The 114,209-nt window shown below is 71.7% G+C and carries 101 protein-coding genes, 1 tRNA gene and 1 pseudogene (2 of these 103 only partly in view); 63 read left to right on the top strand and 40 right to left on the bottom strand.

Going from position 1 to position 114,209, the window contains the following annotated elements; genetic code table 11:
- The 11 genes from mraY to ACZ7P3_RS17915 form a co-directional block, all read left to right on the top strand.
- Positions 1 to 712: the 3' portion of a phospho-N-acetylmuramoyl-pentapeptide-transferase gene (gene mraY / locus ACZ7P3_RS17965; protein WP_153534922.1), read on the top strand. It extends 362 nt beyond the left edge of the window; 712 of the gene's 1,074 nt are visible here — the last part of the coding sequence; its start codon lies off the left edge, out of view; it ends in the stop codon at positions 710 to 712.
- Positions 709 to 2,136, top strand: a complete 1,428-nt coding sequence (gene murD, locus ACZ7P3_RS17960; protein WP_472082989.1) for a UDP-N-acetylmuramoyl-L-alanine--D-glutamate ligase — start codon at positions 709 to 711, stop codon at positions 2,134 to 2,136. Before mraY ends, murD begins: the two co-directional genes overlap by 4 nt.
- Before the next feature lie 68 nt (positions 2,137 to 2,204).
- The gene (gene ftsW / locus ACZ7P3_RS17955; RefSeq protein ID WP_472082651.1) at positions 2,205 to 3,566 is read left to right on the top strand and encodes a putative lipid II flippase FtsW; all 1,362 of its coding nucleotides are present in this window, start codon (positions 2,205 to 2,207) and stop codon (positions 3,564 to 3,566) included.
- Between the two features lie 6 nt (positions 3,567 to 3,572).
- Positions 3,573 to 4,661 carry an undecaprenyldiphospho-muramoylpentapeptide beta-N-acetylglucosaminyltransferase gene (murG, locus tag ACZ7P3_RS17950; protein ID WP_472082649.1) on the top strand — a complete coding sequence of 363 codons (1,089 nt, stop codon included), beginning with the start codon at positions 3,573 to 3,575 and terminating at the stop codon, positions 4,659 to 4,661.
- 26 nt (positions 4,662 to 4,687) lie between these two features.
- On the top strand, positions 4,688 to 5,482 hold the full coding sequence (locus ACZ7P3_RS17945; protein ID WP_472082647.1) for a cell division protein FtsQ/DivIB: 795 nt from the start codon (positions 4,688 to 4,690) through the stop codon (positions 5,480 to 5,482).
- Between the two features lie 278 nt (positions 5,483 to 5,760).
- The gene (gene ftsZ / locus ACZ7P3_RS17940; RefSeq protein WP_472082645.1) at positions 5,761 to 6,975 is read left to right on the top strand and encodes a cell division protein FtsZ; all 1,215 of its coding nucleotides are present in this window, start codon (positions 5,761 to 5,763) and stop codon (positions 6,973 to 6,975) included.
- The gene (gene pgeF, locus ACZ7P3_RS17935) at positions 6,972 to 7,700 is read left to right on the top strand and encodes a peptidoglycan editing factor PgeF (RefSeq protein ID WP_472082643.1); all 729 of its coding nucleotides are present in this window, start codon (positions 6,972 to 6,974) and stop codon (positions 7,698 to 7,700) included. The genes ftsZ and pgeF overlap by 4 nt, the downstream gene beginning before the upstream one ends.
- Positions 7,701 to 7,706: 6 nt before the next feature.
- Positions 7,707 to 8,426 carry a YggS family pyridoxal phosphate-dependent enzyme gene (locus ACZ7P3_RS17930; RefSeq protein ID WP_472082641.1) on the top strand — a complete coding sequence of 240 codons (720 nt, stop codon included), beginning with the start codon at positions 7,707 to 7,709 and terminating at the stop codon, positions 8,424 to 8,426.
- Positions 8,427 to 8,554: 128 nt separating this feature from the next.
- Positions 8,555 to 9,196 carry a cell division protein SepF gene (locus ACZ7P3_RS17925; RefSeq protein WP_472082639.1) on the top strand — a complete coding sequence of 214 codons (642 nt, stop codon included), beginning with the start codon at positions 8,555 to 8,557 and terminating at the stop codon, positions 9,194 to 9,196.
- 50 nt (positions 9,197 to 9,246) lie between these two features.
- Positions 9,247 to 9,534 carry a YggT family protein gene (locus ACZ7P3_RS17920; protein ID WP_393881282.1) on the top strand — a complete coding sequence of 96 codons (288 nt, stop codon included), beginning with the start codon at positions 9,247 to 9,249 and terminating at the stop codon, positions 9,532 to 9,534.
- 55 nt (positions 9,535 to 9,589) lie between these two features.
- Positions 9,590 to 10,738: a DivIVA domain-containing protein gene (locus ACZ7P3_RS17915; protein ID WP_472082637.1), complete on the top strand. Its 1,149-nt coding sequence runs from the start codon at positions 9,590 to 9,592 to the stop codon at positions 10,736 to 10,738.
- A gap of 415 nt (positions 10,739 to 11,153) precedes the next feature.
- On the opposite strand, the gene ileS is transcribed toward ACZ7P3_RS17915, so the two are convergent.
- On the bottom strand, positions 11,154 to 14,306 hold the full coding sequence (gene ileS / locus ACZ7P3_RS17910; protein ID WP_472082635.1) for an isoleucine--tRNA ligase: 3,153 nt from the start codon (positions 14,304 to 14,306) through the stop codon (positions 11,154 to 11,156).
- 606 nt (positions 14,307 to 14,912) lie between these two features.
- Between ileS and ACZ7P3_RS17905 the strand changes: the two genes are divergently transcribed.
- The 6 genes from ACZ7P3_RS17905 (at position 14,913) to ACZ7P3_RS17880 (ending at position 20,934) form a co-directional block, all read left to right on the top strand.
- On the top strand, positions 14,913 to 16,088 hold the full coding sequence (locus ACZ7P3_RS17905; protein WP_472082633.1) for a TraR/DksA C4-type zinc finger protein: 1,176 nt from the start codon (positions 14,913 to 14,915) through the stop codon (positions 16,086 to 16,088).
- Between the two features lie 67 nt (positions 16,089 to 16,155).
- Entirely contained in the window at positions 16,156 to 16,773 is a 618-nt protein-coding gene (gene lspA, locus ACZ7P3_RS17900; RefSeq protein WP_472082631.1) for a signal peptidase II, read from the top strand.
- 173 nt (positions 16,774 to 16,946) lie between these two features.
- On the top strand, positions 16,947 to 17,891 hold the full coding sequence (locus ACZ7P3_RS17895) for an RluA family pseudouridine synthase (protein ID WP_472082629.1): 945 nt from the start codon (positions 16,947 to 16,949) through the stop codon (positions 17,889 to 17,891).
- Positions 17,888 to 18,355, top strand: coding sequence for a GNAT family N-acetyltransferase (locus tag ACZ7P3_RS17890; protein WP_472082627.1), 468 nt, complete (start codon positions 17,888 to 17,890; stop codon positions 18,353 to 18,355). The genes ACZ7P3_RS17895 and ACZ7P3_RS17890 overlap by 4 nt, the downstream gene beginning before the upstream one ends.
- A 105-nt stretch (positions 18,356 to 18,460) precedes the next feature.
- A complete protein-coding gene (locus tag ACZ7P3_RS17885) occupies positions 18,461 to 20,047 on the top strand; it encodes a Na+/H+ antiporter (RefSeq protein ID WP_472082625.1) in 1,587 nt (528 codons plus the stop codon).
- A 146-nt stretch (positions 20,048 to 20,193) separates the two neighbouring features.
- Entirely contained in the window at positions 20,194 to 20,934 is a 741-nt protein-coding gene (locus ACZ7P3_RS17880) for an SDR family NAD(P)-dependent oxidoreductase (RefSeq protein WP_472082623.1), read from the top strand.
- Here ACZ7P3_RS17880 and ACZ7P3_RS17875 read toward each other — a convergent pair.
- Entirely contained in the window at positions 20,866 to 21,969 is a 1,104-nt protein-coding gene (locus tag ACZ7P3_RS17875; RefSeq protein WP_472082621.1) for a mechanosensitive ion channel family protein, read from the bottom strand. The genes ACZ7P3_RS17880 and ACZ7P3_RS17875 overlap by 69 nt on opposite strands.
- 107 nt (positions 21,970 to 22,076) lie before the next feature.
- On the opposite strand from ACZ7P3_RS17875, the gene ACZ7P3_RS17870 reads away from it, so the two are divergent.
- Positions 22,077 to 22,658, top strand: coding sequence for a dienelactone hydrolase family protein (locus ACZ7P3_RS17870; RefSeq protein WP_472082619.1), 582 nt, complete (start codon positions 22,077 to 22,079; stop codon positions 22,656 to 22,658).
- 3 nt (positions 22,659 to 22,661) lie between these two features.
- On the opposite strand, the gene ACZ7P3_RS17865 is transcribed toward ACZ7P3_RS17870, so the two are convergent.
- From ACZ7P3_RS17865 to ACZ7P3_RS17850, 4 genes are all read right to left on the bottom strand, one after another.
- Complete coding sequence (locus ACZ7P3_RS17865) at positions 22,662 to 24,332, bottom strand: alkaline phosphatase D family protein (RefSeq protein ID WP_472082617.1); 1,671 nt, start codon at positions 24,330 to 24,332, stop codon at positions 22,662 to 22,664.
- A gap of 105 nt (positions 24,333 to 24,437) precedes the next feature.
- Positions 24,438 to 25,256, bottom strand: coding sequence for a thioredoxin domain-containing protein (locus tag ACZ7P3_RS17860; RefSeq protein WP_472082615.1), 819 nt, complete (start codon positions 25,254 to 25,256; stop codon positions 24,438 to 24,440).
- Positions 25,257 to 25,322: 66 nt separating this feature from the next.
- Positions 25,323 to 26,006: a hypothetical protein gene (locus ACZ7P3_RS17855; protein WP_472082613.1), complete on the bottom strand. Its 684-nt coding sequence runs from the start codon at positions 26,004 to 26,006 to the stop codon at positions 25,323 to 25,325.
- A 68-nt stretch (positions 26,007 to 26,074) separates the two neighbouring features.
- Positions 26,075 to 27,400, bottom strand: a complete 1,326-nt coding sequence (locus ACZ7P3_RS17850) for a DUF2252 domain-containing protein (RefSeq protein WP_472082611.1) — start codon at positions 27,398 to 27,400, stop codon at positions 26,075 to 26,077.
- Positions 27,401 to 27,669: 269 nt separating this feature from the next.
- On the opposite strand from ACZ7P3_RS17850, the gene dnaE reads away from it, so the two are divergent.
- Positions 27,670 to 31,209 carry a DNA polymerase III subunit alpha gene (gene dnaE / locus ACZ7P3_RS17845; RefSeq protein WP_472082609.1) on the top strand — a complete coding sequence of 1,180 codons (3,540 nt, stop codon included), beginning with the start codon at positions 27,670 to 27,672 and terminating at the stop codon, positions 31,207 to 31,209.
- 161 nt (positions 31,210 to 31,370) lie between these two features.
- On the opposite strand, the gene ACZ7P3_RS17840 is transcribed toward dnaE, so the two are convergent.
- Positions 31,371 to 31,547, bottom strand: coding sequence for a hypothetical protein (locus ACZ7P3_RS17840; protein WP_472082607.1), 177 nt, complete (start codon positions 31,545 to 31,547; stop codon positions 31,371 to 31,373).
- A 225-nt stretch (positions 31,548 to 31,772) separates the two neighbouring features.
- Here ACZ7P3_RS17840 and ACZ7P3_RS17835 point away from each other — a divergent pair, with 225 nt between their 5' ends.
- The 4 genes from ACZ7P3_RS17835 to ACZ7P3_RS17820 all read left to right on the top strand — a co-directional run bounded on the left by ACZ7P3_RS17835 (position 31,773) and on the right by ACZ7P3_RS17820 (position 35,661).
- Entirely contained in the window at positions 31,773 to 32,990 is a 1,218-nt protein-coding gene (locus tag ACZ7P3_RS17835; RefSeq protein WP_472082605.1) for an NYN domain-containing protein, read from the top strand.
- A gap of 101 nt (positions 32,991 to 33,091) precedes the next feature.
- On the top strand, positions 33,092 to 34,105 hold the full coding sequence (locus tag ACZ7P3_RS17830) for an ABC transporter ATP-binding protein (RefSeq protein WP_472082603.1): 1,014 nt from the start codon (positions 33,092 to 33,094) through the stop codon (positions 34,103 to 34,105).
- A 76-nt stretch (positions 34,106 to 34,181) separates the two neighbouring features.
- Positions 34,182 to 35,003 (top strand): ABC transporter permease, encoded by an 822-nt coding sequence (locus tag ACZ7P3_RS17825; protein ID WP_472082601.1) that lies wholly within the window; start codon positions 34,182 to 34,184, stop codon positions 35,001 to 35,003.
- Positions 35,004 to 35,037: 34 nt separating this feature from the next.
- Entirely contained in the window at positions 35,038 to 35,661 is a 624-nt protein-coding gene (locus tag ACZ7P3_RS17820) for an AAA family ATPase (protein ID WP_472082599.1), read from the top strand.
- Positions 35,662 to 36,202: 541 nt separating this feature from the next.
- Here ACZ7P3_RS17820 and ybaK read toward each other — a convergent pair.
- The 4 genes from ybaK to ACZ7P3_RS17800 all read right to left on the bottom strand — a co-directional run bounded on the left by ybaK (position 36,203) and on the right by ACZ7P3_RS17800 (position 40,238).
- A complete protein-coding gene (gene ybaK / locus ACZ7P3_RS17815; RefSeq protein WP_472082597.1) occupies positions 36,203 to 36,703 on the bottom strand; it encodes a Cys-tRNA(Pro) deacylase in 501 nt (166 codons plus the stop codon).
- Between the two features lie 23 nt (positions 36,704 to 36,726).
- Positions 36,727 to 37,467, bottom strand: coding sequence for an LON peptidase substrate-binding domain-containing protein (locus ACZ7P3_RS17810; RefSeq protein ID WP_472082595.1), 741 nt, complete (start codon positions 37,465 to 37,467; stop codon positions 36,727 to 36,729).
- 11 nt (positions 37,468 to 37,478) lie between these two features.
- Entirely contained in the window at positions 37,479 to 38,531 is a 1,053-nt protein-coding gene (locus ACZ7P3_RS17805) for a hypothetical protein (protein ID WP_472082594.1), read from the bottom strand.
- Positions 38,532 to 38,660: 129 nt separating this feature from the next.
- Entirely contained in the window at positions 38,661 to 40,238 is a 1,578-nt protein-coding gene (locus ACZ7P3_RS17800) for an oxidoreductase (RefSeq protein ID WP_472082592.1), read from the bottom strand.
- A 307-nt stretch (positions 40,239 to 40,545) separates the two neighbouring features.
- Between ACZ7P3_RS17800 and hisD the strand changes: the two genes are divergently transcribed.
- The 10 genes from hisD to ACZ7P3_RS17750 all read left to right on the top strand — a co-directional run bounded on the left by hisD (position 40,546) and on the right by ACZ7P3_RS17750 (position 48,337).
- Complete coding sequence (hisD, locus tag ACZ7P3_RS17795; protein WP_472082590.1) at positions 40,546 to 41,871, top strand: histidinol dehydrogenase; 1,326 nt, start codon at positions 40,546 to 40,548, stop codon at positions 41,869 to 41,871.
- Entirely contained in the window at positions 41,868 to 42,977 is a 1,110-nt protein-coding gene (locus ACZ7P3_RS17790; protein ID WP_472082588.1) for a histidinol-phosphate transaminase, read from the top strand. Before hisD ends, ACZ7P3_RS17790 begins: the two co-directional genes overlap by 4 nt.
- The gene (gene hisB / locus ACZ7P3_RS17785; RefSeq protein ID WP_468603202.1) at positions 42,974 to 43,576 is read left to right on the top strand and encodes an imidazoleglycerol-phosphate dehydratase HisB; all 603 of its coding nucleotides are present in this window, start codon (positions 42,974 to 42,976) and stop codon (positions 43,574 to 43,576) included. Before ACZ7P3_RS17790 ends, hisB begins: the two co-directional genes overlap by 4 nt.
- A gap of 3 nt (positions 43,577 to 43,579) precedes the next feature.
- Positions 43,580 to 43,744, top strand: a complete 165-nt coding sequence (locus tag ACZ7P3_RS17780) for a hypothetical protein (RefSeq protein ID WP_472082586.1) — start codon at positions 43,580 to 43,582, stop codon at positions 43,742 to 43,744.
- Complete coding sequence (hisH, locus tag ACZ7P3_RS17775) at positions 43,741 to 44,379, top strand: imidazole glycerol phosphate synthase subunit HisH (RefSeq protein ID WP_472082584.1); 639 nt, start codon at positions 43,741 to 43,743, stop codon at positions 44,377 to 44,379. Before ACZ7P3_RS17780 ends, hisH begins: the two co-directional genes overlap by 4 nt.
- A gap of 3 nt (positions 44,380 to 44,382) precedes the next feature.
- Positions 44,383 to 45,105, top strand: coding sequence for a bifunctional 1-(5-phosphoribosyl)-5-((5-phosphoribosylamino)methylideneamino)imidazole-4-carboxamide isomerase/phosphoribosylanthranilate isomerase PriA (gene priA / locus ACZ7P3_RS17770; RefSeq protein ID WP_472082583.1), 723 nt, complete (start codon positions 44,383 to 44,385; stop codon positions 45,103 to 45,105).
- A gap of 16 nt (positions 45,106 to 45,121) precedes the next feature.
- Complete coding sequence (locus tag ACZ7P3_RS17765; protein WP_472082581.1) at positions 45,122 to 45,526, top strand: RidA family protein; 405 nt, start codon at positions 45,122 to 45,124, stop codon at positions 45,524 to 45,526.
- On the top strand, positions 45,523 to 46,278 hold the full coding sequence (gene hisF, locus ACZ7P3_RS17760) for an imidazole glycerol phosphate synthase subunit HisF (protein WP_472082580.1): 756 nt from the start codon (positions 45,523 to 45,525) through the stop codon (positions 46,276 to 46,278). Before ACZ7P3_RS17765 ends, hisF begins: the two co-directional genes overlap by 4 nt.
- 203 nt (positions 46,279 to 46,481) lie before the next feature.
- Positions 46,482 to 47,069 carry a helix-turn-helix domain-containing protein gene (locus ACZ7P3_RS17755; RefSeq protein ID WP_472082578.1) on the top strand — a complete coding sequence of 196 codons (588 nt, stop codon included), beginning with the start codon at positions 46,482 to 46,484 and terminating at the stop codon, positions 47,067 to 47,069.
- A gap of 14 nt (positions 47,070 to 47,083) precedes the next feature.
- Complete coding sequence (locus ACZ7P3_RS17750; RefSeq protein ID WP_472082576.1) at positions 47,084 to 48,337, top strand: MFS transporter; 1,254 nt, start codon at positions 47,084 to 47,086, stop codon at positions 48,335 to 48,337.
- 181 nt (positions 48,338 to 48,518) lie between these two features.
- Here the strand turns inward: ACZ7P3_RS17750 and ACZ7P3_RS17745 are convergent, their stop codons facing one another.
- Positions 48,519 to 48,926, bottom strand: coding sequence for a VOC family protein (locus tag ACZ7P3_RS17745; RefSeq protein WP_472082574.1), 408 nt, complete (start codon positions 48,924 to 48,926; stop codon positions 48,519 to 48,521).
- Between the two features lie 10 nt (positions 48,927 to 48,936).
- Positions 48,937 to 49,572: a TIGR03085 family metal-binding protein gene (locus ACZ7P3_RS17740; RefSeq protein ID WP_472082572.1), complete on the bottom strand. Its 636-nt coding sequence runs from the start codon at positions 49,570 to 49,572 to the stop codon at positions 48,937 to 48,939.
- Between the two features lie 82 nt (positions 49,573 to 49,654).
- Here ACZ7P3_RS17740 and hisI point away from each other — a divergent pair, with 82 nt between their 5' ends.
- From hisI to lgt, 11 genes are all read left to right on the top strand, one after another.
- Positions 49,655 to 50,059, top strand: a complete 405-nt coding sequence (gene hisI / locus ACZ7P3_RS17735) for a phosphoribosyl-AMP cyclohydrolase (protein ID WP_472082570.1) — start codon at positions 49,655 to 49,657, stop codon at positions 50,057 to 50,059.
- Between the two features lie 11 nt (positions 50,060 to 50,070).
- A complete protein-coding gene (locus tag ACZ7P3_RS17730; protein ID WP_472082568.1) occupies positions 50,071 to 51,552 on the top strand; it encodes an anthranilate synthase component I in 1,482 nt (493 codons plus the stop codon).
- 50 nt (positions 51,553 to 51,602) lie between these two features.
- Positions 51,603 to 52,241, top strand: a complete 639-nt coding sequence (locus ACZ7P3_RS17725; protein ID WP_472082566.1) for a TIGR02234 family membrane protein — start codon at positions 51,603 to 51,605, stop codon at positions 52,239 to 52,241.
- Positions 52,242 to 52,599: 358 nt separating this feature from the next.
- Positions 52,600 to 52,860, top strand: coding sequence for an HGxxPAAW family protein (locus ACZ7P3_RS17720; protein WP_472082564.1), 261 nt, complete (start codon positions 52,600 to 52,602; stop codon positions 52,858 to 52,860).
- Between the two features lie 124 nt (positions 52,861 to 52,984).
- Entirely contained in the window at positions 52,985 to 53,422 is a 438-nt protein-coding gene (locus ACZ7P3_RS17715; RefSeq protein WP_472082987.1) for a DUF2752 domain-containing protein, read from the top strand.
- Between the two features lie 140 nt (positions 53,423 to 53,562).
- Positions 53,563 to 54,372 (top strand): indole-3-glycerol phosphate synthase TrpC, encoded by an 810-nt coding sequence (gene trpC / locus ACZ7P3_RS17710; RefSeq protein ID WP_472082562.1) that lies wholly within the window; start codon positions 53,563 to 53,565, stop codon positions 54,370 to 54,372.
- A 21-nt stretch (positions 54,373 to 54,393) separates the two neighbouring features.
- Positions 54,394 to 54,588 (top strand): tryptophan biosynthesis modulator TrpM, encoded by a 195-nt coding sequence (gene trpM / locus ACZ7P3_RS17705; protein WP_472082560.1) that lies wholly within the window; start codon positions 54,394 to 54,396, stop codon positions 54,586 to 54,588.
- Between the two features lie 730 nt (positions 54,589 to 55,318).
- Positions 55,319 to 56,602: a tryptophan synthase subunit beta gene (gene trpB, locus ACZ7P3_RS17700; RefSeq protein ID WP_472082558.1), complete on the top strand. Its 1,284-nt coding sequence runs from the start codon at positions 55,319 to 55,321 to the stop codon at positions 56,600 to 56,602.
- Complete coding sequence (gene trpA / locus ACZ7P3_RS17695; protein WP_472082556.1) at positions 56,599 to 57,417, top strand: tryptophan synthase subunit alpha; 819 nt, start codon at positions 56,599 to 56,601, stop codon at positions 57,415 to 57,417. The genes trpB and trpA overlap by 4 nt, the downstream gene beginning before the upstream one ends.
- Before the next feature lie 159 nt (positions 57,418 to 57,576).
- Positions 57,577 to 58,350, top strand: coding sequence for a DsbA family protein (locus tag ACZ7P3_RS17690; RefSeq protein WP_472082554.1), 774 nt, complete (start codon positions 57,577 to 57,579; stop codon positions 58,348 to 58,350).
- Positions 58,351 to 58,432: 82 nt separating this feature from the next.
- Entirely contained in the window at positions 58,433 to 59,476 is a 1,044-nt protein-coding gene (gene lgt / locus ACZ7P3_RS17685) for a prolipoprotein diacylglyceryl transferase (RefSeq protein ID WP_472082552.1), read from the top strand.
- Between the two features lie 373 nt (positions 59,477 to 59,849).
- On the opposite strand, the gene ACZ7P3_RS17680 is transcribed toward lgt, so the two are convergent.
- The 7 genes from ACZ7P3_RS17680 to ACZ7P3_RS17650 all read right to left on the bottom strand — a co-directional run bounded on the left by ACZ7P3_RS17680 (position 59,850) and on the right by ACZ7P3_RS17650 (position 68,063).
- A complete protein-coding gene (locus ACZ7P3_RS17680; RefSeq protein WP_472082550.1) occupies positions 59,850 to 60,716 on the bottom strand; it encodes an HpcH/HpaI aldolase/citrate lyase family protein in 867 nt (288 codons plus the stop codon).
- Entirely contained in the window at positions 60,713 to 61,840 is a 1,128-nt protein-coding gene (locus tag ACZ7P3_RS17675; protein ID WP_472082985.1) for a CaiB/BaiF CoA transferase family protein, read from the bottom strand. The genes ACZ7P3_RS17680 and ACZ7P3_RS17675 overlap by 4 nt, the downstream gene beginning before the upstream one ends.
- Positions 61,841 to 62,031: 191 nt before the next feature.
- Positions 62,032 to 62,925, bottom strand: a complete 894-nt coding sequence (rbsK, locus tag ACZ7P3_RS17670) for a ribokinase (protein WP_472082548.1) — start codon at positions 62,923 to 62,925, stop codon at positions 62,032 to 62,034.
- Positions 62,922 to 64,289, bottom strand: coding sequence for an ADP-ribosylglycohydrolase family protein (locus tag ACZ7P3_RS17665; RefSeq protein ID WP_472082546.1), 1,368 nt, complete (start codon positions 64,287 to 64,289; stop codon positions 62,922 to 62,924). The genes rbsK and ACZ7P3_RS17665 overlap by 4 nt, the downstream gene beginning before the upstream one ends.
- Positions 64,277 to 65,470 (bottom strand): ADP-ribosylglycohydrolase family protein, encoded by a 1,194-nt coding sequence (locus ACZ7P3_RS17660; protein WP_472082544.1) that lies wholly within the window; start codon positions 65,468 to 65,470, stop codon positions 64,277 to 64,279. Before ACZ7P3_RS17660 ends, ACZ7P3_RS17665 begins: the two co-directional genes overlap by 13 nt.
- Before the next feature lie 8 nt (positions 65,471 to 65,478).
- The gene (locus ACZ7P3_RS17655; RefSeq protein WP_472082542.1) at positions 65,479 to 66,594 is read right to left on the bottom strand and encodes an ADP-ribosylglycohydrolase family protein; all 1,116 of its coding nucleotides are present in this window, start codon (positions 66,592 to 66,594) and stop codon (positions 65,479 to 65,481) included.
- Entirely contained in the window at positions 66,591 to 68,063 is a 1,473-nt protein-coding gene (locus tag ACZ7P3_RS17650; RefSeq protein ID WP_472082540.1) for an ADP-ribosylglycohydrolase family protein, read from the bottom strand. Before ACZ7P3_RS17650 ends, ACZ7P3_RS17655 begins: the two co-directional genes overlap by 4 nt.
- A 266-nt stretch (positions 68,064 to 68,329) precedes the next feature.
- On the opposite strand from ACZ7P3_RS17650, the gene ACZ7P3_RS17645 reads away from it, so the two are divergent.
- The 3 genes from ACZ7P3_RS17645 to ACZ7P3_RS17635 all read left to right on the top strand — a co-directional run bounded on the left by ACZ7P3_RS17645 (position 68,330) and on the right by ACZ7P3_RS17635 (position 75,510).
- The gene (locus tag ACZ7P3_RS17645) at positions 68,330 to 69,061 is read left to right on the top strand and encodes a VIT1/CCC1 transporter family protein (protein ID WP_472082538.1); all 732 of its coding nucleotides are present in this window, start codon (positions 68,330 to 68,332) and stop codon (positions 69,059 to 69,061) included.
- Between the two features lie 484 nt (positions 69,062 to 69,545).
- Positions 69,546 to 74,054 (top strand): glutamate synthase large subunit, encoded by a 4,509-nt coding sequence (gene gltB / locus ACZ7P3_RS17640; protein ID WP_472082535.1) that lies wholly within the window; start codon positions 69,546 to 69,548, stop codon positions 74,052 to 74,054.
- Positions 74,047 to 75,510, top strand: a complete 1,464-nt coding sequence (locus tag ACZ7P3_RS17635) for a glutamate synthase subunit beta (protein ID WP_472082533.1) — start codon at positions 74,047 to 74,049, stop codon at positions 75,508 to 75,510. Before gltB ends, ACZ7P3_RS17635 begins: the two co-directional genes overlap by 8 nt.
- 141 nt (positions 75,511 to 75,651) lie before the next feature.
- Here the strand turns inward: ACZ7P3_RS17635 and ACZ7P3_RS17630 are convergent, their stop codons facing one another.
- On the bottom strand, positions 75,652 to 76,518 hold the full coding sequence (locus ACZ7P3_RS17630) for a rhomboid family intramembrane serine protease (protein ID WP_472082531.1): 867 nt from the start codon (positions 76,516 to 76,518) through the stop codon (positions 75,652 to 75,654).
- Positions 76,519 to 76,688: 170 nt separating this feature from the next.
- Here ACZ7P3_RS17630 and ACZ7P3_RS17625 point away from each other — a divergent pair, with 170 nt between their 5' ends.
- Positions 76,689 to 77,411, top strand: coding sequence for a vWA domain-containing protein (locus tag ACZ7P3_RS17625; protein WP_472082529.1), 723 nt, complete (start codon positions 76,689 to 76,691; stop codon positions 77,409 to 77,411).
- 112 nt (positions 77,412 to 77,523) lie between these two features.
- Positions 77,524 to 78,342: an orotidine-5'-phosphate decarboxylase gene (pyrF, locus tag ACZ7P3_RS17620; RefSeq protein WP_472082527.1), complete on the top strand. Its 819-nt coding sequence runs from the start codon at positions 77,524 to 77,526 to the stop codon at positions 78,340 to 78,342.
- Here the strand turns inward: pyrF and ACZ7P3_RS17615 are convergent.
- From ACZ7P3_RS17615 to ACZ7P3_RS17605, 3 genes and pseudogenes are all read right to left on the bottom strand, one after another.
- Positions 78,308 to 78,546 (bottom strand): annotated as a pseudogene (locus ACZ7P3_RS17615) (IS630 family transposase); the annotation flags it as partial. The gene pyrF and the pseudogene ACZ7P3_RS17615 sit on opposite strands and share 35 nt — an antisense overlap.
- Positions 78,547 to 78,573: 27 nt before the next feature.
- On the bottom strand, positions 78,574 to 79,581 hold the full coding sequence (locus ACZ7P3_RS17610; RefSeq protein WP_472082525.1) for an acyl-CoA dehydrogenase family protein: 1,008 nt from the start codon (positions 79,579 to 79,581) through the stop codon (positions 78,574 to 78,576).
- Entirely contained in the window at positions 79,581 to 80,720 is a 1,140-nt protein-coding gene (locus ACZ7P3_RS17605; RefSeq protein ID WP_472082983.1) for an acyl-CoA dehydrogenase family protein, read from the bottom strand. The genes ACZ7P3_RS17610 and ACZ7P3_RS17605 overlap by 1 nt, the downstream gene beginning before the upstream one ends.
- Before the next feature lie 53 nt (positions 80,721 to 80,773).
- Between ACZ7P3_RS17605 and ACZ7P3_RS17600 the strand changes: the two genes are divergently transcribed.
- From ACZ7P3_RS17600 to ACZ7P3_RS17590, 3 genes are read left to right on the top strand one after another with little or no spacing between them, the layout of a single operon-like run.
- Positions 80,774 to 81,559, top strand: a complete 786-nt coding sequence (locus tag ACZ7P3_RS17600; RefSeq protein ID WP_472082523.1) for an SDR family oxidoreductase — start codon at positions 80,774 to 80,776, stop codon at positions 81,557 to 81,559.
- A gap of 24 nt (positions 81,560 to 81,583) precedes the next feature.
- Entirely contained in the window at positions 81,584 to 82,219 is a 636-nt protein-coding gene (locus ACZ7P3_RS17595) for a TetR/AcrR family transcriptional regulator (protein ID WP_472082521.1), read from the top strand.
- A gap of 38 nt (positions 82,220 to 82,257) precedes the next feature.
- On the top strand, positions 82,258 to 83,415 hold the full coding sequence (locus ACZ7P3_RS17590; RefSeq protein ID WP_472082519.1) for an acetyl-CoA C-acetyltransferase: 1,158 nt from the start codon (positions 82,258 to 82,260) through the stop codon (positions 83,413 to 83,415).
- Here the strand turns inward: ACZ7P3_RS17590 and ACZ7P3_RS17585 are convergent.
- The 4 genes from ACZ7P3_RS17585 to ACZ7P3_RS17570 are packed head-to-tail and all read right to left on the bottom strand — an operon-like array spanning position 83,399 to position 86,798.
- Complete coding sequence (locus ACZ7P3_RS17585) at positions 83,399 to 84,457, bottom strand: NAD(P)H-dependent flavin oxidoreductase (RefSeq protein WP_472082517.1); 1,059 nt, start codon at positions 84,455 to 84,457, stop codon at positions 83,399 to 83,401. The genes ACZ7P3_RS17590 and ACZ7P3_RS17585 overlap by 17 nt on opposite strands.
- Positions 84,457 to 85,206 carry a CoA-transferase subunit beta gene (locus tag ACZ7P3_RS17580; RefSeq protein ID WP_472082515.1) on the bottom strand — a complete coding sequence of 250 codons (750 nt, stop codon included), beginning with the start codon at positions 85,204 to 85,206 and terminating at the stop codon, positions 84,457 to 84,459. The genes ACZ7P3_RS17585 and ACZ7P3_RS17580 overlap by 1 nt, the downstream gene beginning before the upstream one ends.
- Complete coding sequence (locus ACZ7P3_RS17575; RefSeq protein ID WP_472082513.1) at positions 85,203 to 86,054, bottom strand: CoA transferase subunit A; 852 nt, start codon at positions 86,052 to 86,054, stop codon at positions 85,203 to 85,205. Before ACZ7P3_RS17575 ends, ACZ7P3_RS17580 begins: the two co-directional genes overlap by 4 nt.
- Positions 86,055 to 86,798 carry an enoyl-CoA hydratase family protein gene (locus ACZ7P3_RS17570; RefSeq protein ID WP_472082511.1) on the bottom strand — a complete coding sequence of 248 codons (744 nt, stop codon included), beginning with the start codon at positions 86,796 to 86,798 and terminating at the stop codon, positions 86,055 to 86,057.
- A 100-nt stretch (positions 86,799 to 86,898) separates the two neighbouring features.
- Here ACZ7P3_RS17570 and ACZ7P3_RS17565 point away from each other — a divergent pair, with 100 nt between their 5' ends.
- Positions 86,899 to 87,738, top strand: coding sequence for an SDR family oxidoreductase (locus ACZ7P3_RS17565; RefSeq protein ID WP_472082509.1), 840 nt, complete (start codon positions 86,899 to 86,901; stop codon positions 87,736 to 87,738).
- Entirely contained in the window at positions 87,735 to 88,640 is a 906-nt protein-coding gene (locus ACZ7P3_RS17560; RefSeq protein ID WP_472082507.1) for an SDR family oxidoreductase, read from the top strand. The genes ACZ7P3_RS17565 and ACZ7P3_RS17560 overlap by 4 nt, the downstream gene beginning before the upstream one ends.
- 171 nt (positions 88,641 to 88,811) lie before the next feature.
- Here ACZ7P3_RS17560 and ACZ7P3_RS17555 read toward each other — a convergent pair whose 3' ends face one another.
- Both ACZ7P3_RS17555 and ACZ7P3_RS17550 read right to left on the bottom strand, forming a co-directional pair.
- A complete protein-coding gene (locus ACZ7P3_RS17555) occupies positions 88,812 to 89,699 on the bottom strand; it encodes a hypothetical protein (RefSeq protein WP_472082505.1) in 888 nt (295 codons plus the stop codon).
- A 239-nt stretch (positions 89,700 to 89,938) separates the two neighbouring features.
- Positions 89,939 to 91,699 (bottom strand): glycoside hydrolase family 35 protein, encoded by a 1,761-nt coding sequence (locus ACZ7P3_RS17550; RefSeq protein WP_472082503.1) that lies wholly within the window; start codon positions 91,697 to 91,699, stop codon positions 89,939 to 89,941.
- Positions 91,700 to 91,791: 92 nt separating this feature from the next.
- Between ACZ7P3_RS17550 and ACZ7P3_RS17545 the strand changes: the two genes are divergently transcribed.
- The 4 genes from ACZ7P3_RS17545 to ACZ7P3_RS17530 all read left to right on the top strand — a co-directional run bounded on the left by ACZ7P3_RS17545 (position 91,792) and on the right by ACZ7P3_RS17530 (position 96,735).
- A complete protein-coding gene (locus tag ACZ7P3_RS17545; protein WP_472082501.1) occupies positions 91,792 to 92,670 on the top strand; it encodes a helix-turn-helix domain-containing protein in 879 nt (292 codons plus the stop codon).
- A gap of 56 nt (positions 92,671 to 92,726) precedes the next feature.
- Positions 92,727 to 93,077, top strand: a complete 351-nt coding sequence (locus ACZ7P3_RS17540) for a chorismate mutase (RefSeq protein ID WP_472082499.1) — start codon at positions 92,727 to 92,729, stop codon at positions 93,075 to 93,077.
- A 232-nt stretch (positions 93,078 to 93,309) separates the two neighbouring features.
- Positions 93,310 to 95,790: an aminopeptidase N gene (gene pepN, locus ACZ7P3_RS17535; RefSeq protein ID WP_472082497.1), complete on the top strand. Its 2,481-nt coding sequence runs from the start codon at positions 93,310 to 93,312 to the stop codon at positions 95,788 to 95,790.
- A 111-nt stretch (positions 95,791 to 95,901) separates the two neighbouring features.
- Positions 95,902 to 96,735: an NmrA family NAD(P)-binding protein gene (locus ACZ7P3_RS17530; protein ID WP_472082495.1), complete on the top strand. Its 834-nt coding sequence runs from the start codon at positions 95,902 to 95,904 to the stop codon at positions 96,733 to 96,735.
- 208 nt (positions 96,736 to 96,943) lie between these two features.
- On the opposite strand, the gene ACZ7P3_RS17525 is transcribed toward ACZ7P3_RS17530, so the two are convergent.
- Complete coding sequence (locus tag ACZ7P3_RS17525) at positions 96,944 to 97,489, bottom strand: GNAT family N-acetyltransferase (protein ID WP_472082493.1); 546 nt, start codon at positions 97,487 to 97,489, stop codon at positions 96,944 to 96,946.
- 262 nt (positions 97,490 to 97,751) lie between these two features.
- On the opposite strand from ACZ7P3_RS17525, the gene ACZ7P3_RS17520 reads away from it, so the two are divergent.
- Positions 97,752 to 99,155: a pyridoxal phosphate-dependent decarboxylase family protein gene (locus tag ACZ7P3_RS17520; protein ID WP_472082491.1), complete on the top strand. Its 1,404-nt coding sequence runs from the start codon at positions 97,752 to 97,754 to the stop codon at positions 99,153 to 99,155.
- On the top strand, positions 99,152 to 100,564 hold the full coding sequence (locus ACZ7P3_RS17515) for a lysine N(6)-hydroxylase/L-ornithine N(5)-oxygenase family protein (RefSeq protein WP_472082489.1): 1,413 nt from the start codon (positions 99,152 to 99,154) through the stop codon (positions 100,562 to 100,564). Before ACZ7P3_RS17520 ends, ACZ7P3_RS17515 begins: the two co-directional genes overlap by 4 nt.
- A gap of 34 nt (positions 100,565 to 100,598) precedes the next feature.
- Here ACZ7P3_RS17515 and ACZ7P3_RS17510 read toward each other — a convergent pair whose 3' ends face one another.
- Entirely contained in the window at positions 100,599 to 102,404 is a 1,806-nt protein-coding gene (locus ACZ7P3_RS17510) for a bifunctional metallophosphatase/5'-nucleotidase (protein ID WP_472082487.1), read from the bottom strand.
- A gap of 262 nt (positions 102,405 to 102,666) precedes the next feature.
- Here ACZ7P3_RS17510 and ACZ7P3_RS17505 point away from each other — a divergent pair, with 262 nt between their 5' ends.
- Together ACZ7P3_RS17505 and pyk are read left to right on the top strand one after the other, a co-directional pair.
- Positions 102,667 to 103,362 (top strand): SIMPL domain-containing protein, encoded by a 696-nt coding sequence (locus ACZ7P3_RS17505; RefSeq protein WP_472082485.1) that lies wholly within the window; start codon positions 102,667 to 102,669, stop codon positions 103,360 to 103,362.
- 154 nt (positions 103,363 to 103,516) lie between these two features.
- Entirely contained in the window at positions 103,517 to 104,953 is a 1,437-nt protein-coding gene (pyk, locus tag ACZ7P3_RS17500; protein ID WP_472082483.1) for a pyruvate kinase, read from the top strand.
- 78 nt (positions 104,954 to 105,031) lie between these two features.
- Here pyk and ACZ7P3_RS17495 read toward each other — a convergent pair.
- Positions 105,032 to 105,106 (bottom strand) — tRNA-Leu (locus tag ACZ7P3_RS17495).
- 100 nt (positions 105,107 to 105,206) lie between these two features.
- Between ACZ7P3_RS17495 and ACZ7P3_RS17490 the strand changes: the two genes are divergently transcribed.
- A complete protein-coding gene (locus ACZ7P3_RS17490) occupies positions 105,207 to 105,863 on the top strand; it encodes an ANTAR domain-containing response regulator (protein ID WP_472082481.1) in 657 nt (218 codons plus the stop codon).
- 287 nt (positions 105,864 to 106,150) lie between these two features.
- Here the strand turns inward: ACZ7P3_RS17490 and ACZ7P3_RS17485 are convergent, their stop codons facing one another.
- The 7 genes from ACZ7P3_RS17485 to ACZ7P3_RS17455 form a co-directional block, all read right to left on the bottom strand.
- Positions 106,151 to 106,867: an ABC transporter ATP-binding protein gene (locus tag ACZ7P3_RS17485; protein ID WP_472082479.1), complete on the bottom strand. Its 717-nt coding sequence runs from the start codon at positions 106,865 to 106,867 to the stop codon at positions 106,151 to 106,153.
- Entirely contained in the window at positions 106,864 to 107,877 is a 1,014-nt protein-coding gene (locus ACZ7P3_RS17480; RefSeq protein ID WP_472082477.1) for an ABC transporter ATP-binding protein, read from the bottom strand. The genes ACZ7P3_RS17485 and ACZ7P3_RS17480 overlap by 4 nt, the downstream gene beginning before the upstream one ends.
- A gap of 5 nt (positions 107,878 to 107,882) precedes the next feature.
- Positions 107,883 to 109,664 (bottom strand): branched-chain amino acid ABC transporter permease, encoded by a 1,782-nt coding sequence (locus ACZ7P3_RS17475; RefSeq protein ID WP_472082981.1) that lies wholly within the window; start codon positions 109,662 to 109,664, stop codon positions 107,883 to 107,885.
- Between the two features lie 5 nt (positions 109,665 to 109,669).
- Positions 109,670 to 110,608 (bottom strand): branched-chain amino acid ABC transporter permease, encoded by a 939-nt coding sequence (locus ACZ7P3_RS17470; protein ID WP_362680158.1) that lies wholly within the window; start codon positions 110,606 to 110,608, stop codon positions 109,670 to 109,672.
- Positions 110,609 to 110,718: 110 nt separating this feature from the next.
- Positions 110,719 to 111,942 (bottom strand): branched-chain amino acid ABC transporter substrate-binding protein, encoded by a 1,224-nt coding sequence (locus ACZ7P3_RS17465; RefSeq protein WP_472082474.1) that lies wholly within the window; start codon positions 111,940 to 111,942, stop codon positions 110,719 to 110,721.
- A gap of 980 nt (positions 111,943 to 112,922) precedes the next feature.
- Positions 112,923 to 113,414: a PaaI family thioesterase gene (locus ACZ7P3_RS17460; protein WP_472082472.1), complete on the bottom strand. Its 492-nt coding sequence runs from the start codon at positions 113,412 to 113,414 to the stop codon at positions 112,923 to 112,925.
- A gap of 47 nt (positions 113,415 to 113,461) precedes the next feature.
- Positions 113,462 to 114,209: the end of an FdhF/YdeP family oxidoreductase gene (locus tag ACZ7P3_RS17455; protein WP_472082470.1), read on the bottom strand. 1,565 nt of this gene lie beyond the right edge of the window; 748 of the gene's 2,313 nt are visible here — the last part of the coding sequence; its start codon lies beyond the right edge, outside the window; it ends in the stop codon at positions 113,462 to 113,464.

Raw genomic sequence — 114,209 nt, 5'->3', positions numbered from 1 at the left:
CATCGTCGGCATCGCCTTCGCGGTGCTGTCGCTGATGTTCTCCGACTCGCGCGGCAACACCCCGGCCTCCACCAAGCTGTCGTTCATCACGGACTTCGGCTGGTCGATCGGCCCGGTGCTGTTCGTGATCTGGGCGCTGTTCATGATCCTCGCGATGTCGAACGGCGTGAACCTCACCGACGGTCTGGACGGCCTGGCCACCGGTGCCTCCGTGCTCGTCTTCGGCGCCTACACGTTCATCGGCGTCTGGCAGTTCCAGGAGTCCTGCGCCAACGCGCAGACGCTGACCAACCCGGCCGCCTGCTACGAGGTGCGCGACCCGCTCGACCTCGCCGTGGTCGCCTCCGCGCTGATGGGCGCCTGCCTGGGCTTCCTGTGGTGGAACACCTCGCCGGCCAAGATCTTCATGGGCGACACCGGCTCGCTCGCGCTCGGCGGTGTCCTCACGGGCCTGGCCATCCTCTCCCGCACGGAGCTGCTGGTCGCCATCATGGGCGGCCTGTTCGTCCTCATCACCATGTCGGTCGTCATCCAGGTCGGCTCCTTCCGGCTCACCGGAAAGCGCGTCTTCCGCATGGCGCCACTGCAGCACCACTTCGAACTCAAGGGCTGGTCCGAGGTCCTGGTGGTGGTCCGGTTCTGGATCATTCAGGGCATCTGTGTCATCGTCGGTCTGGGCCTCTTCTACGCAGGGTGGGCAGCAGAAAAGTGACCTCCTCGGTGCCGTCAGGGTCTTCTGAGTTCCAGGGCAAGCACGTCACCGTCGCGGGACTCGGCGTCTCGGGCGTCCCGGCGGCGAAGGTGCTGCACGCGCGCGGGGCGATCGTCACGGTCGTCAACGACGGCGACGACGCACGCGCGCGTGAGCAGGCCGCCGCACTGGAGGCGCTCGGCATCACCGTGCGCCTCGGCGACGGGGCTTCCCTGCCGGAAGGCACCGAGCTGATCGTCACCGCGCCGGGCTGGAAGCCCGACAAGCCGCTGTTCCTGGCGGCGGCGGAGGCGGGCGTGCCCGTCTGGGGCGATGTGGAGCTGGCCTGGCGGCTGCGCGGCCCCGACGCGGCCCCCTGGCTGGCCGTGACGGGCACCAACGGCAAGACCACCACCGTCCAGATGCTGACGTCGATCCTGAAGGCCGCGGGGCTGCGCACGGCCGCCGTCGGCAACATCGGCGTCTCCCTGCTGGACGCGGTCCTCGGCGAGGAGCGCTACGACGTGCTCGCCGTGGAGCTGTCCAGCTACCAGCTCCACTGGGCGCCCTCGCTGCGCGCCGACTCCGCCGTCGTCCTCAACCTCGCGCCCGACCACCTCGACTGGCACGGCTCCATGGAGGCCTACGCGGCCGACAAGGGCCGTGTCTACGAGGGCAATCGGGTCGCCTGTGTCTACAACACGGCCGACAAGCTCACCGAGGACCTGGTGCGCGAGGCCGACGTCGAGGAGGGCTGCCGGGCGATCGGTTTCACCCTCGGTACCCCGGGTCCCTCCCAACTCGGCGTCGTGGACGGCATCCTGGTCGACCGCGCCTTCGTCGAGGGCCGGCACAAGAACGCGCAGGAGCTGGCCGAGGTCGCCGACGTCAACCCGCCGGCCCCGCACAACATCGCCAACGCCCTGGCCGCCGCGGCCCTCGCACGGGCCTTCGGAGTGCCCGCCACGGCCGTGCGCGACGGGCTGCGGGCCTTTCGTCCCGACGCCCACCGCATCGCACACGTCGCCGACGTCGACGGGGTGGCGTACGTGGACGACTCCAAGGCGACCAACACGCACGCGGCGGAAGCCTCGTTGGCGTCATATGAGCAGATCGTATGGATTGCGGGCGGTCTGGCGAAGGGCGCCGCCTTCGACGAGCTGGTCGCCAAGTCGGCACGGCGGCTGCGCGGTGCCGTCCTGATCGGCGCCGATCGCGCTCTGATCCGCGAGGCCCTTGCGCGACACGCCCCGGAAGTACCCGTCGTCGACCTCGAACGGACCGACACTGGGGCGATGCTCCAGGCGGTGACGGAGGCGAAGCGGCTCGCTCAGCCCGGCGACACGGTGCTGCTGGCCCCGGCCTGCGCCTCCATGGACATGTTCACCAACTACAACCAGCGCGGTGACGCGTTCGCGGCGGCGGTCCGCGAACTCGACGCCTGACCCCGGCCGCCTGCCGGGCGGATCTTGGGAGGGACGCGTGCGACGGTTGACGTTCAGTGGAGGCGTTGATGCCCGGTAGCCGCACCGGCCGGCCGCCCGTGCAACGGGCGGCCCGGCGCCCCGCTCTCTCCCGGCCGTCGCGCGAGAGCTCCCTGCTGCGGTTCTACCTGCGCGCGCGCAAGGCCTGGGACCGCCCGCTCACCGCCTACTACCTGATCGTCGGCGGCAGCGTGCTGATCACCGTGCTGGGCCTGGTGATGGTCTACTCGGCCTCCCAGATCACCGCGCTGCAGCTGTCGCTGCCCGGGTCGTACTTCTTCCGCAAGCAGTTCCTGGCGGCGGTCATCGGCGGCGCACTGCTGTTCGTCGCCTCCCGCATGCCGGTCAAGCTGCACCGGGCGCTCGCCTACCCGATCCTCGCCGGTGCCGTCTTCCTGATGGCCCTGGTGCAGGTGCCGGGGATAGGGATGGCGGTCAACGGCAACCAGAACTGGATCTCCCTGGGCGGCTCCTTCCAGATCCAGCCCAGCGAGTTCGGCAAGCTCGCCCTGGTGCTGTGGGGCGCCGACCTGATCGCCCGCAAGCAGGAGAAGAAGCTGCTGACCCAGTGGAAGCACATGCTGGTGCCGCTGGTCCCGGTCGCCTTCCTGCTGCTCGGGCTGATCATGCTGGGCGGCGACATGGGCACCGCGATCATCCTCACCGCGATCCTCTTCGGCCTGCTGTGGCTCGCGGGCGCGCCCACCCGGCTGTTCGCCGGGGTGCTGTCGATCGCCGGCGCGATCGGGGTGCTCCTCATCAAGACCAGCCCCAACCGGATGGCCCGGCTCGCCTGCATCGGCGCCACCGAGCCCAAATCCGGGGTCGCCGACTGCTGGCAGGCCGTGCACGGCATCTATGCCCTGGCCTCCGGCGGGCTCTTCGGCTCCGGCCTTGGCGCGAGTGTGGAAAAATGGGGACAACTCCCCGAAGCCCACACCGACTTCATCTTCGCCGTCACCGGTGAGGAACTGGGCCTGGCGGGGACGCTGTCGGTACTCGCCCTGTTCGCGGCTCTAGGCTATGCGGGTATCCGCGTGGCCGGACGCACGGAGGACCCCTTCGTGAGGTATGCCGCGGGAGGCGTGACCACCTGGATCACCGCTCAGGCAGTGATCAACATCGGTGCGGTGCTCGGACTGCTGCCGATCGCCGGCGTCCCCCTCCCGCTGTTCTCCTACGGAGGGTCCGCCCTGCTGCCGACCATGTTCGCCATCGGACTGCTGATCGCCTTCGCGCGCGACGAGCCCGGTGCGCGGGCGGCGCTTGCGATGCGGCAACCTCGCTTTGGTAGAAAGCGGGCGGGAGGCCCCGGTGCTGAGCGGGGGCCTCGGAGATGGAACACGATGCGACGGCGTGCCTCGGCGGCGCGCTCGTCCGGAGAGCGGTGAATTTCGGTGCATGTCGTACTCGCTGGTGGGGGGACCGCCGGCCACATCGAGCCCGCGCTCGCCCTCGCGGACGCCCTGCGCAGGCAGGACCCGACCGTGGGGATCACGGCCCTGGGCACGGAGCGGGGCCTTGAGACCCGGCTCGTTCCGGAGCGCGGCTACGAGCTGGCGCTGATCCCCGCGGTGCCGCTGCCCCGCAAGCCCACGCCCGAGCTGATCACCGTCCCGGGCCGGCTGCGCGGCACGATCAAGGCGGCGGAGCAGATCCTGGAGCGCACCAAGGCCGACGCGGTGGTCGGCTTCGGCGGCTATGTCGCGCTGCCCGGCTATCTGGCCGCCAAGCGCCTCGGTGTGCCCATCGTGATCCACGAGGCCAACGCGCGGCCCGGCCTGGCCAACAAGATCGGCTCGCGGTACGCGGCCCGGGTCGCCGTCTCCACCCCGGACAGCAAGCTGCGTGACGCCCGCTACATCGGCATCCCGCTGCGCCGCGCCATCGCCACCCTGGACCGCGCCGCCGCCCGCCCCGAGGCCCGCGCCCGCTTCGGCCTCGACCCGAACCTGCCCACGCTGCTCGTCTCCGGCGGCTCCCAGGGTGCCCGCCGCCTCAACGAGGTGGTCCAGCAGGTCGCCCCGTGGCTCCAGCAGGCCGGAATCCAGATCCTGCACGCGGTCGGCCCGAAGAACGAACTGCCGCAAGTGCATCAGATGCCGGGAATGCCCCCCTACATCCCGGTAGGTTATCTGGACCGGATGGACCTCGCGTACGCCGCGGCCGACATGATGCTCTGCCGCGCGGGCGCGATGACCGTCGCCGAACTCTCCGCCGTCGGACTCCCGGCCGCCTACGTTCCGCTGCCCATCGGCAACGGCGAACAGCGGCTGAACGCCCAGCCGGTGGTCAAGGCCGGTGGCGGGCTCCTGGTCGACGACGCGGAACTCACGCCCGAGTGGGTGCAGCAGAACGTCTTGCCCGTGCTCGCCGATCCGCACCGGCTGTACGAGATGTCCCGCGCGGCCGGTGAGTTCGGCCGCCGGGACGCCGACGACCTGCTCGTCGGCATGGTGTACGAGGCCATCGCCTCGCGCCGTTAGGACCGTATGACGAAAGGGCAGTGAGCGTGGCCGGACCGACGACCGCCGAGCGCGGTGACCGTCAGCACGAGTCGTCCGGCCCGCCGCCCGCACGGAGGTTGAGGAAAGCCCGCCTTCGTATGATCGTCATTCTGGTGATCACCCTCGCGCTCCTCGGCGGCGGCTCCGTCTGGGTGCTGTACGGCTCCCAGTGGCTGCGCGTGCAGCATGTCTCGGTCTCCGGGACGCTCGTGCTGACCCCCGCCGAGGTCCGCGAGGTTGCCTCCGTACCGCTCGGAGAGCCGCTGATTTCCGTCGATACGGGCGCCATCGAAGCCCGACTTCGCCGGAAATTGCCCCGAATCGACACTGTTGACGTCGTCCGTGCCTGGCCCCACGGAATCGGCCTGAAAGTGACCGAACGCACTCCGGTGCTGCTGGCCCGAAAAGCCGGGAACTTTGTCGAAGTCGATGACAAAGGTGTCCGTTTCGCTACGGTTTCGCAGGCACCGAAAGGAGTTCCGTTGCTGGAATTGACCGCGTCCCGGAAGGGCTCCGGCGCCGCGAGCTTCCGGCGTTTCGGCACCGACCGGCTGGTGCGCGAGGCGGTCCGGGTCGCCGGTGAACTGCCGGCCGCGGTCGCCCAGGAGACGCGGAGCCTCCAAGTCCGTTCCTACGACGACATCTCGCTGGAGTTGGGCGGCGGCCGGACGGTGGCATGGGGTAGCGGGGAGAGCGGCCGCGCCAAGGCACGGGCTCTCACAGCTCTCATGAAAGCAGCTCCCGGCGCCCGGCACTTCGACGTCAGCGTCCCCACCGCCCCTGCGTCAGCGGGGAGTTGACGCACATCAGCGCAGGCCAGCACCCTGGTTGGGCACTGCTACGGCTGATCACATAGGGTGAAAAGAAAAACGGGAGGTTCGGCGTGTTCGTTGAACGGGCGCCACTTGTCGACTTAGTGTCCTGTTCAGAAGACTCCAGGGAACAGACACACTGGTAACCCTAAACTTCAGGGTTAGGGTTCGGGTCGGCGTTCGGACCGTCCCATTCGGCATCCGTCGTCCCGGCGCGGGGAACCGCTCGGCGGCGACAACGTAATTCGAGGCGAGAGGCCTTCGACGTGGCAGCACCGCAGAACTACCTCGCAGTCATCAAGGTCATCGGTGTCGGCGGCGGTGGTGTCAATGCCATCAACCGGATGATCGAGGTCGGTCTCAAGGGCGTCGAGTTCATTGCCATCAACACGGACGCACAGGCGCTGTTGATGAGCGACGCCGACGTCAAGCTCGACGTCGGCCGCGAACTCACCCGTGGACTCGGGGCCGGCGCCAACCCGGCCGTCGGCCGCAAGGCCGCCGAGGACCACCGCGAGGAGATCGAGGAGGTCCTCAAGGGGGCCGACATGGTCTTCGTGACGGCCGGTGAAGGCGGCGGCACCGGCACCGGCGGCGCGCCCGTCGTGGCCAACATCGCACGCTCGCTCGGTGCCCTCACCATCGGCGTGGTCACGCGCCCGTTCACCTTCGAGGGACGGCGCCGTGCGAACCAGGCCGAGGACGGCATCGCCGAGCTGCGCGAAGAGGTCGACACCCTCATCGTCATCCCGAACGACCGGCTGCTGTCCATCTCGGACCGCCAGGTCTCGGTCCTGGACGCCTTCAAGTCGGCCGACCAGGTCCTGCTCTCCGGCGTTCAGGGCATCACCGACCTCATCACCACCCCCGGCCTGATCAACCTCGACTTCGCCGACGTCAAGTCGGTCATGTCCGAGGCCGGGTCGGCCCTGATGGGCATCGGCTCGGCCCGCGGCGACGACCGCGCCGTGGCCGCGGCCGAGATGGCCATCTCCTCGCCGCTGCTGGAGGCGTCCATCGACGGCGCCCGGGGTGTGCTGCTGTCCATCTCCGGCGGCTCGGACCTCGGTCTCTTCGAGATCAACGAGGCCGCCCAGCTGGTCAGCGAGGCCGCCCACCCCGAGGCCAACATCATCTTCGGCGCGGTCATCGACGACGCCCTCGGCGACGAGGTCCGGGTCACCGTGATCGCGGCCGGCTTCGACGGCGGCCAGCCGCCGGCCCGCCGGGACAACGTCCTCGGCTCGACCTCGAGTTCGCCCTCGTCGACCCCGGCACGCCGCGAGGAGCCCGCTCCGGCCCGGCAGCCGGAGAGCCGCCCGTCCTTCGGGTCGCTCGGCAGCGTGACCCCGAAGGAGGAGCCGGAGGCGGCGCCCGAGCCGGCGGCCGACATCCCGGTCGCCCCGCCGGTCCCGCCGGCGCCGCGGACCTACTCGGACAGCGCGGCCGAGGAGCTGGACGTGCCGGACTTCCTGAAGTGATAGGACAGCGCGAGAGCGTGAGCGGCGCGCACTTCGCCTTCACCGACCGGTGGGGCGGGGTGAGCGCCGCTCCGTATGAGGAGCTCAACCTCGGCGGAGCGGTCGGGGACGATCCCGCCGCGGTGCGCTCCAACCGGGATCTGGCCGCCGGGTCTCTCGGCCTGGACCCGGCCCGGGTGGTCTGGATGAACCAGGTCCACGGCAACGACGTGGCCGAGGTCGAGGGGCCGTGGACGACGCGGCTCACTCCGGAGGTGGACGGCCTGGTGACCGCGGCCCGCGGCCTCGCCCTTGCCGTCCTGACCGCCGACTGTGTGCCGGTCCTGCTGGCCGACCCGGTCGCCGGGGTGGTCGCCGCGGCCCACGCCGGGCGGCCCGGCATGGTCAAGGGGATCGTGCCCGCCGCGATCGACGCGATGCAGTCGCTGGGTGCCGAACCCGCACGGATCGTGGCCCGCACCGGACCCTCCGTGTGCGGCCGTTGCTACGAGGTGCCGGAGCAGCTGCGCGCCGAGGTGGCCGCCGTCGAGCCGGCGGCGCACGCCGAAACGAGCTGGGGCACACCCGCGGTGGACGTGAGCGCCGGAGTGCACGCGCAGCTCGACCGGCTCGGGGTGTGTGACCGGGCGCACTCGCCGGTGTGCACGCTGGAGTCCGGAGACCACTTCTCGTACCGCCGCGACCGCACCACGGGGCGTCTCGCAGGCTATGTCTGGCTGGACTGATGGGGCATGACGGACCGTAAGACCGAACTCGCCGCAAATCTGGCGAAAGTGGAGCAGCGCATCGCCGCCGCTTGTGCGGCCGCCGGGCGCGGGCGGGAGGAGGTGACCCTGATCGTGGTCACCAAGACCTACCCGGCGAGCGATGTGCGGATTCTGTCGGAGCTCGGTGTGCGCCATGTCGCCGAGAACCGCGACCAGGACGCCGCCCCGAAGGCGGCCGCCTGCGCGGATCTGCCCCTCTCATGGCATTTTGTCGGTCAATTGCAGACCAACAAAGTGCGTTCCGTGGTCGGTTACGCGAATGTCGTGCAGTCCGTGGACCGCGATCGACTCGTCACGGCGCTGTCGAAGGAGGCCGTGCGGGCGGAGCGCGAGCTGGGCTGTCTGCTCCAGGTCGCGCTCGACGCCGGCGCGAGCGGGCGGGGCGAGCGCGGTGGCGTCGCGCCCGCGGGAATCGAAGAGTTGGCCGACCTCGTGGCCCGGGCCCCGGGACTGCGGCTCGACGGGCTGATGACCGTCGCCCCGCTCACCGGAGAGTACGCGGGACGCGAACAGGCGGCATTCGGGCGGCTCATGGATTTGTCGACCGACCTGCGCCGGGCTCATCCGGCTGCAACCATGGTGTCGGCAGGGATGAGTGCGGACCTCGAACAGGCCGTGGCTGCCGGAGCGACACATGTGCGCGTCGGTACCGCGGTACTCGGAGTCCGCCCCAGGCTCGGGTAACGTCGCCAAGAAGTCGGACCACAGCAGAAAATATGGTCAGTGCCCGTGAAGGCGGGCGCAACGACCTCGTGGATCGCGGGCACTTGGCATTAGTCAGTCGATCCACCACAGAGCGGAGGACTCAGAGCATGGCCGGCGCGATGCGCAAGATGGCGGTCTACCTCGGCCTCGTGGAGGACGATGGGTACGACGGCCGCGGATTCGACCCCGATGACGATTTCGAGCCCGAGCTGGACCCGGAGCCCGAGCGGGACCACCGACGGAATGAATCGTCACACCAGTCGCACAGTGCACACCAGTCCCAAAGGGACGAAGAGGTGCGAATCGTGCAACCGCCCGCGCCGCGCGAATCGGTGGCCCGTTCGACTTCGCTCGCCGCGGAATCCGGACGTCCGGCGCGGATCGCGCCCGTGGCATCCATCACACAAGAACGCCAGTCCCTGGAGAAGAACGCGCCGGTGATCATGCCCAAGGTTGTGTCCGAACGAGAGCCGTACCGGATCACCACGCTTCACCCGCGGACCTACAACGAAGCCCGTACCATCGGGGAACACTTCCGTGAGGGCACCCCGGTGATCATGAATCTGACTGAGATGGATGACACAGACGCGAAGCGACTTGTCGACTTTGCGGCCGGTTTGGTGTTTGGTCTTCACGGCAGCATCGAGCGGGTGACGCAGAAGGTGTTTCTGTTGTCTCCTGCTAACGTCGATGTCACGGCGGAGGACAAGGCCCGCATCGCAGAGGGCGGGTTCTTCAACCAGAGCTGAGACGTACCACCGGTAGGAAGCATGGAACAGGGGAGAGGGAAGTCCAGGCCATGAGCGTGTTCGCGCAGGTGATCTACATCGCGCTGATGGTGTTCCTCGTCGTGCTCATCTTCCGGTTGGTCATGGACTATGTCTTCCAGTTCGCCCGCTCGTGGCAACCCGGCAAGGCGATGGTGGTCGTCCTGGAGGCCACCTACACTGTCACCGATCCACCGCTGAAGCTTCTGCGGCGGTTCATTCCGCCGCTGCGTCTCGGGGGCGTGGCGCTCGACCTGTCCTTCTTCGTACTGATGATCATCGTCTACATCCTCATCTCCGTCGCGCGGAGCTTCGTGTGATGAGAGTGGACGATACGGTCTTGCCGACTGCCGATGACTACGTTGAGGTGAAGAGATGCCGTTGACCCCCGAGGACGTGCGGAACAAGCAGTTCACGACCGTCCGCCTCCGAGAAGGCTATGACGAGGACGAGGTCGATGCCTTCCTCGACGAGGTCGAAGCCGAACTGACCCGTCTGCTCCGTGAGAACGAGGACCTGCGCGCCAAGCTGGCCGCGGCCACGCGCGCTGCTGCCCAGAACCAGCAGAACATGCGCAAGCCTCCGGAACAGGACCAGCAGCAGGGCATTCCCCAGCAGGGGATGCGAGGTCCCGGCGCGCCGGTGCCCGCCGGCATATCGGGCCCGCCGCAGCAGCAGATGGGTGGCCCCATGGGTGGTCCGCCCCAGCTGCCCAGCGGCGCTCCGCAGCTGCCCGCCGGCCCCGGCGGTCAGGGCGGCCCGCAGGGTCCCGGTCCGATGGGCCAGGGTCCGATGGGCCAGGGTCCGATGGGTCAGGGTCCGATGGGTCAGGGCCCCATGGGCGGTCAGCCGCCCATGCAGCAGCAGATGAGCGGTCCCATGGGTGGCCCGATGGGCGGCCCGGGCATGCCCGGTCAGGGCCCTGGTGGCGACAGCGCCGCCCGAGTCCTCTCGCTGGCCCAGCAGACCGCCGACCAGGCGATCGCCGAGGCCCGCTCCGAGGCCAACAAGATCGTCGGCGAGGCCCGCAGCCGCGCCGAGGGTCTGGAGCGCGACGCTCGTGCCAAGGCCGACGCCCTGGAGCGGGACGCGCAGGAGAAGCACCGCGTGGCCATGGGCTCCCTGGAGTCCGCGCGCGCCACGCTGGAGCGCAAGGTCGAGGACCTGCGCGGCTTCGAGCGCGAGTACCGCACGCGCCTGAAGTCGTACCTGGAGTCCCAGCTGCGCCAGCTGGAGACGCAGGCCGACGACTCCCTGGCGCCGCCGCGCACCCCGGCCACCGCCTCGCTCCCGCCGTCCCCGGCGCCGTCCATGGCTCCGGCCGGTGCGAGCAGCCCGTCCTACGGCGGCAACCAGACGATGGGTGGGTCTCCCGCGCCGTCCGCTCCGTCCTACGGCGGTCAGCAGCAGATGACCCCGGCGATGACCCAGCCCATGGCTCCGGTCCGTCCGCAGGGTCCGTCCCCGATGGGCCAGGCTCCCTCGCCGATGCGTGGGTTCCTGATCGACGAGGACGACAACTGACGGGCCGCGGACACTAGTACGACAACGGCGTCGGCAGCGTTCAGGGCGGGACCCCGGACTTCGGTCCGGGGTCCCGCCCTTTTTACGCGTGTTGACGAGGATGTCGACCCAGGTGCCATGGCGTGACCGCCCTGACGGAACGGACGGTCCCCCGGGGCGGCCGGACACCCGAGCCGATCCGGCGGTGGGAGGCCTGGGCGGGCATCCGCCGACTGCGAGATCGACATGCCGTACCAGGATCCCGGCGACGCGGACGACCCCGCCGAGGCGGCCGAACGGTGCGCCGACCGCCGGACCGCCCCCCGTCGGCATCGCCGGGGCCGGACCCTTCGAACTGACTTGTCGGAAGGCCGCCGGAAACGGGGAAGGGCCCGGCTCCCCTGGGGGAACCGGGCCCTTCCCGGGCTGGTGCCGCTTACGCCTTGCGCAGCCGGAACGTGAGGGACAGGCCCTCGTCCGTGAACGGCTCGCCGTAGGTGTCGTCCGCCTCGCCCTGGCCGAAGTCCGTCGACAGGACTTCCTCGGCGATCAGTCCGGCGTGCTCGGCCAGGGCCGCGACGACGGCCGCGTCCGTGGAGGTCCAGCGCAGCGCGATCCGGTCGGCGACGTCCAGGCCGCTGTTCTTGCGGGCCTCCTGGATCAGCCGGATCGCGTCACGGGCCAGGCCCGCCTGCCGCAGCTCCTCCGTGATCTCCAGGTCCAGCGCGACCGTGGCACCGGAGTCCGAGGCGACCGACCAGCCCTCGCGCGGGGTCTCGGTGATGATCACCTCGTCCGGGGCGAGGGCGACCGTCTCGCCGTCGACCTCCACGGACGCCGTGCCCTCACGCAGGGCGAGGGACAGCGCGGCCGCGTCGGCGTTCGCGATGGCCTTGGCCACGTCCTGCACCCGCTTGCCGAACCGCTTGCCCAGGGCGCGGAAGTTGGCCTTCGCCGTCGTGTCCACCAGGGAGCCGCCGACCTCGGACAGGGACGCCAGGCCGGAGACGTTCAGCTCCTCCGTGATCTGGATGTGCAGCTCGGGGTCGAGCGCCTCGAAGCCGGCGGCGGCGACGAGGGCCCGGGACAGCGGCTGGCGCGTCTTGACGCCCGACTCCGCGCGCGTGGCGCGGCCCAGCTCCACCAGCCGGCGGACCAGGACCATCTGCCTGGACAGCTCCGGGTCGATCGCCGACAGGTCGGCCTCGGGCCAGGAGGCCAGGTGGACCGAGTCCGGGACGCCGGGGGACACCGGCACGACCAGGTCCTGCCACACCCGCTCGGTGATGAACGGGGTGATCGGGGCCATCAGCTTGGTGACCGTCTCCAGCACCTCGTGCAGCGTGCGCAGCGCGGCCTTGTCGCCCTGCCAGAAGCGGCGGCGCGAGCGGCGGACGTACCAGTTGGACAGGTCGTCGACGAACGCGGACAGCAGCTTGCCGGCGCGCTGGGTGTCGTACGCCTCCAGCGCCTGCGTCACCTGGTCGGTGAGCGCGTGCAGCTCGGAAAGGAGCCAGCGGTCGAGAACGGGCCTCTCGGCCGGGGCCGGGTCCGCCGCGCTCGGCGCCCAGTCCGACGTGCGGGCGTACAGCGCCTGGAAGGCGACCGTGTTCCAGTACGTCAGCAGCGTCTTGCGCACGACCTCCTGGATGGTGCCGTGGCCCACCCGGCGCGCCGCCCACGGCGAACCGCCGGCCGCCATGAACCAGCGCACCGCGTCCGCGCCGTGCTGGTCCATGAGCGGGATCGGGTCCAGGGTGTTGCCCAGGTGCTTGGACATCTTGCGGCCGTCCTCGGCGAGGATGTGGCCGAGGCAGACGACGTTCTCGTACGACGACTTGTCGAAGACGAGGGTGCCGACCGCCATGAGGGTGTAGAACCACCCTCGCGTCTGGTCGATGGCCTCGGAGATGAACTGCGCCGGGTAGCGGCTCTCGAACAGCTCCTTGTTCTTGTGCGGGTAGCCCCACTGCGCGAACGGCATCGAGCCCGAGTCGTACCAGGCGTCGATGACCTCCGGCACGCGCGTGGCCGTCTTGGCGCAGCCGTCGTGACGGCAGGCGAAGGTGACCTCGTCGATGTACGGGCGGTGCGGGTCGAGGCCCGACTGGTCGGTGCCGGTCAGCTCGGTCAGCTCCGCGCGGGAGCCGACGCAGGTGAGGTGGTCGTCCTCGCAGCGCCAGATCGGCAGCGGGGTGCCCCAGTAGCGGTTGCGGGACAGCGCCCAGTCGATGTTGTTGTTCAGCCAGTCGCCGAAGCGGCCGTGCTTGACCGTGTCCGGGAACCAGTTGGTCTTCTCGTTCTCCTGGATCAGGCGGTCCTTGATCGCCGTGGTGCGGATGTACCAGGAGGGCTGTGCGTAGTAGAGCAGCGCGGTGTGGCAGCGCCAGCAGTGCGGGTAGCTGTGCTCGTACGGGATGTGCTTGAAGAGGAGGCCGCGCTGCTGGAGGTCCTCGGTGAGCTTTTCGTCCGCCTTCTTGAAGAAGACGCCGCCGACCAGCGGGACGTCCTCCTCGAAGGTGCCGTCCGGGCGGACCGGGTTGACCACGGGCAGGCCGTACGCGCGGCAGACCCGGAGGTCGTCCTCACCGAAGGCCGGGGACTGGTGGACCAGACCCGTACCGTCCTCGGTGGTGACGTACTCCGCGTTCACCACGTAGTGGGCGGGCTCCGGGAACTCCACGAGCTCGAACGGACGTTGATACGTCCAGCGCTCCATCTCGGCGCCCGTGAAGCTCTGGCCGGTGGGCTCCCAGCCCTCGCCGAGCGCCTTGGCGACCAGCGGCTCGGCGACGACGAGCTTCTCGGGGTTCTCCGCGCCCTTCGTCAGGACGACGTAGGTGACCTCCGGGTGCGCGGCGACCGCCGTGTTGGACACCAGGGTCCAGGGGGTCGTCGTCCACACCAGGAGCGCGGCCTGCCCGGCCAGCGGACCGGAGGTGAGCGGGAAACGGACGTACACGGACGGGTCCACGACCGTCTCGTAGCCCTGGGCCAGCTCATGGTCGGACAGGCCGGTGCCGCAGCGGGGGCACCAGGGGGCGACGCGGTGGTCCTGGACCAGCAGGTCCTTGGTGAAGATCTCCTTCAGCGACCACCAGACCGACTCCACGTACTCGGGGTCCATGGTCCGGTAGGCGTCGTCCAGGTCGACCCAGTAGCCCATGCGGGTCGTCAGCGCGGCGAAGGCATCGGTGTGCCGGGTCACCGACTCGCGGCACTTGGCGTTGAACTCGGCGATGCCGTACGCCTCGATGTCCTGCTTGCCGGAGAAGCCCAGCTCCTTCTCGACGGCCAGTTCCACCGGCAGGCCGTGACAGTCCCAGCCGGCCTTGCGGGCCACGTGGTGGCCGCGCATGGTGCGGAAGCGGGGGAAGACGTCCTTGAAGACGCGCGCCTCGATGTGGTGGGCGCCGGGCATGCCGTTGGCGGTGGGCGGGCCCTCGTAGAACACCCACTCCGGGCGGCCCTCGGACTGCTCCAGGGTCTTGGCGAAGATCTTCTGGTCGCGCCAGAAGTCGAGCACGGCGTGCTCAAGCGCGGGCAGGTCGACCTGGGCGGGCACCTGGCGGTACGTCGGCGCTGTCATCTGCGAGCATCCTCCAACGGACTTGCTGCCTTCCGTCGGAGGGACGAGAGCCTTCGTTCCTGTCTACGCCGTGTGCGGCGCGCTCCCGCGGTACCACCCTCCTTGGCCCTCCGCCGCGCCGTACACGCCGGTGAGCCCCCTCATTGGGGTCGCGAAGCCGGCTCTACCGGCCGTGGCAGGTCCTCCACGGCTTTCTTCCGGCGGCTCCGGGGTGATCTTCACGTCGCGCTCGCCCCCGGGCTCACACCGTCCCCGGGTCGCTCTGGGCTGCGTACGCCGCTACTCGTCCCCATCCACGCCTTTCGCTCCGCCCAGTGTACGGCTCCTCGCGGACAGCGGCCGACCGCTTTTCTCCGGCGTGCGGGCGGTCCGTGCGCGACGGCGCCGGGTGACCCGAATGGCGAGGGGGCGGGCGCTCGCGTCCCGGGACGTCCGGCCCGGCGGATTACCCGGCGGGGAGCTGGGCACAACGCATGCAGGTCCGCTGCGCGGGGGGCGCGGGGACCGCGAATCGGGCGGCGTGCCCCGTTGCCGCGGGACTCAAGTCGATTTATCGTCCCAGCACGATTCGCGTGCAAGATCACAATATGTGAAGGGGTCGCGGCCATGGTGGCGAAGAAGACCGCCGTACAGCAGCCGGCGACCGGCCGCACCAGGGGCGCGACCGTCTCCGGCGGTACGGCTGCCTCAGGTGGCGAGGCCAGAAGAGCCGGCGGCAGGAAGAACGCACACGATGCCGTGAAGAAGGTGACGGCCGTGAAGAAGGCCGCGGCCAGGCAGACCGCCACTGAGAAGGAGCCGGCCGAGAAAACAGCGGCCGAGAAGACACCGGCCGAGAAAGCACCGGCCAGGAAGGCAGCATCGAAAAGGGCGGCAGTCGGGAAGACAGCCGTGAAAGCAGCAGCCGAGAAGGCGGCACCCGAGAAATCGGTGGCCGAGAAGGTGACCGCAGGGAAGAGCGCCCCCTCGAAGACGGCGTCCGTGAAGACGGCAGGCAAGAAGGCTGCCGTGAAGGCGACGGCCGCCGAGAAACCGGCCAGGAAGGCGAGCACCAAGGAGACGACTGCCAAGAAGGCCACCGCCGAAAAGGCGGGTGCGAAGAAGGCGGTCGCGGGGGAGGGTGCAGCGAAGGAGGCGGTGGCGAAGAAGGCGGCCGCCGGGCAGACGGCCGCGAAGGCGGCGGGCGGGAGGAAAGCCGGCACGCGCAGGACGGCCGCCGGGGACGTCTCCACGGGGGCGGCCGAGAAGAGCACGGCCAAGAAAGCGGGCGCGGCACGGGCCGCGAAGCAGACGGGAGCCACGACAGTGGTTGCGAAGAAAACTCCTGGCACGGCCACGGCGGAGCAGACCGCCGTTCCCAAGGCGCGCGGCGCCGCGGTGGAGCCCGGCGAGCTGGCGGTGCGCCCCGGTGAGGACCCCTGGACCCCGGAAGAGGTCGCGGAGGCCCGCGCGGAGCTGACGGCCGAGGCGCTGCGCCTGAGGACCGAGATCAGTTCCTCCGAGAAGTCCCTCGTGGGCCTGATGCGGGACTCCGGGGACGGCGCCGGTGACGACGAGGCCGACACCGGAACCAAGAACATCACGCGCGAGCACGAGATGGCGCTGGCGGCCAACGCGCGCGAGATGCTGATCCAGACCGAGCGCGCGCTGGAGCGGCTCGACGCGGGCACCTACGGCCTGTGCGAGAACTGCGGCAACCCCATCGGCAAGGCCCGCATGCAGGCGTTCCCGAGGGCCACCCTCTGTGTGGAGTGCAAGCAGAAGCAGGAGCGCCGCTCCTGAGCTCCGGGGTCCGCACAGGCGTGCCGTAGTCTCGTCCTCAGTCAGGCATCTAGGTTGAGGGACTCACGTGGCAGAGGCGGAGCGCATCATCGGTACGCCGGACACCCCGGACGACAGCGGCGAGCAGACGGCGGCGCCCGCCGGGTCCGGTGCGTCCGGCTCCCGCGCGCAAGAGGCGCCGGCGCAGCGGCTGACCGGGCGCGGGCGCCGGATCGCCGTGCTGTTCGCGGTGGCCGCGTTCGCCTACGCCCTCGACCTGGTCAGCAAGATGCTCGTGGTCGCGAAGCTGGAGCACCACGCGCCGATCCAGCTGGTCGGGGACCTGCTGGAGCTGAACGCCATCCGCAACCCGGGCGCGGCCTTCGGCTTCGGCGCGGCCTTCACCATCATCTTCACACTGATCGCGGCCGCCGTGATCGTGGTGATCATCCGTCTGGCCCGCAAGCTCTACAGCTTTCCCTGGGCGATCGCGCTCGGCCTGCTGCTCGGCGGCGCGCTGGGCAACCTCACCGACCGGATCTTCCGGGCCCCCGGGATCTTCGAGGGCGAGGTCGTGGACTTCATCGCGCCCAAGGGCTTCGCGGTGTTCAACCTGGCCGACTCGGCGATCGTGTGCGGCGGCATCCTGATCGTGCTGCTCTCCTTCCGCGGCCTGGACCCGGACGGCACCGTCCACAAGGACTGACGGCACGTCCGCAAGGACTGAGGCCACCGTCCCCGTCCCCACAGGGACTGAGGCCGCCGGGCTCTCGTACGGGACTGCCGGATCCGTCCGGGACAGCTCCCGTACGGGACTGTTGGACCCGTCCGGGACAGCTCTCGTACGAGGCTGTCGGACCCGTCCGGCATACTCGACGGGTGAGCACGATTCCCGAGATCCGTACCCTGCCCGTGCCCGACGGCCTGGAGGGCGAGCGCGTCGACGCCGCCATCTCCCGCATGTTCGGCTTCTCCCGTACCAAGGCGGCCGAGCTGGCCGGGGCAGGCAAGGTGCAGGTCGACGGCACGGTGGTCGGCAAGTCCGAGCGGGTGCACGGCGGGGCCTGGCTCGAGGTCGAGATGCCGCAGGCGCCCGCGCCCGTACAGGTGGTCGCCGAGCCGGTCGAGGGCATGGAGATCGTGCACGACGACGATGACGTGGTCGTCATCGTCAAGCCGGTCGGCGTGGCCGCGCACCCCTCGCCGGGCTGGTCGGGGCCGACCGTGATCGGCGGTCTCGCCGCCGCCGGGTACCGGATCTCCACCTCCGGCGCCGCCGAGCGCCAGGGCATCGTGCACCGCCTCGACGTCGGCACCTCGGGCCTGATGGTGGTCGCCAAGTCCGAGTACGCGTACACGTCGCTCAAGCGCCAGTTCAAGGAGCGCACGGTCGACAAGCGCTACCACACCCTCGTCCAGGGCCACCCGGACCCGACGAGCGGCACGATCGACGCCCCGATCGGCCGGCACCCGCAGCACGACTACAAGTGGGCGGTCACGGCCGAGGGCAAGCCCTCGGTGACCCACTACGACCTCATCGAGGCCTTCCGCGCCGCGTCCCTGCTGGACGTGAAGCTGGAGACCGGGCGCACCCACCAGATCCGCGTCCACATGTCCGCCCACCGCCACCCCTGTGTCGGCGATCTGACCTACGGCGCCGACCCGACCCTCGCCAAGCGGCTGCGCCTGACCCGGCAGTGGCTGCACGCCGTACGGCTCGGCTTCGAGCACCCCGGGGACGGGCAGTGGGTGGAGTTCGAGTGCGGTTACCCGGAGGACCTGCAGCAGGCTCTGGAGCAGGTGCGCGAGGAGACGTACGCGTGAGCACGCCGTACGCCGTCCGGACCGCCGAGGACCCCGCCGACCGTGAGGCCTGCTTCGCGGTGCGCAAGGAGGTCTTCGTCGTCGAACAGGGTGTCCCGCAGGACATCGAGTACGACGCCTACGACGCCGTCGCCGTGCATGTGCTGGCGGTCCGCGAGGACGGTGTGCCGCTCGGCACCGGACGGCTGCTGCACGGCGAGGCGGCCGTGGCGAAGACCGGCGCGGACGCCGGTGTGGGCTCCCTGGGCCGGCTCGCCGTGACCCGCGCGGCGCGAGGACTGGGCGTCGGCGTGGCCCTGGTGCGGGCCATCGAGGACGCGGCACGCGCCCGTGGCCTGACGGCGGTGGACCTGCACGCGCAGACCCAGGCCCTGGGCTTCTACGAACGGCTCGGGTACGAGACGTACGGCCCGGAGTTCCCGGACGCCGGGATCCCGCACCGGGCGATGCGGCGCGCCCTGTAGGCACTGCGGCGCGCCCTGCCGCCGAGGGCGCCGCAGCGGCTGGCGGCGGGGGCCGTGGCAGGCTGGGGGTCTGCCGTGTGATCGTCGACTCCCGGAGCGCCGGCCTTGGATCAGTTGGCTCTGTTGTTCGTGGTGCTGCTCGGGGCCCTGGTGAGTGTGCCGGTGGGGGACCGGTTGGGACTGCCGGCGCCGGTGCTGATGACCGTGCTCGGCGGGTTCCTGGCAGTGGCCGACTTCGTGCCCGACGTGGACATCCCGCCCGAGCTGATCCTCCCCGGACTGCTGCCACCGCTGCTCTACGCCGCCGTACGGCGGACCTCGTGGCGGCAGTTCGCCGCGAACAGACGGCCGATCTTCCTGCTGGCCGTCGCCCTGGTCTTCGTGACGACGCTGTGCGTGGCGGCCGTAGCCCACGCGATCGTGCCCGGACTGCCGGTCGCCGCCGCCGTGGCGCTGGGTGCGCTGATCGCCCCGCCCGACCCGGTCGCCGCCACCGCCGTCGCCGGGCAGCTCGGACTGCCCCGACGGCTGGTGTCGATCCTGGAGGGCGAGGGGCTCTTCAACGACGTCACGGCCATCGTGCTGTACCACGTGGCGATCGCCGCCGCGGTGAGCGGGGAGTTCTCCGCGTGGCGCGCCGGGCTGGACCTGGTCCTGTCCGCCGTGGTCGCGCTCGTCGTCGGGCTGGTGCTGGGCTGGGGCGCGAACAAGCTGATGGACCTGCTCGGCGACGCGACCCTGCAGATCGGGCTGACCCTGCTGGTGCCCTACGCCTCCTACGTGCTCGCGGAGGAACTGCACGGGTCCGGGGTGCTCGCCGTGCTCACCACGGCCCTCTTCCTCGCCGAGTACGCCACCGACGCCGACGACGTGATGACCAGGCTGGCCGGGTACGCCTTCTGGGACATCGTCGACACCCTCGTCACCGGTGTCGCCTTCGGGCTGATCGGCCTCGAACTGCACAACGCGATCAGGACGGCGTCCGGGCGCTGGGGCGAGCTGCTCGGGTGGGCGGCCATGACCGTCGGGGTCGTCGTCCTCGTCCGGCTGTTGTGGCTGATGCCCGCGACCTGGCTGACCAAGCGGCTGCACGCCCGGCGGGACTATGACGAGGAGATCCCGATGAGCTGGCGGGAGACCGTCGTGATGTGGTGGTCCGGGATGCGCGGGGTGGCCTCGGTGGCGCTGGCGCTCGCGATTCCGCTGAGGACCGACGACGGGTCTCCCTTTCCCGACCGCGACGAGATCGTGTTCATCGCCTTCGGGGTGATCGTCGCCACGCTGGTGCTGCAGGGCCTGACGCTGCCCTGGCTGGTGAAGCGGCTCGGGGTGCGCGCCGACTCGGAGCGGGAGAAGGAGTTCGAGAAGGAGCTGGCGCGACGGGCGGCGAAGGCGGCGAAGCGGAGGCTGCGGGAGATCGAGCAGGTGGAGGAGCTGCCGGAAGAGCTGCAGGAGCAGATGCTGCGGCGGGCCTTCGACATCGGGATCCGGATCAGCCCGGACATGGGTGAGGAGGAGCGGCGGGAGGCGCACCACCAAAGAGCGCGGAGGCTGAAGCGGGTGCGGCGGATCCAGAGCGAGATGCTCAGCGCGGCGCGGCACGAGGTGCTGTCCGCACGGAGCGAATCGGGGGCGGATCCCGAGGTCGTGGACCGGGTGCTCAGGCATCTCGATGTGCGCAGCCTGCGCTGACCGACCGCGGCGCTGCGATGCGATGCGGTGCTGTGTGGTGCTGTGCTGTGCTGTGCGCCGGCCGTATCCGGACACCTGTCGTACGAATGGGTCGGGGCTGTGGATATCCGGAGGCCTGTGCCGGCGGCGGTCCGTACGCTCGGATCATGACTCGCAACATTGTGATCAGTGGTGGAGGTACGGGCATCGGGCTCGTGACGGCGCAGGCCTTCGCGGCGGACGGGGACCGGGTGCTGCTGCTCGGGCGCCGCGCGGAGGTGCTGGAGAAGTCCGGGGTGCCCGGGGCGCTCACCTGTGCGGCGGATCTGACCGAGCCCGGTGACGTGCGCCGCGTCGCCCGGTTCGTCGCCGAGGAGCTCGGCACCGTGGACGTGCTCGTGCACAGCGCGGGCGGTGCCGGGCACCTGGAGCCCCCGGCCGGCAGCGAGGACCCACTCGACCGGGTGTACCACCACTGGACGGTCAACTTCCGGCTGAACGTCCTGACCGCCGCTCTCCTCACCGAGGCCCTGAAGGGCCGGCTCGCCGAGCCCGGCGGCCGGGTGCTCTTCCTCAGTTCCATCGCCGCCTACCGGGGTTCGGGCAGCAGCGCGTACGCGGCGGCCAAGGCGGGGCTGCACCCGTACGCCCATGACCTGGCCCGCGAGCTCGGCCCGCGCGGCATCACCGTGAACGTGGTGGCACCCGGATACATCGAGGACACCGAATTCTTCGGCGACGCGATGGACGCGGCACGCCAGGAGCGGCTCATCGCGGAAACCTCGACCGGGCGGGCCGGGACGCCGGGGGACGTGGCCGCCACCCTGCACTGGCTGGCCTCACCCGGCGCCGGACACGTCACCTCGCAGATCATCCAGGTCAACGGCGGTGCCGAGCGTGGGCACTGACGGCGGCGGGACCGCGTCCGCGGTGTTGACGCGGGGCAGGGCGTGGGGGTGTTCCGCGGTCAGCCAGGTGATCATCTGCTCGCGGACGGTGACCCGGACCGTCCAGATGCCGTCCGCGTCCTTCGCCGTCGCCAGGGCGCGCACCTGGATGGTGTTCGGGGTCGTGTCCGTCACGTGCAGACCGTAGCTGCGGCCGTCCCAGTCCGGGCACTGGCGCAGGATGTCGCGGAGCTTGTCGCGCATCGCCTCGATCGGAGCGCTGTGGTCCAGATGCCAGAAGACCGTGCCCGTCATCTGCGGGGTGCCCCGCGACCAGTTCTCGAAGGGTTTGGAGGTGAAGTACGACACAGGCATCGTGATCCGGCGCTCGTCCCAGGTCCGAACCGTCAGGAAGGTCAGCGTGATCTCTTCGACCGTGCCCCACTCGCCGTCCACCACCACGGTGTCGCCGATGCGCACCATGTCGCCGAAGGCGATCTGCAGCCCGGCGAACATGTTCGACAGGGTCGACTGGGCGGCGACGCCCGCCACGATACCGACGATACCCGCGGAGGCCAGCAGCGAGGCACCGGCCGCGCGCATCGCCGGGAACGTCAGCAGCATCGACGCGCTCGCCATCACGATGACGATCGCGGAGACCACCCGCATGATCAGTTCCACCTGGGTGCGGACCCGGCGCACCCGGGCGGCGTCCCGGTTGGCGCGTGCGTAGCGGCTGTAGGAGGTCTCGACGATCGCCGAGGCGATCCGGATCACCAGCCAGGCGGCGGACCCGATCAGTACGAGCGTCAGGGCCCGGCCCACGCCGACCTGGTGCCGCTCCAGCAGCTTCGCCTGGTCGTAGGAGCCCCGGAGCATGGCGGCGCACAGGACGAGCTGATACGGGACGCGGCCGCGCCGCAGCAGGTCCCACAGCGGGGTCTCGGGGTTTCGTTCGTCGGCCTTGCGCAGCAACCGGTCGGTGGCCCAGCCGATGGCCAGGGTGAGCAGCACCGAGCCGCCGATCACGAGCAGGGGGCGGAGTACGTTCTCCATGTCTCCGCGCCTAACCGGTCCGGCAGGGTCATGAACCTGTGTGTTCCCGGCGCACCGGGGTACGGGCGCGGTGAGTCGGCAGCGCACCCGGCTGGCACCATGGCTTCATGAACATCATGCTTTTTCACTCGGCCTACGGGCTCAGGTCGGCGGTGCGCGAGGCCGCAGACCGGCTGCGTGCGGCGGGCCACGAGGTGTGGACGCCGGATCTCTTCGAGGGGCGCACCTTCGACACGGTCGAGGAGGGCATGGAGTTCAAGGACGGGATCGGCAAGGAGGAGCTGCTGAAGCGGGCGGTGCTGGCGGCGGCGCCCTACTCGGAGCGGGGGCTCGTCTACGCGGGATTCTCGCTCGGTGCCTCCATCGCGCAGACGCTGGCCCTCGGTGACGAGAAGGCACGCGGCCTGCTCCTCCTGCACGGAACCTCGGACATCGCGCCGAACACGCGGGCCGACGACCTGCCGGTGCAGCTGCACGTGGCCGAGCCGGACCCGTTCGAGACGGACGACTGGCTGAACGCCTGGTATCTCCAGATGGGCCGGGCGGGCGCCGATGTGGAGGTCTACCGGTACGCGGGCGCCGGTCACCTCTACACCGACCCCGAACTGCCGGACTACGACCGGGAGGCCGCCGAGGCCACCTGGCGGGTGGCCCTCGGCTTCCTCGACGGCCTCGGCGGGCTGGGGTAGCGGTTACACCGGGTCGTAGGTGCGCTCGATCTTCTGCGTGCCGCTGCGGGTGCGGTACGAACGCTCCCAGCTGGAGGTCGCGTTGGCGTTCGTGCGGTCGGACAGCACGTAGTAGTCCATCTGCGCGCGGTCGGCGGTGATGTCCAGGACGCCGTAGCCGTGGCGGTCGGTGTCCACCCAGTGGACGTGCCGGTTGGCCGCCCTGATGACCGGCGAGGCGATCGCGGAGACGGTGCCCTCGGGGACCTTCACGATGTCGTCGAGGTTGTCGGAGGTCACCGAGGTCACCACGAACTCGGTGGCCGCCGAGGCCGACAGCGGGTAGGTGCCCGCGTCCACCGGGACGTCGTTGGCCCATGCCATGTGGATGTCACCGGTCAGGAAGACGGTGTTGCCGATGGCGTTGGAGCGCAGGTGGTCCAGCAGCTCTCGGCGGTCGTCTGTGTAGCCGTCCCACTGGTCGGTGTTGACGCCTATGCCGTCCTGGGGCAGGCCCATCAGCTTGGCGAGCGGCTTGAACAGGTCGGCGGTGAGGGAGCCGATGACGAACGGCGAGATCATCACCGAGTTGCCGACCAGCCGCCACTTGGTGTCGGAGGCCTTCAGCCCGGCCTTCAGCCAGTCGAGCTGGGCCCGGCCGGTGATCGTACGGTTCGGGTCGTCCACCGAGCCGCTGGCCGTGGAGGCCTGCTGGGAGCGGAAGGAACGCAGGTCCAGCAGGGACAGGTCGGCGAGCTTGCCGAAGCGCAGCCGCCGGTAGGTGGTGCCGGCGATCGCGGGACGGACCGGCATCCACTCGAAGTAGGCCTGCTTGGCGGCGGCCTGCCGGGCCGTCCAGGTGCCTTCGGCGCCCTCGGTGTGGTTGACCGCACCGCCCGACCAGGCGTTGTCGGCGAACTCGTGGTCGTCCCAGATAGCGATGACCGGCGCCTTCACGTGCAGCGCCTGCAGGTCCGGGTCGGTCTTGTACTTCGCGTGCCGGATCCGGTAGTCGGTGAGCGTGATGATCTCGTTCGCCGGCTCGTGCGGACGCACGACCGTCCCCCGGGCCGCGTACTCGCCGGACTTGTACTCGTAGATGTAGTCGCCGAGGTGCAGCCAGGCGTCCAGGTCGCTGCGGGCCGCGAGGTGGCGGTAGGCGGAGAAGTAGCCGCCCTCCCAGTTGGCGCAGGAGACCACGCCGAAGCGCAGGCCGGACACGGCGGCGTCCGCCGCCGGCGCGGTGCGGGTGCGCGCCACCGGGGAGTCGGTGCCGCCGGACGAGAAGCGGAACCAGTAGTCGGTGGCCGGGGCCAGACCGCGGATGTCGGCCTTCACGGTGTGGTCGGAGGCGGCCGTGGCGGTCGTGGAGCCCTTGCTGACGACGTTCGTCAGCGCCTTGTCCGTGGCGACGACCCAGCTCACCTGGGTGTCGGGTCCGAGACCGGAACCCGGTGTCGCCTCCGCGGTGGGGGTCACCCGGGTCCACAGCAGGATGCCGTCGGGCAGCGGGTCGCCGGAGGCGACACCGTGCAGGAAGGCGGGAGCCTGGCCGGCAGCGCGCGCGGGAAGGGCGGCGGCGAGCGGGCCGGCCAGAACAGCAGTCGCCGCCGCGGCCTTGACGACCGTGCGGCGGCGGGGCGAGAGGGACTTGGTGCCCTCGGAGGCCGAAAATGATCTGTATCGACTGGTCACGGCCGATCAGGTTACTGAGCGGTTCTACCGATTGGTATGCGTAAGAGCGGGCGAACTTCGAAAGTTCGCCCGCTCTTCACGCGGTGCTCAGTATCTGACGGAAAATCAGCCCTTCAGGGCCGCGTCCACCACCCTGTTGAAGTCGGCGACCGACATGGGCGGGTTCCCCTTGCTGTCGGCGACGAGCTTCTTGCCGTCCATGACGAAGCTCGGGGTGCCCGTCACGCCGTCCTTGTTGTCGTCGAAGGTCTTCGACATGGCCATCGCCCAGGCGTCGTAGGTGCCCTTCTTGACCGCGTCCTGGAACTTCGTGTTGCTCTTCAGCGCGGGGACCGTGTCGGCGACCTTGATGAGGTAGGAGTCGTCCTTGAACGTGTCGGTCGTCTCGTCCGGGTGGAACTTCGCCGAGTAGAGCGCGCTCTTGTACTCCAGGAACGCCTCGGGGCTGACGTTGAGCGCGGCGCCCAGCGCGCTCAGCGCGTTCTTGGAGCCCACGCCGTTGTCGTGGTTGTCGATGAACGTGGCACCGACGAACTGGATCTTGAACTTGCCGTCGTCGATGTCCTTCTTCACGGTCGTGCCGACGCTCTGCTCGAACTCGGAGCAGACCGGGCAGCGCGGGTCCTCGTAGACCTTGAGGGTCTTCTTGGCCGTGTCCTTGCCGATGACGACGGTGGTGCCCTTGGCGCCCGTGGTGTTGGCCGGGGCGACGACCTTGGCGTCCTTCAGGCCTTCCCAGTAGCTGGGCTTGTTCATCTGGACGACGGCGTAGCCGATGCCGCCGGCGGCGGCCAGTACGGCCACGACCGAGGCGGCCACGACGATCTGCCGCCTGGCCTTGTCGCGCTTGGCCTGGCGCTCGCGCTCCGCGCGCAGCCGCTCCCGGGCCGCCGTCTTCGACGCCTGGCTGTTTCGCTTGCTCATGTCGGTGATCTCCATGTGGGACGCGCACACGTCGTACGCGGGATACGTGTGGGGGACTGGTCGTGCTCAGGCGAACGCCGTTGAGCACGGCGGTCCCCGCCGTCCCAGGGAGTGCACGAGAAGCAGATCGCGGGCCGCGGCAGGCCGAGGGGCCGGACGCGGCAGACGATGCGCCGGGGACAGCCGTACGGTGCCGGCGGCCACCGCCAGCAGGAGCGGCCGGAAGCCCGTGGCGGCGACCGCACGCAGCAGCTGGGCCAGCGCCCGCTCACCCCGGCGCAGCCAGGCGGCGGCCAGCAGCCCCACACCGATGTGCACGGCGAGCAGCAGCCAGGCCGCGGCCGGGCTGGCGTGCGCGAGCAGCGCCTCGGGACGGCCGCGGGCACCGGTCACCTGGGCCAGCGGGGTGCCCACGGCACCGCCCTGGCACAGCACGTCGAGTCCGACCGCGCGCAGGGGGCCTGCGACCGGGCCGCCCGCCCTGCCGTAGCAGGCGTGCTGGCCGGTGGTGAACACGGTGTCCGCGGCCAGCTCCAGCGGGATCAGCAGGGCCGCGATCCGCCCGAAGCCGCGCTCGCGGCCCGCCAGCGCGTACGCGCCGGCGAAGACACCGGCGGTGACCGCGGCCACGGTCGCGACCGGCAGCGGGGCCCGGGACAGCAGCACGTGCGACGCGGTGCCGAGCGTCACGACGACAGCCGTGAACAGCGCCGCGCGCACGGCTCTGAGCTGGGTCCCGGAGATGTCCATAGCGAAAGGAGAGTGTGTCACGTACGTGGTTAAGGGACCCCTAAAGGGTGCCTGTGAGTGCGCGAAGGTTACAGCCCCGGAATCCGGCCGTTGCGGAACAGGTCGACGAAGATCTGGTGGTCGGCACGCGCGCGTGCGCCGTAACCGTGCGCGAAGTCCACCAGGAGCGGCGCGAAGCCCTCCTCGTCGGCCGCGAGCGCCGCGTCGATGGCCCGCTCGGTGGAGAACGGCACCAGGGACTCGCCGGAGGTGTCGTCCGCCGCCGCGTGCATCGTGGCCGTGGCCCGGCCGAGGTCCGCGACGACGGCCGCGATCTCCTCCGGGTCGTCGATGTCGCCCCAGTCCAGATCGACCGCGTACGGGGAGACCTCGGCGACCAGCTGGCCCGCCCCGTCCAGCTCGGTCCAGCCCAGCCACGGGTCCGCGTGCGCCTGCAGGGCGCGCTGGGAGATCACCGTGCGGTGGCCCTCGTGCTGGAAGTACTCCGCGATGGCCGGGTCGGTGATGTGCCGGGAGACGGCAGGGGTCTGGGCCTGCTTGATGTAGATGACGACGTCGTTCTCCAGGGCGTCGCTGTGGCCCTCCAGGAGGATGTTGTACGACGGCAGGCCCGCCGAGCCGATGCCGATGCCGCGGCGGCCCACGACGTCCTTGACGCGGTACGAGTCGGGGCGGGCCAGCGAGGAGTCCGGCAGCGTCTCCAGGTAGCCGTCGAAGGCGGCCAGGACCTTGTAGCGGGTGGCCGCGTCCAGCTCGATGGAGCCGCCGCCCGGTGCGAAACGGCGCTCGAACTCGCGGATCTCGGTCATCGACTCCAGCAGCTCGAAGCGGGTCAGCGAGCGGGCGTCACGCAGCGCGTCCAGGAGGGGGCCCTGCGCGGTGTCCAGCGTGAACGGCGGCACCTCGTCGCTCTTGGCACCCGTGGCCAGGGCGTGGATGCGGTCGCGGTAGGCGGCCGCGTAGACCGTCACCAGCTCGGTGATCTGCTCGTCACTGAGCGCCTTGGCGTACCCGATGAGCGCGATGGAGGCGGAGAACCGCTTGAGGTCCCAGGTGAAGGGGCCGACGTAGGCCTCGTCGAAGTCGTTGACGTTGAAGACCAGGCGGCCGTTGGAGTCCATGTAGGTGCCGAAGTTCTCGGCGTGCAGGTCGCCGTGGATCCACACGCGCGAGGTGCGGTCGTCCAGGTACGGGCCGCCGCGCTTCTCGGCGTCGAGGTCGTGGTAGAAGAGGGCCGCCGTGCCCCGGTAGAACGCGAACGCCGAGGCCGCCATCTTGCGGAACTTCACCCGGAACGCGGCCGGGTCGGCGGCCAGGAGCCGGCCGAAGGCGGTGTCGAAGACGGCGAGGATCTCCTCGCCGCGCTGCTCGTCGTTGAGCTGGGGGACCGACATCGCGGGGTGCCTCCTGGTGCAGGACGGGTGGTGCATGAACGGGTGGGAGAACGGGTGGGAAAACGGGTGGGAAGGGGTACGGCGCTTCCGCCGTCTCCAACGGGCGACGCCACGCGGGAGTGCCCGGTTCCCGCACGAAGGTACGTCCGGATCGCCCGCGTGTGTCAGTGGCGGGGCATAGACTTCGACGCTGTCCCCCAGACTGTCCGCAGTCGGTCCGCAGCCGGTCGGAAGATCGTCGACGCACGTTTCCTTTGGAGGCCGAAACCGTGTCAAAGCCGCCCTTCACGCACCTGCACGTCCACACCCAGTACTCGCTGCTGGACGGTGCCGCGCGGCTCAAGGACATGTTCAACGCCTGCAATGAGATGGGCATGACGCACATCGCCATGTCCGACCACGGCAACCTGCACGGGGCGTACGACTTCTTCCATACCGCGCAGAAGGCCGGAATCACCCCGATCATCGGGATCGAGGCATATGTCGCCCCTGAGTCCCGGCGCAACAAGCGCAAGATCCAGTGGGGCCAGCCGCACCAGAAGCGTGACGACGTCTCCGGCTCGGGTGGTTACACCCACAAGACGATGTGGGCCGTGAACAGGACGGGCCTGCACAACATCTTCCGGCTCTCCTCCGACGCCTACGCCGAGGGCTGGCTGCAGAAGTGGCCCCGGATGGACAAGGAGACCATCTCCCAGTGGTCCGAGGGCATCGTCGCCTCCACCGGCTGCCCCTCCGGCGAGGTCCAGACCCGGCTGCGCCTCGGCCACTTCGACGAGGCCCTCAAGGCGGCCGCCGACTACCAGGACATCTTCGGCAAGGACCGCTACTTCCTGGAACTGATGGACCACGGCATCGAGATCGAGCACCGGGTCCGTGACGGCCTGCTGGAGATCGGCAAGAAGCTCGGCATTCCCCCGCTGGTCACCAACGACTCGCACTACACCTACGCGCACGAGGCCGGCGCCCACGACGCCCTGCTGTGCATCCAGACCGGCAAGAACCTCTCCGACCCGGACCGCTTCAAGTTCGACGGCACCGGCTACTACCTGAAGTCCACGGACGAGATGTACGCCATCGACTCCTCGGACGCCTGGCAGGAGGGCTGCGCCAACACGCTCCTCGTCGCCGAGATGGTGGACACGACCGGCATGTTCGAGGCGAAGAACCTCATGCCGAAGTTCGACATCCCCGACGGCTACACCGAGGTCACCTGGTTCAAGGAGGAGGTGCGCCGCGGCATGGAGCGCCGCTTCCCCGGCGGCATCCCCGAGGACCGCCAGAAGCAGGCCGAGTACGAGATGGACGTCATCATCCAGATGGGGTTCCCGGGCTACTTCCTCGTGGTCGCCGACTTCATCATGTGGGCCAAGAACAACGGCATCGCGGTCGGCCCCGGCCGAGGCTCCGCGGCCGGTTCGATCGTCGCCTACGCCATGGGCATCACCGACCTCGACCCGATCCCGCACGGCCTGATCTTCGAGCGCTTCCTCAACCCCGAGCGCGTCTCCATGCCCGACGTCGACATCGACTTCGACGAGCGTCGGCGCGTCGAGGTCATCCGGTACGTGACGGAGAAGTACGGCGCCGACAAGGTCGCCATGATCGGCACGTACGGCAAGATCAAGGCCAAGAACGCGATCAAGGACTCCGCGCGCGTGCTGGGCTACCCGTACGCCATGGGCGACCGGCTGACCAAGGCGATGCCCGCCGACGTCCTCGGCAAGGGCATCGACCTGAACGGCATCACCGACCCCTCGCACCCGCGCTACGGCGAGGCGGGCGAGATCCGCGGGATGTACGAGAACGAGCCGGACGTGAAGAAGGTCATCGACACCGCCAAGGGCGTCGAGGGTCTGGTCCGGCAGATGGGTGTGCACGCGGCCGGCGTGATCATGTCCAGCGAGACCATCACCGAGCACGTCCCGGTGTGGGTGCGGCACACCGACGGCGTGACCATCACGCAGTGGGACTACCCGAGCTGCGAGTCGCTCGGCCTGCTGAAGATGGACTTCCTCGGCCTGCGCAACCTCACGATCATGGACGACGCCGTCAAGATGGTGAAGTCCAACAAGGGCGTCGACATCGATCTGCTGAGCCTCCCGCTCGACGATCCGACGACCTTCGAACTGCTCCAGCGCGGCGACACCCTCGGCGTCTTCCAGTTCGACGGCGGCCCCATGCGCTCGCTGCTGCGCCTGATGAAGCCCGACAACTTCGAAGACATCTCCGCCGTGTCGGCGCTCTACCGGCCGGGCCCCATGGGCATGGACTCGCACACCAACTACGCGCTGCGCAAGAACAAGCTCCAGGAGATCACCCCGATCCACAAGGAGCTGGCAGAGCCCCTCGAAGAGGTCCTGGCGGTCACCTACGGCCTGATCGTCTACCAGGAGCAGGTGCAGAAGGCAGCCCAGATCATCGCGGGCTACTCGCTCGGCGAGGCCGACATCCTCCGCCGGGTGATGGGCAAGAAGAAGCCGGAGGAACTGGCGAAGAACTTCACCATCTTCCAGGCCGGCGCCCGCAAGAACGACTACAGCGACGAGGCCATCCAGGCCCTGTGGGACGTGCTGGTCCCGTTCGCCGGCTACGCCTTCAACAAGGCCCACTCCGCCGCGTACGGCCTGGTCTCGTACTGGACCGCCTACCTGAAGGCGAACTACCCCGCCGAGTACATGGCCGCGCTCCTGACCTCCGTCAAGGACGACAAGGACAAGTCGGCGATCTATCTCAACGAGTGCCGCCGCATGGGCATCAAGGTGCTCCCGCCCAACGTCAACGAGTCGGTGCACAACTTCGCCGCCCAGGGCGACGACGTGATCCTCTTCGGCCTCGAAGCCGTGCGCAACGTCGGCACCAACGTGGTCGAGTCGATCATCAAGAGCCGCAAGGCGAAGGGCAAGTACGCCTCCTTCCCGGACTACCTCGACAAGGTCGAGGCGGTCGCGTGCAACAAGCGCACCACGGAGTCGCTGATCAAGGCGGGAGCCTTCGACACCCTGGGGCACACCCGCAAGGGACTGACGGCCCAGTACGAGCCGATGATCGACAACGTGGTCGCGGTCAAGCGCAAGGAGGCCGAGGGACAGTTCGACCTCTTCGGCGGCATGGGCGAGGAGGAGAGCACCGAGCCCGGCTTCGGACTCGACGTGCAGTTCACCGAGGACGAGTGGGACAAGACCTATCTGCTCGCCCAGGAGCGGGAGATGCTCGGCCTGTACGTCTCCGACCACCCGCTCTTCGGCCTGGAGCACGTGCTGTCCGACAAGGCCGACGCGGGCATCTCCCAGCTCACCGGCGGCGAGCACGCCGACGGCGCGGTGGTCACCATCGGCGGCATCATCTCGGGCCTGCAGCGCAAGATGACCAAGCAGGGCAACGCCTGGGCCATCGCCACCGTCGAGGACCTCGCCGGCTCCATCGAGTGCATGTTCTTCCCCGCCACCTACCAGCTGGTGTCCACCCAACTGGTCGAGGACGCGGTCGTGTTCGTCAAGGGCCGCCTCGACAAGCGCGAGGACGTGCCCCGGCTCGTCGCCATGGAGCTGATGGTCCCGGACCTGTCCAACGCGGGCACCAACGCGCCGGTGATCCTCACCATCCCGGCCACCCGGGTCACCCCGCCGATGGTCAGCCGCCTCGGCGAGATCCTCAGCCACCACAAGGGCGACAGCGAGGTGCGGATCAAGCTCCAGGGCCCGCGCAAGACCACCGTGCTGCGCCTGGACCGGCACCGGGTCAAGCCCGACCCGGCCCTCTTCGGCGATCTGAAGGTGCTGCTGGGCCCGTCCTGCCTGGCGGGCTGAGCGGAACACCGGTCCTGCCAGGTGGTCTGAGCGGAACACCCGTCGTGCCCGGCCTGCCGGGCGGAACACCCGTCCTGCCCGGCGGGCCGGGCGGAAGAAGCCGGAAGGGGCGCACCCTCGTAGGGTGCGCCCCTTCCGTGTGCCTGGGCTTCAACTGCCCTTTAGTTGTGGCCGAAGCGCTTCTGCTGCTTACGAGCAACGTCCGACGGGCTGCCCGGGACGTGCATCGGAGACTCGTGGGCCTCCGTGGACGACCGCTGTGCGTGCTCCTGGGCCTGCTCGGCCTGCGAAGCGCGGTTCTGCGGGCCACCCTGCTTGCGGTTCTTGTTCTTGGCCATGGTGATCTGCCTCCTGTGGGGGATCTGGGGGCCAGAGCCGGGACCAGATTCACATAAGCTGACATGAGTCGCATGTCGGATAATTACCGTGTGTGACAGGCGGGGTGAGCGAGACAAAGGCGCAAACGCCACGCCGAAGATCGAGTTCGGGCCGTTAACCCCCGCGCGGTCGGGCAGACTCGAAGGAAGTCCGAAGCTAAGCCTCCCGGGAAGAGGGTGAGTCGCGTGGACCGCTGCATCGTCCTGGTGGACGCCGGGTACCTGCTGGGTGCCGCCGCCAGCCTCCTCGCCGGTGAGCCCTCGCGGTCCCGGATCACCGTCGACCACGCCGCACTGATCCAGGCCCTGCGCGAACGCGCCGAGTCGGAGACCGAGCGGCCCCTGCTGCGCATCTACTGGTTCGACGGCGCGCCCGACCGCGTACCCCAGCCGGAGCACCGCCGGCTGCGGGTGATGCCCCGGGTCACCGTCCGGCTGGGCGCCCTCACCCGCAGTGACGGACGCTGGGCGCAGAAGGGCGTCGACGCCGCCATGCACGCGGAGCTGACCGAGCTGGCCCGCAACCGCGCCTGCTCCGATGTCGTCCTGGTCACCGGCGACGGCGACCTGCTGCCCGGCATGATGGCCGCCAAGGAGCACGGCGTCGCCGTCCACCTGTGGGCCGTACAGGCCGCCGACGGGGACTACAACCAGTCCGAGGACCTGGTCGCCGAGGCCGACGAGCGGCGCGTGCTCGACCGGGCCTGGATCACCCAGGCCGTCCGCGCCAAGGAGCTGACCGGCGTCTGCGCCCCGCCGCCCGCGCCCCGCCCCGAGATCGCGGCGATCCTCTCCGCGCCGCTGCCCGAGTCCTCGCTCGCCGCGGCCGCCGAGCGGCCCGCCGAGGAGGGCGCCCACCAGTCGGCCGCCGTGTCGGAGAACGGCACCCAGGAGCGGGTGCCCGCGCCCAAGGGCGTACCCACGCCCAAGGACCTCGCCGCCCTGCGCGCACCCGGCGCGCAGGCCGTGCAGCACCCGACGACGGCGACGCTGAGGTGGTCGTCCGACAAGGGCTGGGTGGACCGTCCGGGCGGGGTGTCCGAGTCGCCCGAGGTCGCCTCCATGCCGACCCTGGCCCAGCTGACCACCGCCGAGCAGCGGTGGGCCGACCGGGAGGAGGACATCACCACGGTCGGCGGCGACCCGTACGAGGTGGGTCAGGTCTTCGCCCGGCGGTGGATGTCCCGGCTCGGCGACCAGAGCCATCTGCAGCGGCTGTCCTCGATGTATCCCCGCATCCCGCACCGCATCGACGGCGAGCTGCTGCGGTACGCCGCCCGCTTCGGGCTGCTGGCCCACAAGGACGACCAGATCGACGATCACGATCGTTACGCCATCCGGGCGGGGTTCTGGCGCGAGTTCGATGTGCCGGCGGCAGCGGAGCAGGCCTCCGCCGGGGAGTGAGCCGGCCCTGATGGGCCGGTGCGGCGGATTCTCCCCGGCGGTGGGGTGAGAAGAGGCCCCAAAGGCGAGTAAAGGGTTCGGACCCCGTAGTCTCGTCCCTTGTGAGTACGCGCGCGGCACAGGCACTTCGGCATGACGAGGTCGTACGCGTGCGCGGGCTCAGCAAGACCTACCCGCCCCTCAAGGGACGGCGCGGGACGCCGGGCACCCCCGAGGTGCGGGCCACCGACGCCGTGACCCTGGACGTGCGCCGCGGGGAGATCTTCGGGCTGCTCGGGCCGAACGGCGCCGGCAAGTCCACCCTGGTACGGCAGCTCACCGGACTGCTGCGCCCCGACGCGGGCAGCGTCGAGATCCTCGGCCACGACATCGTGCGCCACCCCGAGCGTGCCGCGCGGATCCTCGCCTACCTCGGCCAGGAGTCCTCCGCACTGGACGAGCTGACCGTGGCGCTCGCCGCCGAGACCACCGGGCGCCTGCGCGGCCTGGACGTACGCCGGGCACGGGCCGAGCGGGACGCCGTGCTGGAGGAACTCGCCCTGACGCCGATCGCCGGGCGGACCCTGAAGAAACTGTCCGGGGGACAGCGGCGGCTCGCCTGCTTCGCCGCCGCCCTCGTCGGGGCACGCCCGCTGCTCGTCCTGGACGAGCCGACCACCGGCATGGACCCGGTGGCCCGGCGCGCGGTGTGGGCAGCCGTGGACCGGCGCCGGGCCGAGCACGGTACGACCGTGCTGCTGGTCACCCACAACGTCATCGAGGCCGAGACCGTCCTGGACCGGGTCGCCGTCCTGGACCAGGGCCGGGTCATCGCCTGCGACACCCCCGCAGGGCTCAAGGAACAGGTCTCCGGCGAGGTGCGGGTCGAGCTGGTGTGGCGGGAGCGCGCGCCGCTCGACGTGCCCGAGGTCGCCGTGCTGCGGGAGCGGGCCGTGGAGTCCGGGCGCCGCTGGACGCTGCGGCTCGCGCCCGAGGAGGCCCGGGCCGCCGTCGCCACGGTGACCGGCGGGGCCGCCTTCGCCGCCCTGGACGACTTCACCCTCGCCACGCCCAGCCTGGAGGACGTCTACCTGGCGCTGGGCGGCGCGGCACGGCAGGGGCTGGTGAAGGCGTGAGCGGGAGTCCCGTGCAATCCGTATGGTCCCTGTGGGACGGTGGCGAGGCCGCCGTAGGGAAGAGGAGCAGGTCGTCGTGAGTGTCGTACCCGCGGAGGTGCTGCCGGGCGGTGCCCGGACCGTGCCACAGGCGGCCCGGGGCGCGGCCGAACTCGGGCCGCCCGCACGGCTGTGGCCGTCGCTGGCGGCCGTCTACCGGGCACAGCTGTCCAGGGCCCGGGTGGCCCGCATCCCGCTGCTGTTCGTGGCCACCTTCCAGTCCGTCGGCATCACCGTGATGATGCGGGGCGTCGTCGACAGCGGCGGCGAGGCACAGTCCGTGGTGGCCGGGTCGTCGGTGCTGGTCGTCGCGTATGTCGCGCTGAACCTGCTGTCGCAGTACTTCGGGCAGCTGCGGGCCAGCGGAGGGCTCGACCACTACGCCACGCTGCCGGTACCGCCGGCGGCGGTCGTGCTGGGCGCGGCGGGGGCGTACGCCTCCTTCACCGTGCCGGGGACCCTGGTGACCGCCGTCTTCGGCTGCGTGCTCTTCGGGCTGCCGCTGTCCAACCTGTGGATCCTGGTGGCCGTGATCCCGCTCGCCGGGGCCGCGCTGTCCGGGCTGGGGGCGGCCTGCGGGCTGCTCGCACCGCGGCCCGAGCTGGCCACGCTGCTCGGTCAGCTGGGCATGTCGGCGGCGCTGCTGCTGGGTGTGCTGCCGGCCGACCGGATGCCGGAGATCGTACGGCTGGCCCGGGATCTGCTGCCGTCGACCTACGGCGTGGAGGCTTACGCACGGACGTTCGGGGCACATCCCGACTGGGCCGTGGTCCTTGCCGACCTGGGAGTGTGCGCGGGTGTCGGCGTCGTCTCGCTCGCCGTGGCGACCTGGGCGTACCGCAGGGCGGCCGTCCGGTGACGCGGCGCACAGCGCGGCCTGGCACGATGTCAGGGTGACCGCACCGCTGACTCCGCCTCCGCCGCCGCACGACGACTCCCCGCACCAGGTCCGGCAGGCCCCGCCTGCCGGGGCGCCGGGCGCGGGCTGGTACGAACAGGACGGCCCTGGGATGAAGACCGAAGTGCGGGAAGCCGCCGTGATCACGGTGGCGTTGGCGCTGGGCGGGGTGCTGCTCGGGCTGCTGTGGAGCTGGCTTGCGCCGCACGTGCCGCTGGTGGGTGACGTGGTCGACCGGAGCTGGGTCGTCTACCTCAAGGACAGCGAAGGGGAGCAGGCGGTCGGGGCGGACGGGACGTTCACGCTGCTGGGGCTGGGCTTCGGGCTGGTCAGTGCGGTGGTCGTGTTTCTGCTGCGGCGGCGCGGGGGTGTGCCGCTGGTCGTTGCGCTCGGCCTGGGCGGGCTGCTCGGGTCGCTGCTGGCGTGGCGGGTCGGCATGTGGCTGGGGCCCCAGTCCGACGTGATCGCTCACGCGAAGGCGGTGGGGAAGGGCGTTGCCTTTTCGGCGCCGTTGAAGTTGGGGGCGAAGGGGGCGGTGCTGGCTTGGCCGCTTGCTGCGGTGCTGGTGCACTTCGGACTCACCGCGCTGTTCGGCCCCCGGGACCCCGAGCTGCCGTAACCGGGGCTCCGCCCCTGGCCCCCCTTGCCCACCCACCCGACTCGGTCGGCTGCATGAGCCAGACGCATGCCTTCCACGTCTCGACGGGCCGGCCGAGTCGGGGAACTCTCCGACGCCTCGGCCGGCTGGACGGGGTCAGGAGGCTCTTCGACGCCTCGGCCGGTCGGCCGGGTCAGGGAACTCTCCGACACCGCGGCCGCCCGAGTGCGTCAGGCACGGCCCTCCCGGCTCGGTCGGCCGAATGCGCAAGGCGTAGCCCTTTCCTGGCTAGGCCGCCCGAGTGCGTCAGACGCAGCTCTTCCCGGCTCGGTCGGCCGAGTGGGCCGGGCGTAGCCCCCTCGGCTCGGTCGGCCGTGTGGATGGGTGCGTGCTCGTGCTTGCCCGGCTCGGTCGCACCGAGGGGCAGGTGGGCGGGTGCGGCTCGGTCGGGTTCCAGGGACGGGTACCAGGGGCGGGTGCGTGCGAGTGCCTGTCCGGCTTCGTCGGCGGTGACGGCCGGGGCTGTCCCGCGCCCGGCCGGCCGGGTCGGTGCGGCCTGCTGTCAGGTTCTGCCGATCGGTGCCAGTACCGCGGACGTCAGGTCGGTCAGGTCCCCGGGGGACAGTTCGACCTCCAGGCCCCTGCGGCCCGCCGAGACGCAGATCGTGGGGTGGGCGCCCGCCGAGTCGTCCAGGACCGTGGGGAGCTTCTTGCGCTGGCCCAGGGGGGAGATGCCGCCGCGGACGTAGCCGGTGGTGCGTTCGGCGAGGGCGGGGTCGGCCATCGTGGCCCGTTTGCCGCCCACCGCCGCCGCCAGGGCCTTGAGGTCCAGCGTGCCGGAGACCGGGACCACCGCCACCGTCAGGGCGCCGTCCACGTCGGCCACCAGGGTCTTGAAGACCCGGTCGGGGGAGACACCGGTCGCCTCCGCCGCCTCCTCGCCGTAGGAGGGGTGGGAGGGGTCGTGGTCGTAGGCGTGGACCGTGTAGTCCACGCCCGCCGCCGTCAAGGCCACCGTCGCGGGCGTGCCGCCGGACTGCTGCTTCTTGGACTTCTTCGCCATCGGGTGTGTCGGCCTCGGTTCGCTCAGTTCAGACTGGTCGGCGTCCGCGTCAGCTCGAACGCGGGCAACGAGGGCAGGCTACGGATGATGGCCGTCTCCGCGCGAAGAAGTTTCAGCTCGTCCCGGAGCCGGGAGGCGGTGTCCGGCGCCTGCAGCAGCCGTTGCTTCGTCGGTGTGTCCAGGACCATCGCCGCCGCCACCAGGTAGGAGACCACCGACGGCTCGTCCGGGAGGTCCGCGCCGGTCGAGAGCGAGCGCTCGCGGGCGCCCGCCAGCCGCTTCTGGTACTGGCGGAACGCGCGCAGGACACCCTCCGCCAGCGCGCCCGCCTCGTCGCCGGGTTCCTCCGGCAGTTCCTCCAGCTCCGCCGTCAGGAACGGGCCCGACGCGTCCACGGACAGCAGGCGTACCCGGGTCGTCCCGGTCGCCAGCACCTCGAACGTGCCGTCGGCGCGCTCCCGGATGGTCGCCGCGTCCGCCACGCAGCCCACCTGCTGGAAGGCCTTGAGGGGCTCGGGGCCGAACCCCGCCGCCGGGCCGCGTTCGGGCTGTGCGGTCGGGTCCGGCATGCCCGGAGCGCTGGGCGCCACCTCGGAGCCGTCGCGGATCGCCACGACGGCGAATCGGCGCGGCTCGTCCTCGGGAGCCTTCAGCAGCTCGCGCATCATGGCGCGATAACGCTCCTCGAACACGTTCAGCGGGAGCACGAGCCCCGGGAACAGCACCGAGTTCAGCGGGAAGAGGGGGAGACGAGCGGTGGTCACGGCGCCCCAGCCTAATGGTCACCGGCGTGGGCGTGTCCGCGGTGCTCGCTGCGCGGCCGCAGCGGAGCGGGCAGCAGGCCGTCCGGACGGGGGCGGCCGGTCCCGCTCAGGAGGTCCTCGCGCAGCCGCAGGAACAGGCCCAGGGGGTCCTCCGAGACCCGGTCCCAGGGGAAGGAGGTGGCGTACGGGCCGATCAGCCGCAGCTGGGCGCGGGCCTCCTCCCAGCGCTCCAGTCGCAGCAGGACGTAGAGCAGCTTGTTGCGGACCTCGGCGGGCCAGGGGTCGGCCGCGGGGAACCGGCCCGAGAGCGCGACCGCCCGGTCGGCCGCCGCGTCCAGCCGCTCGCGCGGCACCCGGGGGCCGCAGCCGTCGGTCAGGTAGGCGAGGGCCGCGCGGGCCGGCAGCGCCTGGACGAGGGAGTGGTCCGGCGCGTCCTGCGCGGCCCGGTCGGCGAAGTCGAAGCACTCGCGGTGCGAGCCGTGCCAGAAGGTGCCCAGATAGCGCAGGGCGGCCACATGACAGCCGTAGTGGTGCGGGGCGCGCCGGACCGCCGCCTCCCACAGCTCCTCGAAGTACCGGTGGCCGGCCCGGGAGCCGCGTGCGTGGTCGAGTGCGATCCGCCACGGCACCGGGTCGCGGTCGTCGGCGCGGGCGGCGGCCGTGATCAGCGGGCTCACCTCGCGCAGCAGCTCGGCGCGGGCCGGCGAGGGCCAGACGCGGTCCACCGCCAGCTGGGCGCCGACGAGCAGCACGTCGGGATCGCCGGGGTCGGCCGCGTGCCACTGCTCGAACCACTCGGGGCGTGAGCGGGCGAAGGCGGCGAGCCGTTTGGCCCAGCGGTCGCGGTCCTCCCACCCGGCCGCCGCGCGGGTGGCGGCGAGCAGTGCGGAGGCGGCGCCGTACTCGCCCCGGCCGGCCGCGACCAGCGCGGGGGAGAGGCGTTCGTCGGGCGCGTCGAGGACGGCCTCGTCGCCGGCCGGCGGTGGGGCGGCCGGGCGCGAGGCACGTCGTGTCATCCGTGTGGGGCGGAGGAACGCCGGCAGCAGAGCCATGGTGTCGACCATTGAAAGACCGCAGGTCGTGGGTGCGCCAGAGGGTCCGGGCAAGTCGCGGAAGGTTGTACGGCCGATGGTCAAGGACGGGCAAAAGGTGACTGTTCGGTCCCTGTGGGCCACCTGTCGGCCGACCGGGCGTCAGCCCCGCCGCAGCAGCCGGGTCGCCCCCGCGGCCACCGTCGTCGCCAGGATCCAGCCCAGCATGATCATCGCGGCCGACAGCCACTGCCAGCCGCCGCGCAGCTGCCACTGGCCGACCTGGCCCAGGTCGATCACCGGCAGCAGGAGGTCCAGCGTGAACAGGGCGGGGCTCCAGGACGGATGCCCGCCCGAGTTGACCGGCGGGTGTGCGGCGTGCGAGAAGGCGAGCGTGCCCGCCGCCCACAACACGGCCATCCACACCGCCGCCCGGCCCGGCCGGTAGCCGTAGGCGACGGTCAGGTCCTGGACGTAGCCCCAGAACTTGGCGGCCAGCGGCAGCGTCTCACGGCGCCGGCGCTGCTTGGCGAGCAGCACCTCGCGGGCGTCCTCGTCCTCACCGGCCGCGCGCAGCACGGTGGCCAGCCGCTCGTACGGCTCCGGGTTGTACTCCGCGGTGGCCGCGGCCACCCAGTCCAGCCGCCGGGTCAGCGGGAAGGGGCCCTGCGGGACCAGGCTCTCGTAGGCGAAGCCGCCCATGTGCAGGCTGCCCGGGCCCGGCCAGCTGCTCGCGCGGTCCACCAGGTTGACGACCCGCGCGCCGGACAGCACCACCTTGCCGCGCCGCGGCCGGTCCCCGAGGAAGCGCAGCTCGGGCGTCTGCACCCGGCGCAGCGACAGCTCCTGGTCGTCGGTGAAGGAGAACCGGGCCCGCTCCAGGTCCACGGCGTCCCCGAACCGCCCGTCGTCCAGCCGCAGCCCGCCCTGGCACTCGAACCGCTGGATCCGGGTCCCGCGCGCCGGGGTCGTCCCGCTCAGCAGCGGATTGCCCACGCCGGCCGGAGTCAGATACAGGGTGCGCTCCACCGTGAGCTGAGGGGCGTTCAGGGCGAGGCGCGCGTACGGGTTGGCCAGTTTCGCGCCGCGCAGGCTCAGCGAGACCCCGATCTTGGCGCTGCGCAGGCTCAGCTCGCCGTGCGACTCCAGCAGCTCCGCCTGCAGGTCCTGGCCCACGGTCATGCCGTCCGCGGCGATCGAACGGCCGCTGCGGTCCCGGTAGACGATCGCCTGGTTGAGCAGCAGATCGGTGCCGATGTGCGCGTCGGTCAGCCGCACCCCGTTCTGGAACCGGCAGCGCGGCAGGTGCAGATCGCCCTCGGTGTGCACCCGGGCCGCCTCCAGGCGCGGCACCGCGCAGTCCACCAGGCGTACGGTCGTGAAGCGGGCCTCGGGCAGCAGGATCTCGTTGTCGAAGCGGCAGCCGCGCATCTCCATGTACGGGGCGACCGTGCCGCCCGCAAGGTCCAGCGTGCCGGTGATCCGCACGCCGACGAGCTTCAGCGAGGACACCCGGCCCGGGAGCGCGGGCGGCCCGTCCAGCAGCAGCCAGCAGATGATGCGCGCCCTGACGCTCCGCTCGGGCCCCCAGGGGTGCCCGCCGTGCGGATCGTCCACGACGGCGTCTGCGCTGCTCAGGTCGTACACGCTGCCGTTGCGGAAGGCCTGCCACATGCCCGCCTCGGCCGCGGTCAGGTCGTCCGGCAGGTCCCCGGCGCGGATGCCGGCACCCTCGGTCACCGCTCTTCCTTCTTTCTCGACTGCTCGCGAGCGCTCCCGACTGCTCACGCGTCACGCGCCCACGAGCTGTACCGACCACCACGCGTCACGTGTGCTGCTTCACTGCGAGTCACGTGCACTGCGCGGCACGTGCTCACGGGCTGTTCCGGCTACTCGCGGGTCACGTGTTTCGTACATCCGTTCATGCCCGCTGAGTGACGCCCGGAACACTAATGGTGAAGGCGATCTTCCGGGTTCCGGCCAGGTTCTGTATCAGCCATTGATACGCGCGAACGGCTCCGGACCCCGGTCTGAGAGAATTGGAACCGTGATCTCCCGAATCGATCTGCGCGGCGACGCCCTTCCCGAGGGTCCCGCCCTGCGCGACCTGCTGCCCCGAGCCGACTTCGACGTTCAGGCCGCCCTGGAGAAGGTGCGTCCGATCTGCGAGGCCGTGCATCATCGGGGCGACGCGGCGCTGATCGACTTCGCGGAGAAGTTCGACGGAGTACGGCTGGAATCCGTCCGTGTCCCGGCCCGGGCGATCACCGACGCGCTCGAGGCCCTCGACCCGGCCGTGCGCGCGGCCCTGGAGGAGTCCATCCGCCGCGCCCGCCTGGTCCACCGCGAGCAGCGCCGCACCACGCACACCACCCAGGTCGTGCCCGGCGGGTCGGTGACCGAGAAGTGGGTGCCGGTCGAGCGGGTCGGGCTCTACGCGCCCGGCGGCCGGTCCGTCTACCCCTCGTCCGTGATCATGAACGCCGTGCCGGCCCAGGAGGCCGGGGTCGGCTCGATCGCGCTCGCCTCCCCGCCCCAGGCGGAGTTCGGCGGCCTGCCGCACCCCACGATCCTCGCCGCATGCGCCCTGCTCGGCGTGGACGAGGTCTACGCGGCCGGCGGCGCCACCGCCGTCGCGATGTTCGCCTACGGCACCGAGTCCTGCCCGCCCGCCAACATGGTCACGGGCCCCGGCAACATCTGGGTCGCCGCCGCCAAGCGCTTCTTCACCGGCAGGATCGGCATCGACGCCGAGGCCGGCCCCACTGAGATCGCGATCCTCGCGGACGACACCGCCGACCCGGTGCACGTGGCCTCGGACCTGATCAGCCAGGCCGAGCACGACCCGCTCGCCGCGGCCGTGCTGGTCACCGACTCCATCGAGCTGGCCGCGGCGGTGGAGAAGGAGCTGGAGCCGCAGGTCGCGGCCACCAAGCACGTCGAGAACCGGATCCGCCCGGCCCTCGCGGGCAGGCAGTCCGCGATCGTGCTGGTCGACGGCGTCGAGGAGGGTCTGCGAGTGGTCGACGCGTACGGCGCCGAGCACCTGGAGATCCAGACCGCCGACGCCGCGCGGGTCGCCGACCGGGTCAAGAACGCCGGCGCGATCTTCATCGGTCCCTGGGCCCCCGTCTCGCTCGGCGACTACGCGGCCGGGTCCAACCACGTCCTGCCCACCGGCGGCTGCGCCTGCCACTCCTCCGGCCTGTCCGTGCAGTCCTTCCTGCGCGGCATCCACATCGTCGACTACACGAAGGACGCGCTGGCCGAGGTCGCGCACCATGTGGTGACGCTGGCGGAGGCGGAGGACCTGCCCGCGCACGGCGCGGCGGTCAGGGCGAGGTTCGGTTGGAAGGTGCCTGAGAGCAAGTGAGCTTCGGAATCGACGATCTCCCCGTACGGGACGAGCTGCGCGGCAAGTCCCCCTACGGCGCGCCCCAGCTGGACGTCCCCGTACGGCTGAACACGAACGAGAACCCCTACCCGCTGCCCGAACCGCTGGTCGAGCGGATCGCGGAGCGGGTGCGCGAGGCCGCCCGCAACCTGAACCGCTACCCCGACCGGGACGCGGTCCAGCTGCGCACCGAGCTGGCCAGGTACCTGACGAGGACGGGCGGGTACCCCCTCGGCATCGAGAACGTCTGGGCCGCCAACGGCTCCAACGAGGTCATCCAGCAGCTGCTGCAGACCTTCGGCGGACCGGGCCGCACGGCCATCGGCTTCGAGCCGTCGTACTCGATGCACGCGCTCATCGCGCGCGGCACCGGCACGGGCTGGATCTCCGGTCCGCGCACCGAGGACTTCGCGATCGACCCGGCGGCCGCCGAGCGCGCCATCGCCGGGCACCGCCCGGACGTCGTCTTCATCACCACCCCCAACAACCCCACGGGCAACGCGGTGCCGCCCGAGACGGTCCTCGCGCTGTACGACGCCGCCCAGGCGGCCGGACCGTCGATGGTGGTCGTGGACGAGGCGTACGTCGAGTTCAGCCACGGCGACTCGCTGCTGCCGCTGCTGGAGGGCCGCCCGAACCTGGTCGTCTCCCGCACCATGTCGAAGGCGTTCGGCGCGGCGGGGCTGCGCCTCGGCTATCTCGCCGCGCACCCCGCGGTCGTGGACGCCGTCCAGCTCGTACGGCTGCCGTACCACCTGTCGGCGATCACCCAGGCGACCGCCCTGGCCGCCCTGGAGCACACCGACACGCTGCTGAAGTACGTCGAGCAGCTCAAGTCGGAGCGGGACCGGCTGGTCGCCGAGCTGCGTGCGACCGGTTACGCCGTGATCGAGTCCGACGCGAACTTCGTGCAGTTCGGCCGGTTCGACAGCGCCCACGAGGCCTGGCAGCGGATCCTCGACCGGGGCGTCCTGGTCCGGGACAACGGCGTACCGGGGTGGCTGCGGGTGTCCGCCGGCACCCCCGCGGAGAACGACGCGTTCCTCGACGCGGTACGGGAACTGAAGAAGGAGCTTGAGGCATGACTCGCGATGTCCGCGTCGGACGAATCGAGCGCACCACCAAGGAGACCTCGGTCCTGGTCGAGATCGATCTCGACGGCACCGGGAGGACCGACATCGCCACCGGCGTCGGCTTCTACGACCACATGCTCGACCAGCTCGGCCGGCACGGTCTGTTCGACCTGACCGTGAAGACCGACGGCGACCTGCACATCGACTCCCACCACACCATCGAGGACACCGCCCTCGCGCTCGGCGCCGCCTTCAAGCAGGCCCTCGGCGACAAGGTGGGCATCTACCGCTTCGGCAACTGCACGGTCCCGCTGGACGAGTCCCTCGCCCAGGTCACCGTCGACCTGTCCGGCCGGCCCTACCTCGTGCACACCGAGCCCGAGAACATGGCGCCGATGATCGGCGAGTACGACACGACGATGACCCGGCACATACTGGAGTCCTTCGTCGCGCAGGCGCAGATCGCGCTGCACGTGCACGTGCCCTACGGGCGCAACGCGCACCACATCGTGGAGTGCCAGTTCAAGGCGCTCGCCCGGGCCCTGCGCTACGCCAGCGAGCGCGACCCGCGCGCCGCCGGAATCCTCCCGTCGACGAAGGGCGCGCTGTAACCCATGAACGGTCTGTCCACGCTTCTGATCGTCGTCGGCCTCTTCCTCGTCGGCGGCATCATCTCCTTCGCCAAGCAGAAGATGCCCACGAGCCTCATCGTGCTGCTCTCCATCGGCGCGGCCATGTGCCTGGTCGCGGGCGTCATGCGGCTGGAGGTGTGGAGTTGAGCGCCAAGCGGGTGGTCGTCTTCGACTACGGCTTCGGCAACGTCCGCTCCGCCGAACGCGCCCTCGCGCGCGTGGGGGCCGACGTCGAGATAACGCGCGACTTCGACAAGGCGATGAACGCCGACGGCCTGCTGGTCCCGGGCGTCGGCGCCTTCGCCGCCTGTATGCAGGGGCTGCTCGCGGCCCGCGGGGACTGGGTCGTCGACCGCCGGCTGTCCGGCGGGCGCCCGGTGATGGGCATCTGCGTCGGCATGCAGATCCTGTTCGCGCGCGGCATCGAGCACGGCGTCCAGGCCGAGGGCCTGGACGAGTGGCCCGGCACCGTCGAGCCGCTGCAGGCCGACGTCGTGCCCCACATGGGCTGGAACACCGTCGAGGCCCCCGCCGACTCGGAGCTGTTCGCCGGCCTGGACGCGGACGCCCGTTTCTACTTCGTGCACTCCTACGCGGTCCACGACTGGACTCTGGAGGCGCACAACCCGGTGATCGCGGCCCCCAAGGTGACCTGGTCGACGCACGGCAAGCCCTTCGTGGCGGCCGTGGAGAACGGCGCCCTGTGGGCCACCCAGTTCCACCCCGAGAAGTCCGGCGACGCCGGCGCCCAGCTCCTCACCAACTGGATCGGAACCCTGTAGACCATGGCCAAGCTCGAACTCCTCCCCGCCGTCGACGTCCGTGACGGCCAGGCCGTCCGCCTCGTGCACGGCGAGTCCGGCACGGAGACCTCGTACGGCTCCCCGCTGGAGGCCGCCCTCGCCTGGCAGCGGTCGGGCGCCGAGTGGCTGCACCTGGTCGACCTGGACGCCGCGTTCGGCACCGGCGACAACCGGGACCTGATCGGTGAGGTCACCAAGGCGATGGACATCAAGGTGGAGCTGTCCGGCGGCATCCGCGACGACGCCACCCTGGCCGCCGCCCTCGCCACCGGCTGCACCCGGGTGAACCTCGGCACCGCCGCCCTGGAGACCCCCGAGTGGGTCGCCAAGGTCATCGCCGAGCACGGCGACAGGATCGCGGTCGGCCTGGACGTGCGCGGCACGACCCTGCGCGGCCGCGGCTGGACCCGCGACGGCGGCGACCTCTACGAGACGCTGGCGCGGCTCGACAAGGAGGGCTGCGCCCGCTACGTCGTCACCGACATCGCCAAGGACGGCACCCTCCAGGGCCCGAACCTGGAGCTGCTGCGCAATGTCTGCGCGGCGACGGATCGCCCGGTCGTGGCCTCGGGTGGCGTGTCGTCCCTGGACGACCTCCGTGCCATCGCCGAGCTGGTACCCCTCGGTGTCGAGGGCGCCATCGTCGGGAAGGCCCTGTACGCCAAGGCGTTCACCCTGGAAGAAGCACTGGAGGCCACATCTTGACAAGGGACATGGTGTCATGACGTCCGAAGCCGTGCGGCGCGTGCAGAGCGGAAGCCCCTGGGAAGAGAGTTTCGGCTTCGCACGGGCCGTCGCGGCCGGGGACCGTGTGCTGGTGGCGGGCACGACGTCCTTCAAGGGCCGGGTGCTGTACGGGGAGGGCGACCCGTACGAGCAGGCCAAGGTCGCGTTCGCCGGCGCCGTCGAGGCGATCGGTGAGTTCGGGCTCGGCGTCGAATCCGTGATCCGTACGCGGATGTACCTGACCCATGTGCGGGATGTGGACGCCGTGGGCCGGGCGCACAAGGAGATCTTCGACTCCGTACGCCCGATCTCGACCCTGCTGGTCGTGGAGGGCTTCGTCGACCCGCGCATCCTGGTCGAAGTAGAGCTAGAGGCATACAGAGGAGCCGTGGATTCATGACCCTGGCGGTCCGAGTCATCCCCTGCCTGGACGTGGACAACGGCCGGGTCGTCAAGGGCGTCAACTTCCAGAACCTGCGCGACGCGGGCGACCCCGTCGAGATGGCCAAGGTGTACGACGCCGAGGGCGCCGACGAGTTGACGTTCCTGGACATCACCGCGTCCTCGGGCAACCGGGAGACGACGTACGACGTGGTGCGCCGTACCGCCGAGCAGGTGTTCATCCCGCTGACCGTCGGCGGCGGGGTGCGCACGGCCGAGGACGTGGACAAGCTGCTGCGGGCCGGCGCCGACAAGGTGGGCGTCAACACCGCGGCCATCGCCCGCCCGGACCTGATCCGCGAGATCGCCGAGCGGTTCGGCCGGCAGGTGCTGGTGCTCTCGGTGGACGCGCGCCGGACCGAGGCGGGTTCGTTCGAGGTGACCACCCACGGCGGCCGCAGGGGCACCGGCATCGACGCCGTCGAGTGGGCGCACCGGGCCGCCGAGCTGGGCGCCGGCGAGATCCTGCTGAACTCCATGGACGCGGACGGCACCAAGGACGGCTACGACCTGGAGATGATCGCGGCCGTGCGCAAGCACGTCACCGTCCCGGTCATCGCCTCCGGCGGCGCGGGCAGGCTGGCCGACTTCCCGCCGGCCGTCACGGCGGGCGCGGACGCGGTCCTCGCGGCCTCCGTCTTCCACTTCGGCGACCTGCGCATCGGCGAGGTGAAGCGGGCGCTGCGGGAGGCGGGACACCCGGTGCGGTGACGCTGCGCTGAGCGGCTGAGCGGCTGAGCGGCTGAGCGGCTGAGCGGCTGAGCGGCTGAGGTGCTGAGCGGCTGAGGTGCTGCGCTGTTGAGCTTGGGCCCCGGTTGCCTTCGGGCGGCCGGGGCCTGCTTGCGGAAAGACAGGAAAGAGAAGTTGCGCAAAATATGTTGTGCAATTTTTCTTTCCTATCTAGTCTTGAGTACATGACAGCCAAGGGAAGCCGTCCCGTCACGGACGTCGGCACGCTCAAGGCCCTCGCCCATCCGCTGCGCCTGAAGCTGTACCGGGCCCTGTGCGTGGCCGAGCGGGCGACGGCCTCGCACCTCGCCGACCAGGTCGACGAGGCGGTGTCACTGGTCAGCTACCACCTGCGCAAGCTCGCCGAGCACGGCCTCATCGAGGAGGCCGCATCGCAGGGCGCGGACGGCCGGGAGCGCTGGTGGCAGCCCTCCTCGGAGGGCGTGAGCATCCGCGGCGGGGACTTCCGGGACGCGCCGGAGAAGGCCGCCGCCCACCTGGCGGCCACCCGTCTCTTCCACGAGCAGCGCGCCGACCTGTACCGCCGCTACCTCGACGAGCGCTCCACGTGGAGCGCCGAGTGGACCTCGGCGGTGCCCGACAGCGAGTCCCTGATGCGCCTCACCGCGGCCGAACTGGGCGAACTCCGGGCGGAGTTGCTCGCCCTGGTCAGAAAGTACGACGAGTTGGGCCGGTCCGCCGAAGCCGCGGGCGAGACCGAGGGGCGCGAACACGTCGCGCTGCACGTGCACGGCTTCCCGTTCCGCGTCTGAGAAGGACTGCTGCTGTGACCGACACCCTGATACCCCCGGCCCCCGTCACCGACGACCGCCCTGCCCACCGCGACCCCAACGTCCTGCGCTGGCTCGGTGCCTACACCTCCTCGATGCTGGGCGACAGCGTCTACTACCTGGCCCTGTCCTGGGCCGCCGTCCAGGCGGGCACCCCCGCCGAGGCCGGTGTCGTGATGTCGGTCAGCGCGGTTCCGAGAGCCCTGCTGATGCTCGGCGGGGGCGTGCTCGCCGACCGGCTGGGCCCGCGCCGTGTCGTCATCGGCAGCGACGCCGTGCGCTGCGCGGCCGTGTTCGCCGTGGCCGCCCTGCTGTTCCTCACCCGCCCCGGGCTGTGGCCGCTCGCCCTGCTGGCGCTGGTGTTCGGCACCGTCGACGCCGTGTTCATGCCCGCCGTGGGCGCGCTCCCGGCCCGGATCACCGGCAAGGAGCAGCTCGCCCGGGTGCAGGGCATGCGCGGCCTCGCGATCCGCTGCGCGAGCGTCGTCGGCGCCCCGCTCGGCGGTCTCGCCGTGGCCGTCGGCGGCGCCGCGGCCGCGTTCGGGCTCGCCGGACTGCTCATCGCGGTGTCACTGCCGCTGCTGGTCCGGGTACGGGTCCGGGAGCTGCCCCGGGACGACCGGGCCGGCGCACCGGAGGAGACCCCCTGGCGCGACCTGAAGGCCGGGCTGGCCTACATCCGCGGTCACCGCGTCCTGGCCCCGCTGATGCTGGCCATCGCCCTCGGCGACTTCGGCTTCGTCGGCCCCCTCAACGTCGGGCTGACCCTGCTGGCCGACCGGCGCGGCTGGGGGGCCTCCGGGATGGGCTGGGTGCTCGCCGGGTTCGGCGTCGGCGCCGGGGCCGCCTCGCTGCTGCTGACCGTCCGCGGGCGGCTGCCGCGCGCCGGGCTGGTCGCCGCGTACGCGATCCTCGCGGGCTCCGTCGCGATCGGCGCCCTCGCCTTCGTCCAGGGCCTCGTCGCCGGTGTCGTGGTGGCCCTTTTCATCGGACTGCTCGCCGGGCTCAGCGGCGCCATGTGCGCCGCTCTGCTGCAGACCCAGGCCGAACCTGCCTACCTCGGCCGTGTCACCGCCGTCTCCAGCCTGGTCAGCCTCGGCTTCGCCCCGCTGAGCATGCCCTTCGCGGCCGCCGCGATCGGGGCCTTCGGCCTCGGCCCGGTCTATGTGGTCAGCGCGGTCGTCTGCGGCCTCGGCGGGGTCGTGGTCCTGTGCTTCCCGGGCCTGCGCCGGGCCGAGCTGCCGCGGTGAGGCCGGCTGTCGGCCGTCGGCTGCCAACCGTGGGCCGCCGTCGGCTGCCAACCGTGAGCCGTGAGCCGTGAGCCGTGAGCCGTGAGCCGTGAGCCGTCAGCCGTGGGCCGTCGGGCGTCCCGGGCAGCTGTGGGACGGCAGCGGTCAGTCGTCAGCTGTGGGCCGTCGGGCGTCTCCCCCGTCAGCCGTCGGCCCGCTTGGGCTGGGCCAGCTGCACCAGATTGCCGACCGTGTCGTCCAGCACGGCGGCGATCACCGGCCCCTGCTCCTGCGGCTCGTGCGTGAACCGCACACCGAGGCCGCGCAGCCGCTCGTACTCCGCCCCGATGTCGTCCACCGAGAAGACGATGCACGGGATCCCCGCCTCGTACAGGGCCCGGCGGTACGGCTCCGCGACGGGTCCGTCGCCGGGCTCCAGCAGCAGCTGGAGGTCCTGCTGCGCCCCGCCCGGGGCGCCGACCGTGACGAACAGCGTGCCGGCGCCCAGGTCCAGGTGGGTGCGGGTCTCGAAACCGAGGACGTCGGTGTAGAAGGCGTGCGCCGTCGCCACGTCGTCGACGTACACACCGGTCATCGCGACCTTGATCATGAGGCGCCCCTCAGAAGCCCAGCTGCTTCGACTCGTGCAGCGTGGAGATCGCGCTCTCGTCGCCCTCCAGCCCGACCTTCGCCGCGTTCTGCCGGCCGAAGGCGAACATCAGCAGCTCCGACGGCTCACCCGTCACCGTCACCACGGGCGCGCCCCGGTGGGCGACGGCCGTCTGGCCGTCCGGGCGCCTGAGGACGAGGCCCGTCGGCACCCCCCGGCCCAGCAGCCGGGCGGTGCGCTCCAGACGGGACCACAGGGCCTCCTGGAAGACCGGGTCCAGCTCCCGCGGCGTCCAGTCCGGCTGGGCACGGCGGACGTCCTCCGTGTGGACGTAGAACTCCACGATGTTGGCCGCCTCGTCGATCTGCTTGAGCTGGAAGGGCGAGAAACGCGGCGGGCCGGTACGGATCAGCTGGATCAGCTCCTCGTACGGCTTCGCGGTGTACTCGCTCATCACCTTCTCCAGGCGCGGCGCGAGCGGCTTGATCAGCGTGCCCCCGGCGGCGTCCGGCCGCCGCTCGCGCACCACCACGTGCGCGGCGAGGTCACGGGTCCGCCACCCCTCGCAGAGGGTCGGGGCATCCGGACCGGTGGTCTCCAAGAGGTCGGCGAGCAGAAGCCGTTCACGCTGGGCGAAGGTCGACATGTGATCAGCGTACGACCACCTGCCGGGTCCGCGCAGTGGACACCGGCCGTCGCCGTCGGCGGGGCGCGGCACAATGGCACCCATGACCAGCACGCCCCCGCCCAGCAGCCTCGCCCCCGAGATCGCCGCGCGCCTCAAGCGCAGCGCCGACGGGCTCCTGCCCGCCATCGCCCAGCAGTACGACACCGGTGAGGTGCTGATGCTCGGCTGGATGGACGACGAGGCGCTGCACCGCACGCTCACCTCGGGCCGCTGCACCTACTGGTCGCGCAGCCGCCAGGAGTACTGGGTCAAGGGCGACACCTCCGGCCACGTCCAGCGGGTCAGATCGGTCGCCCTGGACTGCGACGCCGACACCGTGCTGGTCAAGGTCGACCAGGCGGGCGCCGCCTGCCACACCGGCGCGCGCACCTGCTTCGACGAGGACGTCCTGCTCAAGGACGGCGACGGCGGCTCGGATTCCGGCGCAGCCGCCGCGGGTCAGTAAGGTCGGCCGCCATGGACCTCGAGACCTTCCGCAAGCTCGCCACCGACCGGCGTGTCATCCCGGTGACGCGCAAGCTCCTCGCCGACGGCGACACCCCCGTCGCGCTCTACCGCAAGCTCGCCGCCGAGCGCACCGGCACCTTCCTGCTGGAGTCCGCGGAGAACGGCCGCTCCTGGTCCCGCTACTCCTTCGTGGGCGTGCGCTCGGCCGCCACGCTGACCGCCGTCGACGGCGAAGCCCGCTGGCTCGGCACCCCGCCCGTCGGCGTCCCCGTCGGCGGCGACCCGCTCGCGGCCCTGCGCGCCACCCTCCAGGCCCTGCACACCCCGCACCAGGACGGCATGCCGCCCTTCACCGGCGGCATGGTCGGCTACCTCGGCTACGACATCGTCCGCCGCCTGGAGAGGATCGGCCCCGGCGAGCGGGACGACCTGAAGCTGCCCGAGCTGACCATGCTCCTCACCAGCGACCTCGCCGTGATGGACCACTGGGAGGGCTCGGTCCTGCTGATCGCCAACGCGATCAACCACAACGACCTCGACACCGGTGTGGACGAGGCGTACGCGGACGCCGTGGCCCGCCTCGACGCCATGGAGGCCGACCTGACCCGGGCGGTCGCCCAGCCCCCGGCCGTCCTGCCGCCCTCCGAACTGCCCGAGTACACCGCCCTGTGGGGCGGCCCCGACTTCCAGGCGGCCGTCGAGGACGTCAAGGAGCGCATCCGCGCGGGCGAGGCCTTCCAGGTCGTGCCGTCCCAGCGGTTCGAGACCCCGTGCACGGCGAGCGCACTGGACGTGTACCGGGTCCTGCGGGCGACCAACCCCTCGCCGTACATGTACCTGTTCCGCTTCGACGGATTCGACGTCGTCGGCTCGTCCCCCGAGGCCCTGGTGAAGGTCGAGGACGGGCGGGCGATGGTCCATCCCATCGCCGGGACCCGGCACCGCGGCGCGACCCCGCAGGAGGACCAGGCGCTCGCCGAGGAACTGCTCGCCGACCCCAAGGAGCGCGCCGAGCACCTGATGCTGGTCGACCTCGGCCGCAACGACCTCGGACGGGTCTGCCGGCCCGGCTCGGTGGAGGTCGTGGACTTCATGTCCGTCGAGCGCTACTCCCACGTCATGCACATCGTCTCGACCGTCACCGGCAAGGTCGCCGACGGCCGCACCGCCTTCGACGTGCTGACCGCGTGCTTCCCCGCGGGCACCCTCTCCGGCGCGCCCAAGCCCCGCGCGATGCAGATCATCGACGAACTGGAGCCGTCCCGGCGCGGCCTGTACGGCGGCTGCGTCGGCTACCTCGACTTCGCCGGCGACTCCGACACGGCCATCGCCATCCGCACGGCCCTGCTCCGGGACGGCACGGCCTACGTCCAGGCCGGCGCGGGCATCGTCGCCGACTCCGACCCGGTCGCCGAGGACCAGGAGTGCCGCAACAAGGCGGCGGCGGTGCTGCGCGCGGTGCACACGGCCAACCGCCTCGGAAAGGCCTGACCGTTCTGTGATGAACCCCGGGTGACGGTTCGCCCGGGGTTCAGGCGATAGTGGAGTACGTGACTGCCGTACCTCACCCCCGTTCCGAAGCCGCCGCACCCGCCCGGTCCGGCCGCCGGAGCCTCGCCGTCGCCCTGCTGTGCGGTGCGCTGGGCGCTGCCGTGACGCTCCTCGCGACCCGGCAGCGCTGGGCGGAGGGCACCGCCTCGGTGGCAGGCGGCACATTTCCGCTGACCGCCAAGGGCAGCGATGTCACGGGCGTCCCCGCGGCCCTCGCCATCGTGGGCCTCGCCGCGCTCGTCGCCGTCTTCGCCGTGCGCAAGGCCGGCCGCTTCGCCGTCGCCGCACTGCTCGCGCTCTCCGGCGCGGGCATCGTCGTCGCGGCGCTCGCCAGTGCCTCCGACGGTTCCGCGCTGGACGACAAGGCCGCGCAGACCACGGGCAACACCTCCGCCGCGGTCGCCGCCCTCAGCCACACCGGCTGGCCGTACGTCGCGGCCGTCGGCGGCGCCCTGATCCTGCTCGCCGGCCTGCTCGCCCTGCGCTTCGGGCGGCTGTGGCCCGCCATGTCCGGCCGCTACGAGCGCGGCGCCGACCGCCCGCGGCGCAAGGCCCGCCCGGTCGACCCCGAGCGTCCCGAGGAGATCTGGAAGGCCCTGGACCGCGGCGAGGACCCGACCGGGGCCTGAGCCGGAGCCGTACCCGCCGGAACGCTGCCGGACGCCGTCGGACACCGCTGGACCTGCGGACACTGCCGAACCTGCGGACACCGCCGGACGCCGTCGGACCCGCGGACACCGTCGGGTGTCACCGGACGCTGCCGGATACCGGACATGGCCGGATGCCGCCGGACGCTCCCGCATGTCACCGGACATGGTCGGATGTCGCCGGATGTGGCGAACCAGACGCCACCCCAGCGTCCGGCACGCGTGCGCGTACGGGACAATGGGCGAAGAGCGTCCGGCTCGGACAGTGACGGGCGGGCTCGGAACCGTACGACACGTACGACTCGAACTACGACACGTACACAGCAACGAGGAGCAAGTCATGGCGGGCAGCAGCCACGGTCACACCCCGGCCGCCTGGACCGGCGTCACCATCGCCTTCATCGGTTTCTGCGTCGCGGGCGCCTTCATGGTGATGGCCCAGCCGCTCGGCTTCTGGGCCGGCATGGTGATCGTGGTCCTCGGCGGCGTCGTGGGCGCCGTCATGCGCGCCATGGGCCTCGGCATGCCGAAGCAGCAGCCGCTCGCCCTCGCGCACGTCGCACCCGCCGCCACGCGTGAGCCGGCCGGCGCCGAGAGCTGATCACCACCGCTTCCCGCGAGGGGCGGCCGGCATCGAAAAGGATGCGGGCCGCCCCTCGCGCGCGTACCGGCGGCCCCGGGGGCACAATGCCGGTGTGAACGCCGACAGCACCACGGCCGTACCCCTGGCCCCGCAGACCGTGCCGCACGCGGTTCCGTCCGCCTCCGTGTGGAGGCGGCTGGCCGTCCCCGCAGGGCTGCTCGCGGCCGTCGCCGGAGCCTTCGCGTACGTCGGCACCGTCGACCCCAACGTGCCCGGCCACTACCCGGTGTGCCCCCTGTACCGGCTCACCGGCCTGTACTGCCCGGGCTGCGGCGGACTGCGCAGCGCGCACGCCTTCGTGCACGGAGACTTCCTCACCGCCCTGCAGGACAACGCGGCGGGCGTGGCCGCCTACCTGGGCTTCGCCGTGCTGTGGGTCGTCTGGACGGTCCGCGCGGTGCGCGGCCGGCCGGCGGTGCGGTTCGAGCCGGGGCGGGCGCAGCTGTGGGCCGTCGGCACGCTGCTGCTGGTCTTCACCGTGGTCCGGAACCTTCCGGCCGGCGGTTGGCTGCACCCGTGATCGTCATCGTCCGAGGAGCGTCCAGGTGGTGGGACCGAAATGGATCGGATGCAGGGCCTTCGTGCACCTGCGGATACCATCGCAGTGACCACGGGTTTTCAGAACCCGAAGGAACAACCGTCTGAAAGGGGGCCGCTCGCGTGAGTGTGCTCGACGAGATCATCGACGGAGTCCGTGCCGACCTCGCGGAGCGGCAGGCACGCGTCAGCCTCGACGAGCTCAAGGAGCGTGCGGCGAAGGCCCCCGCCGCCAAGGACGGGGTGGCCGCGCTCAAGGGCGACGGGGTCAAGGTGATCTGCGAGGTCAAGCGCTCCAGCCCCTCCAAGGGCGCGCTGGCCGCGATCGCCGACCCGGCCGGGCTCGCCGCGGACTACGAGGCGGGCGGCGCTGCCGTCATCTCCGTGCTCACCGAACAGCGCCGCTTCGGCGGCTCGCTGGCCGACCTTGAGGCCGTCCGCGCGCGTGTGGACATCCCGGTCCTGCGCAAGGACTTCATCGTCACGTCGTACCAGCTGTGGGAGGCCCGTGCCTACGGCGCCGACCTCGCGCTGCTGATCGTCGCCGCCCTGGACCAGCCGGCCCTGGAGTCGCTGATCGAGCGTGCGGTGTCCATCGGACTCACCCCGCTCGTCGAGGTGCACGACGAGGAGGAGGTCGAGCGGGCCGTGGACGCGGGTGCCCGGATCATCGGCGTCAACGCGCGCAACCTGAAGACGCTGGAGGTCGACCGCGGTACGTTCGAGCGGCTCGCACCGGAGATCCCCGAGGGCATCGTGAAGATCGCGGAGTCCGGCGTGCGCGGGCCGCACGACCTCATCGCCTACGCGAACGCCGGCGCCGACGCGGTCCTGGTCGGCGAGTCCCTCGTCACCGGGCGCGACCCGAAGGCCGCCGTCTCCGACCTGGTCGCCGCCGCCGAGCACCCCGCGCTGCGGCACGGGCGGGGCTGACCTCCCGGTAGGCTGGGCCCGATGATGCTTCCGATCACCCCGGCGATGCGGGACCCCTATGCCCGCCTCGCCCGCGGCTGCCGGCCCCGAGGCTGCCGTGCCCCCGCGCGACGGGTGCACGGGCGGCGGGTCCGCTATGTGATCGGCGACGAGCCCGGCCAGGTCAACGGCATGCGATGGCGCCACGGCGCGCGCGTGTCACCTGCGGTGAGCTGAACCGCCCCTGCTGTGAACGCCGGTCGCCCGCAAGGAGCACCGACGCCACGAGGGCCTGCGGCCACCCCGGCACCGCCACCTTCCGCCGCCGGAACCTGAACGCCGCTACGGCGAACAGCCCATGCCCGGCACGCACGGAGAACCGTCCGCGCCCGGCAGGCACGGAGGACACCGGCCGTCGTGAACGGGCCCCGGCTCGCGAGGCCCTCCGGCCTTGAGCCGTGGGTCCCGTGGTGGGTCCCCCACTCGGCGGGATTCCCGCCCTGCGGCCGCGATTCTGCGTGCTCACGAGGGATCCCGGCTCGTGGTCCTGGGTTGCCGTGGCGGTGCGGGTTTCCGGCCTGTGGCCATGGGTTTCGACGGCGGTGAGGGTCTCCGGCCTTCGGACGCGGTTTCCCGTGGCGGCGAGGTTCCCCGGCTCGCGACGGCGGTTCCTTGCGGCGGTGAGGTTTCCCGGCCGGAGGCCGTGGATTCCCGTACCGGCGTGGGTTTCCGGCTCGTGGTCGCGGTTCGCCCGTGGCGGCGAGGGATTCCTGCCTGTGTCGGCGGTTTCCCCCGTGTCGGCGGGCTTTCGCGGCTCGCCGGTGGCAGCCTCCGTGCCAGGAGGGCTTTCCCGCCCCTGCCGACGGTAAGGGCGGACGGGCGGGAAAGCATCGTGAGGGCAGCGCGCGCCTTTCGTCATGTACCCCAAGTCCAGCAACCCGGGGCCCAGCCCCTGCGAGGTATCCGTATGCCCAGCGAGTTCTTCATTCCCGACCCCACCGGCCAGGTGCCCAGCGCCGAGGGCTACTTCGGCGCGTTCGGCGGAAAGTTCATCCCGGAGGCCCTCGTCGCCGCCGTGGACGAGGTCGCCGTCGAGTACGACAAGGCGAAGGCCGACCCCGAGTTCGCCCGTGAACTCGACGACCTGCTCGTGAACTACACCGGCCGGCCCAGCTCCCTCACCGAGGTGCCCAGGTTCGCCGAACACGCCGGCGGCGCCCGTGTCTTCCTCAAGCGGGAGGACCTCAACCACACCGGCTCCCACAAGATCAACAACGTTCTCGGCCAGGCCCTGCTCACCCGGCGCATGGGCAAGACCCGCGTCATCGCGGAGACCGGTGCCGGCCAGCACGGCGTCGCCACCGCCACCGCCTGCGCCCTCTTCGGCCTCGACTGCACCATCTACATGGGCGAGGTCGACACCGAGCGCCAGGCCCTCAACGTGGCCCGCATGCGCATGCTCGGCGCCGAGGTCGTCGCCGTGAAGTCCGGCAGCCGCACGCTCAAGGACGCCATCAACGAGGCGTTCCGGGACTGGGTGGCGAACGTCGACCACACCCACTACCTGTTCGGTACGGTCGCCGGCCCGCACCCCTTCCCGGCCATGGTCCGCGACTTCCACCGGGTCATCGGCGTCGAGGCGCGGCGACAGCTGCTGGAGCGCGCCGGGCGGCTTCCCGACGCGGCCGTGGCCTGCGTCGGCGGCGGCTCCAACGCCATCGGCCTCTTCCACGCCTTCATCCCCGACGAAGGTGTCCGTCTGATCGGCTGCGAGCCGGCCGGGCACGGTGTGGAGACCGGCGAGCACGCGGCGACCCTGACCGCGGGCGAGCCCGGCATCCTGCACGGCTCCCGCTCGTACGTCCTGCAGGACGAGGAGGGCCAGATCACCGAGCCGTACTCCATCTCGGCCGGCCTGGACTACCCGGGCGTCGGCCCGGAACACTCCTACCTGCGCGACAGCGGCCGCGGCGAGTACCGCGCGATCACCGACGACGCCGCCATGCAGGCCCTGCGCCTGCTGTCGCGGACCGAGGGCATCATCCCGGCCATCGAGAGCGCCCACGCCCTCGCCGGCGCCCTGGAAGTCGGCCGGGAGCTGGGCAGGGACGGCCTGATCGTCGTCAACCTGTCCGGCCGCGGCGACAAGGACATGGACACCGCGGCGCGCTACTTCGGCCTCTACGACACCGACGCCGAGGTGGCCGCCAACGAAGCCGACACCGCCGAGATCGAGGGGGACGCCAAGTGAGCGGCAACATCCGGCTGTTGAGTGACACCCTCGCCGGCGCGAAGGCCGAGGGCCGCTCCGCCCTGATCGCCTACCTCCCGGCCGGGTTCCCGACCGTGGACGGCGGCATCGAGGCGGTCAAGGCCGCCTTCGACGGCGGCGCCGACGTCGTCGAGGTGGGCATGCCGCACAGCGACCCGGTGCTCGACGGCCCGGTCATCCAGACCGCCGACGACATCGCGCTGCGTGGCGGGGTCAAGATCGCGGACGTCATGCGGACCGTCAAGGAGGCCCACAGGGCCACCGGCAAGCCGGTGCTCGTCATGACGTACTGGAACCCCATCGACCGCTACGGCGTCGAGCGCTTCACCGCCGAGCTGGCCGAGGCCGGCGGCGCGGGCTGCATCCTGCCCGACCTGCCGGTCCAGGAGTCGGCGCTGTGGCGGGAGCACGCCGACAAGCACGGCCTCGCGACCGTCTTCGTCGTCGCGCCCAGCAGCAAGGACGAGCGGCTCGCCCGGATCACCGCGGCGGGCAGCGGCTTCGTCTACGCGGCCTCCCTGATGGGCGTCACCGGCACCCGCGAGTCCGTGGGCACGCAGGCCCAGGACCTGGTCGAGCGCACCCGGGCCACCGGCACGGGGCTGCCCGTGTGCGTCGGGCTCGGCGTCTCCGACGCGGTCCAGGCCGCCGAGGTCGCCGGCTTCGCCGACGGCGTCATCGTCGGCTCGGCGTTCGTGAAGCGGATGCTGGACGCCCCGGACCACGCCTCGGGCATCGAAGCGGTGCGCGTGCTCGCCGGGGAGCTGGCGAAGGGCGTACGCGGGCAGGCGTGACCGCCCGTAGTTGTCCGTCGGCGTTCCATGGGCGTTCCCGAAGTGTCCGTAACTGTCCGTAGCTGTTTGTAGTCGCTCACAACGGAAGAATCGGTCACTCGAACGAGTGGACCTGGGGCCGGGGAGGCGCGCTGCGCCTCCCCGGTTCGTTCAGGGGGTGTGAGCGAGAAGAACCGTGACGGAAAGCGCACCGCCCGTGAGCGGCTGGCGGTCGAGCGCGAGAAGCAGAAGGCCGCGGACAGGCGACGGCGCACGCTGATCGTCGGCGCGAGCGTCGTCTGTGTCCTCGGCCTCGCGGCGGTGATCGGCGTGGTCGCCGCGAACTCGGGCAAGGAGAAGAGCAGCAGCGCGGGGCCCGTCGTGGCGCCCTCCGGCGCGCAGGGCAAGGACAGCCTCGCGATCCCGGTCGGCAAGGACAACGCCAAGGCGACGCTCACGATCTGGGAGGACTTCCGCTGCCCGGCCTGCCAGGCCTTCGAGACGGCGTACCGGCCCACCCTCCACGAGCTGGAGGACGCGGGCAAGCTCAGAATCGAGTACCACCTGGTCCGGCTGATCGACGGCAACCTCGGCGGTACCGGCTCACTGCGCGCGGCCAACGCCGCCGGCTGCGCCCAGAGCGCCGGAAAGTTCCGCGACTACCACGACGTGCTGTACGAGAACCAGCCCAAGGAGACCGACGACGCCTTCGCGGACAACGGCAGGCTGATCCAGCTGGCCGGCAAGGTGCAGGGGCTCGACACGCCCGCCTTCCAGAAGTGCGTCAAGGGCGGCACCCACGACAGCTGGGTGGACAAATCCCAGGACGCCTTCAAGTCCGGCCGCTTCAGCGGCACGCCCACCGTCCTGCTCAACGGCAAGAACATCTACCAGGACCAGACACTGACCCCGGCCAAGCTGAAGCAGATGGTGGAGCAGGCCGGCCAGGGGTAAGCGATTCTCACATCCCCGTTATGGACCCGTTGCCGGGCTGCTTTCCGCCCCACCGGCCCGGCACGGTAGCGTCGACCTTGCCATGAACCTTGCCTACATTCCCAGCCCGTCGCACGGGGTCCTCTACCTCGGGCCCATTCCGCTGCGCGGTTACGCCTTCTGCATCATCATCGGCGTCTTCGTCGCCGTCTGGCTCGGCAACAAGCGCTGGATCGCCCGGGGCGGGCGGGCCGGCACGGTCGCCGACATCGCGGTCTGGGCCGTCCCCTTCGGCCTCGTCGGCGGTCGGCTCTACCACGTGATCACGGACTACGAGCTGTACTTCAGCGAGGGCCGTGACTGGGTGGACGCCTTCAAGGTGTGGGAGGGCGGCCTGGGCATCTGGGGCGCGATCGCACTGGGCGCGCTCGGTGCGTGGATCGGTGCGCGGCGCCGGGGCGTCCCGATGCCCGCGTACGCCGACGCCGTCGCGCCCGGCATCGCCTTCGCGCAGGCCATCGGCCGCTGGGGCAACTGGTTCAACCAGGAGCTGTACGGACGCGAGACGCATGTCCCCTGGGCGCTGCACATCACCTCCTCCGAGGGCGGCCGGGTGCCGGGCTACTACCACCCGACCTTCCTGTACGAGTCCCTGTGGTGCATCGGCGTCGGCTTCCTCGTCATCTGGGCGGACCGCCGCTTCAAGCTGGGCCATGGCCGGGCGTTCGCCCTCTACGTCGCCGCGTACTGCGTGGGCCGCGGCTGGATCGAGTACATGCGGGTCGACGACGCCCACCACATCCTGGGCCTCCGCCTCAACGACTGGACCGCGCTGCTGGTGTTCCTGCTGGCGGTGGCGTACATCGTGGTGTCGTCGAAGAAGCGGCCGGGCCGGGAAGCGGTCGTAGAACCGGCCGCGGTCGCCGAGGCGTCCGCAGGGGAGAGCGAGCCCGAGTCCCAGGACTCAGCGGACTCCGCCGGCCCCGCCGACTCCTCGGCCCCCGAGCCGAAGTCCGGTCCCGAGCCGAAGTCCGGTGCCGAGCCCGACCCCAAGGCGGAGGCGGAGACCGGTTCGGAGTCCGAGCCGGAGTCCGAGTCCGAGGGCTCATCGAAGGGCGAGGCCGAGTCCGCGACCAAGAAGAGCTGACTACTCGCAGCCCGCAGGACCACGCCGAGGGCGCCCGGATCTCTTCCGGGCGCCCTCGGCGCGTGGTGCGAGGGGGCGGCGGCCGGTGCCGGCCGGGTGGTCCGGCAGCGCCGGCCACCGCCGTCGTGGCCGGTCACCGTCGCGGCGGAGAGACCCCTGCACCCTCCGCGCCGGTCGCACGGGGTTCTCCGGGCCGTTGCGGCGGAAAGATCCTTGCGGCTGCCGTGCCGTCGGCTTGCCCGGGCCGGCGTGGTGGAGAGACTCTTGCGTCCTTCGTGTCGGTCGCTTGGTTGTCCGGGCCGGCGCGATGGACGGATCCTCGCGCCTTCGTGTCGGTCGCTTGGTTTTCCGGGCCGAAGTGGCGGAGAGGCCCCTACGCCCTCCGCGCCGGCCGCGTGGTCGGCCTGGCCGAAGCGGCGCGAGGGTCTCCGCTTCGGCGTGCCAGGGACAGGGCTCGCCGGGCCGTCGCCACCACTGCGGCGTCGATGAAGCGTCCGTCGGGGAGGGCCTGGGCGCCCTCGTTCGCCGCCGCTGCCTTGATGATCGTTTCCGCTTCCTCGATCTCCGCGGGGGTGGGCAGGTACGCCCGCTGGATCACCGGGAGCTGGCGCGGGTGGATCGCCGCACGGCCCAGGAAGCCGAGGGCGCGGCCGTGGGCGCAGGAGGCGGCGAGTCCGTCCAGGTCGCGGATGTCGGGGTGGACGGACTGGGGTGGCGGGGCGAGGCCTGCCGCGCGGGCGGCGACGACCACCCGGGAGCGGGGCCAGTCGAGGCCCGCGTCGGCCCGGACACCCAGGTCGGCCCGTAGATCGGCCTCGCCGAGCGAGACACCCCGCAGCGACGGGTGGGCGGTGGCGATCGCGTACGCGTGCTCGATGCCGAGGGCCGACTCCAGGAGGGCGTACAGGGGGAGCGGGGTGACTGCGGCGACCTGCCTGATCTCGTTCGCGGAGGTCACCTTCGGCAGCCGTAGCCCGGACACCCCCGGCAGCGCGGCCAGGGTCGTGAGGTCCCCGGAGGACCAGGGACCGTCCAGGGCGTTGATGCGGACGTGGACCGGCACCGGCTGCCGTTCGCGGAGGCGTTCGGCGGTGGCCGCGCGGGCGTACTCCTTGCGGTCAGGGGCGACCGCGTCCTCCAGGTCGATCACCACCACGTCGGCGCCCGCGGCCAGTGCCTTGGCCACCACCTGCGGCCGGTCGCCGGGGACGTAGAGCCAGGTGAGCGGGAACGGCGTCATACCGCACCCTCCTCGCGCAGGGCCCGCAGGCCGGCCGGGGTGAGCCCCAGCTCGGTGAGTACCGCGTCCGTGTCGGCGCCGTGCGGGCGGCCGGCCCAGCGGATCGCGCCGGGCGTGGCGGACAGCCGGAAGAGGACGTTCTGCATGCGCAGCGGACCCAGCTCCGGATCGGCGACGGTGGTGACCGTGTCCAGGGCCTGGTACTGGGGATCTGCCATGACGTCCCGTACGTCCTGGACCGGGGCCACCGCCGCCTCCGCCTTCTCGAAGGACGCGAGGACGTCGGCGCGGGTACGGGCCGCGATCCAGGAGCCCACCGCCTCGTCCAGCACATCGGCGTGCGCGGCACGCTGCGCGCCCGTGGCGAACCACGGCTCCTCGATCAGCTCCGGGCGCCCCACCAGCCGTATCACCCGCTCCGCCACCGACTGTGCGGAGGTCGAGACGGCGACCCAGAGGCCGTCGGCGGTGCGATAGGTGTTGCGCGGGGCGTTGTTCGCGGACCGGTTGCCGGTGCGCTCCTGGACATGGCCGAGCTGGTCGTACCAGGTGGGGTGGGGGCCGAGCACGGCGAGGATCGGTTCGATGATCGCCATGTCCACGATCTGCCCTGCGCCGGTCCGGTCACGGGCGGCCAGGGCCGTCAGCACGGCGTACGCCGTCGCCAGGCCCGCGACGGAGTCCGCGAGCCCGAAGGGCGGGAGCGTCGGCGGCGCCTCCGGCTCGCCGGTGAGGGCCGCGAAACCGCTCATCGCCTCGGCGAGCGTGCCGAAGCCGGGCCGGTGCGCATACGGGCCGAACTGGCCGAAGGCCGTGACCCGGGCGAGGATCAGCCGCGGGTTGGCGGTGGACAGCTCCGCCCAGCCCAGGTCCCACTTCTCCAGGGTGCCGGGGCGGAAGTTCTCGATCACCACGTCGGCGGTCGCGGCCAGGCGGAGCAGGGTGGCGCGGCCACCGGGCTTGGACAGGTCGAGGGTGATGGCGCGCTTGTTGCGGCCGAGCACCTTCCACCACAGCCCGACGCCCTGCTTCGCCGGGCCGTGGCCCCGGGACGGGTCGGGCCGGTCCGGGTGTTCCACCTTGATCACCTCGGCGCCGAAGTCACCGAGCAGGGTGGCGGCCATGGGGCCGGCGAAGAGGGTCGCCAGGTCGAGGACCCGCAGGCCGTCGAGGGGCCGGATCCCCGGGTGCGCACTCGTGGTCGCAGGCGTGGCCGTGCTCGTGGCCTCGTTCCTGTCCGTGTCCGTGTCCGTGTCCGTGGCCTTGCCCTTGCTCGTGCCCGTATTCGAGTTCGTGCTCGTGTTCGCGTTCGTGCTCATGCGGTGTACTGCGCCTCGATCTCCGAGCGGTACGGCATCGACGCCGTCGCCCCCTCCCGCTGCACGGACAGGGCCGCGGCGGCGGCCGCCCAGGACAGGGCCTCGCGCACCGGCTTCTCCTCGGCGAGGGCCACCGCGAGCGCGCCGACGAAGGTGTCGCCCGCGCCGGTGGAGTCCACGGCCTTCACCCGGGGCGCGGGCACCACCAGTCGTTCCGCGCCCCGGGCCAGGTACAGACTGCCGGTCGCGCCGAGCGTGACGACGACCTCCGGGACCAGCTCCAGCAGGGCGGCGGCCGCCTTGCCCGGGTCGGTGCGGCCGGTGAGGGTGACCGCCTCGTACTCGTTCGGGACCAACAGGTCGGTCGCGGCGAGGAGTTCGGGCGGCAGCGGCTGGGCGGGGGCCGGGGTGAGCACCGTCCGCACGCCGTGCCGGCGGGCCGCCTTGGCGCCCGCGACGACCGCGGCCAGCGGGATCTCCAGCTGCAGCAGCAGCGCATCGGCGGAGGCGATCACTCCCTCGTCGCCCGGGACGAGGTGGTCGACGGTGCCGTTGGCACCGGGGATCACGACGATGGAGTTGCCGCCCTCGTCGTCCACCACGATGTGCGCGGTGCCGGACGGGCCCTCGACCGTGCGCAGGAAGTCGGTGTCCACGCCCGAGTGTTCCAGGGTGTCGCGCAGGCGCAGGCCGAAGGCGTCGTTGCCGACGGCACCGATCATCGAGACCGTGGCGCCGGCATGGGCCGCGGCGATCGCCTGGTTGGCGCCCTTGCCGCCGGGGATCGTACGGAACTCCCGGCCCGTCACGGTCTCGCCGCGCTGCGGGGCCTTGGTGACGTAGGTGACCAGGTCCATGTTGGTGCTGCCGAGGACGGCGATGTGGGTCATGGGCGGATCGCCTCCAGGTGGGTGAGGTGGGCGAGGGTGTCGAAGCCGCTGCCGTCGAAGTCGGCGACGGTGGTGGCGAGGCGGTTCTTCAGCGGAGCCCGCCAGCGCTCGGGGAGCGCGCCCGGGCTGCCCGCCAGGAGGCCGGAGACGCTGCCCGCGGTCGCGCCGTTGGAGTCGGTGTCCAGGCCGCCCGACACGACACGGCAGACGGAGCCGGTGAAGTCGCCGTCCGCGTGGGTGAGGGCGGCGACGATCAGGGCGGTGTTGGGCAGTGCGTGGACCCAGTGGTGGGTGGGGCAGTAGGCGGCGTGGAGTTCGTCCACGACGTCGTCGAAGTCCCGGTGCCGCGCGGCCAGCCGGAGGGCGTGGTCGATCGCCCCGGCCAGCCGGGAGCGGGGCGGCACCACGGCCCGGCCGGTGCGCAGGCAGGCGTGGATGTCCTGGGTGCCGGTGGCCGCCGCGGCGAGGGTGGCAGCCGTGAACATCGCCGCGTAGACGCCGTTGGCGGTGTGGGTGAGGACCGCGTCGCGGTGCGCCTGCTCGGCGGCGGCCGCGGGGTCGCCCGGGTTGGTCCAGCCGTGGACGTCGGCGCGGATCAGGGCGCCGATCCATTCGCGGAACGGGTTGCGGTGCCGGGCGGTGAAGGGAGGCTCGATGCCGCTGAGGAGGTTGCGGAAGGCGACGCGCTCGGCGGTGAAGGAGCGGCCGGGCGGGAGCTCCTCCAGCCAGAGCCTCGCCACGTCGGTGGTGGTGAAGGTCCTTCCGTGGCGCTGCAGCAGGAGCAGGTTGAGCAGGGGGTAGTCGAGGTCGTCGTCCTCGGGCATCCCGTCGATGTTCTCGGCGAGGGAGCACGGGGCCGAGCGGCGGTTCCAGGGGTGGCGGGCGAGGAGGTCCGCGGGGACGCCCCGTGCCGTGAACCACGTGGACAGGGGCCAGTTGCCGGCGGATCGCGCGAGGGCACGGATGCCGTCCAGCGGGAGCTTCTCCACGGGCTTGCCGAGCAGACAGCCGGCGGCCCGGCCCAGCCAGGCCGCTTCGAGGGCGAGCGGACCCGGGGCCGCGCGGGGGCCGGCGGGAGGCTTCGGCCACTCCGGGCACAGCGCCCTGATCCGCGCCAGGTCCGTCGGCTCGTCCTCGGCCAACGCGCTGGGCAGATCGCCGAGTTCGTCCAGCAGGTCCTCCGCCAGGAGCCGCAGATAGCGGGACGACCGGGTCGGGGAGGCGCCGGCCCGGTCCGGAGCGTCCAGGCCTCCGGCCGCGCGCCACCGCGCCTCGATCCTCGACGGTTCCCGGCCGTCCAGCCGGGCCTGGTGGATCTCGTGGCCCAGGAGGTCCTCCGGCTGGACCCAGGTCAGTCGGAGCACGGCGGGCCTCCGAGCAGCGTGAGGGCCCGTTCGTGTGCGCGCCGGCGGCGCACGTCCCGTTCGAAGATCTCCCGGGTGACCTCCGTCAGCGTGCGTGCCGGTTCCCACAGGTCCAGGCGGCTCGCCTCCGCCACCGTCTTCGCCCACTCCTCGGGCACCGGGGAGCCCAGGGCACCCGTGACGGCACCGGCCATCGTGGCGATCGAGTCGCAGTCCCGGCCGTAGTTGACCGAGCCCAGGACCGCCTGGCGGAAGTCGCCGCCGGCCACCAGCACCATGCCCAGGGCGACGGGGAGTTCCTCGATCGAGTGCAGACGGGAGGGGCGGCGCGCGCCGAGGGAGGGCGCGCGGTAGTCGGGGCCGACCGTGTCGTACGGGGCCACCGCTGCGCGCAGCGGTGCCAGGGCCGACTCGAAGTCGCCGTAGCGGCACGCCACTTCGCAGACCTTCTCGATCGCCGCGCGGGTGCCGTCCCGGGCCAGGGACAGACAGGCACTCACCACCGAGTCCGGGGTCGCGCCCGGCGCACCGGCGGCGGCGACGGCCGCGGCGAAGACGCCGGCCGCCTCCCTGCCGTACGACGACTGGTGCGCGCCCGCGATGTCCAGCGCCTCGGCGTACGCGGCGGCCGGGTTGGCCGTGTTGACCAGTCCGACGGGGGCCATGTACATCGCCGCGCCGCAGTTGACGATGTTGCCGACGCCCGCCTCCCTCGGGTCCACGTGACCGTAGGCAAGCCGCGCGACGAGCCACTTCTCGGCGAGGAAGAGGCGCTGCAGCGGCAGCGTCTCGGCCTCCAGCTCCGGGATCCAGCGCGGGTTGGTCATCAGGTCCGGCACCAGGTGGTCGGCGACGGCGTACGCGTCCAGGTGGTCGCGGACGCGGGCGTAGACCCGGACCAGCGCATGGCTCATCAACGTGTCGTCGGTGACGTGGCCGTCGCCCTTGTGGTACGGGGCGATGGGGCGGGCGGTGCGCCAGGCGTCGCCGTGCCAGGGACCGACGATGCCGTGGACGCGGCCGCCGTGCCGGTCGGCGATCTGCTCGGGGGAGTAGCCCTCGACGGGACCGCCGAGCGCATCGCCGACGGCGGCTCCGACGAGGGCTGCGGTGATCCGTCCGTCGAGACTGTCGAGCGGCAGCGGACATGATCCGCTGCTTTCTTCTCCTATGGGCGTCATGCCCCGAATCATCCTCCTGGTCGGGCCCGTTGTGCGGTTTCCAGGAGTCCGGCGAGTTCCACCAGGTCGGTGCCGGTGAGGCGGGGCAGGGCGCAGCCCGACAGGGTGCGGCAGGCGTCCCGCCAGGCGGCCGGCACGGCCGCGCCGCCGCCCAGGGCGCCGGTCAGCGCACCCGCCAGGGCGGGGGCCGAGTCCGCGACCCGGGACAGACAGGCGGCGGCGGGGACGGCCTCGGCGATACGGCCCCGGGCGGCCGTGGCCAGGGCGAGGGCGACGGGCACGGTCTCGGCGGCGGCGATGCCGTAGCTGTAGACGTGGTCGACGATCTGGTGTTCCAGGAGGGGGACGAGGGCGAAGGCCGACTCGCTCTCCTCGGCCAGGACGAGTGCGTGGCGGGTGTTGCGGCCGATCTCCGTCCCCGCGGGGAGTTCGGCGAGCGCGGCCGTCACGCAGGTGTCCGGGCCGGCTCCGGTGAGGGCGAGCGCGAGGGCCGCCGCCATCGCCCGGGCGCCGTGCACGCCGTCGCCGTCCTGGGTGTAGCGGGCGTCGAACTCGGCGAGGTCGGCGGCGCGTTGCGGGTCGCCCGGGTGGGCCACCGCAAGGACGCAGGCGCGGACGCAGGCCGCGTCGTCGAAGTAGTGCGGGTTGTCGTGTCCGGTGGCGGGCGGGCGCAGGCCCGCGGCCAGATTGCCGAGGCCGGCGCGGACGGAGATGCGGGCGCGCAGGGGGAGCACGGCGGACTCGATCTCGGGGGCGCGGTCCGCCGCGGCGGCGACCTCCGCGGCCACGGCGGTCCAGGTGAGGTCGATGGCGGCCCGCATGCGGCGGTCCCGGCTCAGGTCGCCCAGTACGTCGTCGTCGCCGGCCCGCAGGACCGCCTCCGCGGCGAACGCCGCCCACTCGGCGTCGTCGGAGGGGCCCAGGCGGAGGGGCTCGGGGGGCTGGTTGAGCGCGATCGGTACGGGGAGGGTGGTGGTGGCGTTGTGCTCGGCGAAGGTGTCCAGCTCGCGGGTCAGCCGACGGGTCCACTCGGGCATACGGGCGGCCCGGTGCCGGGCGGCGGGCCAGCCGGCGGCGTCTCCCGCGGCGAGACCGAGGAGCAGGCCTTCGACACGGCGCGTCATGACACGGGCTCGCTGTCCTGCGGTCCGGAGTTCCCCGCCTCCACGAGGGGACGCCGGTCCCTGCCCCCTCGAAGCTCAGCCCACCCGTCGCGGGGTTCGGTCGGTGGGGTGGCGGGTGCGTGACGGGCGGGTGGTTCGGACGGTCGGGTGGTGGGTGGTTCGGTTGGTGGGGTGGTGGGTGTGCGGGGGGTGGGTGGTTCGGTCGGTGGGGTGGTGGGTGTGCGGGGGGTGGGTGGTTCGGTCGGTGGGGTGGCGGGTGCGTGACGGGCGGGTGGTTCGGACGGTCGGGTGGTGGGTGGTTCGGTTGGTGGGGTGGTGGGTGTGCGGGGGGTGGGTGGTTCGGTCGGTGGGGTGGCGGGTGCGTCAGGGGTGGGCGGTTCGGTCGCCGAGGTGGTGGGCACCGCCGTCTTCGGCGCTGTGGCCTGCGGCATCAGCACCTCCGGCACCACCACTCCCGCCCCCCACTTCCCGCCCTCCTCCGGTACCAGCAGTTCCGCCACGTCCAGGACGTGGTGGCCGGCCATGGACGGCAGGCAGCGGCCGCGGGCCGGGCCGATGGCGGAGGCCCAATCCGGGGGGATCGCGCCGAGGCCCTGTGTCGCGCCGGACAGGGCGCCCGCCACGGCCGCCGTCGTGTCCGCGTCGCGGCCCATGTTGACCGCCGTGAGGACGGCCTCCCGGAAGTCGCCGTCGGCTGCCGCGTACGCGCCGAAGGCGAGGGCGACCGCCTCGGGCGCCAGGTCGGTCCAGGGGTAGCCGCCGATGACCACCGCGCAGCGCACCGCGCGCTCGCCGCGGTGGGCGACGGTCACCGCGCGGCGCAGGGAGCGGGCCGTCCAGGAGTCGTCGGGGACGACGGCGAGGGCCGAGGCGATCACCACCGCGGGCGAGGCGCCCGCCATCGCCGCCGCCACTCCCGCCGCGACGGCCTGGCCGCCGTAGATGCCCTCGCCCTCGTGGCTGACCGAGCCGTCGATCGCCACCAGCCGCGCGGCTTCGGCGGGGCGGCCCGCCGCGAAGACGCCGAAGGGAGCCGCCCGCATCGCGAGGCCGTCGCTCCAGGCGTGGCGGTGCTGTGCGGAGATGGGGGCCGCGAGACCCCGGCGCAGGTTCTCCAGCGTGCCGCGTTCGCTGAAGCCCGCGCCGCGGAAGGGACCCTCGGCCCGGTCGGCGATCCACTCGTGCCAGGCGGCCTCGACATGGGCCGGGGTGAGCGCCGAGCCGTGCCGGGCCAGCAGCAGTCCCGAGAAGATCGCGTACTCGGTGTCGTCCGTACCGGACGGCGTCTCGGTGACGTACCCCGTGATGCGGCCCCAGCGGGCGCGGATCTCGGAGGGCCTGAGGTTCTCCGCGGGTGCCCCGAGCGCATCGCCCACGGCCAGGCCGAGCAGCGCGCCGCGTGCCCGTTCGCGGAGTCCGGCGGCGTCCCCGGGCGCCGCGAGCGGGGGAGTGCAGGCGGTCGGTGCCATGGGCGGCCTCTCCTTCCGGCAAGGGCCTGAGGGCCCCTTTGCGGATGTGTCCCACGGACACGGCCCGCGCGAGCCTCTCCAGGGCCCGCATCACCCGCACGGCATCTGAGCACTAAGTTGCACGGATGAGCGCTCAATGGCGAACCTGCAGGTTAGCCCAGCCTTTCCTTGCTGGCGCCGATGGCGCTGCCGACGTAGATTCGGGGTAGTCGAAAAGTAGAACTCGTCCAAAGTTAGCTTTGGCTAAGCTTCCTGGGGGACCCCGCATGGCCATCATCGAAATCGAGGCGGCGCTGCACGAGGCGCACCGCGACAACCACACGCACCGCGACGTCAACGGCGGCTGGCTGCGCCCCGCCGTCTTCGGCGCGATGGACGGCCTGGTCTCCAACCTCGCCCTGATGACCGGCGTGGCCGGCGGTTCCGTCGGTCACCAGGCGATCGTCATCACCGGGCTCGCGGGGCTCGCCGCCGGCGCCTTCTCCATGGCGGCCGGCGAATACACCTCCGTCGCCTCCCAGCGTGAACTCGTCGAGGCCGAACTCGACGTCGAGCGGCGCGAACTGCGCAAGCACCCGCAGGACGAGGAGGACGAGCTCGCCGCACTCTATGTGGCCCGCGGGGTGGAGCCCGCACTGGCCCGTGAAGTCGCCCGGCAGCTGTCCGAGGACCCCGAGCAGGCCCTTGAGATCCATGCCCGCGAAGAGCTGGGCATCGACCCCGGTGATCTGCCGTCGCCGCTGGTCGCCGCCGTGTCGTCCTTCGGCTCGTTCGCGCTCGGCGCTCTGCTGCCGGTCCTGCCGTTCCTGCTGGGTGCGACCGCCCTCTGGCCGGCCCTGCTCCTCGCGCTCGCCGGGCTCTTCGGCTGTGGTGCGGTCGTGGCCAGGGTGACCGCGCGGACGTGGTGGTACAGCGGGCTCAGGCAGCTCGCGCTCGGTGGTGCGGCGGCCGGTGTGACGTACGCCCTGGGCAGCCTGTTCGGAACCGCCGTAGGATAGTTCGACTGCTACTTATGCGTTGAGCCGCATAAACAGCCGTTACTCGCTGGTTTCGAATGCTTAACCACCGGGCATGAGCCGTAAGCGCTGTGGGCAATGACGCCTGCGGCGCACCGCGGGACGGGCGAAGCCGCTCCCCCCGCCCCCCCTCGGCCGTCGGACGCCGATCTGATCGATCTCGTCCCGTTCGGTCCCCCCGATTTTCCGCCATCCGTGTGCGGCGCTGCCATGACCCCGCAGCACCTGCTGTCACCCGTTCGGCGTCCGCATGCTGGAACGCAGTATCCGGTTCCCGGGAACCGCCCCATCATGTAACCTGCACGAAATTTTGCACTCCGCAGAGGGCCAACGTCGTCCCTCGGCACTTGCCACATGCCACATGACGACGACGGGAGAGCCGATGCGTACGCCGCGCCAGCCGTCCCAGCATTCCGCGAATGGCCAGAACTGGTCCTTCATGGATGCTCGCCCTGCTGCGCAGGGTATGTACGACCCCCGCAACGAGCACGACGCCTGCGGCGTCGGCTTCGTGGCCACCCTCACGGGCGATGCGAGCCATGCGCTGGTCGAACAGGCCCTCACGGTTCTGCGCAACCTTGAGCACCGCGGCGCCACCGGCTCCGAGCCGGACTCCGGCGACGGCGCGGGCATCCTCTCCCAGGTGCCGGACGCCTTCTTCCGCGAGGTGGCCGGATTTGAACTCCCCGCGGCGGGCTCCTACGCCGTCGGAATCGCCTTCCTGCCGGAGGACGGGAGCGAGGACGCCGTCTCGCGGATCGAGACGATCGCGTCCGAGGAGGGACTGACCGTTCTCGGCTGGCGCGAGGTTCCCGTCGCCCCCGAACTGCTGGGTGCGACCGCCCGGTCCACCATGCCGGTCTTCCGCCAGGTCTTCGTCACCGACGGCGCCAGCGAGGGCATCGCGCTGGACCGCAGGGCCTTCGTGCTGCGCAAGCGCGCCGAGCGGGAGGCCGGTGTCTACTTCCCGTCCCTCTCCGCCCGCACGATCGTCTACAAGGGCATGCTGACCACCGGCCAGCTGGAGCCCTTCTTCCCGGACCTGTCCGACCGCCGCTTCGCCTCGGCCGTCGCGCTCGTCCACTCGCGCTTCTCCACGAACACCTTCCCGTCGTGGCCGCTCGCGCACCCCTACCGCTTCGTCGCCCACAACGGTGAGATCAACACCGTCAAGGGCAACCGCAACTGGATGCGCGCCCGCGAGTCCCAGCTGGTCTCCGACCTGTTCGGGGACCAGAACCTCGAGCGCATCTTCCCGGTCTGTACGCCGGACGCCTCCGACTCGGCCTCCTTCGACGAGGTGCTGGAACTGCTGCACCTCGGCGGCCGCTCGCTCCCGCACTCCGTGCTGATGATGATCCCCGAGGCGTGGGAGAACCACGACTCCATGGACCCGGCCCGGCGTGCCTTCTACCAGTTCCACTCCACGATGATGGAGCCCTGGGACGGCCCGGCCTGCGTCACCTTCACCGACGGCATCCGGGTCGGCGCCGTGCTCGACCGCAACGGCCTGCGCCCCGGACGCTACTGGGTCACCGACGACGGCCTCGTCGTCCTCGGCTCCGAGGTCGGCGTCCTCGACATCGACCCGGCCAAGGTCGTCCGCAAGGGCCGCCTGCAGCCCGGCCGCATGTTCCTCGTCGACACCGCCGAGCACCGCATCATCGAGGACGACGAGATCAAGGCGTCGCTCGCCGCCGAGCAGCCGTACGCCGAATGGCTGGAGGCCGGCGAGATCGAGCTGGGCGACCTGCCCGAGCGCGAGCACATCGTCCACACCCACGCCTCGGTCACCCGCCGCCAGCAGACCTTCGGCTACACCGAGGAGGAGCTGCGCGTCATCCTCGCGCCGATGGCCAAGGCCGGCGCCGAGCCGATCGGCTCCATGGGCACGGACTCGCCGATCGCGGCTCTCTCCGAGCGCCCGCGGCTGCTGTTCGACTACTTCACCCAGCTCTTCGCCCAGGTCACCAACCCGCCGCTGGACGCGATCCGCGAGGAACTGGTCACCTCGCTGCGCTCGTCGCTGGGCCCCGAGGGCAACCTGCTGGAGCCGACGGCCGCCTCCTGCCGCTCGGTCACCCTGCCCTTCCCGGTCATCGACAACGACGAGCTGGCCAAGCTCATCCACATCAACGCCGACGGCGACATGCCCGGCTTCAAGGCCGCGACCCTGTCGGGCCTGTACCGGGTCTCCGGCGGCGGCGAGAGCCTCGCCGCGCGCATCGAGGAGATCTGCACCGAGGCCGACGCGGCCATCGAGAACGGCGCCCGCCTGATCGTCCTCTCGGACCGTCACTCCGACGCCGAGCACGCGCCGATCCCGTCGCTGCTGCTCACCGCGGCCGTCCACCACCACCTCATCCGCACCAAGCAGCGCACCCACGTGGGCCTGCTGGTCGAGGCCGGCGACGTCCGCGAGGTCCACCACGTCGCCCTGCTGATCGGCTTCGGCGCCGCCGCGGTCAACCCGTACCTGGCGATGGAGTCCGTCGAGGACCTGGTCCGCGCCGGCACCTTCCTGTCGGACATCGAGTCCGAGAAGGCCATCCGCAACCTGATCTACGCCCTCGGCAAGGGCGTCCTGAAGGTCATGTCCAAGATGGGCATCTCCACCGTCGCCTCCTACCGCGGCGCCCAGGTGTTCGAAGCCGTCGGCCTCGACGAGTCCTTCGTGGAGAAGTACTTCAACGGCACGACCACCAAGATCGGCGGCGTCGGCATCGACGTCATCGCCCAGGAGGTCGCCGCCCGCCACGCCAAGGCCTACCCGGCCTCCGGCATCGCCCCGGCGCACCGCGCCCTCGAGATCGGCGGCGAGTACCAGTGGCGGCGCGAGGGCGAGCCGCACCTGTTCGACCCGGAGACGGTCTTCCGCCTGCAGCACTCCACGCGCACCGGCCGCTTCGACATCTTCAAGAAGTACACCGAGCGCGTGAACGAGCAGTCCGAGCGGCTGATGACGCTGCGCGGCCTGTTCGGCTTCAGCTCCGACCGGCAGCCGATCCCCCTGGAGGAGGTCGAGCCGGTCTCCGAGATCGTCAAGCGGTTCTCGACGGGCGCGATGTCGTACGGCTCCATCTCCAAGGAGGCGCACGAGACCCTCGCCATCGCCATGAACCAGCTGGGCGGCAAGTCCAACACCGGTGAGGGCGGCGAGGACCCGGACCGCCTGTACGACCCGGCGCGGCGCTCCAGCATCAAGCAGGTCGCCTCCGGCCGCTTCGGCGTGACCTCCGAGTACCTGGTCAACGCGGACGACATCCAGATCAAGATGGCCCAGGGCGCCAAGCCCGGCGAGGGCGGCCAGCTGCCCGGCCACAAGGTCTACCCGTGGGTCGCCAAGACGCGTCACTCGACGCCCGGCGTGGGCCTCATCTCCCCGCCGCCGCACCACGACATCTACTCCATCGAGGATCTGGCCCAGCTGATCCACGACCTCAAGAACGCCAACCCCCAGGCGCGCATCCACGTGAAGCTGGTGTCGGAGGTCGGCGTCGGCACGGTCGCCGCGGGCGTCTCCAAGGCGCACGCGGACGTCGTCCTGATCTCCGGTCACGACGGCGGTACGGGCGCCTCCCCGCTGACCTCCCTGAAGCACGCGGGCGGCCCCTGGGAGCTGGGCCTGGCCGAGACCCAGCAGACGCTGCTGCTCAACGGCCTGCGCGACCGGATCGTGGTGCAGACCGACGGCCAGCTGAAGACCGGCCGTGACGTGGTCATCGCCGCGCTGCTGGGCGCCGAGGAGTTCGGTTTCGCGACCGCTCCGCTCGTCGTCTCCGGCTGCATCATGATGCGCGTCTGCCACCTGGACACCTGCCCGGTCGGCATCGCCACCCAGAACCCGACCCTGCGCGAGCGCTTCGCCGGCAAGGCCGAGCACGTGGTGAACTTCTTCCGGTTCATCGCCGAGGAGGTCCGCGAGCTGCTGGCCGAGCTGGGCTTCCGCTCCATCGAGGAGGCCGTCGGCCATGCCGACGTCCTCGACGTGGCGCGGGCCGTCGACCACTGGAAGGCGCAGGGCCTGGACCTGGAGCCGCTCCTGCACGTGCCCGAGCTGCCCGAGGGCGCCGTCCGCCACCAGATCGTCACCCAGGACCACGGCCTGGAGAAGGCCCTGGACAACGAGCTGATCAAGCTCGCCGCCGACGCCCTCGCCGCCTCCGACGCCACCGAGGCACAGCCGGTGCGCGCCCAGGTCGCGATCCGCAACATCAACCGCACGGTCGGCACCATGCTGGGCCACGAGGTGACGAAGAAGTTCGGCGGCGCGGGCCTGCCCGACGACACCGTCGACATCACCTTCACCGGCTCGGCCGGCCAGTCCTTCGGCGCGTTCCTGCCGCGCGGCGTCACGCTGCGCCTGGAGGGCGACGCCAACGACTACGTCGGCAAGGGCCTGTCCGGCGGCCGGATCGTCGTCCGCCCGGACCGCGCGGCCGACCACCTCGCCGAGTATTCGACCATCGCGGGCAACACCATCGGCTACGGCGCCACCGGCGGCGAGCTGTTCCTGCGCGGCCGTACCGGTGAGCGGTTCTGCGTGCGCAACTCCGGCGCGCTGGTCGTCTCCGAGGGCGTGGGCGACCACGGCTGCGAGTACATGACCGGCGGTCACGCGGTCGTCCTCGGTCCGACCGGCCGCAACTTCGCGGCCGGCATGTCCGGCGGCATCGCCTACGTGATCGACCTCGACCGCGACAACGTCAACGTCGGCAACGCGGCCGCCGTCGAGGCGCTGGACACCGCGGACGAGCAGTGGCTGCACGACGTGGTGCGCCGCCACGCCGAGGAGACCGGCTCGACGGTCGCCGGGAAGCTGCTCGCCGACTGGGAAGCGGCCGTGCAGCGGTTCAGCAAGATCATCCCCAGCACGTACAAGGCAGTGCTCGCCGCCAAGGACGCCGCCGAGCGAGCGGGTCTCACCGAGACCGAGATCACCGAGAAGATGATGGAGGCGGCGATCAATGGCTGACCCGAAGGGCTTCCTGAACCACGGCCGTGAGGTCGCCAAGTCCCGTCCCGTCGGCGAGCGCGTCAAGGACTGGAACGAGGTCTACGTCCCCGGCTCCCTGCTGCCGATCATCAGCAAGCAGGCCAGCCGCTGCATGGACTGCGGCATCCCGTTCTGCCACAACGGCTGTCCGCTGGGGAACCTGATCCCCGAGTGGAACGACTACGCCTACCGCGAGGACTGGGCGGCCGCCTACGAGCGCCTGCACGCGACCAACAACTTCCCGGAGTTCACCGGTCGCCTCTGCCCGGCCCCCTGCGAGTCGGCGTGTGTGCTCGGCATCAACCAGTCGCCGGTCACCATCAAGAACGTCGAGGTCTCGATCATCGACAAGGCGTGGGAGAGCGGGGACGTCGCCCCGCAGATCCCCGAGCGCCTGTCCGGCAAGACGGTCGCGGTCATCGGCTCGGGCCCGGCCGGCCTCGCCGCCGCCCAGCAGCTGACCCGGGCCGGCCACACCGTCGCCGTCTACGAGCGCGCGGACCGCATCGGAGGCCTCCTCCGCTACGGCATCCCCGAGTTCAAGATGGAGAAGCGGCACATCAACCGCCGTATCGAGCAGATGCGCGCCGAGGGCACCCGCTTCCGCACCGGCGTCGAGATCGGCCGCGACCTGAAGGCGACGGACCTGAAGAAGCGGTACGACGCCGTGGTCCTGGCCGTCGGCGCGACGACCGCCCGCGACCTGCCGGTGCCCGGCCGCGAGTTCCAGGGCATCTACCAGGCGATGGAGTACCTGCCGCTGGCCAACAAGGTCCAGGAGGGCGACTACGTCACCGCCCCGATCTCGGCCGAGGGCAAGCACGTCGTCGTCATCGGCGGTGGCGACACCGGCGCCGACTGCGTGGGCACCGCCCACCGCCAGGGCGCGGCCTCCGTCACCCAGCTGGAGATCATGCCCCGCCCCAACGACGAGCGGCATGCGCCCAGCCAGCCCTGGCCGACCTTCCCGATCCTCTACAAGGTCACCTCGGCCCACGAGGAGGGCGGCGAGCGGATCTACTCCGCCTCCACCACCCGCTTCGAGGGCGACGAGGACGGCAACGTCCAGTGGCTGCACCTGGCCGAGGTCGAGTTCGTCGACGGCAAGCTGACCTCCAAGCCGGGCACCGAGCGCAAGATCCCGGCCCAGCTGGTCACCCTCGCCATGGGCTTCACCGGCACCGACCGGGAGAACGGCCTGGTCGAGCAGTTCGGCCTGGCACTCGACGAGCGGGGTAACATCGCCCGCGACGCCGATTTCCAGACCAATGTGCCCGGTGTGTTCGTCGCCGGTGACGCCGGCCGTGGCCAGTCCCTGATCGTCTGGGCGATCGCGGAGGGCCGCTCGGCCGCCCGCGGCGTCGACAGCCACCTGACCGGGGCCAGCGACCTGCCGGCCCCGATACGCCCGACGGACCGCGCCCTGGCGGTCTGACGGGTCACCGAAGGACGTCCCGTACAAAGGCGTACGGGCGGGGCCAGTCCGGGGGACACCCCCCGGACCCCCGCAGACGGTGCCTGCCCACCAAGTCCCCGACCGGACGGATGGGCAGGCGCCGTTGCATGTCCGGGCCCGCTAGGCGGTGAGACCCGCCACCTTGCCCCAGGCGAGGACCAGCAGCAGCGCCAGCAGGGCCACGCACACGCCCGCCTGGACCAGGGTGCGGCGGCCGTCGCGGGGAGCGTATGCGTACGCCAGGGTCACGGCCGCGCCCGCCAGCAGCCCGCCGAGATGGCCCTGCCAGGAGGTCGCCCACGCGGAGACCACCAGCCACAGCAGCAGACCGGCCATGTACTGGTTGACCGGGCGCATGTCGTGGCCGAGGCGGCGGCTCATGACCCAGTACGCGGCGCCCAGTCCGAAGATGGCACCGGACGCGCCGACCGTGCGGGTCTCGGGCGCGATCAGCAGCACCAGCACCGAGCCGCCGAGCGCCGACAGCAGGTACAGGGCGAGATAGCGGACCCGGCCCAGCTGCGCCTCGACCACCCGGCCGATGTTCCACAGCGCCAGCATGTTGAACAGGATGTGCGTGATGCCGAACGTGCCCTCGGCGGGCGTCAGATGCAGAAACGCGCCGGTCAGCAGGCGGTACCACTCACCGTGGGCCACGCCCTCGGGGAGGTAGCCGGCCGGCACGGTGCCGAGCATGTCGAACCGGTACTCGATCGAGGGGCGGGCCAGCTCGGCGAGGTAGGCGAGCACATTGAGCCCGATCAGGACGTACGTCACCACCGGCACCGCGCCGATCCGGCCGCCGAACGCCGTCCGAGCCTGGCGGACCGACCGTGTGCCCTCCCGCACGCATTCCACGCACTGGTGGCCGACCGCCGCCTCGCGCATGCAGGACGGGCAGATGTAGCGCTCGCAGCGGGTGCAGCGCACGTACGACTCCACCCGGGGATGACGAAAGCAGGTGGTCACGGCGGACTCGGCGGCCACGGCCGGCTCCTCTGGAAGAAGTACGGGACGTACGGGGACAGGACGAGCCGGTGGGGCGGCGGCGAACAAAATAGCGAACTGCCGGGCGGGAGCGAGCGGCAGGGCCGGTCGCCGGATCGCTGATCATCTACGCTCGGGCCCGGGGACACGGAACCGAGGGGGAGTGGGACATGGCCGCGATCAGTCTGCGCAAGGTGGAGGAGACCGCGCCCGCGCTCGTCGGGCCGTACCGGACGGCCGGGGTCTGCCTGCGCAAGCACGGCCTGGACGGGCTGCGGGCCGCCGTGTACCTGGTGGTCGACCACTCGGGTTCGATGAAGCCGTACTACAAGGACGGCAGCGTCCAGGCGCTCGCCGACCGCGTGCTGGGCCTGTCCGCGCATCTGGACGACGACGGCCGGGTGCCGGTGGTGTTCTTCTCCACGGACATCGATGCGGTCACCGACATCGCCCTGGACGGGCACGAGGGCCGGATCGAGCGGATCGCGGCCGGCCTCGGGCACATGGGCAAAACGAGCTACCACCTTGCGATGGACGCCGTCATCGACCACTACCTGGACAGCGGCGCCGGCGACCCCGCGCTGGTCGTCTTCCAGACCGACGGCGGTCCGATCAACAAGCTCGCCGCGGAGCGCTATCTGTGCAAGGCGGCGAAGCTGCCGCTGTTCTGGCAGTTCGTCGGCTTCGGCGACCCGGACAGCCGGCAGTTCGAGTTCCTGCGGAAACTGGACGAGCTGGCCGTGCCCGGCAGGCGCGTCGTGGACAACGCCGGCTTCTTCCACGCGGGCCGGGACCCGCGCCGGGTCTCCGACGCCGAGCTGTACGACCGTCTCGTCGGCGAGTTCCCCCACTGGCTGACGGCCGCACACGCCGCGGGCATCGTGACCGCCTAGTGCCGTGACCGCCCGGCTTCGCCGGGTCGCAGGGCCACGCTCGACGGAGCGCGCCGCCGGCAGGAGGAGGCCCGGGAGCAGCGGTACGCGTGGCGGAGACCAGAATGACGTGATGGAGCCGACCAGTCAGATCATCGTCGCCTTGGACTGCGACAACCGCGTGGCCGCTCAAGACATCGTCGATCGGCTGGGCGGCGGGTGCCGCTTCTACAAAGTCGGACTGGAGCTCCTCACAGCGGCTGGGCCCGAGTTCATCAAGCACCTCGTCGTCCGGGGCAAGGAAGTGTTCCTGGACCTCAAGCTCTTCGAGATCCCGAACTCCGTCGCCGGTGCCGTGCGTGCGGCAGGAGCCCTCGGCGTCTCCATGGTGACCGTGCACAGCATGGGAGGCACGGGCATCATGGCGGCCGCTGTGGACGCGGCCCGCGACTTCCCGGAGCTTCGCGTCCTCGCTCTCACCGTCGTCACCAGCATGACCGACTCCGACCTCGCCGACATCGGTGTCGGTGTTCCCGCTGAGAACCAGGTGCTCCGGTTGGCCGGCCTGGCCGGGCAAGCCGGATGCCACGGCGTGATCGCCTCGCCGCAGGAAGTCCCGGCCCTGCGGGGACTGCTGGGCGGCGATGCTTTGATCGTCACCCCGGGGGTTGCTCTGCCCGGTGACTCTCCTGGCGAGCACGCCCGCCCCGGCACACCACGGGCCGCCATCGCCGCGGGCGCCTCGCATGTCGTCGTGGGACGGGCGGTCACACGCGCCGCGGACCCGGCATCCGCATTCCGCCTTGTCCAGGACGATCTGTCGCAGCGGGCCGCGGTGGGCTTCGATCGGGCCGGCCCGGGAGACACGGGCCGGGGTGGAGCGCACCGCCGAGTCGTCGGGGACGGCCTCCCGCTCACTCGGGGTCCAGGCAGGCCGGACGGATCTCGTTGAACCGCGGTGGTTCGCCTCCCGCACCGTGGCCTCGTCGGCCTGGACCGACCGGGCGATCACCGGGGCTCGGTCCCCGCAGGCGGACGCCGGCGGCATCATCGCCCGCCGACGGCGCACCGGACGGGTACTGCCCCGGCGCACGATCCGCCGCAGCTTCTGCCCTTCTCGATCGGTCGGTCCGCGCACCCGCACCGGCTCGGCCACCACGCCCCCCAGCGCTCGGGACGGACGTCACCGCCCGTCCGACCGCTTCCACCGCCACCCCTGCGAACCCGTGCGGTCACGGCACTGGCCGGCGTCGTCGAGGACCGCGTCCCGGCATTCGTCGGGTGTGCCCCACGCGGTGCGCAGGGCGCGGGCCTTGGTCAGCCACAGGGACAGGTCGTACTCCGCGGTGTACCCGATCGCGCCGTGCAGCTGGAGCGCGGCGCGGGCGGTGGCGTACGCCGCCTCGCACGCCGTCAGCTTGGCGGCGGCCACGTCCGCGGGACGCAGGGACAGCGCCGCCGCGAAGAGCAGGGGCCGGGCGAACTCCAGGGCGGTCTTCGCGTCGGCGAGCCGGTGCTTGACCGCCTGGAACGAGCCGACGGGGACCCCGAACTGCGTGCGCTGTCCGACGTGTGCGACCGTCCGGTCGAGCAGGGCGAGGCCCACGCCGAGGGCCTGGGCGGCGGTGGCGAGGCGGGCCCAGGTGAGGGCGCCGGCGTTCGGCGGCCCGGGGTCCAGGAGTTCGCCGCCGCGGGCCAGCGGGCACAGCCGGCGGGCGGGGTCGAGAGAGGGACGGACCGGGCCGGGGCCCGGGGCCAGGTACAGGCCCTCGCCGGCCGGGGCGAGGTGGAGCGTGGCCGCGTCGCCGTCCAGGGCGTACCCGGTCGGCGCCGCCACGGTCGCCATGGTCCCGCCCGCCGCGAGAGCGGGCAGGAACCGCTTGGCGTGCGGGCCCTCGCCGAGCAGCACCGCCGCCGCGACGGTCTCCACCAGCGGACCCGGCACCGCATGCCTGCCCAGCTCCACGAAGGCCACGGAGAGCTCCACCGGAAGTGGCCCCAGCCCCCCGTACTCCTCCGGCACCGCAAGACCGAACACGCCCGCCTCGCCGATACGGCGCCACAGCGCACGGCCGCTCGCACACTCGCCGCGGCTCCAGTCCCGGACCACCGCCGGGGTGTTTGCCGCCGTCAGCATCGCGTCCAGCGAGCCGGCGAAGTCACGCTGCTCGGTGTCGAGGAGGAAGCGCATCACCGGCGTCCCTTCGGCAGGCCGAGCAGACGCTCGGCGACGATGTCGCGCTGGATCTCGTTCGTCCCCGCGTAGATGGGCCCGGCCAGGGAGAAGACGTACCCCTGCGCCCAGTCCGTGTCCGCGAACTCGCCCTCCGCGCCCAGGAGATCGAGCGCCGTCTCGTGCAGCGACAGGTCGTACTCGGACCAGAACACCTTGTTCATGCTGGACTCCGGGCCGAGCGCGGCGCCGTCCAGGAAGCGGCAGGCGGCGGCGTAGGTGAACAGCTGGTAGGCACGGGCGCCGATCAGCGCGTCGGCCACCCGGGCACGGGCGTGCTCCGGGCGGCCCTGCGCCTTCCACAGCTCCCGCAGCCGGGCGGCCGAGGCCAGGAAGCGGCCGGGGGAGCGCAGGGTGAGACCGCGTTCGTTGCCCGCCGTGGACATCGCGATCCGCCAGCCCCGGCCGGGCTCACCGATCACGTCCTCGTCCGGTACGAACACCTCGTCCAGGGACAGCTCCGCGAAGGCCGGTTTCCCGTCCAGGCGGCCGATCGGGCGGACGGTGACGCCGGGGGCCCGCAGGTCGAACATGAGGTACGTGAGCCCCTGGTGCGGTTTCGCGGCGGCGGGGTCGGTGCGGAACAGGCCGAAGGCCCGGTCGGCGAAGGCGGCCCGCGAGGACCAGGTCTTCAGCCCGGTCAGCAGCCAGCCGCCGTCCGTCCGCACCGCCCTGGAGGTGAGCGAGGCCAGGTCGGATCCCGCCTCCGGCTCGGACCAGGCCTGCGCCCAGACCACCTCGCCGCGGGCCATCGGCGGCAGCACGCGCGTCCGCTGCTCCTCGGTGCCGTGCTCGAAGAGGGTCGGGGCGAGCAGGCTGATGCCGTTCTGGCCGACCCGGCCCGGCGCGTCCGCCGCCCAGTACTCCTCCTCGAAGACCAGCCAGCTCAGCAGCCCGGCGCCCCGTCCGCCGTACTCCTCGGGCCAGGAGACCACCGACCAGCGGTCCGCGGCCAGTTCGCCCTCCCAGGCGCGGTGTGCCGCGAATCCCTCCGCCGTCTCCAGGGACGGCAGCGGGGTGCGGGGCACGTGCGCCGCCAGCCAGGCGCGGGCCTCGGCACGGAACTCCTCGTCCGCCGGAGCATGGGTCAGGTCCACCGTCGCCGTCACCAACCTTCCCTAACAAGTGTTTGGTAGATTAGCGTGGGCCCATGACAAGCGTCGAGACTCCGGCGTACGTGCCCGGGCACGGGCTGCTGAAGGACCGCACCGCCGTCGTCACCGCGGCGGCCGGCGCGGGCATCGGCGGGGCGACCGCGCGCCGCTTCCTGGAAGAGGGCGCCCGGGTGCTGATCAGCGACGCGCACACGCGCCGCCTGAAGGAGCACGAGGCCCGGCTGGCCGGGGAGTTCCCGGGCGCGGTGGCCGCGGTGCCCTGCGACGTCACCGACGAGGCCCAGGTGCGGGCGCTGTTCGCAGCGGCCGTACGGGAGCACGGAAGGCTCGACATCGTCGTCAACAACGCGGGACTGGGCGGGACGTCGGATCTCGTCGACATGACCGACGAGCAGTGGTCCCGCGTCCTCGACGTCACGCTGAACGGCACCTTCCGCTGCACCCGGGCGGCCCTGCGCGCCATGCGGGACACCGGCGGCGGGGTGATCGTCAACAACGCCTCGGTGGTCGGCTGGCGGGCCCAGGCCGGACAGGCCCACTACGCCGCCGCGAAGGCCGGGGTGATGGCGCTGACCCGGTGCGCGGCGATCGAGGCGGCCGCGTACGGGGTGCGGGTCAACGCGGTGGCGCCCAGCCTCGCCATGCACCCGCACCTGGCGAAGGTCACCTCGGCCGAGCTGCTCCAGGAGCTGACCGGGCGGGAGGCCTTCGGGCGGTACGCCGAGCCCTGGGAGGTGGCCAACGTGATCGTGTTCCTGGCCTCCGGTTACTCCTCGTACCTGACCGGCGAGGTCGTCGCCGTCAGCAGCCAGCATCCCTGACGACGGGCAGACCACAATGGGTTCGTGCCGACCAAGAAGAAGCCCCAGGTGACCGCCCCGAAGAAGCCCGCGGCCGGTGCCGCTCAGGCGCGCCGCAGCGAACTCCTCGACACCGCCGCCGAGGTCTTCGCCGAGCAGGGCTACAACGCCACCACCGTCCGGACCATCGCCGACCACGCCGGGATGCTCGCGGGCAGCCTCTACTACCACTTCGACTCCAAGGAGTCGATGCTGGAGGAGATCCTGCGGACCTTCCTCGACGAGCTGTGGGACGGCTACGACACCGTCCTGGCCTCCGGACTCGGGCCCAGGGAGACCCTTCAGGCCCTGGTCACCGAGTCCTTCCGGGAGATCGACCGGCACCGCGCCGCCGTCGCGATCTACCAGAAGGAGAGCAGACAGCTGGCCGTACAGGACCGCTTCGCCTTTCTCGCCGACTCGCAGCGCCGGTTCGAGAAGGCGTGGCTGTCCACGCTGGAGCGCGGGGTCGCGGAGCGCGTCTTCCGCGCCGACCTGGACGTGCGGCTCACCTACCGGTTCGTCCGGGACACGGTGTGGGTCGCGGCCTCCTGGTACCGGCCCGGCGGACAGCACAGCCCGGAGGAGATCGCCCGGCAGTACCTGTCGATGGTGCTGGACGGGATCGCCGTACGCACCTGACATCACGCTGAACACCCCTTTCCTGTGAGGGAGTCGCCATGGCCGAGGCCTACATCGTCGAAGCGGTCCGCACGCCCGTCGGGCGGCGCGGGGGAGGGCTCGGCCGGGTCCACCCGGCCGACCTGGGCGCCCATGTGCTCAAGGCGCTGGTGGAGCGGGCCGGGATCGACCCGGCCGCCGTGGAGGACGTCGTCTTCGGCTGCCTGGACGCGGTCGGCCCCCAGGCCGGGGACATCGCCCGCACCTGCTGGCTGGCCGCGGGGCTGCCCGAGGAGGTGCCCGGCGTCACCGTCGACCGGCAGTGCGGCTCCTCCCAGCAGGCCGTGCACTTCGCCGCGCAGGCCGTGCTCTCCGGCACCCAGGACCTGGTGGTCGCGGGCGGGGTGCAGAACATGTCCCAGATCCCCATCGCCTTCGCCTCCCGGCAGGCCGCCGAACCCCTCGGCCTGACCGACGGACCCTTCCTCGGCAGCACCGGCTGGCGCGCCCGCTACGGCGACCAGCCCGTCAACCAGTTCGCCGGCGCCGAGATGATCGCCGCCAAGTGGGGGATCAGCCGGCAGGACCAGGAGGAGTTCGCGCTGCGCTCGCACCGGCGGGCGCTGCGGGCCATCGACACGGCCCGCTTCCGGCGCGAGACCGTCCCCTACGGCGAGGTCACGGTGGACGAGGGCCCGCGCCGGGACACCTCCCTGGAGAAGATGGCCGCACTGAAGCCCGTCCTCGACGGCGGCACCATCACCGCGGCCTGCTCCTCCCAGGTCTCCGACGGCGCCGCGGCCCTGCTGCTCGCCTCCGAGCGGGCGGTGGCGGAACACGGACTGCGCCCGCGCGCCCGCGTCCACCATCTCTCCGTGCGCGGAGAGGACCCCATCCGCATGCTCTCCGCGCCCATCCCGGCCACCGCGCACGCCCTGAAGAAGACCGGCCTGACCATCGACGCCATCGACCTCGTGGAGATCAACGAGGCCTTTGCCCCGGTCGTGCTGGCCTGGCTGAAGGAGACCGGCGCGGACCCGGAGAAGGTCAACGTCAACGGCGGCGCGATCGCCCTCGGCCATCCGCTCGGCGCGACCGGCGTCCGGCTGATGACCACGCTGCTGCACGAGCTGGAACGCACCGGCGGCCGGTTCGGCCTCCAGACGATGTGCGAGGGCGGCGGCCAGGCGAACGTGACGATCATCGAGCGTCTCTGAGCCCCTCCAGCGTCGCCAGCACCTCCTCCGCCTCCTTCACGATCCGCTCCACCAGCCCGGCGCACGACGGCAGGTCGTTGATCACCCCGGCGACCTGCCCGGACGCCATCACCCCGAGATCCGTACGGCCGTCCACCATCGCCGACTTCAGCAGCATCGGCGTGTTCGCGGCCAGCAGCACCTGACTCCAGGACAGTTCCCTGCCGTGCCGCAGGGCCAGCCCGTCGCGGACCATCTGCCGCCAGGTGAGCCCCGACAGCCGCCGGAATCCCGCCGCCCGCCGCACCGCGTGGACCAGGGCCGGTATCCGCCCGGACCGCTCCAGCGTGTCCACCAGCTCCGTGCGCAGCATCCGGTGCGGCAGCCCGTCCACCGCACGGGTGACCGTGACGTCCCGGACCGTCGCTGCCAGGTACCGCGCCTTCACCGCCTGCGGCACCGTCGACTCCGAGGTGAGCAGGAACCGCGTCCCCATCGCCACCCCGGCCGCCCCGTACGCCAGCGCCGCGACCAGGCCCCGCCCGTCGAAGTAGCCGCCCGCCGCCACCACGGGTATCCGCACGGCGTCCACCACCTGCGGCAGCAGCACGGACGTCGCCACCTCGCCGGTGTGCCCGCCGCCCTCGCCGCCCTGCACGATCACCGCGTCCGCACCCCACGCGGCCACCTTCTCCGCATGGCGCCGGGCCCCGACGGACGGGATGACCAGCACACCGGCCTCCTTGAGCCGGGCGATCAGCTCGGCCGAGGGGGCCAGCGCGAAGGAGGCCACCCGGACACCCTCGTCCAGCATGATCTGCACGCGGTCGGGAGCATCGGCCGCGTCGGCCCGCAGGTTCACCCCGAACGGCGCGTCCGTGCGCGAGCGGACCTCCCGTATCGCATCCCGCAGCAGGTCGAGGGACATCGTCGCGGAGGCCAGGATGCCGAGGGCCCCCGCGTTCGCCGCCGCCGAGACCAGCCGCGGGCCGGCCACCCAGCCCATCCCGGTCTGCACGACCGGGTGGCGGACCCCGGTCAGCCGGGTCAGGGCGGTCTCCATCACCCCCTCGCCCCCTCGGGCACCTCGCGCGCGCGTGCCCCCTCCGGATCCAGCTCCTCACGGATCAGCCGCAGCTCCTCCGCGGTGGGCTCCCGGGTGACGGGCACCTCGTCCGGCACCACGAGTGCGAAGCCCGTCGCCTCCCGCACCTGCTCCACGTCCACCCCCGGATGCACGGAGGCCAGCCGCATCGAGTGGTCGGGGGTGGCGAAGTCGAAGACGCCGAGGTCGGAGACGACCCGGGGGATGCGGTGGAAGCGGGCCGTGCTCCCCAGCCGCGCCGCCCGGTCGTACCCCACCCCGCACACCATGTCGACCCGCTCCACGAACACCCGCCGGGAGTGCCTCGGGATCCAGTAACTCGTCGGGTTGTTCAGTGTGTTGAGCGGTGCCCCGCGCACCCCGAGCAGCTGCCGCCCGGGCCGGGTCCAGTCGCCGATGCAGGAGATGTTCTGGTTGCCGTGGCGGTCGATCTGGCTCGCGCCCATCATCACGTGCCGCCGGCCTCCCGCCACCAGGGTCAGATGCAGGCGGTAGGGCAGCCAGCCCTCGGGGGTGCCGTCGGGGCGGACCAGCAGCGCCTCGCCGTCGGTCAGCAAAAGGTCCGGCGCGAAGGTGAGCCGGGCCAGCCGTGCCCCCAGCGAGGGGATCAGGCCCATCGGGCTGGCCAGGATCTCCCCGGCGCCGCGCCAGGCGTCGGCACAGGCGACCACGCAGTACTCGGATCGCGCAGGAAGAGAGACGCTCATTGCTCCCGCTCCTTCTGCCAGGCCCGCACCGCCGACCGGTACGCCTCCTCGTCCCCGGACAGGAACCGCTCGGCGAACTCCGGCCAGGGCGTGGACGCGTACGCCCGCTGGAACGCCTCGTCCCGGCCGTAGTCCGGTGCGCAGGAGGTGAAGTGCGCGCCGTTCGGCGCCTCGACCACGCCGGTCACCGCGAGCCGCTTCAGCAGCAGCGACTGCGGGGCGGACTCCTTGGTCAGCTCGGCCGTGTCGACGAGCCGCTCGCAGGACACGTAGGCCGTGTCCGCCGCTTCGCAGAACAGGTCGTCGAAGTACGGGTCCGGGCCCAGGTACTGCCCGTTGCCCAGCCGGTCGGCGCGGTTGACGTGCACCAGGGCCGCGTCCGTCCGCAGGGCCGGCATGGCCACGAACGTCTCCCCGTCCTCGTACGGCGAGGTGACCGTCCTCAGGCCCGGGTTGACCCGCATCACGTCCGAGCCGACTCCCGCCCGCACCGGCAGGAACGGCAGGCGGTTCGCCGCAGCCTGCAGCCCCCACAGGAACATCCCCTCGTCCACCTCGGTCAGTTCGAAGTCCCCGCGTTCGCGTGCCGCCCGGTAGTGCGGTTCGAGCGGGACGGAATCGAGCGTGACGAAGGCCGTGACCAGCTTGCGGATCCGGCCGGCCGCGGCCAGCATGCCGACCTCCGGGCCGCCGTACGAGACGACCGTGAGGTCACTGATCCCGGACCGGAGCAGGGCCCTGACCAGAGCCATCGGTTTGCGCCGGGAACCCCAGCCGCCGATGCCGAGGGTCATGCCGCTGCGCAGGCGGGAGACCACCTCGTCGGCGGTCATCGTCTTGTCGCTCACCTATGCGTCCTCCTTCCCGAACCTGTCCCTGACCTCGTCGGCCACCCCGCTGAGGGCGGCCTCGAAGGTGAAGCCCTGCTCGAAGCGGTAGCTGCGGCGCACGTCCACCGGGTCGATCCCGTTGATGGCCGCCTTGGCCAGACGCAGCAGCCTGCCGTCCTTGGCGGCTATCTCGCGGGCCAGCTCCAGCGCCGCCGTGCGCAGTTCCGTGCGCGGCACCACCCGCCACACCGAGCCGTGGGCGTGCAGCTCGGCCGCGCTCGCCGTGCGCGAGGTGTAGTACAGGGCGCGCATCAGATGCCGGGGGACCAGCCGGGCCAGATGGGTCGCCGCGCCCAGGGCGCCGCGGTCCAGCTCGGGCAGCCCGAAGGAGGCGTCCTCGCTCGCCACGATCGCGTCCGCGTTGCCCGCCAGGCCTATGCCGCCGCCCAGACAGAAGCCCTGCACCGCCGCGACCACCGGTGTCTCGCACTCGTACACCGCCGCGAAGGCCTCCGCGCAGCCCCGGTTGGCGCCGAGCAGCGCCCGGTCGCCGTGCGTCTGTATCTCCTTGATGTCCACGCCCGCGTTGAACCCGCGCCCCTCCGCGGCCAGCACCACACAGCGCACGCCGGGGTCGCGGCCGGCCGCGCGGACCGCGTCGGCCAGGGCGAACCAGCCGCTCACCGGCAGCGCGTTCACCGGCGGGAAGTCGGTCGTGACGACGGAAATCCCCTTTTCCGGGGACGAGGTGGAGACACCCATGGACGCATCAGCTACCTTCGCACTCAACGCCTTTCCACCAAACATTTGTTAGGTGTGAGGCTTCGAAGCTAGCAGTCGTCGAAGACGAGCGGGAGGCCCTGTGGAAAACTCCGCACGCAGCGCGGCGGGGCCTGTGGACAATGCGCTGCGGGGCAGGACCGTCGTCGTCACCGGCGGCACCCGGGGCGTCGGGGCAGGTGTCGCACGGGCCTTCGCCGCATCCGGCGCCCAGGTGCTGGCCTGCGCCCGCCGTCCCCCCGAACAGCCCCTCGACGGCGTGGAGTTCGCCCCCCTCGACCTGCGCGACCCGCCCGCGGTGCGCGCCTTCTTCAGCGCGCTGCCCCGGCTCGACGTGCTCGTCAACAACGCCGGCGGCACCCCGTACCGGCGACTGGCCGACGCGGACGCCGAGCGGCACGCCCGGGTCGTCGAACTGAACCTGATCACCCCGCTGACCGCCTCCCTCGCCGCCTACGAGCACCTCAGGCGCACCCGGGGCTCGGTCGTGATGATCGGCAGCGTGAGCGGCGCCCGCCCCTCGCCCGGCTCGGCCGCCTACGGAGCCGCCAAGGCGGGCCTGGCGAACCTGGCCGCTTCCATGGCCGTGGAGTGGGCGCCGGAGGTCCGCGTCAACACGCTGGTCGTCGGCATGGTCCGCACCGAGCTGTCCCATCTGCACTACGGCGGCCCGGACGGCCTCGACGCCGTCGCCCGCACCGTTCCGCTCGGGCGGCTCGCCGGCCCCGCGGACGTCGGCGCGGCGGCCGTCTTCCTCGCCTCCGACGCGGCTGCCTACATCAGCGGGGCGAGCCTGCTGGTGCACGGGGGCGGGGAGCGGCCCGCGTTCCTCGACGCCGCGACCGCCCGCGAGGGATCCCACCGCCCGGACGCGGTGGGCGAGCCCCATCGAGAAGACCGCCGGCAAGGAGGCCCGGAATGAGTGGAATCTGTGCAGGACGCGTGGTCGTCGTCACGGGTGCCGGACGGGGGCTGGGCCGGGCCCACGCCCTGGCCTTCGCCGCCGAGGGCGCCCGGGTCGTCGTCAACGACCTCGGGGTCGGGCTGGACGGGGTGCCGGGCCCCGACAGCCCGGCGGCGGCCGTCGTCACGGAGATCCGGGCGGCGGGCGGCGAAGCCGTCGCGCACGGCGGCGACATCGCGACCGCCGAGGGGGCCGCCTCGCTCGTCCGGACGGCCGTCGAGACCTACGGCCGGCTCGACACCCTCGTCAACAACGCCGGCTTCCTGCGCGACCGCATGCTCGTCAACCTCGACGAGGACGACTGGGACGCCGTACTCCGCGTCCACCTCAAGGGCCACTTCCTGCCGCTCAGGCACGCCGCCGCGCACTGGCGGGCCGAGGCCAGGGCCGGGCGCACACCGGCGGCCCGGATCGTCAACACCAGCAGCGGGGCCGGCCTGCTGGGATCGGTCGGGCAGGGGAACTACAGCGCCGCCAAGGCCGGGATCGTCGGGCTGACCCTCGTCGCGGCGGCCGAACTGGCCCGCTACGGCGTCCGGGTCAACGCCGTCGCGCCGGCCGCCCGCACCCGTATGACGGAACGTACCTTCGCCGAGACCATGGCGGCCCCGGCCACCGGCTTCGACGCCATGGCCCCCGAGAACGTCTCCCCGCTCGTCGTCTGGCTCGGATCCGCCGCGAGCGAGGGCGTGACCGGCCGGGTCTTCGAGGCGGAGGGCGGCCGGATCACCGTCATGGAGGGCTGGCGTCCGGGCCCCACCACCGATCACGGGGAGCGCTGGACACCGGCCGGAGCGGGGGAGGCCGCGCTGAAGCTGCTGGCGGCGGCCGAGGTGCCGGGTGCGGTGTACGGGGCCTAGGAGCGAGGCGGTCCAGCCGGTCGGGCGGGCGGGCGCCGCGGGCCGGCGCCCGCTCATGAAAGGCAGGAAGCGGATCACGCTGTCCAGCTTGTCCGGCTCGTCCGTGCTGAACACCTCGCCGGCCCCGACGATGTCACGTGCCCGGCGACGGGAGGGAGCCGGTAGTGCGGGCTAGGTGTCGCACTCCAGTACCGTCCGGCACAGACCGCACCGGGCGCGGACCCGACCCCGTACCGGCACCCTGATCCGCTGGTGGCAGGTGGGGCACGGAAACGACACCCGCAGGTGCCCGCCGGGTCCGGGGTCGGCGGTGAAGGCGTAGGGCCCGGCGGGCTGCACCCCGGGAGCACGGCGGCGGTCGTGGGCGTAGCGGCGGCGCCCCGTCCAGCCGGCTCCGGTCAGCGGCGGCTGCTGCTCGTCCTGCCGGGCCCGGGCCATGCCCGCGACGTAGGCCGTGTACGCCTGCGGGCTGGTGAACCACACGGAGGGATCCTCGTGGAAGAGCAGGGCCCTTTTGGCGAGCACGTAGCCGAACTCCTCCGGGGTCAGATAGCCCAGCTTCTGGGAGGAGGCCCGGTCCTCACGGTAGGCGTCCAGCAGCAGCCAGCCGGCCCCCAGATAGGTCGTCGCCGTGTCCGTCAGGATCTCGTTCTCCGCCGTGGTGGGGAAGGCGAGGCCGAGCCGGTGCAGATAGACGTGCATCACCTCGTGCGCGAGGGCCGCGCCGATGTCCCTGCGATGGGTGCGGAAACGGTCGTTCAGCTCGACGAAGTACTCGGGGCCCGCTGCGAGTTCGACGTTCGCCGCATGGGTCATCTCCCGGAAGCCGACGATCAGCCGGGCCTCCGGCAGCCGGAAGTGCCGCACGATCTCCCGGGCCACCCGCTGCGCCCCCAGGTGCAGGTCGTCCGTGTCGCAGAAGGCCACGTCGGCGGGGACCACACTGGTCGGGAAGGTCTGGACGGTGTCGTACGACAGCCGTCTGTACAGCGCGGTAATGGCGGCCCGCACCGTCTCCAGATGCGGGTACCCGTGCTCGACCGGTCCGCCGTTCGCCACGTCCGACCCCCAAAGACGCTCGGAACTCCCTTCCACTCTATGCGGGTGTGCGCGGATTTTCGCCGCCCGGATCCCGGCTGTGGGCACGAGGGCCGTCCCTGTCGTGCACCCGTGCGATCTCCGGAAGGGCCCGGCGGGGACCCCTCGCAACGACCACCACACCCGGCCCACCGCTCACACCGGCAGCAGCCGCGGTCACACCGGCAGCAGATGCGGGTCACACCGGCAGGCGGCGCGGGTCACACCGGCAGCAGGCGCGGGGCGGACGGGCGCCGGCCCGGCCCCGCCTCCCGGAGCTCCAGCACCCACACCTCGTTCTCGCCCTCCCGCAGGACCGGACCGGGGACGTACAGGGAGCGCTGCGGTCCCACCGACCAGTAGCGGCCCAGGCCGAAACCGTTCACCCAGACGAAGCCGCGCACCCAGCCCGGCAGTTCGAGCCGCGCGTCCCCGGCGCCACGGACCGTGACGGCGCCCCGGTACAGCCCCGGTGCGCCGTCCCCGGGCGGCGCACCGAACGGCACCGCCTCCACACCGCCCGCGAAGGCGTCCAGGTCCAGCCCGCGCGCGCGTACCCCGTGCAGATACTGCCGCTCGTGCAGGACGCCCCCGGTGATGCCCTTCGCCTCGCCCGAGCGCGGACCGTAGTTGACCCTCCCCAGGGACTCCACCCACAGCTCCACGCGCGCGGGACCCGCGACGGGTTCCTTCAGCCGGGGTTCGTCCTCGCCGAGCACCCCGGCCCGCTCGCCGTCGACGTACACCACCGCGAGATCCCTGAGTCCGCGGACCGTCAGCGGGTACGGCTGCCGCGGCCCGGGCACACCGACCTCGTAGCGCACCAGCCCCCGGGAGACACCCAGTTCCTCGAACGTCGGCGGTACGGGCGTGACGGTCTCCTCGCCGCCGAGCGCCTCCAGTACGTCACCCAAGGGTGCCCATCCGGTCAGCGCCACGTCCGTAGGATTTCCCAACGCAGCAGGTGGCGGCGGCGGTTCGGGCAGCGGACCGGGGTGGTACCCGGCCAGTGCCTCCCGGAAGCGCCAGAACTTCTCCGTGGGGCGGCCGTACTCGTCGACGGGGGCGTCGTAGTCGTAGGAGGTCACGTCCGGCTCCAGCGGGCCCTCGTGCAGCTCGCCGCCCCGGTTGGCCCCCGCCCAGCCCGCGAAACTCGTGCCGCCGTGCGCCATGTACACGTTCACCGAGGCCCCGCACTCCAGGATCTCCCGCAGGGTCCCGGCCGCCTCCCCGGGGTCCCGTACGACGTGGGCGCCGCCCCAGTGGCCGAACCAGCCGCACCAGAACTCCATGCACATCAGCGGCCCCTGCGGGCGGTGCCGGCGCAGGGTCTCGAAGGCCGCGCGCGCGTGGGAGCCGAAGTTCACCGTGGCGAGCAGGCCCGGCAGCGAGCCGCCGGTCAGCATGTGGTCCTCGGGACCGTCCGAGGTGAACAGCGGGACCGTGACCCCCTCGGCCCGCAGCAGGCCGGCCAGCTGCTCCAGGTAGTCCGCGTCCGAGCCGTAGCTGCCGTACTCGTTCTCGACCTGCACCATGACCACCGGGCCGCCGTGGTCGATCTGCCGGGGCACGATCTCGGGCAGCAGACGGCGGAACCAGCTCCGCACGCGGAACAGGAAGCGCTCGTCACGGGTACGCGCGCGCGTGCCCGCCTCGCCCGTCACCCAGTGCGGCAGCCCGCCGTTCTCCCACTCGGCGCAGATGTACGGGCCCGGCCGCACGATCGCCCACAGGCCCGCCGCCCGGACCGCGTCCAGGAACCGCCCGACCGCCTGCACGTCACGGTACCGGCCCGGGCCCGGCTCGTGCAGGTTCCACGGGACGTACGTCTCCACGCAGTTGAGGCCCATCGCCCGCAGCATTTCCAGCCGGTGCCGCCAGTGCCCCTCGTGCACCCGGAAGTAGTGCAGCGCGCCGGACAGCAGCCGTACCGGTCGTCCGTCCAGCAGGAAGTCGGATTCCCCCACCGTGAACTCGCTCATGCGGCCAAGCCTCGGCCCTGGCGGAGGTGCGCACCATGGACGAAGATCGGCGCTGCTTGGACAAAAGTCCGCCGCCGCCGGGAGGAGCGCCGATGTACCACACCTGGATGCGGTTCTTCAGTCCCGGCCCGGCCCACCACCGCCTCGGCCTGGTCTGCCTCGGCGTCGGACTCCAGTACGGCGCGCTGCCCACGGTCGGCCCCCGCACCCTCGACCACCATGTGGCGGTCGTGATCAGCACGGGCCGCGGCTGGTACCGGGGCGCCGACGGCCGCCGTACGACCGTCACCGGGCCGGCGCTGCTGTGGCTCACCCCCGGTGTGCCGCACCACTACGGGCCCGACCCGGGCACGGGCTGGGACGAGGGCTTCGTCGACTTCGCCGGACCCGCCACCACGACCTACACCGAACTCGGCTACATCGAGCCCGGGCGGCCCGTCGTCCCCCTCGCGGACGCGGCAGGACCCCGCGCGGTCGTCGCCCGCATCGCCCGCGCCGCCCGCCGTGGCAACCCGCTGCTGGAGGTGGAGACCGGCGCCGCCGTCCACGAGCTGCTCGTCGCCCTGCGCCGCGCCCGCGCCGACCTCGCACCCGACGGCGACCAGGTGCTCCAGGCCCTCGCCCGGGACGCCTGCCGGCCGATGAGCGTCGCCGACCACGCCGCCCGGCACGGGATGACCCCCGCCGAGCTGCGCGGAGCCGTCCGCCGCGCCGCCGGATGCAGCCCCAAGGACTATCTGCTCGGCATCCGCCTGGGCCGCGCCAAGGAACTCCTCGCCGCCACCGAACTGCCCGTCGCGGCGGTCGCCCGCCGCGTCGGCTACGACGACCCGGCCTACTTCTCCCGCCTGTTCACCCGCCGGGTGGGCCTCGCCCCCGTCCGCTTCCGCGCCCAGCAGGGGCGCAGCGTCCCCGGCGGCTGGAGCGACCGGATCCCGGATCCGGACGACCCTCCGATGCTCCAGGGGTGACCGCATGCTGATCGGGGGATGAAAGGGGCGCTGAGCTCCCCTTAAAGTTGGCCCACATGACCATCAGCAACACCGGTAGCGGTGACGTCGACCCCGAGGTCCGCCAGGAGCTGGAGCGGCTGCGCGACAGCATCGACAACATCGACGCGGCGGTCGTCCACATGCTCGCCGAGCGCTTCAAGTGCACCCAGCAGGTCGGCCGGCTCAAGGCGCTGCACCAGCTGCCGCCCGCCGACCCGGCCCGCGAGGCCAAGCAGATCGAGCGGCTGCGCAGCCTCGCCGGGAACGCCAAGCTCGACCCGGCCTTCGCCGAGAAGTTCCTGAACTTCATCATCGCCGAGGTGATCCGGCACCACGAGTCCATCGCCGAGGACACCGCGAACGGTCAGCCCGCCTCGGCCGGCTGATCCACGGCGGCGGCCGGCGGGAGTGGCGGTCGGAGGGGGGTGGCGGCCGGCGGAAGCGGACGGTACGGAGGGGGACGGCGGCCGGCGGGGTGGCGGCCGAGGGTGGGCCGGGCGGTGCGGAGGGACGGCGGCCCGGCGGGCGGACCGGACAGGGAGGAGTGCGGGAGCGGACATTTGACGCATACCGATCCGCCTCTGTGCGCTGTCGGTGCCATCGGGCAGCATGGCCTGCATGTCCGTCATCACGCGCGACGAAGCGCAGCTCCGAGCACAGTTCCTCGACGTTCACCGCTACAGCATCGAACTCGACCTCACCACGGGGGACGAGACGTTCGACTCCCGCACGGTGATCACGTTCACCGCGAGGTCCGGCGGGGACGCGTTCGTCGAGCTGAAGCCCGCCGAGCTGCGCGCCGTCACCCTCGACGGCCGGCCCCTCGACCCGGGGTCCTTCCGTGATGACCGGCTGCCGCTCGAGAACCTCACCGCCGGCGAGCACGAGCTGCGCGTCGACGCGGTCATGCGCTACTCCCGCACCGGTGAGGGCATGCACCGCTTCACCGACCCCACCGACGGCGAGACGTACGTCTACACCCAGCTGTTCCTGGACGACGTCCAGCGGGTCTTCGCCGCCTTCGACCAGCCCGACCTGAAGGCCGTCTTCGACCTCACGGTCACCGCGCCGCAAGGCTGGACCGTCCTCGCCAACGGCATCACCGAGCACCTCGGCGAGGGCCGCTGGCAGGCCGCCACGACCCCGCTGATCTCCACCTACCTCGTCGCCGTCGCCGCCGGCCCCTGGCACTCGGTGCGCACCGAGCACCGCGGCCTGCCCTTCGGCATCCACTGCCGCCGCTCCCTCGCCCGCCACCTCGACGCCGACACCGAGGAGATCTTCGAGATCACGCGCGCGTGCTTCGACCGCTACCACGAGAAGTTCGAGGAGCCCTACCCGTTCGACTCCTACGACCAGGCGTTCGTACCCGAGTTCAACGCGGGCGCCATGGAGAACCCGGGCCTGGTCACCTTCCGCGACGAATTCGTCTACCGCTCCGCCGTCACCGACACCGAGCGGCAGACCCGCGCCATGGTCATCGCGCACGAGATGGCCCACATGTGGTTCGGCGACCTCGTCACCCTCAAGTGGTGGGACGACATCTGGCTGAACGAGTCCTTCGCCGAGTACATGGGCTACCAGACCACGCTCGAGGCGACCCGCTTCACCGAACCGTGGGTCGAGTTCGGCGTCACCCGCAAGGCCTGGGGCTACGACGCCGACCAGCGCCCCTCCACCCACCCGGTCGCCCCCGAGGCCGTCGACGACACCGCCGCCGCCCTGCTCAACTTCGACGGCATCTCCTACGCCAAGGGCGCCTCCGCACTGCGCCAGCTGGTGGCCTGGCTCGGCGAGAAGGACTTCCTCGCCGGCATCAACATCCACTTCCAGCGGCACAAGTTCGCCAACGCGACCCTCGCCGACTTCATCGACTCCCTCGCCGCCGCCACCGAACGCGACGTGCACGCCTGGGCCGACGCCTGGCTGCGCACCACCGGCGTGGACACTCTCACCCCGGCGACCGACTCGGCCGACGGTGCCTGCACCCTGACCGTCGACCGCGCGGGCAGCCGCCCGCACCGCGTCAGCGTCGGCCTGTACGACCGCGACCTCACCGACGAGGGCCGCCTCGTCCTGCGCGAACGCATCGGCCTCGACGTCCCGCAGACCGCCCCGCAGCCCATCGGCAAGCGCCCCGCGCTGCTCCTGCTCAACGACGGCGACCTGACCTACGCCAAGGTCCGCTTCGACGACGGCTCCTTCGAGGCGATCCGCACCGGCCTGTCCGGGCTGCCCGACCCGCTCACCCGCGCGGTGGTGTGGAACGCACTCAGGGACGCCGTCCGGGACGGGGAACTCCCGCCCGCGGCCTACCTGGAGACGGCCCGCGCCCATCTCCCGCTGGAGACCGACCTGGCCCTCGTCCAGGGCGTCCTCGCCTTCGCCTCGGCCTACGTCGCCGACCGCTATCTGCGCCCCGAGGACCGCCCGGCCGCCCTCAGCACCCTCACCGCCCTCTGCCGCGACCTGCTGCGCCGTACCGAGGACGGCGACAACCCCGGCCTGCGCCTGATCGCCGTACGGCACTACGTCGACGTCGCCGCCCACCCCGAGACCATCGCCGCCTGGCTCGCCGACGGCACGGTGCCCGGCGGACCCGAGCTGGACCCCGAGCTGCGCTGGCGCGTCCTCGGCCGGCTCGCCGTGCTCGGCGCCACCGACGAGGCCGCCATCGCCGCCGAGCTGGACCGCGACCCGTCCGCCACCGGCCAGGAGGGTGCCGCCACCTGCCGTGCCGCCCTGCCCGACCCGGAGGCCAAGCGCACGGCCTGGGAGGCGATGTTCACCGGCGACGACCTGTCCAACTACCTGTTCACGGCGACCGCGCGGGGCTTCTGGCAGCCCGAACAGGCCGACCTGGTCCGGGAGTACGTGCCGCGCTACTACGAGGACGTCGTCGCGCTCGCCGCCCGCCGCGGCCCGGCCATCGCCGTCGCCGCCGGCCGCTGGGCCTTCCCGCGGTACGCCGTCGACGCCGAGCACCTCGCCCTCGGCGAGGCCTGTCTGCGCGAGGCCGGCCCGGCCGTCGCCCTGCGCCGCAAGCTCGCCGACGAACTGGACGACCTCGCACGGGTGTTGCGGGTGCGCGGGGAGTAGGACCGGCGACGTAGGGCACGGCTGGTCCCTGCAGACGATGCGGCGGGCCGATCCTCCTCCTAGGCTCGAGCGGGCCAAGGACGATCAGCCCGAGCCCCCGGAGGCAGATCCGTGATCGTAGTGACCGGTGCGACCGGCAACGTCGGCCGTGCCCTTGTCGGACGTCTTCTCGCCGCCGGCGCGCCCGTGCGGGCGCTGACCCGCGACCCGCGGCGGGCCGGCCTGCCCGAGCGGGCGGAGGTGGTGCGGTTCGACCCGGACGAGCCCGCCGCCCTGTTCGCCGGAGCGACGAAACTCTTCCTCTACGCCCAGGCCGGCACGGCCGCCCTGCTGGAGGCGGCCCGTGAGCACGGGGTGCGGCACGTGGTGATGCTCTCCAGCGGGATCATCCAGGAGGGCGCCGACGAGACCCACCCCATCCACGTCATGCACGCCGACGTCGAGCGGCAGGTCCGTGAGAGCGGGCTCGCCCGGACGTTCCTGCGGCCCAACGCGTTCGCCACGAACGCCCTCCAGTGGGCGCCGCAGATCCGCGCCGGCGAGAGCGCCGTCCGCGGTGTCTTCGCGGACGCGCTGAGCGCACCCATCCACGAGGACGACATCGCCGCCGTCGCCGAGCGCGCCCTGCTGGACGACGGCCACGAGGGCGCCGCGCACCGGCTGACCGGCCCCGCGGCGACCAGCAACGCCGACCAGGTCGCGGCGATCGGGCGGGCCGTGGGCCGGGAGCTGACCTTCGCCGAGGTGCCGCCGCAGGACGCGGGAGCGGAACTGTTCCCGCACGTGCCGCCGCCCGTGCTCGACCGGCTGCTGCAGACCTTCGAGGCGAGCCGCGGCGTCCCACCGGAGATCACCGACACGGTCGAGAAGGCCACCGGCGCCCCCGCCCGCACCTTCGCCCAGTGGGCCCACGACCACGCCGAGGACTTCCGCCCCCAGCGCTAGCCGCCGGGACGCGGCCCCGGCCACGGCGGTGCCGGGCCGTGGCCGCCCGGACGCGGCTCCGGCAACAGGAACGCGGCTCCGGCAACAGGAACGCGGCTCCGGCAACAGGAACGCCGCCCCGGCAACAGGAACGCCGCCCCGGCAACAGGAACGCCGCCCCGGCGGCAGGGGCGCCGCCCCGGCAACAGGGACGCCGCCCCGGCCCGCCCTAGCCGCCGGGGCGCAACTCGGCCCGTCGTACGGCTCCTTCGCGCGGTCCTGTCCGCCGGTTGCCCGCCCCCGGGGCAGCCGGCGCGGCGGCGTCCAGGGTGAAACCGAGCCGCTCCAGGAAGCGCGCACCGGAGTGCCAGCCGGCCGGGACCGTCGCCGTGACCAGGGACACGGCCCCGGCCCGGGCCAGCAGGGCCTCGGCCAGCGCGCGCCCGAGACCCCGCCCACGTGCCCAGGGCGCCAGCAGGAACAGGCCCACGGCCACCGCACCGGGCTCAGGATGGTCCCGGACGGCGTCCACCAGACCCGCGACCACGCCGTCCCGCTCCAGCACCAGGAGCACCTTGTCCTCGGGGCGCGCACCCCGGGGCAGCGCGTAGAACAGGCTCTGCACGTCACCCGGCCCCGACGGCAGCCCGGTCGCCGCCACGAACCAGTCCTCGCACTCCTCGAAGAGCGTCAGCAGCGGCGCCTCGTCCGCGGGAGAGGGCGCACGCACCACCACCCGTTCACCGGGCACCTCGATCATCCATGCGTCAACCATCCGACCGACGTTAGCCGCGGGCCGTCACGCTCCAACGCGTTTTCCCCGTACGGCAGTACCCACTTTCGGGTTCCGGTCGTTGGGCTTTACGGACGCGCGGCCCTCTTCCCGTACAAGCTGGAAGTCCCCGTACAGAAGCCCCCGTACACGACCCTCGTACGCAAGCTCCCGTCCCCGTAGTCGAACCCTCGTGCAGAGAGCGCCGTACAAGCCGGCAACCGCACGGACGTCGACCTTGCCCCCGCGCCCCGGAGGAGAGCCCATGAGTACGCCGCCCCTCGCCTCAGGACCGGACGGCCCAGAAGCCCTCCGTCCGCTCCTGGACACCGTTCTCGACGCCCTCGCGGCCGGCCGGCTGGCCCGCGGCGGACCGCTGCCCGCCGGAGGGCCCCCGAGCGTCACCGCACGCGTCGCGGACGTCCTGGGGGAGGTGCTGCCGGAGGACGGCGACCCCGGCGCCCTGCGTACCCTCGTGCACCTCTTCGCCGAGGGCGCCGCCGACCCCGCCGACCCGCTGTGCGCGGCCCACCTGCACTGCCCGCCGCTCGCCGTCGCCACCGCCGCCGACCTCGCCGCGAGCGCCCTCAACCCCTCGCTGGACTCCTGGGACCAGGCCCCGGCCGCCTCCGCGCTGGAGGCCGAGGTCACCCGCGCCCTCGCGCACGAGATCGGCCTCGCCGACGCCCTGGTCACCACCGGCGGCACCGAGTCCAACCAGCTCGCCCTGCTGCTCGCCCGCGAGGCGCACGGCGGCAGCGTCCGACTGGTCTGCGGGGCGGGCGCCCACCACTCCCTGCCGCGGGCCGCCTGGCTGCTCGGCCTGCCCGACCCGGTCGTCGTCCCCTCCCCGAACGGCCTCCTCGACCCCGCCGCCCTGCACGAGGCCCTCACCACGCTCTCCGGTCCGATACTGGTCGCGGCCACCGCCGGCACCACCGACGCCGGCCTCATCGACCCGATCCCGGAGATCGCCGGCCTGTGCACCGCCCACGGCGCCCGTCTGCACGTCGACGCCGCCTACGGCGGGGGCCTCGCCTTCAGCGAACGGCACCGCGAGAAGCTCGCCGGGCTCGAAGCCGCCCACACCGTCGCCCTCGACCTGCACAAACTCGGCTGGCAGCCGGTCGCCGCCGGCCTGCTCGCCGTCGCCCGGCCCCGCGAACTCGCCGTCCTCCACCAGCACGCCGACTACCTCAACGCCGGGGACGACACCGAAGCCGGACTGCCCGACCTGCTCGACCGCTCCCTGCGCACCACCCGCCGCCCGGACATCCTCAAGATCGCCGTCACGCTGAAGACACTGGGCCGCAGCGGCCTCGGCGCCCTGGTCGACCAGGTCTGCGCGCGCGCCCGCGCCTTCGCCGCCCTCGTCGAGGACCACCCCGGCTTCGAGCTCTACGACCGGCCCGCCATCAGCACGGTCCTGTTCAGGCCCGTCGAGGCGGACGACGCCGCCGTGGCCGCCGTACGCCGCAGGCTGCTGTACGAGGGCCGGGCCGTCCTCGGCCGGGCCCGCCTCGACGGCCGCCTCTGGCTCAAGGCCACCCTCCTCAACCCGCACACCCTGCCGGACGAACTGGCCCGGCTCCTCGCACTCGCAGAAGGAACGGCCCCTCAAGGAACGGCCCCAGAAGGAACGACCCCCGAAGGAACGACCTCCAGATGACCACCCCCCCACTCCATGAGCCGGACTCCCCCCGCGACCTGGTCGGCATCGGCATCGGACCGTGCAACCTCTCCCTCGCGGCCCTCGCCCACCCGCTCGCCGAACTCGACGCCGTCTTCTACGAACAGCGCCCCGGCTTCGACTGGCACCCCGGCCTGCTCATCGAGGGCGCCACCATCCAAGTGCCCTTCCTCGCCGACCTGGTGACGCTCGCCGACCCCACCAGCCCCTGGAGCTTCCTCAACTACCTGCGCGGCCGGGAGCGGCTCTTCTCCTTCTACTTCGCCGAGCACTTCCACATCCATCGCGCCGAGTACGACGCCTACTGCCGCTGGGTCTCCCAGCAGCTGCCCGGGCTGCGCTTCCGCCACCAGGTCGACGCCGTCCGCTGGAACCCCGAACGCGACGTGTTCGAGGTCGACTTCACCCAGCTCGACGCCGAGGGCGAGGCCGAGTCCACGGGCCGCACCTTCAGCCGCAACGTCGTCCTCGGCGTCGGCACCGCGCCCTACGTGCCCGACCCCCTCAAGCCCCTCGTGGAGGCGTCCGGCGTCCCGGTCGTCCACGCCGCCGACTACCTCGACCACCGTGCCGCCGTCCTCGCCGCCGACCACGTCACCGTCGTCGGCTCCGGACAGTCCGGCGCCGAGGTCTTTCTCGACCTGCTGCGGCACCGCCCCGCGGGCCGCGAGAAACTGCACTGGATCGGCCGCAGCGAGGCGTTCGCGCCGATGGAGTACTCCAAGCTCGGCCTGGAGCACTTCACCCCCGACTACACCCGCTACTTCCACGCCCTCGCCGAACCCGTCCGCGACCGGCTCGTCGCCGCCCAGGGACAGCTGCACAAGGGCATCGACGCCGGCACGCTCGCCGCGATCCACGACGAGCTGTACCGGCGCACCCTGCACGGCGGCTGGCCCGAGGCCGTCCTCACCCCGGGTGTCCGTGTCCGCACCGCCGGACGCATCGCCACCACCAAGGTCGAACTCCACCTGGAACACCTGGAACAGGGCAGCCGCTCCCGGCTCACCACCGACGCCGTCGTCCTCGCCACCGGCTACCGCCAGCGCCCCCTCGACCGCATCCTGGCCGGGCTCGACCCCTACCTGCGCCGTGACAGCGGCGAAAGACCGCGCATCGACGCCGAGTTCCGGCTGGTCCTGGACCCCTCGGTCACCGGATCGGTCTACGTCCAGAACGCCGAGCTGCACACCCACGGCGTCGGCGCCCCCGACCTCGGCCTCGCCGCCTGGCGCAGCGCCACCATCCTCAACTCCCTGACCGGGAAGGAGCCCTATCCGCTGCCCGCCCGAACGGCTTTCACCACGTTCGGACTTCAGGAGCCGGGGCACCGGGTCCCGCAGACCCGGCAGGCGACACCGCTGACTCCGCTCGTCGGGGGAAGGTGACGAGCGGACAGCGCCGGAAAGGAGCCGGCCGGTCCTAGAACACCGGCGTTCCGTTCCGCGTCAGCCTCCAGTCCGCGGACGCGAAGTCCTTCGGGTCCAGGACGCCCTTGGCGGTGACCCACTCGGCGATCCGGGTGCGGATCTCCGTCGACTCCGACCACAGCTCCTTGGCCGAGGCGACGTACGGGAAGGCTCCGCCGCCGTTGGCGCGGTAGTTGTTCACCGCGAACACGAACTGCTGGGTGTCGTCCAGCGCGGCGCCGTGGAAGGTGAGGTTCTTGATCCGCGACCCGGCCGGCTGGGCGATGTCGATGTCGTACGACAGGCGCGAGACGTAGTCGTAGTTGTAGTCCGGACGGCCGCCCTCGTTCGTCAGCTTCTCCACGTCGACGGCGGCGTCGGCGGCCGTCCGGACGTAGTACTCCGCCGAGTACTCCAGGTACGCCCGCACCTGCGCGCCCGTCAGCAGCTTGGCGACCAGCGTGTTGTCGTACACGTACAGGCTCGACAGGTCCCGGACGGTCACGTCGCCGGCCGGGATCGCGGAGGTCCGGGAGAACGGCGAGGCCTGCGCGATCACCGGCAGCGAGGCGTACGGGGTGCCGGCCAGCGCGGCCTTGACCACGTCCTCCTGGACCTTGGTGATCAGGTCGATGATCGGAGCGTCCTTGTAGCGGGCCTCGACCGTGGTCAGGGTCTCGGTCGCGCGGCCCACCACCTGGTTGACGTACGCGACGACCTTCGCGTGCTCGTCCTTCAGCAGCCTGGTGATCTTCGGGTCGTCGGCGACCGTGTTGGAGTTGCGCAGCGAGGCGGAGACCGACTCCACCGTCCACTCGCCCTTGCTGAACACCAGCTCGATGTCGAAGAGGGTCAGCCGTTCGGCGTAGCAAAGCGGCTCGGAGAGGACGACCGTCCTGCCCGTCCGCTCGTTGGTGACCTTCAGCTCCGGGATCTCCACATGTGCGTGGCCGACCAGGATCGCGTCGATGCCGGGCACCTGCCGGGCCACGTTGGCGGCCGCGTTCTCCACATAGGGCACCTGGTCGCCGTACGAGGACGTGCCGGAGGTGCCCGAGTGCGCCGAGACGACGACCACGTCCGCGCCGAGGGAGCGCAGCTTCGGCACCCACTTCGCGGCCTGCTCCTCCAGGCCCTCGAACGCCAGCCTGCCCTGCACATAGGCCTTGTCCCAGATCGCGATGCCGGGGTTGGTCAGGCCGAGCACGGCGACCTTGACCGGCGGGGCGCCGTGGACGTGGAACGTCTTGATGACGTAGGGCGGGAAGGCCGGCCTGAGCGTCCTCGCGTCGACCGCGTTGGCGCCGAGCAGCGGGAAGCGCAGCTGGTCCTGGAACTTGCGCAGCGTCTCGATGCCGTAGTTGAACTCGTGGTTGCCGAGCGCCGCCGCGTCGTACCCGATCGCGTTCATCGCCTGTGCCATCGGGTGCACCGGGCCGCCCTTGGCGGTGATCGGGTCGACCTTGGCGTAGTAGTACGCCAGCGGGGTGCCCTGGATCGTGTCGCCGGCGTCCAGCAGCAGCGTGTTGCAGCGGCCCTTCTCCTCGCGGACCTGGTCGACCAGGGTCGAGATCCGGGCCAGGCCCATGGCGTTGCCCGCCTTGTCGGAGTACTCCGCGTCCTTGAAGTAGTCCCAGTTGAAGACGTTGCCGTGCAGGTCGGTGGTGCCCATGACGGTGAGGGAGTACCGCTTCACGTGCCGGGCGGGCCGCGCCGCCGGTGCCGCCTCGGCCGCCGGAGCGGCAGCCGCTCCCGCGATCGCCGCTCCCGCCCCGGTCGCGGCGGACTTCTTCAGGAACTTCCGGCGGTTCAATGGCATCTCTTGATCTCCTCGTGGAATGGTCAACGACGCGCGTAGATTCTGACCTGAGCATGACGCGCGGCAACAGGTCCATGAGGTTGCGATCAGGTGACCGATCGCATGAACTCCGGCCGCCGAGGCGGGGACGCAGGCTCCGGCCGCCGAGGCGGGAAGGGCAGACCCCGGCCGCCGGTGAGGGAAGGGGGCACACCTCGGTCGCCGGTGAGGGATGGGCGAACTCCGGCCGCCGGTGCGGGAGGCGCGTGACACAGTGGGGCGTATGACCTCTGCGGCCACCGTCCCGTACGGCACCCCCGACGCGCCCCTCCTCGTGGTCCGTGGCGAGGCCGAACTCGAGGTCGACCCCGAGGTCGCCCGGGTCGGCGTGACCGTGAGCGCCCGCGGCCGCGACCGGCGCTCCGCGCTCGACGACCTCACCCGTCGCAACGCCGCCGTCCTCGACCTCGTGAAGTCCTACGGGGACGCGGTGGAGGAGCTGTCCACCGGGGCCTTCTCCATCACCCCGGAGCTGACCGAGCGCGGCCGGGGCGAGCGGGTGCGCAGCTACCAGGGCCGGGTCCTGATCGGCGCCGAGTTCGCCGACTTCGCCGTCCTCGGTGAACTGACCACCCGCCTGGCGGACTTGGAGCTGACCCGGGTGGACGGCCCCTGGTGGTCCCTGCGCCCCGGCTCGCCGGTGCATGCCGAGGCCCGGCGGCGGGCGGTCGCCGACGCCGTCCAGCGGGCCCGGGAGTACGCCGAGGCCCTGGGTACCTCGGTCGCCGCCCTGATCGAACTGGCGGACACCGGCACCGAGCGCCCGCGGGCCGCACGGGCGGCCTTCGGGCAGGGCGTCCGGCGCATGAGCATGGCCGACACGGCGGAGGAGGTCGAGCCCCTCGACCTGGAACCCGCACGCCAACGGGTGACCGCCCAGATCAGTGCGCAATTCACGATGCTGCCGCCGCGGCTGTGAATTGCACGGGCCGGGAACCGACGCCCGAAAAGAATCGCTCATAGGAGCGGGTCGCCGCACAATTCAACACTTGTCAATAACCCTTTACGCAAAGGTTGTTGAGTGGTCATGTAGCCCGGATTCTCTACCGGCGGGTAAGGCCTAGGCTCGAATCATGCGCCGAGCAAAGATCGTCTGTACTCTTGGGCCCGCCACCGACTCGTACGACCAGATCAAGGCATTGGTCGAGGCGGGAATGGACGTCGCCCGCTTCAACCTCAGCCACGGCACTCACGCCGAGCACGAGGAGCGTTACCAGCGCGTACGGAAGGCGGCCGACGAAACCGGCCGCAGCGTCGGAATCCTCGCCGACCTTCAAGGTCCGAAGATCCGGCTCGGCCGTTTCAGTGAAGGACCCGTACTCCTTGAACGCGGCGACTCGTTCACGATCACTGTGGAGGAGGGCGTCGAGGGCGACCGCCACCGGTGCGGCACCACCTACGCCGGCCTCGCCGCCGACGTCACCCCGGGTGAGCGCGTCCTCGTGGACGACGGCAAGGTCTGCCTGGAGGTCACGGCCGTCGACGGACCCCGGGTGCACACCCGGGTGGTCGAGGGCGGTGTGATCTCCGACCACAAGGGCCTCAACCTCCCCGGCGTCTCCGTCTCGGTGCCCGCCCTCTCCGAGAAGGACGAGGACGACCTGCGCTGGGCGCTGCGCACCGGCTTCGACGTCATCGCGCTGTCCTTCGTCCGCAGCGGCAAGGACGCCGAGGACGTCCACCGCATCATGGACGAGGAGCGCCGCCGCCTCCCGGTGATCGCCAAGGTCGAGAAGCCGCAGGCCGTCGACGCGATCGACGACATCGTCGCCTCCTTCGACGGCATCATGGTCGCGCGCGGCGACCTGGGCGTGGAGATGCCGCTGGAGCAGGTGCCCATCGTGCAGAAGCGCGCCATCAAGCTCGCCCGGCGCAACGCCAAGCCGGTCATCGTGGCCACCCAGATGCTGGACTCGATGATCGACAACTCCCGCCCGACCCGCGCCGAGGCCTCGGACGTGGCCAATGCGGTCATCGACGGCACGGACGCGGTGATGCTCTCCGGCGAGACCAGCGTCGGCAAGTACCCGATCGAGACCGTGCGGACCATGGCGAAGATCGTGGAGGCGGCCGAGGAGGACATCCTCGCCAAGGGCCTGCCGCCGCTGACCGAGCGGAACAAGCCGCGCACCCAGGGCGGCGCGGTCGCCCGGGCCGCCGCCGAGATGGGTGACTTCCTCGGCGCGAAGTTCCTGGTGGCCTTCACCCAGTCGGGAGACACGGCCCGGCGGCTGTCCCGCTACCGTTCGCCCATTCCGCTGCTGGCCTTCACCCCGGAGCCGGCCACCCGCTCCCAGCTCAGCCTGACCTGGGGCGCGGAGACCTTCCTCGGTCCGCACGTCGACTCCACGGACGCCATGGTCGACCAGGTGGACGAACTGCTGCTGAAGTACGGCCGCTGCCGGAAGGGTGACGTCGTGGTCATCACGGCGGGTTCCCCGCCCGGTGTCTCCGGCTCGACCAACATGGTCCGGGTGCACCACATCGGCGAGGACGACAGCCCGAGGTAAAGGGTCCCCGGGAACGGCAAAGGGCCCCTCACGGCTGGGGGCCCATCAGAAATACTGACCTTGGAATCCAAGGAAAAGTGCCCCGAGTCGGACTCGAACCGACACTGTACGGGTTTTGAATCCGTTGCCTGCTGCCAATTGGGCTACCGGGGCTCGCAGAATCAAAGGTTTCCCCCGACCCTCCGCGCGTCCACCATACCGTAGCTAGGTAGGCTCTTGTAAGCAGCGCCCCTGCCCCGAACGAGGAGCCCCCGTGACCGCCGAGTCGCCCCAGCCCGTAGACGCGCCCGACGACGACAGGTCGCACGTGCCTCCGCTGACGACCCGTGTCGTCATCGCCGAGGACGAGGCCCTGATCCGGCTCGACCTGAAGGAGATGCTGGAGGAGGAGGGGTACACCGTCGTCGGCGAGGCGGGGGACGGGGAGCAGGCCGTGGAGCTGGCCCGGGAGCACAAGCCGGACCTGGTGATCCTCGATGTGAAGATGCCCAAGCTGGACGGCATCTCCGCGGCCGAGAAGATCGCCGAGGAGTCCATCGCCCCGGTCCTGATGCTCACCGCCTTCTCGCAGCGTGACCTGGTGGAACGGGCCCGCGACGCCGGCGCGATGGCCTATCTGGTGAAGCCGTTCAGCAAGAGCGACGTCGTACCGGCCATCGAGATGGCCGTCTCCCGGTTCACCGAGCTGAAGCAGCTGGAGCAGGAGGTCGCCGACCTCACCCAGCGGCTGGAGACCCGCAAGCTGGTCGACCGCGCGAAGTCCATCCTGCAGACCGAGTACGGGCTGACCGAGCCCGCCGCGTTCCGCTGGATCCAGAAGACCTCGATGGACCGCCGGATGTCGATGCAGCAGGTCGCCGAGGCCGTCATCGCGGACAGCGACGAGAAGAAGGCCGCCAAGAAGGGCTGAACGCCGCACTTGAACGCACCGGGCCGCACTTGAACGAGCCGGCCGCGCATGAATCCACCGGCGGTACCGGCACGCACCGGCCGCGCATGAACGCACTGGCGGTACAGGTACGCACTGGCGGTACAGGTACGCACCGGCGGTACCGGCACGCACCGGCCGCACCGGAACGACGAGGCCCGCGCCCCGGAGAAGAGGGGCGCGGGCCTCGTCGCCCACAAGGAGCGCGGTGAACTGCGCGGCAGGCCGCGGACGACCCACGGCTCGCAACGGCGTCCGCGGCGGAGCGTCTAGTCCTCGCCGAGGTACGCCTTGCGCACCGACTCGTCGTGCAGCAGATCCTGGCCCGTGCCGGACAGGACGACGTTGCCGACCTCCATGACATGGCCCTGGTCGGCGAGCGAGAGCGCCGCCTGGGCGTTCTGCTCGACCAGCAGGATCGTCGTGCCCTGGGACTTCAGCTCGGAGATCGTGGCCATGATCTTCTGCATCATGATCGGCGACAGGCCCATCGAGGGCTCGTCCAGCATCAGCAGCTTGGGCCGGGACATCAGTGCCCTGCCCATCGCCAGCATCTGCTGCTCACCGCCCGAGAGGGTGCCGGCGGCCTGCTTCCTGCGCTCCCCGAGGATGGGGAAGAGGTCGTAGGCGCGCTGGATGTCCTTCTCGATGCCGTCCTTGTCCTTGCGGAGGAAGGCGCCGAGCTGGAGGTTCTCTGTGATGGTCAGGCGCGGGAAGATGTGCCGACCCTCGGGGGAGTGAGCGAGCCCGAGCGCGACGATCTTGTGCGCCGGGACGCCCGCGAGCGGCTTGCCGTCGAAGACGATCTTTCCCGAAACGGGCTTGAGCAGACCCGACAGTGTGCGCAGCGTCGTCGTCTTGCCGGCGCCGTTGGTGCCGATGAGGGTGACGACCTGGCCGGCCTCGACGCTGAACGAGATGCCCTTGACGGCCTCGATCTTGCCGTAGGCGACCCTGAGGTCCTCGACCTCCAGCAGTGCGGTCACGGGGTCTCTCCCTTGGTGGTGCCGGTGGTGCTGTCCGCCCCGGTGCTCTCCTCGCCGGACGGTCCGGCGTCCCCCGTGCCCTCGGCGTCCGCCGCGCCGGCCTCGGCCGTAGCCGCGCCGGTCGCAGCCGCGTCGGCCTCGGAAGCTGCCGTGTCGGTCTCGGCGGGTCCGGTGGCTGCCGTGTCCGCCCCGGCCGCTGCCTCGGCGGCCTCGACCTCGGCGGCCTCCGCCTCTCCGGGATCGCCCTCGAAGGGCTCACCCAGATAGGCGGCGACGACGCGCTCGTCGGCCTGGACGACGTCGGAGGTGCCCTCGACGAGCTTCTCGCCCTGCACGAGCACGGCGACCCGGTCGCACAGGTTGAAGATGAAGCGCATGTCGTGCTCGATGACGAGGACGGCGATGCCCCGGTCCCGGATGGCGAAGACCAGTTCCTCGGTGGTCCGGGTCTCCTGCGGGTTCATGCCGGCCGTCGGCTCGTCGAGCAGCAGCAGGCCCGGCTCGCTCGCCAGTGCCCGGGCGATCTCCAGCTTGCGCTGCTCGCCGTAGGGCAGGTTGCGCGCCAGGTGGTCGCGCTTGGCGGCGAGGCCGACGAACTCCAGGAGTTCCATGGCCTTCGCCTCGGACTCCTTCTCGGCCTTGCGGAAACCGGGGCCGCGCAGCAGCGCGGACCACAGGCCCTCCTTGGTCCGCGTGTGGCGGCCCACGAGGACGTTCTCCAGGACGGTCATGTTGGCGAAGAGCCGGATGTTCTGGAACGTACGGGCGATGCCCGCCTGCGTCACCAGGTGCGGCTTGGGCGGCAGCACCTTGCCCTGGTAGGCGACCGTGCCCTCGGTGGGGATGTACAGACCGGTGAGGCAGTTGAAGAAAGTGGTCTTGCCGGCACCGTTCGGGCCGATGAGGCCGACGATCTCGCCGCTGTTGACCGTGAAGTCGACGGACCGGACGGCGGTCAGACCGCCGAAGCGCATCGTGACGTCACGGGCCTCGAGTACAGGTGTCGTCATGGTTCTCACGCCCCTGCCTTGGTGACGGCCGGATCGTCGGTCAGCGTCGTCTGCGCCGGTACGTCGAGCTGGCCGGTCTCGTGGAACTCCAGCTGGCGGCGGCGGTTGGCGATGATGCCCTCCGGCCGGAACCGCATCAGCAGGATCAGCGCGATGCCGAAGGCGAACAGCTCGTAGTTCTGCAGGAACTGGAGCTTCTCCGGGACCAGGTAGAGCACGCTCGCGCCGAGCAGCGGGCCGCTGACGGTGCCCATGCCGCCGAGGACGACGGCGGCCAGCAGGAAGGCCGAGTTGGGCGGGGCGGCGCCCGCGAACTGGTACGGCTGCGGGTTCACGCTGTAGTTGACGTGCGCCATCACGGTGCCGGCGAGGCCCGCGAGGGAGGCGCCGAGGGCGAAGGCGACCAGCTTGACGCGGAAGCCGTTGATGCCCATGGCGGTGGCGGCGGTCTCGTCCTCGCGGATGGCGATCCAGGAACGGCCGATACGGGAGTCGGAGGCGCGGGTGAAGACGAGCACGACGATCGCCGTGACGATGAGCATCAGGAACAGGTAGTTGGCGAACCGGCCCAGGGTGAACCCGCCGATGTCGTGTGCCTCGCCCAGGTTGAACCCGAAGATGTTCAGGTCCGGGATCTGGGTGATGCCGTTGGGGCCGCGGGTGATGTTCGGTCCGGAGTCGCCGTCGAGGTTGTTGACGGTGATGCGGAAGATCTCACCGAAGCCGAGCGTGACGATGGCCAGGTAGTCGCCGCGCAGCCGCAGGGTCGGCGCACCGATCAGCACACCGAAGACCAGGGAGGCGGCCATGCCGGTCAGGGCCGCGGCCCAGAACGGGAAGTGCACGCCGGAGAACCGGGAGTACTCCGAGCCGGAGACCAGGGCGGCCGCGTAGGCGCCGACGCCGAGGAACGCGACGTAACCCAGGTCGAGCAGACCGGTGAGGCCGACGACGATGTTCAGGCCGAGGGCGACGGTGGCGAAGATCAGGATGTTCACGCCGACGTTGGCGTTGTGGTCGTCGCTCTGGGTGAAGGGGAAGATCACCGCGGCGACGAAGGCGAGCGAGGAGGCGAACGCCTTGTGCTGGGCGGAGAGCGTCGCGAAGCGGTCGACGAGACCGGTGTGCATCAGGGCCCAGGCGGCGAAGACGAACAGGAGCAGGAAGCCGATGAAGGTCTCGCTTGCGTCGTTGTCGATGCCGATGCCGTAGGTGAAGGCCACCAGGGCGATGGCGGTGCCGGCGGTGATGATGCCGCGCTCGGCGAGCGGCGACAGCTTGCCGGGGCGGGGCTGCTCGGGCTTGGTGAGGTAGCCGCGGAAACCGGTGCCGGGAGCCGGGTGGGGCAGCGCGAGGGCGCCCACGACGGGCAGCGCGGAGGCCAGCATGGCCACGTACGCGCCCGGGTCGAGGTTGACCAGGCCGCCGAGGTCGACGGCGATGGCGATGCCGGTGAACCAGCAGACGGCGAACGCCGACAGGGCCGTCAGCAGAACGGGGGAGGTGGCGTCGGCCGGGTTCAGCCAGCGCAGCCCCTTCACGTTCCACAGGGTGAGCCCGAACAGCAGGGTGAGGGCGCCGCCCACGAGGGCCAGGATCTGCAGGCCCGCCGGGTAGCCGTAGACGGTCAGGTCGCCGGGGAAATCGGGCGTCCAGGTCCAGCTGAGGAAGGTGCTGGCGATGGTGCCCACGGCGCCGACCGCGATGAGCAGCCGGGCCACGGCGGTCGGCAGCGGGACAGGCCCGCGGCCGACCGCGGCCGGTGCCTTGGTGGTGGTGTCGGTCATGCTGCTCACGCCCTGTCCGCGACGCGTTCGCCGAGCAGGCCCTGTGGCCTGAACAGCAGTACGAGGATGAGGAGGACGAAGGCCCACACGGCGGCCCAGCCGCCTCCGCCGAGCTGCTGCATGCCAGGGATGTCGGAGATGTAGGCGGTGGCCATGGCCTCGGCCACGCCGAGGACGAGACCGCCGAGCATGGCGCCGTAGATGTTGCCGATGCCGCCGAGGACGGCCGCGGTGAACGCCTTCAGACCGGCGATGAAGCCCATGTCGTAGGAGACGGAACCGTACTTGAGGCCGTACGACACACCGGCGACGGCCGCGAAGAAGCCGCCGATCGCGAAGGCGATGACGATGATGCGGTTGGTGTCGATGCCCATCAGCTGGGCGGTGTCCGGGTCCTGGGCGGTGGCCTGCATGGCACGGCCGGTGCGGGAGAGCCGGACGAAGAAGGCGAGGACCGCCATGCACAGCGGGGCGGCGATGATCAGGAAGACGTCACCGCTCTGCACGGTCACGGACCCGATGTGCAGCGGGCCGAACGGCAACTGCGGGAAGACCCGGGCGGACTTGGCGTCGCCGTCGACGTGGTACCAGTTGAAGACCGCCTGCTGCAGAGCGAGCGACAGGCCGATCGCGGTGATCAGCGGGGCGAGGCGTGGCGCGCCGCGCAGTGGCCGGTAGGCGAAGCGCTCGGCGCCGACGGCGATGAGGACGGCCACCAGCGCGCCGCCGATGAGCATCGCCGGCAGGGCTATCCACATGGATATGCCGTCCGGCAGAACGAGGTAGACCGTGAGGGCGCCGAAACCTCCGGTCATGAAGATCTCGCCGTGGGCGAAGTTGATGAGCTGGACGATGCCGTACACCATCGTGTAACCGATGGCGATCAGCCCGTACATCGAGCCGAGGAACAGCCCGTTGGCCAGCTGCTGCGGCAGGGTGTTCACCGCATGGCCTCCATGTGGTGGGGAGAGTCAAGGGGGGCGGAGAAGGCGGGCCGCGCGGTGACGGTGGTCTGCGCCGCGCGGCCCTGGTGATGCGGAGTGTCCGGCTGGGACTACTTCGGGTTGGCGACGCCGCTCTTGACGGACTTCCACTCGCCCTTGGTGACCTGGTAGACGGTCAGCTGCTTGTTCGTGGTGTCGCCGTACTCGTCGAACGCGATCTTGCCGGAGATGCCGTCGAACGAGCTGCTCTGGACGCCTTCGACGACCTTGGCGCGGGCGTCGTCCGGAACCTTGCCGTCCTTCACGACCGAGGCGACGGCCTTGATGATCGCCGTGGTGGCGTCGTAGGCGTAGGAGCCGTAGGTGCCGTAGTCACCGGGGTACTTCTTGGCCTTGTAGGTGGCCACGAACTCCTTGGCGGCGGGCAGGGTGTCGACAGGAACGCCGATCGAGGTCACCAGGTCGCCCTCGGCGGACTTGCCGGCGGTCTTGATGTAGGTCGGGGTGAACATGCCGTCGCCGCCGAACAGCGGGATCTTGGCACCGGCGTCCTTGAGCTGCTTGGTCAGCACCTCGGACTCGTCGTACTGGCCGCCGTAGTAGAGCAGGTCGGCGCCCGAGTTCTTGATCTTGGTGGCCAGGGTGGAGAAGTCGCGGTCCCCCACGCTGATGTGGTCGGTGCCGGCGATCTTGCCGCCCTGCTTGACGAACTGCTCCTTGAAGATCTTGGAGAGGCCCGCGCCGTAGGTCTGCTTGTCGTCGACGACGAACGCCTTCTTCTTGTGGATGCCGTTGTAGGCGTAGTCCGCCGCGTAGGCACCCTGCAGCGCGTCGGTGGTCGCGGTGCGGAAGTAGGTCTTGAACGGGCGGGACTTGCTGGTCTGCCAGTTCTTGCCCTGGGTCAGCTCGGGCGCGGTGTTGGACGGGGAGATCTGCACCAGGTTGGCCGTGGCGAAGACCTGCTGCATCTGCGTGGCCACACCGGAGTTGAGCGGGCCGACGACACCGAGCACGCTCTTGTCGGAGACGAGCTGGGTGGCGTTCTGCTGGCCGGTGGCGGGGATCGCCTTGTCGTCCAGAGCCTTGATCTTGAAGGTGACACCGGGGACGGTCTTGTTCTTGTTGGCGTCGTCGACGGCGATCTGCGCGCCGTACTGGATGCCGAGGCCCGTCGCGGAGTTCTGGCCGGTCAGCGGGGCGTCGACGCCGATCGTGACCGTCACGTTGCCGCTGTCGCCGCCCTTGCTGTCCTTGTCGCGGGAGCCACATGCGGTGAGGGTCAGAGCTCCGGTGGTCAGCACGGAGGTAAGAATCACCAGAGAACGCTGTCGCACAATCGATCCTTTCCGCAGGCACGTCCGCCCCTCTTCAGGGGACGGGGGGTGCCGCGCCGGTACCGAACTCCCGATGGAGCGGTGACTGGCCGTGACTCTAAGCGTGTGTGGGGAACGTGGAGGAGGGCTTGACCAAGGCTGTGACGCTCTTGTTATGACACGAGGTAATGCAGAGCGGTACAGCGTGGGGGGAAAGCAGGAATTCAGTCCGATTCGCCCCGTCCGCATTCTGAGAACCTGCAGGACTCGCCAAGATCTGTTCAGGCGTCTCGGCGGTTTTGGTGATTACGCGCCACTGTTGCTGCGGGCGACTTTCGGGGCTGCCGAGGGGAGTTGCGCGCCGTGGGAACCGGGAGTCAAACCACGAATGTGTATTGCACGCGTATTACGTAGAGTTACACCGAGGAAAGGGAGTCCAGGCTTCGGAACTTCTTCGCATTTCCCTGCAAGGGGGCGCGGCCAAGTGGTGCCGCCCGCGAGGGGGTTGCGGCGGCGGGGGCGGCACGACGCGGGTGCGGGGTGCGGGGCGTGCGGGGCGTGGTGCTCGGGGCGTGCGGTGTGGGGCGCGCGGTGTGGGGCGGTGGTGCGTGCGGTGTGGGGCGCGCGGTGCGGGGCGGTGGTGCGTGCGGTGTGGGGCGCGCGGTGCGGGGCGGTGGTGCGTGCTGTCCGGGCCGGGCGCTCGCCGTACACCGACCCTGGGCGTGAGCGCCCCGGCGGCCCCGGCGGCCCGTCAACTCATGGGCCGCGACGGCCGCTTGCCCGCCCCTTCTGGCTCCGCACCGCAACGGCCGGTCACGGCAGGGAACGGTCCTGTCGCGCGGGCGGTCGTGGGTGGGGAGCGGTCTTGTCGCCCGGGAGATGGCGAAAGAGAGCGGTCCTGTCGCGCGGGCGACTGCGGCAGGAATGATCCCGCCGTCCGGGCGGCTCCGTCGACAGGGCGTGACGGCTCGGCGGGGCCCGACGGCCCCGCCGGGACACTGTCAGGCGTGGGTCCGGTGGACGTGCGCCTCGTCGCCCCCGCGTACGTCCCGCAGCAGGCAGGTCAGCCGGGCGCTGCACACCCGGCGGCCCTCCTCGTCACTGATCACGATCTCGTACGTCGCCGTCGACCGGCCCCGGTGCACGGGCGTGGCCACACCGGTGACCAGGCCCGAGCGGACCCCGCGGTGATGCGTGCAGTTCAGGTCCACGCCGACCGCGATCTTCGAGATGCCGCCGTGCAGCATGGAGCCGACCGAACCCAGGGTCTCCGCCAGCACCGCGGAGGCGCCCCCGTGCAACAGGCCGTAGGGCTGAGTGTTGCCCTCCACCGGCATCGTCCCGACGACCCGCTCCGCCGAGGCCTCCACGATCTGCACGCCCATCCGCGCCCCGAGGTGGCCCGCCGAGAACAGTGCGGGCAGGTCGATGCCGAGCGCGGCGTACTCGTCGATGACCTCCTGCGGGAATTTCACCTGCTGCTGCTCACCCATGGGCCCGGCTCCGTTCGTCGTACGCTGTCTGGTGGCTGAGCAAACGCTCAGTCGGTCGCCGATTGTTCCAGACGGCGCTCCGCGGGGTCCTGCCGGCTTTCGAGGCGGACCACGACCGACTTGCTCGCCGGGGTGTTGCTGGTGTCGGCGGTGGCGTCCAGCGGTACCAGCACATTGGTCTCCGGGTAGTAGGCCGCCGCACAGCCCCGGGCCGTCGGATAGTGCACGACGCGGAAGCCCGGCGCCCGGCGCTCCACGCCGTCCCGCCACTCGCTCACCAGGTCGACGTACGACCCCTCGGTGATGCCCAGGGCCCGCGCGTCCTCCGGGTTCACCAGCACCACCCGGCGGCCGTTCGTGATGCCCCGGTAGCGGTCGTCCAGGCCGTAGATCGTGGTGTTGTACTGGTCGTGCGAGCGCAGCGTCTGCAGCAGCAGCCGGCCCTCGGGCAGCTCCGGGAACTCCACCGGCGCCGCCGTGAAGTTCGCCTTGCCGGTCGCCGTCGGGAAGCGGCGCTCGTCGCGCGGGGCGTGCGGCAGCGTGAAGCCGCCGGGGCGGGCCACGCGCGCGTTGAAGTCCTGGAAGCCGGGGATCACGCGCGCGATACGGTCGCGGATCGTCGCGTAGTCCTTCTCGAACTCCTCCCACGGCACCGTGCTGTCCGTGCCGAGCACCCGGCGCGCCAGCCGGCACACGATCGCCGGCTCGGACAGCAGCTGCGGGCTCGCCGGCGCGAGGCGCCCGCGCGAGGCGTGCACCATGCCCATGGAGTCCTCGACGGTGACGAACTGCTCG

The sequence above is a fragment of the Streptomyces sp. NPDC107581 genome (genome assembly GCF_055657175.1).
The sequence above is the reverse complement of the archived record's forward strand: the minus strand, read 5'-3'. Positions and strand labels throughout refer to the sequence as shown.

Coding starts and splice junctions, on each gene's coding strand:
- ftsW (WP_472082651.1), top strand. CDS start 2,205: ATGCCCGGTAGCCGCACCGGCCGGCCGCCCGTGCAACGGGCGGCCCGG.
- ACZ7P3_RS17930 (WP_472082641.1), top strand. CDS start 7,707: ATGACGGACCGTAAGACCGAACTCGCCGCAAATCTGGCGAAAGTGGAG.
- ACZ7P3_RS17925 (WP_472082639.1), top strand. CDS start 8,555: ATGGCCGGCGCGATGCGCAAGATGGCGGTCTACCTCGGCCTCGTGGAG.
- ACZ7P3_RS17920 (WP_393881282.1), top strand. CDS start 9,247: ATGAGCGTGTTCGCGCAGGTGATCTACATCGCGCTGATGGTGTTCCTC.
- ACZ7P3_RS17915 (WP_472082637.1), top strand. CDS start 9,590: ATGCCGTTGACCCCCGAGGACGTGCGGAACAAGCAGTTCACGACCGTC.
- ileS (WP_472082635.1), bottom strand. CDS start 14,306: ATGACAGCGCCGACGTACCGCCAGGTGCCCGCCCAGGTCGACCTGCCC.
- ACZ7P3_RS17905 (WP_472082633.1), top strand. CDS start 14,913: ATGGTGGCGAAGAAGACCGCCGTACAGCAGCCGGCGACCGGCCGCACC.
- ACZ7P3_RS17880 (WP_472082623.1), top strand. CDS start 20,194: ATGACTCGCAACATTGTGATCAGTGGTGGAGGTACGGGCATCGGGCTC.
- ACZ7P3_RS17875 (WP_472082621.1), bottom strand. CDS start 21,969: ATGGAGAACGTACTCCGCCCCCTGCTCGTGATCGGCGGCTCGGTGCTG.
- ACZ7P3_RS17870 (WP_472082619.1), top strand. CDS start 22,077: ATGAACATCATGCTTTTTCACTCGGCCTACGGGCTCAGGTCGGCGGTG.
- ACZ7P3_RS17860 (WP_472082615.1), bottom strand. CDS start 25,256: ATGAGCAAGCGAAACAGCCAGGCGTCGAAGACGGCGGCCCGGGAGCGG.
- ACZ7P3_RS17855 (WP_472082613.1), bottom strand. CDS start 26,006: ATGGACATCTCCGGGACCCAGCTCAGAGCCGTGCGCGCGGCGCTGTTC.
- ACZ7P3_RS17850 (WP_472082611.1), bottom strand. CDS start 27,400: ATGTCGGTCCCCCAGCTCAACGACGAGCAGCGCGGCGAGGAGATCCTC.
- ACZ7P3_RS17840 (WP_472082607.1), bottom strand. CDS start 31,547: ATGGCCAAGAACAAGAACCGCAAGCAGGGTGGCCCGCAGAACCGCGCT.
- ybaK (WP_472082597.1), bottom strand. CDS start 36,703: ATGGCGAAGAAGTCCAAGAAGCAGCAGTCCGGCGGCACGCCCGCGACG.
- ACZ7P3_RS17805 (WP_472082594.1), bottom strand. CDS start 38,531: ATGGTCGACACCATGGCTCTGCTGCCGGCGTTCCTCCGCCCCACACGG.
- hisB (WP_468603202.1), top strand. CDS start 42,974: ATGACTCGCGATGTCCGCGTCGGACGAATCGAGCGCACCACCAAGGAG.
- ACZ7P3_RS17780 (WP_472082586.1), top strand. CDS start 43,580: ATGAACGGTCTGTCCACGCTTCTGATCGTCGTCGGCCTCTTCCTCGTC.
- priA (WP_472082583.1), top strand. CDS start 44,383: ATGGCCAAGCTCGAACTCCTCCCCGCCGTCGACGTCCGTGACGGCCAG.
- ACZ7P3_RS17765 (WP_472082581.1), top strand. CDS start 45,122: ATGACGTCCGAAGCCGTGCGGCGCGTGCAGAGCGGAAGCCCCTGGGAA.
- hisF (WP_472082580.1), top strand. CDS start 45,523: ATGACCCTGGCGGTCCGAGTCATCCCCTGCCTGGACGTGGACAACGGC.
- ACZ7P3_RS17755 (WP_472082578.1), top strand. CDS start 46,482: ATGACAGCCAAGGGAAGCCGTCCCGTCACGGACGTCGGCACGCTCAAG.
- ACZ7P3_RS17745 (WP_472082574.1), bottom strand. CDS start 48,926: ATGATCAAGGTCGCGATGACCGGTGTGTACGTCGACGACGTGGCGACG.
- ACZ7P3_RS17740 (WP_472082572.1), bottom strand. CDS start 49,572: ATGTCGACCTTCGCCCAGCGTGAACGGCTTCTGCTCGCCGACCTCTTG.
- hisI (WP_472082570.1), top strand. CDS start 49,655: ATGACCAGCACGCCCCCGCCCAGCAGCCTCGCCCCCGAGATCGCCGCG.
- ACZ7P3_RS17730 (WP_472082568.1), top strand. CDS start 50,071: ATGGACCTCGAGACCTTCCGCAAGCTCGCCACCGACCGGCGTGTCATC.
- ACZ7P3_RS17720 (WP_472082564.1), top strand. CDS start 52,600: ATGGCGGGCAGCAGCCACGGTCACACCCCGGCCGCCTGGACCGGCGTC.
- trpM (WP_472082560.1), top strand. CDS start 54,394: ATGATGCTTCCGATCACCCCGGCGATGCGGGACCCCTATGCCCGCCTC.
- trpB (WP_472082558.1), top strand. CDS start 55,319: ATGCCCAGCGAGTTCTTCATTCCCGACCCCACCGGCCAGGTGCCCAGC.
- lgt (WP_472082552.1), top strand. CDS start 58,433: ATGAACCTTGCCTACATTCCCAGCCCGTCGCACGGGGTCCTCTACCTC.
- ACZ7P3_RS17680 (WP_472082550.1), bottom strand. CDS start 60,716: ATGACGCCGTTCCCGCTCACCTGGCTCTACGTCCCCGGCGACCGGCCG.
- ACZ7P3_RS17675 (WP_472082985.1), bottom strand. CDS start 61,840: ATGGCCGCCACCCTGCTCGGTGACTTCGGCGCCGAGGTGATCAAGGTG.
- rbsK (WP_472082548.1), bottom strand. CDS start 62,925: ATGACCCACATCGCCGTCCTCGGCAGCACCAACATGGACCTGGTCACC.
- ACZ7P3_RS17660 (WP_472082544.1), bottom strand. CDS start 65,470: ATGACGCCCATAGGAGAAGAAAGCAGCGGATCATGTCCGCTGCCGCTC.
- ACZ7P3_RS17655 (WP_472082542.1), bottom strand. CDS start 66,594: ATGACGCGCCGTGTCGAAGGCCTGCTCCTCGGTCTCGCCGCGGGAGAC.
- ACZ7P3_RS17650 (WP_472082540.1), bottom strand. CDS start 68,063: ATGGCACCGACCGCCTGCACTCCCCCGCTCGCGGCGCCCGGGGACGCC.
- ACZ7P3_RS17645 (WP_472082538.1), top strand. CDS start 68,330: ATGGCCATCATCGAAATCGAGGCGGCGCTGCACGAGGCGCACCGCGAC.
- gltB (WP_472082535.1), top strand. CDS start 69,546: ATGTACGACCCCCGCAACGAGCACGACGCCTGCGGCGTCGGCTTCGTG.
- ACZ7P3_RS17635 (WP_472082533.1), top strand. CDS start 74,047: ATGGCTGACCCGAAGGGCTTCCTGAACCACGGCCGTGAGGTCGCCAAG.
- ACZ7P3_RS17625 (WP_472082529.1), top strand. CDS start 76,689: ATGGCCGCGATCAGTCTGCGCAAGGTGGAGGAGACCGCGCCCGCGCTC.
- pyrF (WP_472082527.1), top strand. CDS start 77,524: ATGGAGCCGACCAGTCAGATCATCGTCGCCTTGGACTGCGACAACCGC.
- ACZ7P3_RS17610 (WP_472082525.1), bottom strand. CDS start 79,581: ATGCGCTTCCTCCTCGACACCGAGCAGCGTGACTTCGCCGGCTCGCTG.
- ACZ7P3_RS17600 (WP_472082523.1), top strand. CDS start 80,774: ATGACAAGCGTCGAGACTCCGGCGTACGTGCCCGGGCACGGGCTGCTG.
- ACZ7P3_RS17590 (WP_472082519.1), top strand. CDS start 82,258: ATGGCCGAGGCCTACATCGTCGAAGCGGTCCGCACGCCCGTCGGGCGG.
- ACZ7P3_RS17585 (WP_472082517.1), bottom strand. CDS start 84,457: ATGGAGACCGCCCTGACCCGGCTGACCGGGGTCCGCCACCCGGTCGTG.
- ACZ7P3_RS17580 (WP_472082515.1), bottom strand. CDS start 85,206: ATGAGCGTCTCTCTTCCTGCGCGATCCGAGTACTGCGTGGTCGCCTGT.
- ACZ7P3_RS17570 (WP_472082511.1), bottom strand. CDS start 86,798: ATGGGTGTCTCCACCTCGTCCCCGGAAAAGGGGATTTCCGTCGTCACG.
- ACZ7P3_RS17560 (WP_472082507.1), top strand. CDS start 87,735: ATGAGTGGAATCTGTGCAGGACGCGTGGTCGTCGTCACGGGTGCCGGA.
- ACZ7P3_RS17550 (WP_472082503.1), bottom strand. CDS start 91,699: ATGAGCGAGTTCACGGTGGGGGAATCCGACTTCCTGCTGGACGGACGA.
- ACZ7P3_RS17545 (WP_472082501.1), top strand. CDS start 91,792: ATGTACCACACCTGGATGCGGTTCTTCAGTCCCGGCCCGGCCCACCAC.
- ACZ7P3_RS17540 (WP_472082499.1), top strand. CDS start 92,727: ATGACCATCAGCAACACCGGTAGCGGTGACGTCGACCCCGAGGTCCGC.
- pepN (WP_472082497.1), top strand. CDS start 93,310: ATGTCCGTCATCACGCGCGACGAAGCGCAGCTCCGAGCACAGTTCCTC.
- ACZ7P3_RS17525 (WP_472082493.1), bottom strand. CDS start 97,489: ATGGTTGACGCATGGATGATCGAGGTGCCCGGTGAACGGGTGGTGGTG.
- ACZ7P3_RS17520 (WP_472082491.1), top strand. CDS start 97,752: ATGAGTACGCCGCCCCTCGCCTCAGGACCGGACGGCCCAGAAGCCCTC.
- ACZ7P3_RS17515 (WP_472082489.1), top strand. CDS start 99,152: ATGACCACCCCCCCACTCCATGAGCCGGACTCCCCCCGCGACCTGGTC.
- ACZ7P3_RS17510 (WP_472082487.1), bottom strand. CDS start 102,404: ATGCCATTGAACCGCCGGAAGTTCCTGAAGAAGTCCGCCGCGACCGGG.
- ACZ7P3_RS17505 (WP_472082485.1), top strand. CDS start 102,667: ATGACCTCTGCGGCCACCGTCCCGTACGGCACCCCCGACGCGCCCCTC.
- pyk (WP_472082483.1), top strand. CDS start 103,517: ATGCGCCGAGCAAAGATCGTCTGTACTCTTGGGCCCGCCACCGACTCG.
- ACZ7P3_RS17480 (WP_472082477.1), bottom strand. CDS start 107,877: ATGACGACACCTGTACTCGAGGCCCGTGACGTCACGATGCGCTTCGGC.
- ACZ7P3_RS17475 (WP_472082981.1), bottom strand. CDS start 109,664: ATGACCGACACCACCACCAAGGCACCGGCCGCGGTCGGCCGCGGGCCT.
- ACZ7P3_RS17460 (WP_472082472.1), bottom strand. CDS start 113,414: ATGGGTGAGCAGCAGCAGGTGAAATTCCCGCAGGAGGTCATCGACGAG.